General features: G+C 67.0%; 94 protein-coding genes, 1 tRNA gene and 2 pseudogenes (1 of these 97 cut by a window edge). 35 read left to right on the top strand and 62 right to left on the bottom strand.

Annotation, left to right across the window (positions count from 1 at the left end; all coding sequences use genetic code 11):
* The 3 genes from AC5P6A_RS13575 to AC5P6A_RS13565 all read left to right on the top strand — a co-directional run.
* A protein-coding gene (locus AC5P6A_RS13575; protein ID WP_021204705.1) for an alpha/beta fold hydrolase crosses the window boundary here: on the top strand, positions 1–515 show its 3' portion. Its footprint begins 403 nt before the window's first position; the window shows 515 of its 918 coding nt (coding positions 404–918); the start codon falls outside the window, past its left edge; it ends in the stop codon at positions 513–515.
* Positions 512–2,989 (top strand): acyl-CoA dehydrogenase, encoded by a 2,478-nt coding sequence (locus AC5P6A_RS13570; RefSeq protein WP_495222327.1) that lies wholly within the window; start codon positions 512–514, stop codon positions 2,987–2,989. The genes AC5P6A_RS13575 and AC5P6A_RS13570 overlap by 4 nt, the downstream gene beginning before the upstream one ends.
* 74 nt (positions 2,990–3,063) lie before the next feature.
* Positions 3,064–3,531, top strand: coding sequence for a hotdog fold domain-containing protein (locus AC5P6A_RS13565; protein WP_019660078.1), 468 nt, complete (start codon positions 3,064–3,066; stop codon positions 3,529–3,531).
* A gap of 507 nt (positions 3,532–4,038) precedes the next feature.
* Here AC5P6A_RS13565 and AC5P6A_RS13560 read toward each other — a convergent pair.
* Positions 4,039–4,389 (bottom strand): DUF1304 domain-containing protein, encoded by a 351-nt coding sequence (locus AC5P6A_RS13560; protein ID WP_107433148.1) that lies wholly within the window; start codon positions 4,387–4,389, stop codon positions 4,039–4,041.
* Positions 4,390–4,419: 30 nt separating this feature from the next.
* Complete coding sequence (locus AC5P6A_RS13555) at positions 4,420–5,748, bottom strand: NTP/NDP exchange transporter (RefSeq protein ID WP_329843226.1); 1,329 nt, start codon at positions 5,746–5,748, stop codon at positions 4,420–4,422.
* A gap of 284 nt (positions 5,749–6,032) precedes the next feature.
* Here AC5P6A_RS13555 and AC5P6A_RS13550 point away from each other — a divergent pair, with 284 nt between their 5' ends.
* Entirely contained in the window at positions 6,033–7,436 is a 1,404-nt protein-coding gene (locus tag AC5P6A_RS13550) for a serine hydrolase domain-containing protein (RefSeq protein ID WP_019660081.1), read from the top strand.
* A gap of 239 nt (positions 7,437–7,675) precedes the next feature.
* Here the strand turns inward: AC5P6A_RS13550 and AC5P6A_RS13545 are convergent, their stop codons facing one another.
* The 10 genes from AC5P6A_RS13545 to nudE form a co-directional block, all read right to left on the bottom strand.
* Complete coding sequence (locus tag AC5P6A_RS13545) at positions 7,676–8,170, bottom strand: hypothetical protein (RefSeq protein ID WP_019660082.1); 495 nt, start codon at positions 8,168–8,170, stop codon at positions 7,676–7,678.
* Between the two features lie 774 nt (positions 8,171–8,944).
* Positions 8,945–9,340 carry a glycine cleavage system protein GcvH gene (gene gcvH / locus AC5P6A_RS13540; RefSeq protein ID WP_019660083.1) on the bottom strand — a complete coding sequence of 132 codons (396 nt, stop codon included), beginning with the start codon at positions 9,338–9,340 and terminating at the stop codon, positions 8,945–8,947.
* 94 nt (positions 9,341–9,434) lie between these two features.
* The gene (gene gcvT / locus AC5P6A_RS13535; RefSeq protein ID WP_164145266.1) at positions 9,435–10,547 is read right to left on the bottom strand and encodes a glycine cleavage system aminomethyltransferase GcvT; all 1,113 of its coding nucleotides are present in this window, start codon (positions 10,545–10,547) and stop codon (positions 9,435–9,437) included.
* Positions 10,548–10,669: 122 nt separating this feature from the next.
* Positions 10,670–11,113: an NfeD family protein gene (locus AC5P6A_RS13530; protein WP_019660085.1), complete on the bottom strand. Its 444-nt coding sequence runs from the start codon at positions 11,111–11,113 to the stop codon at positions 10,670–10,672.
* A 1-nt stretch (position 11,114) separates the two neighbouring features.
* Positions 11,115–12,074 carry an SPFH domain-containing protein gene (locus tag AC5P6A_RS13525; RefSeq protein WP_019660086.1) on the bottom strand — a complete coding sequence of 320 codons (960 nt, stop codon included), beginning with the start codon at positions 12,072–12,074 and terminating at the stop codon, positions 11,115–11,117.
* A gap of 66 nt (positions 12,075–12,140) precedes the next feature.
* On the bottom strand, positions 12,141–12,443 hold the full coding sequence (locus AC5P6A_RS13520; protein WP_019660087.1) for an Mpo1-like protein: 303 nt from the start codon (positions 12,441–12,443) through the stop codon (positions 12,141–12,143).
* A 125-nt stretch (positions 12,444–12,568) separates the two neighbouring features.
* Positions 12,569–12,898: a YnfA family protein gene (locus AC5P6A_RS13515; protein ID WP_010482716.1), complete on the bottom strand. Its 330-nt coding sequence runs from the start codon at positions 12,896–12,898 to the stop codon at positions 12,569–12,571.
* A complete protein-coding gene (gene mazG, locus AC5P6A_RS13510; RefSeq protein WP_111098951.1) occupies positions 12,895–13,734 on the bottom strand; it encodes a nucleoside triphosphate pyrophosphohydrolase in 840 nt (279 codons plus the stop codon). The genes AC5P6A_RS13515 and mazG overlap by 4 nt, the downstream gene beginning before the upstream one ends.
* Positions 13,735–13,747: 13 nt before the next feature.
* Complete coding sequence (gene cysQ, locus AC5P6A_RS13505; protein WP_021203306.1) at positions 13,748–14,551, bottom strand: 3'(2'),5'-bisphosphate nucleotidase CysQ; 804 nt, start codon at positions 14,549–14,551, stop codon at positions 13,748–13,750.
* Entirely contained in the window at positions 14,548–15,111 is a 564-nt protein-coding gene (nudE, locus tag AC5P6A_RS13500) for an ADP compounds hydrolase NudE (protein WP_019660090.1), read from the bottom strand. Before nudE ends, cysQ begins: the two co-directional genes overlap by 4 nt.
* Positions 15,112–15,188: 77 nt before the next feature.
* Here nudE and bioA point away from each other — a divergent pair, with 77 nt between their 5' ends.
* Together bioA and AC5P6A_RS13490 are read left to right on the top strand one after the other, a co-directional pair.
* Positions 15,189–16,580 carry an adenosylmethionine--8-amino-7-oxononanoate transaminase gene (bioA, locus tag AC5P6A_RS13495; RefSeq protein ID WP_227844688.1) on the top strand — a complete coding sequence of 464 codons (1,392 nt, stop codon included), beginning with the start codon at positions 15,189–15,191 and terminating at the stop codon, positions 16,578–16,580.
* The gene (locus AC5P6A_RS13490; RefSeq protein ID WP_207049964.1) at positions 16,571–17,308 is read left to right on the top strand and encodes a 16S rRNA (uracil(1498)-N(3))-methyltransferase; all 738 of its coding nucleotides are present in this window, start codon (positions 16,571–16,573) and stop codon (positions 17,306–17,308) included. Before bioA ends, AC5P6A_RS13490 begins: the two co-directional genes overlap by 10 nt.
* 154 nt (positions 17,309–17,462) lie before the next feature.
* Here AC5P6A_RS13490 and AC5P6A_RS13485 read toward each other — a convergent pair whose 3' ends face one another.
* From AC5P6A_RS13485 to pilG, 7 genes are all read right to left on the bottom strand, one after another.
* Positions 17,463–17,927 (bottom strand): chemotaxis protein CheW, encoded by a 465-nt coding sequence (locus tag AC5P6A_RS13485; RefSeq protein WP_005410712.1) that lies wholly within the window; start codon positions 17,925–17,927, stop codon positions 17,463–17,465.
* Positions 17,924–19,264, bottom strand: a complete 1,341-nt coding sequence (locus AC5P6A_RS13480) for a chemotaxis protein CheB (RefSeq protein ID WP_134732450.1) — start codon at positions 19,262–19,264, stop codon at positions 17,924–17,926. The genes AC5P6A_RS13485 and AC5P6A_RS13480 overlap by 4 nt, the downstream gene beginning before the upstream one ends.
* The gene (locus tag AC5P6A_RS13475) at positions 19,251–25,991 is read right to left on the bottom strand and encodes an Hpt domain-containing protein (protein WP_346715147.1); all 6,741 of its coding nucleotides are present in this window, start codon (positions 25,989–25,991) and stop codon (positions 19,251–19,253) included. The genes AC5P6A_RS13480 and AC5P6A_RS13475 overlap by 14 nt, the downstream gene beginning before the upstream one ends.
* 100 nt (positions 25,992–26,091) lie before the next feature.
* Positions 26,092–28,128 carry a methyl-accepting chemotaxis protein gene (locus AC5P6A_RS13470; RefSeq protein ID WP_019660096.1) on the bottom strand — a complete coding sequence of 679 codons (2,037 nt, stop codon included), beginning with the start codon at positions 28,126–28,128 and terminating at the stop codon, positions 26,092–26,094.
* Positions 28,129–28,169: 41 nt separating this feature from the next.
* A complete protein-coding gene (locus AC5P6A_RS13465; RefSeq protein ID WP_111102087.1) occupies positions 28,170–28,700 on the bottom strand; it encodes a chemotaxis protein CheW in 531 nt (176 codons plus the stop codon).
* Entirely contained in the window at positions 28,700–29,062 is a 363-nt protein-coding gene (locus tag AC5P6A_RS13460; protein WP_005410717.1) for a response regulator, read from the bottom strand. The genes AC5P6A_RS13465 and AC5P6A_RS13460 overlap by 1 nt, the downstream gene beginning before the upstream one ends.
* A gap of 18 nt (positions 29,063–29,080) precedes the next feature.
* On the bottom strand, positions 29,081–29,482 hold the full coding sequence (gene pilG / locus AC5P6A_RS13455; RefSeq protein WP_005418455.1) for a twitching motility response regulator PilG: 402 nt from the start codon (positions 29,480–29,482) through the stop codon (positions 29,081–29,083).
* Between the two features lie 240 nt (positions 29,483–29,722).
* Here pilG and gshB point away from each other — a divergent pair, with 240 nt between their 5' ends.
* Both gshB and AC5P6A_RS13445 read left to right on the top strand, forming a co-directional pair.
* On the top strand, positions 29,723–30,670 hold the full coding sequence (gene gshB, locus AC5P6A_RS13450) for a glutathione synthase (protein ID WP_495222326.1): 948 nt from the start codon (positions 29,723–29,725) through the stop codon (positions 30,668–30,670).
* Entirely contained in the window at positions 30,670–31,554 is an 885-nt protein-coding gene (locus AC5P6A_RS13445; protein ID WP_021203311.1) for an energy transducer TonB family protein, read from the top strand. The genes gshB and AC5P6A_RS13445 overlap by 1 nt, the downstream gene beginning before the upstream one ends.
* A 492-nt stretch (positions 31,555–32,046) precedes the next feature.
* On the opposite strand, the gene tsaB is transcribed toward AC5P6A_RS13445, so the two are convergent.
* From tsaB to mrcB, 4 genes are all read right to left on the bottom strand, one after another.
* A complete protein-coding gene (gene tsaB / locus AC5P6A_RS13440; protein ID WP_171953492.1) occupies positions 32,047–32,760 on the bottom strand; it encodes a tRNA (adenosine(37)-N6)-threonylcarbamoyltransferase complex dimerization subunit type 1 TsaB in 714 nt (237 codons plus the stop codon).
* Positions 32,761–32,769: 9 nt separating this feature from the next.
* Positions 32,770–34,818 (bottom strand): DNA repair helicase YoaA, encoded by a 2,049-nt coding sequence (yoaA, locus tag AC5P6A_RS13435; protein ID WP_171953491.1) that lies wholly within the window; start codon positions 34,816–34,818, stop codon positions 32,770–32,772.
* Between the two features lie 565 nt (positions 34,819–35,383).
* Entirely contained in the window at positions 35,384–35,920 is a 537-nt protein-coding gene (locus AC5P6A_RS13430) for a hypothetical protein (protein WP_019660102.1), read from the bottom strand.
* Positions 35,917–38,358, bottom strand: coding sequence for a penicillin-binding protein 1B (mrcB, locus tag AC5P6A_RS13425; RefSeq protein WP_021203724.1), 2,442 nt, complete (start codon positions 38,356–38,358; stop codon positions 35,917–35,919). The genes AC5P6A_RS13430 and mrcB overlap by 4 nt, the downstream gene beginning before the upstream one ends.
* A 96-nt stretch (positions 38,359–38,454) precedes the next feature.
* On the opposite strand from mrcB, the gene AC5P6A_RS13420 reads away from it, so the two are divergent.
* Entirely contained in the window at positions 38,455–40,554 is a 2,100-nt protein-coding gene (locus AC5P6A_RS13420) for a glycosyltransferase (RefSeq protein ID WP_021203723.1), read from the top strand.
* Here AC5P6A_RS13420 and AC5P6A_RS13415 read toward each other — a convergent pair.
* Together AC5P6A_RS13415 and AC5P6A_RS13410 are read right to left on the bottom strand one after the other, a co-directional pair.
* Positions 40,551–42,116: a hypothetical protein gene (locus AC5P6A_RS13415; protein ID WP_134731868.1), complete on the bottom strand. Its 1,566-nt coding sequence runs from the start codon at positions 42,114–42,116 to the stop codon at positions 40,551–40,553. The genes AC5P6A_RS13420 and AC5P6A_RS13415 overlap by 4 nt on opposite strands.
* A gap of 30 nt (positions 42,117–42,146) precedes the next feature.
* The gene (locus AC5P6A_RS13410; RefSeq protein ID WP_329843214.1) at positions 42,147–44,303 is read right to left on the bottom strand and encodes a RelA/SpoT family protein; all 2,157 of its coding nucleotides are present in this window, start codon (positions 44,301–44,303) and stop codon (positions 42,147–42,149) included.
* Between the two features lie 130 nt (positions 44,304–44,433).
* On the opposite strand from AC5P6A_RS13410, the gene AC5P6A_RS13405 reads away from it, so the two are divergent.
* Positions 44,434–44,970 carry a hypothetical protein gene (locus AC5P6A_RS13405; RefSeq protein ID WP_019660107.1) on the top strand — a complete coding sequence of 179 codons (537 nt, stop codon included), beginning with the start codon at positions 44,434–44,436 and terminating at the stop codon, positions 44,968–44,970.
* A gap of 117 nt (positions 44,971–45,087) precedes the next feature.
* Here AC5P6A_RS13405 and hrpA read toward each other — a convergent pair whose 3' ends face one another.
* On the bottom strand, positions 45,088–49,170 hold the full coding sequence (gene hrpA / locus AC5P6A_RS13400) for an ATP-dependent RNA helicase HrpA (RefSeq protein ID WP_346715145.1): 4,083 nt from the start codon (positions 49,168–49,170) through the stop codon (positions 45,088–45,090).
* Positions 49,171–49,256: 86 nt separating this feature from the next.
* Here hrpA and AC5P6A_RS13395 point away from each other — a divergent pair, with 86 nt between their 5' ends.
* The 6 genes from AC5P6A_RS13395 to AC5P6A_RS13370 all read left to right on the top strand — a co-directional run bounded on the left by AC5P6A_RS13395 (position 49,257) and on the right by AC5P6A_RS13370 (position 56,207).
* The gene (locus tag AC5P6A_RS13395) at positions 49,257–49,805 is read left to right on the top strand and encodes a Dps family protein (protein ID WP_005410730.1); all 549 of its coding nucleotides are present in this window, start codon (positions 49,257–49,259) and stop codon (positions 49,803–49,805) included.
* A 517-nt stretch (positions 49,806–50,322) separates the two neighbouring features.
* Positions 50,323–52,128 carry a DNA helicase RecQ gene (gene recQ / locus AC5P6A_RS13390; RefSeq protein WP_346715144.1) on the top strand — a complete coding sequence of 602 codons (1,806 nt, stop codon included), beginning with the start codon at positions 50,323–50,325 and terminating at the stop codon, positions 52,126–52,128.
* Between the two features lie 195 nt (positions 52,129–52,323).
* Positions 52,324–52,704, top strand: a complete 381-nt coding sequence (locus AC5P6A_RS13385; protein WP_346715143.1) for a CopL family metal-binding regulatory protein — start codon at positions 52,324–52,326, stop codon at positions 52,702–52,704.
* Between the two features lie 75 nt (positions 52,705–52,779).
* Positions 52,780–54,591 (top strand): copper resistance system multicopper oxidase, encoded by a 1,812-nt coding sequence (locus AC5P6A_RS13380; protein WP_155029986.1) that lies wholly within the window; start codon positions 52,780–52,782, stop codon positions 54,589–54,591.
* Positions 54,588–55,613 carry a copper resistance protein B gene (locus AC5P6A_RS13375; protein ID WP_134731878.1) on the top strand — a complete coding sequence of 342 codons (1,026 nt, stop codon included), beginning with the start codon at positions 54,588–54,590 and terminating at the stop codon, positions 55,611–55,613. Before AC5P6A_RS13380 ends, AC5P6A_RS13375 begins: the two co-directional genes overlap by 4 nt.
* A gap of 81 nt (positions 55,614–55,694) precedes the next feature.
* On the top strand, positions 55,695–56,207 hold the full coding sequence (locus tag AC5P6A_RS13370; RefSeq protein ID WP_134731880.1) for a GNAT family N-acetyltransferase: 513 nt from the start codon (positions 55,695–55,697) through the stop codon (positions 56,205–56,207).
* Between the two features lie 86 nt (positions 56,208–56,293).
* Here AC5P6A_RS13370 and AC5P6A_RS13365 read toward each other — a convergent pair whose 3' ends face one another.
* On the bottom strand, positions 56,294–56,602 hold the full coding sequence (locus AC5P6A_RS13365) for a TFIIB-type zinc ribbon-containing protein (RefSeq protein ID WP_111098887.1): 309 nt from the start codon (positions 56,600–56,602) through the stop codon (positions 56,294–56,296).
* 150 nt (positions 56,603–56,752) lie between these two features.
* On the opposite strand from AC5P6A_RS13365, the gene AC5P6A_RS13360 reads away from it, so the two are divergent.
* Together AC5P6A_RS13360 and AC5P6A_RS13355 are read left to right on the top strand one after the other, a co-directional pair.
* A complete protein-coding gene (locus tag AC5P6A_RS13360) occupies positions 56,753–57,520 on the top strand; it encodes a CPBP family glutamic-type intramembrane protease (RefSeq protein ID WP_346715142.1) in 768 nt (255 codons plus the stop codon).
* A gap of 92 nt (positions 57,521–57,612) precedes the next feature.
* Positions 57,613–58,035, top strand: a complete 423-nt coding sequence (locus AC5P6A_RS13355) for a response regulator (protein WP_021203157.1) — start codon at positions 57,613–57,615, stop codon at positions 58,033–58,035.
* A gap of 76 nt (positions 58,036–58,111) precedes the next feature.
* Here AC5P6A_RS13355 and AC5P6A_RS13350 read toward each other — a convergent pair whose 3' ends face one another.
* Both AC5P6A_RS13350 and AC5P6A_RS13345 read right to left on the bottom strand, forming a co-directional pair.
* Positions 58,112–59,050 carry an alpha/beta hydrolase-fold protein gene (locus AC5P6A_RS13350; protein ID WP_180877691.1) on the bottom strand — a complete coding sequence of 313 codons (939 nt, stop codon included), beginning with the start codon at positions 59,048–59,050 and terminating at the stop codon, positions 58,112–58,114.
* 82 nt (positions 59,051–59,132) lie between these two features.
* Positions 59,133–59,972 carry an alpha/beta hydrolase-fold protein gene (locus AC5P6A_RS13345; RefSeq protein WP_180877692.1) on the bottom strand — a complete coding sequence of 280 codons (840 nt, stop codon included), beginning with the start codon at positions 59,970–59,972 and terminating at the stop codon, positions 59,133–59,135.
* A gap of 173 nt (positions 59,973–60,145) precedes the next feature.
* Between AC5P6A_RS13345 and AC5P6A_RS13340 the strand changes: the two genes are divergently transcribed.
* The 4 genes from AC5P6A_RS13340 to AC5P6A_RS13325 all read left to right on the top strand — a co-directional run bounded on the left by AC5P6A_RS13340 (position 60,146) and on the right by AC5P6A_RS13325 (position 62,506).
* Positions 60,146–60,484, top strand: a complete 339-nt coding sequence (locus tag AC5P6A_RS13340) for a hypothetical protein (RefSeq protein WP_180877693.1) — start codon at positions 60,146–60,148, stop codon at positions 60,482–60,484.
* Between the two features lie 356 nt (positions 60,485–60,840).
* Entirely contained in the window at positions 60,841–61,020 is a 180-nt protein-coding gene (locus AC5P6A_RS13335; protein WP_180877711.1) for a hypothetical protein, read from the top strand.
* Between the two features lie 132 nt (positions 61,021–61,152).
* Positions 61,153–61,662, top strand: coding sequence for a hypothetical protein (locus AC5P6A_RS13330; protein WP_180877694.1), 510 nt, complete (start codon positions 61,153–61,155; stop codon positions 61,660–61,662).
* Positions 61,663–61,825: 163 nt separating this feature from the next.
* On the top strand, positions 61,826–62,506 hold the full coding sequence (locus tag AC5P6A_RS13325; protein ID WP_180877695.1) for a hypothetical protein: 681 nt from the start codon (positions 61,826–61,828) through the stop codon (positions 62,504–62,506).
* Here the strand turns inward: AC5P6A_RS13325 and AC5P6A_RS13320 are convergent.
* Both AC5P6A_RS13320 and AC5P6A_RS13315 read right to left on the bottom strand, forming a co-directional pair.
* Positions 62,482–62,810: pseudogene (locus AC5P6A_RS13320) on the bottom strand (transposase); the annotation flags it as partial. The gene AC5P6A_RS13325 and the pseudogene AC5P6A_RS13320 overlap by 25 nt on opposite strands.
* Before the next feature lie 271 nt (positions 62,811–63,081).
* A tRNA-Lys gene (locus AC5P6A_RS13315) sits at positions 63,082–63,157 on the bottom strand.
* A 178-nt stretch (positions 63,158–63,335) separates the two neighbouring features.
* Between AC5P6A_RS13315 and AC5P6A_RS13310 the strand changes: the two genes are divergently transcribed.
* On the top strand, positions 63,336–64,334 hold the full coding sequence (locus AC5P6A_RS13310) for a DUF2268 domain-containing putative Zn-dependent protease (protein WP_495222325.1): 999 nt from the start codon (positions 63,336–63,338) through the stop codon (positions 64,332–64,334).
* Positions 64,335–64,397: 63 nt separating this feature from the next.
* Here the strand turns inward: AC5P6A_RS13310 and queC are convergent, their stop codons facing one another.
* From queC to aspS, 18 genes are all read right to left on the bottom strand, one after another.
* Positions 64,398–65,063 (bottom strand): 7-cyano-7-deazaguanine synthase QueC, encoded by a 666-nt coding sequence (gene queC / locus AC5P6A_RS13305; RefSeq protein ID WP_043400548.1) that lies wholly within the window; start codon positions 65,061–65,063, stop codon positions 64,398–64,400.
* 78 nt (positions 65,064–65,141) lie between these two features.
* Positions 65,142–65,843, bottom strand: coding sequence for a 7-carboxy-7-deazaguanine synthase QueE (gene queE / locus AC5P6A_RS13300; RefSeq protein WP_019660124.1), 702 nt, complete (start codon positions 65,841–65,843; stop codon positions 65,142–65,144).
* 238 nt (positions 65,844–66,081) lie between these two features.
* Positions 66,082–66,900, bottom strand: coding sequence for a tol-pal system protein YbgF (ybgF, locus tag AC5P6A_RS13295; RefSeq protein ID WP_005418509.1), 819 nt, complete (start codon positions 66,898–66,900; stop codon positions 66,082–66,084).
* Between the two features lie 3 nt (positions 66,901–66,903).
* On the bottom strand, positions 66,904–67,422 hold the full coding sequence (gene pal, locus AC5P6A_RS13290; RefSeq protein ID WP_005418510.1) for a peptidoglycan-associated lipoprotein Pal: 519 nt from the start codon (positions 67,420–67,422) through the stop codon (positions 66,904–66,906).
* Between the two features lie 64 nt (positions 67,423–67,486).
* Positions 67,487–68,806 carry a Tol-Pal system beta propeller repeat protein TolB gene (tolB, locus tag AC5P6A_RS13285; protein WP_180877697.1) on the bottom strand — a complete coding sequence of 440 codons (1,320 nt, stop codon included), beginning with the start codon at positions 68,804–68,806 and terminating at the stop codon, positions 67,487–67,489.
* Positions 68,807–69,091: 285 nt separating this feature from the next.
* Positions 69,092–70,147: a cell envelope integrity protein TolA gene (tolA, locus tag AC5P6A_RS13280; RefSeq protein WP_134731890.1), complete on the bottom strand. Its 1,056-nt coding sequence runs from the start codon at positions 70,145–70,147 to the stop codon at positions 69,092–69,094.
* The gene (gene tolR, locus AC5P6A_RS13275; protein WP_329843201.1) at positions 70,137–70,565 is read right to left on the bottom strand and encodes a protein TolR; all 429 of its coding nucleotides are present in this window, start codon (positions 70,563–70,565) and stop codon (positions 70,137–70,139) included. Before tolR ends, tolA begins: the two co-directional genes overlap by 11 nt.
* Before the next feature lie 24 nt (positions 70,566–70,589).
* Positions 70,590–71,369: a protein TolQ gene (tolQ, locus tag AC5P6A_RS13270; RefSeq protein WP_005410752.1), complete on the bottom strand. Its 780-nt coding sequence runs from the start codon at positions 71,367–71,369 to the stop codon at positions 70,590–70,592.
* Between the two features lie 10 nt (positions 71,370–71,379).
* Positions 71,380–71,811: a tol-pal system-associated acyl-CoA thioesterase gene (gene ybgC / locus AC5P6A_RS13265; RefSeq protein WP_019660128.1), complete on the bottom strand. Its 432-nt coding sequence runs from the start codon at positions 71,809–71,811 to the stop codon at positions 71,380–71,382.
* Positions 71,801–72,841 carry a Holliday junction branch migration DNA helicase RuvB gene (ruvB, locus tag AC5P6A_RS13260; protein WP_227844792.1) on the bottom strand — a complete coding sequence of 347 codons (1,041 nt, stop codon included), beginning with the start codon at positions 72,839–72,841 and terminating at the stop codon, positions 71,801–71,803. Before ruvB ends, ybgC begins: the two co-directional genes overlap by 11 nt.
* 332 nt (positions 72,842–73,173) lie before the next feature.
* Entirely contained in the window at positions 73,174–75,093 is a 1,920-nt protein-coding gene (locus AC5P6A_RS13255) for a potassium transporter Kup (protein ID WP_021203145.1), read from the bottom strand.
* A 49-nt stretch (positions 75,094–75,142) separates the two neighbouring features.
* On the bottom strand, positions 75,143–75,736 hold the full coding sequence (gene ruvA / locus AC5P6A_RS13250; RefSeq protein WP_019660131.1) for a Holliday junction branch migration protein RuvA: 594 nt from the start codon (positions 75,734–75,736) through the stop codon (positions 75,143–75,145).
* Positions 75,737–75,749: 13 nt separating this feature from the next.
* A complete protein-coding gene (gene ruvC, locus AC5P6A_RS13245; RefSeq protein ID WP_019660132.1) occupies positions 75,750–76,271 on the bottom strand; it encodes a crossover junction endodeoxyribonuclease RuvC in 522 nt (173 codons plus the stop codon).
* A gap of 105 nt (positions 76,272–76,376) precedes the next feature.
* A complete protein-coding gene (locus AC5P6A_RS13240) occupies positions 76,377–77,108 on the bottom strand; it encodes a YebC/PmpR family DNA-binding transcriptional regulator (protein WP_019660133.1) in 732 nt (243 codons plus the stop codon).
* Between the two features lie 268 nt (positions 77,109–77,376).
* Positions 77,377–78,009 carry an esterase/lipase family protein gene (locus AC5P6A_RS13235; RefSeq protein WP_019660134.1) on the bottom strand — a complete coding sequence of 211 codons (633 nt, stop codon included), beginning with the start codon at positions 78,007–78,009 and terminating at the stop codon, positions 77,377–77,379.
* 75 nt (positions 78,010–78,084) lie between these two features.
* Entirely contained in the window at positions 78,085–78,606 is a 522-nt protein-coding gene (locus tag AC5P6A_RS13230) for a GNAT family N-acetyltransferase (RefSeq protein WP_329843198.1), read from the bottom strand.
* A 31-nt stretch (positions 78,607–78,637) separates the two neighbouring features.
* The gene (locus tag AC5P6A_RS13225; RefSeq protein ID WP_019660136.1) at positions 78,638–78,958 is read right to left on the bottom strand and encodes a hypothetical protein; all 321 of its coding nucleotides are present in this window, start codon (positions 78,956–78,958) and stop codon (positions 78,638–78,640) included.
* 16 nt (positions 78,959–78,974) lie between these two features.
* Entirely contained in the window at positions 78,975–80,726 is a 1,752-nt protein-coding gene (gene aspS, locus AC5P6A_RS13220; RefSeq protein WP_111098900.1) for an aspartate--tRNA ligase, read from the bottom strand.
* 158 nt (positions 80,727–80,884) lie between these two features.
* On the opposite strand from aspS, the gene AC5P6A_RS13215 reads away from it, so the two are divergent.
* Positions 80,885–81,628, top strand: a complete 744-nt coding sequence (locus AC5P6A_RS13215) for a DUF3011 domain-containing protein (RefSeq protein ID WP_329843196.1) — start codon at positions 80,885–80,887, stop codon at positions 81,626–81,628.
* A gap of 76 nt (positions 81,629–81,704) precedes the next feature.
* Here AC5P6A_RS13215 and AC5P6A_RS13210 read toward each other — a convergent pair whose 3' ends face one another.
* The 3 genes from AC5P6A_RS13210 to blaL2 form a co-directional block, all read right to left on the bottom strand.
* Positions 81,705–82,349, bottom strand: coding sequence for a hypothetical protein (locus tag AC5P6A_RS13210; RefSeq protein WP_134731900.1), 645 nt, complete (start codon positions 82,347–82,349; stop codon positions 81,705–81,707).
* A 53-nt stretch (positions 82,350–82,402) separates the two neighbouring features.
* Positions 82,403–83,617 carry a cation:proton antiporter gene (locus tag AC5P6A_RS13205; protein WP_019660140.1) on the bottom strand — a complete coding sequence of 405 codons (1,215 nt, stop codon included), beginning with the start codon at positions 83,615–83,617 and terminating at the stop codon, positions 82,403–82,405.
* A gap of 85 nt (positions 83,618–83,702) precedes the next feature.
* Complete coding sequence (blaL2, locus tag AC5P6A_RS13200) at positions 83,703–84,614, bottom strand: L2 family extended-spectrum class A beta-lactamase (RefSeq protein ID WP_171953481.1); 912 nt, start codon at positions 84,612–84,614, stop codon at positions 83,703–83,705.
* 175 nt (positions 84,615–84,789) lie between these two features.
* Here blaL2 and ampR point away from each other — a divergent pair, with 175 nt between their 5' ends.
* Positions 84,790–85,653, top strand: coding sequence for a LysR family transcriptional regulator AmpR (gene ampR / locus AC5P6A_RS13195; RefSeq protein ID WP_021204719.1), 864 nt, complete (start codon positions 84,790–84,792; stop codon positions 85,651–85,653).
* A gap of 51 nt (positions 85,654–85,704) precedes the next feature.
* Here ampR and AC5P6A_RS13190 read toward each other — a convergent pair whose 3' ends face one another.
* Positions 85,705–87,570 carry an ABC-F family ATP-binding cassette domain-containing protein gene (locus AC5P6A_RS13190; protein ID WP_019660143.1) on the bottom strand — a complete coding sequence of 622 codons (1,866 nt, stop codon included), beginning with the start codon at positions 87,568–87,570 and terminating at the stop codon, positions 85,705–85,707.
* 335 nt (positions 87,571–87,905) lie between these two features.
* On the opposite strand from AC5P6A_RS13190, the gene AC5P6A_RS13185 reads away from it, so the two are divergent.
* Together AC5P6A_RS13185 and ybaL are read left to right on the top strand one after the other, a co-directional pair.
* Complete coding sequence (locus AC5P6A_RS13185; RefSeq protein ID WP_346715141.1) at positions 87,906–90,293, top strand: TonB-dependent receptor plug domain-containing protein; 2,388 nt, start codon at positions 87,906–87,908, stop codon at positions 90,291–90,293.
* A 152-nt stretch (positions 90,294–90,445) separates the two neighbouring features.
* The gene (gene ybaL, locus AC5P6A_RS13180; RefSeq protein ID WP_346470132.1) at positions 90,446–92,143 is read left to right on the top strand and encodes a YbaL family putative K(+) efflux transporter; all 1,698 of its coding nucleotides are present in this window, start codon (positions 90,446–90,448) and stop codon (positions 92,141–92,143) included.
* Between the two features lie 449 nt (positions 92,144–92,592).
* Here ybaL and AC5P6A_RS13175 read toward each other — a convergent pair whose 3' ends face one another.
* Positions 92,593–93,879, bottom strand: a complete 1,287-nt coding sequence (locus tag AC5P6A_RS13175) for an O-acetylhomoserine aminocarboxypropyltransferase/cysteine synthase family protein (protein ID WP_346715139.1) — start codon at positions 93,877–93,879, stop codon at positions 92,593–92,595.
* A gap of 182 nt (positions 93,880–94,061) precedes the next feature.
* Between AC5P6A_RS13175 and AC5P6A_RS13170 the strand changes: the two genes are divergently transcribed.
* From AC5P6A_RS13170 to AC5P6A_RS13160, 3 genes are all read left to right on the top strand, one after another.
* Positions 94,062–94,799, top strand: a complete 738-nt coding sequence (locus tag AC5P6A_RS13170) for a winged helix-turn-helix domain-containing protein (RefSeq protein WP_346715138.1) — start codon at positions 94,062–94,064, stop codon at positions 94,797–94,799.
* The gene (locus tag AC5P6A_RS13165) at positions 94,796–96,085 is read left to right on the top strand and encodes an ATP-binding protein (protein ID WP_164145446.1); all 1,290 of its coding nucleotides are present in this window, start codon (positions 94,796–94,798) and stop codon (positions 96,083–96,085) included. The genes AC5P6A_RS13170 and AC5P6A_RS13165 overlap by 4 nt, the downstream gene beginning before the upstream one ends.
* Before the next feature lie 140 nt (positions 96,086–96,225).
* Complete coding sequence (locus AC5P6A_RS13160; RefSeq protein ID WP_111098908.1) at positions 96,226–97,026, top strand: MipA/OmpV family protein; 801 nt, start codon at positions 96,226–96,228, stop codon at positions 97,024–97,026.
* A gap of 39 nt (positions 97,027–97,065) precedes the next feature.
* Here AC5P6A_RS13160 and AC5P6A_RS13155 read toward each other — a convergent pair whose 3' ends face one another.
* The 3 genes from AC5P6A_RS13155 to AC5P6A_RS13145 all read right to left on the bottom strand — a co-directional run bounded on the left by AC5P6A_RS13155 (position 97,066) and on the right by AC5P6A_RS13145 (position 101,293).
* Complete coding sequence (locus tag AC5P6A_RS13155; RefSeq protein WP_227844783.1) at positions 97,066–97,650, bottom strand: hypothetical protein; 585 nt, start codon at positions 97,648–97,650, stop codon at positions 97,066–97,068.
* A gap of 54 nt (positions 97,651–97,704) precedes the next feature.
* A complete protein-coding gene (gene clpB, locus AC5P6A_RS13150) occupies positions 97,705–100,290 on the bottom strand; it encodes an ATP-dependent chaperone ClpB (protein ID WP_180877706.1) in 2,586 nt (861 codons plus the stop codon).
* 181 nt (positions 100,291–100,471) lie between these two features.
* A complete protein-coding gene (locus AC5P6A_RS13145) occupies positions 100,472–101,293 on the bottom strand; it encodes a DUF3014 domain-containing protein (RefSeq protein WP_180877707.1) in 822 nt (273 codons plus the stop codon).
* A 170-nt stretch (positions 101,294–101,463) separates the two neighbouring features.
* Between AC5P6A_RS13145 and AC5P6A_RS13140 the strand changes: the two genes are divergently transcribed.
* On the top strand, positions 101,464–102,174 hold the full coding sequence (locus tag AC5P6A_RS13140) for a glutathione S-transferase family protein (RefSeq protein WP_180877708.1): 711 nt from the start codon (positions 101,464–101,466) through the stop codon (positions 102,172–102,174).
* 165 nt (positions 102,175–102,339) lie between these two features.
* Here AC5P6A_RS13140 and AC5P6A_RS13135 read toward each other — a convergent pair whose 3' ends face one another.
* The 4 genes from AC5P6A_RS13135 to AC5P6A_RS13120 form a co-directional block, all read right to left on the bottom strand.
* Positions 102,340–103,950 (bottom strand): SulP family inorganic anion transporter, encoded by a 1,611-nt coding sequence (locus tag AC5P6A_RS13135; protein ID WP_180877709.1) that lies wholly within the window; start codon positions 103,948–103,950, stop codon positions 102,340–102,342.
* A 387-nt stretch (positions 103,951–104,337) separates the two neighbouring features.
* Complete coding sequence (locus tag AC5P6A_RS13130) at positions 104,338–106,056, bottom strand: thiamine pyrophosphate-dependent enzyme (protein WP_180877630.1); 1,719 nt, start codon at positions 106,054–106,056, stop codon at positions 104,338–104,340.
* Positions 106,057–106,165: 109 nt separating this feature from the next.
* Complete coding sequence (locus AC5P6A_RS13125; protein ID WP_180877629.1) at positions 106,166–107,023, bottom strand: XAC2610-related protein; 858 nt, start codon at positions 107,021–107,023, stop codon at positions 106,166–106,168.
* A gap of 36 nt (positions 107,024–107,059) precedes the next feature.
* Entirely contained in the window at positions 107,060–107,542 is a 483-nt protein-coding gene (locus AC5P6A_RS13120; RefSeq protein WP_049410962.1) for a DUF3574 domain-containing protein, read from the bottom strand.
* A gap of 214 nt (positions 107,543–107,756) precedes the next feature.
* Between AC5P6A_RS13120 and AC5P6A_RS13115 the strand changes: the two genes are divergently transcribed.
* The 4 genes from AC5P6A_RS13115 to otsA all read left to right on the top strand — a co-directional run bounded on the left by AC5P6A_RS13115 (position 107,757) and on the right by otsA (position 114,284).
* The gene (locus AC5P6A_RS13115) at positions 107,757–110,192 is read left to right on the top strand and encodes a TonB-dependent receptor plug domain-containing protein (RefSeq protein ID WP_346715136.1); all 2,436 of its coding nucleotides are present in this window, start codon (positions 107,757–107,759) and stop codon (positions 110,190–110,192) included.
* 151 nt (positions 110,193–110,343) lie between these two features.
* On the top strand, positions 110,344–111,102 hold the full coding sequence (otsB, locus tag AC5P6A_RS13110; RefSeq protein WP_021202060.1) for a trehalose-phosphatase: 759 nt from the start codon (positions 110,344–110,346) through the stop codon (positions 111,100–111,102).
* 39 nt (positions 111,103–111,141) lie between these two features.
* Entirely contained in the window at positions 111,142–112,923 is a 1,782-nt protein-coding gene (locus AC5P6A_RS13105) for a glycoside hydrolase family 15 protein (RefSeq protein ID WP_495222324.1), read from the top strand.
* Positions 112,920–114,284, top strand: a complete 1,365-nt coding sequence (gene otsA, locus AC5P6A_RS13100; protein WP_021202062.1) for an alpha,alpha-trehalose-phosphate synthase (UDP-forming) — start codon at positions 112,920–112,922, stop codon at positions 114,282–114,284. The genes AC5P6A_RS13105 and otsA overlap by 4 nt, the downstream gene beginning before the upstream one ends.
* Positions 114,285–114,323: 39 nt before the next feature.
* On the opposite strand, the pseudogene AC5P6A_RS13095 reads toward otsA, so the two are convergent.
* Positions 114,324–114,433, bottom strand: a pseudogene (locus AC5P6A_RS13095) (IS110 family transposase); the annotation flags it as partial.

Here is a 114,433-nt window from a genome sequence, read left to right as displayed (position 1 = left end):
CGCCGCGCTGGGATATCGCCGGCGTCGAACGCATCCTCGCCTTCATGACCGCCCATCCCGACGGCTTTGCCTCGCTGGCCCAGGCCGCCGATGTGATCTCGGCCTACATGCCTCACCGCCCGCGCAAATCCGAGCAGTCGCTGCGTGCCTTGCTACGCGAAGACGGACACGGCCGCTGGCGCTGGCATTGGGACCCGCGCCTGGTGGCCGAACTGGCCCGCGACAGCGAGCAGCACCAGGACGCACTGGCCGAGGCCGCGCGCCAGGTGAAGTGCCCGCTGCTGCTGGTCAGCGGCGGCCGCAGCGATCTGGTCACGCCGCAGACCGTGGCCGAATTCCTGGCGTTGGCGCCGCACGCGCGCCATGTACAGCTGCCGCAGGCCACGCATATGGTCGCAGGCGATGACAACGACGCCTTTACCGCTACTGTGTTGGACTATCTGGACGTGTTGCCCGCAGCGGATGCTGCGGCTTCGTCCGCCACAAACGAGCACGTCACCGGAGCACGCTCATGAGCATCGTTCTTCCCTTCCTCGCCCTGCTGCTGGCAGGCGCGTTCGTCGCCTACCACCGCATGCGGCTGGTTACCTGGACGCTGATCAGCGTGGCCCTGCTGGTCGCCTGCTGGTTCATCCCCTACGTCAGCCAGACCGCTACGATCGTGGCGGCCGCCGTGTTGGCCGTCATCGCCGTGCCGCTGCTGCTGCCGTTCATCCGCAAGCCGCTGCTGACCGGCCCGATGATGAAGGTGTTCCGCAAGGTGCTGCCGCCGCTGTCGCAGACCGAGCGCATCGCGCTGGAAACCGGTTCGGTCGGATTCGAGGGCGAACTGTTCACCGGTGATCCGGACTGGAACATCCTGCTCAACTACCCCAAGCCGCAGCTGACTGCCGAAGAACAGGCCTTCCTTGATGGCCCCGTCGAAGAGTTGTGCGCGATGGTCAACGACTGGGAAATCACCCACGTCCATGCCGACCTGCCGCCGGAGCTGTGGGCCTTCATCAAGAAGAACAAGTTCTTCGGCATGATCATCCCGAAGGAATATGGCGGCCTGGGCTTCTCCGCGCTGGCCCACCACAAGGTGATCCAGAAGCTGGCCTCGGTGTCCTCGGTGGTCAGCTCCACCGTCGGCGTACCCAACTCGCTGGGCCCGGGTGAACTGCTGGTGCATTACGGCACCCAGGAACAGAAGGACCAGTACCTGCCGCGCTTGGCCGATGGCCGTGAAGTGCCCTGCTTCGGCCTGACCGGTCCGTTCGCCGGTTCCGACGCCACCTCGATTCCCGATTACGGCATCGTCTGCAAGGGCGAGTGGAACGGCGAGCAGGTGCTCGGCGTCAAGCTGACCTTCGACAAGCGCTACATCACCCTGGCACCGGTCGCCTCGCTGATCGGCCTGGCCTTCCGCATGTACGATCCCGATGGCCTGATCGGCGATACCCGCGATATCGGCATCACCCTGGGCCTGCTGCCGCGCGACACAGCCGGCGTGGAGATCGGTCGTCGCCACTTCCCGCTGAACTCGACCTTCCAGAACGGTCCGATCCGGGGCAAGGATGTGTTCATCCCGCTGACCCAGCTGATCGGTGGCGCGGCCATGGCCGGCAAGGGCTGGAACATGCTCAACGAGTGCCTGGCCGTAGGCCGCTCGATCACCCTGCCGTCCACCGCCAGCGGTGGTGCCAAGGCCGGTGCGGCCGTCACCGGCGCCTATGCACGCATCCGCAAGCAGTTCGGCCTGTCGGTCGGCCGCTTCGAGGGCGTCGAGGAGGCGCTGGCCCGCATCGGTGGCAAGGCCTACAAGATCAGCGCACTGTCGCAGGCCACCGCCGCGGCGGTCGACCGCGGTGACGTGCCGTCGGTGCCGTCGGCCATCGCCAAGTATCACTGCACCACCATGAGCCGCGAAGTGATCTCGGACATGATGGACGTGATCGGCGGCAAGGGCATCATCCTGGGGCCGCGCAACTTCGCCGGCCGCAGCTGGCAGGCCGCGCCGATCGCGATCACCGTGGAAGGCGCCAACATCATGACCCGCAGCCTGCTGATCTTCGGCCAGGGTGCGATCCTCTGCCACCCATGGGTGCTGAAGGAGATGAAGGCGGCGCAGGATCCGGACACCCGTGCCGGCCTGCAGGAGTTCGACCGCAGCCTGTTCGGCCACATCCGCTACGGCATCTCCAACGCCGTGCGTTCGTTCTGGTTCGGCCTGACCGGCGCGCGCTTCGGCGCCGCTCCGGGTGACGCCTACACCCGCCGCTACTTCCGCAAGCTGGACCGTTACTCGGCCAACCTGGCCCTGATGGCCGACATCTCGATGATGACCCTCGGCGGCAAGCTGAAGTTCAAGGAATCGCTGTCCGGCCGCCTGGGCGACGTGCTGAGCCATGTCTACATGACCAGCGCCATGCTCAAGCGCTACCACGACGAAGGTGCACCGCAGGCCGACCAGCCGCTGCTGGCCTGGGCCTTCCATGACAGCGTGCACAAGATCGAAGAGTCGCTGTCGGCCGCGCTGCGCAATTTCCCGATCCGTCCGATCGGCTGGCTGATGTGGGCGCTCATCTTCCCGTTGGGCCGTCGTGCCGAGGCGCCGGGTGATCGCCTGAGCCGCCGCGTCGCCGCCCTGCTGATGGCGCCGAATGAAGCCCGCGACCGTCTCGCCAATGGCGTGTTCCTGACCCCGTGCGAGAACAACCCGGGTGGCCGCATCAACAGTTACCTGAGCAAGGCGATCATGGCCGAGCCGGTGGAGCGCAAGTTCCTCAAGGCGCTGAAGAGCAAGGGCATCGAGGCGCTGGATTTCAAGAGCCAGCTGGACGAGGCCGTGGCCGAGGGCGTGATCACCCAGGACGAGCGCAGCCTGCTGGAAGAGCTGCGTACGCTGACCCTGGACACGATCACCGTGGACGACTTCGACACCCACGAACTGCGCGCGGCCAGCTACTACGACCGCCAGCACAAGGATCCGCATTCGCAGGTGGCCTGATCGCCCGCGACACGCGTTGCCTTCGACGGCGGGCCTGGCCCGCCGTCGCTTTATCCGCCGAACGGGATTCCACCATGTCCACGCCCCTGCTCTCGCTCTATAACCGCCTGCAGCGCTGGCCTGCTGGCAACTGGCTTTTCTCGCGCGCGGTGTGTTTCAAGGCGCCCTACTTCGCCAGCATCGCGCCGTGCATCACCCGCCTGGAACACGGCCGCTGCGAAGGGACGCTGGCCGACCGCCGCAGGGTACGCAACCACATCGGCACGGTGCATGCGATCGCGATGTGCAACCTGGCCGAACTGACCGCCGGGTTGATGGTCGATGCATCGCTGCCGAAGGGCATGCGCTGGATCCCGAAGGGGATGCAGGTGCAGTACCTGGCCAAGGCACGAGGCACGCTGCAGGCGGTGGCGCTGCCGGCACAGCCGATTGTCGTCGCGGCCGAGGGCTATGCGCTGCCGGTGACGGTCAGCGTGCGCGACCGCGCGGGGACGGAAGTGTTCAGCGCGGTCATCGACATGTGGATGTCGCCGGCGAAGTAGGTTCCCGCGAACGGCGCAGCCCCTCGTGGGTGGACGCGGGATGCGGTTTATCGGTTGGGCCGGAGGGGTGGGGCCAGGCGGGGACGCCGCAAGTACGTCCGTGTAGGCTTAGCCGCGCCATCCATGGCGCGGATACCCCGCCCGGCCCCACCCCTCCGGCCTCGGACGGATCTCTGCGGCGTCCGCCCACGCAAGATAAAAAGAAGAGCAGAAGCAGAAGCAGAAGCAAAAGCGGCCCGATGGCCGCTCTTTTCATGCGCGCAGAACCCACGAGCGCAGCGACCCGCTGTTGCTCTTGATCTTCTTTTTCTTCTCCGTGGGCTGGCCGGGCCCTGAAACTGTCGGGGCCGGGCGGGTTGGGTTCGCGGGGGTGTCCGCGGCATGGATGCCGCGGCCAAGCCTACAGGGACGTACTTGCGGCGTCCCCCGCGAACCCAACCCACCCGGCCAATCCCATGAGAAGCTCTACGCGACCAACCCACGAGGGGCTGCGCCGTTGGCTGGAAACTACGCCAGCGCGCGAAACACCAACGCCAGAATCGCAGGCACCGCCTGGATCATGAAAATGCGGCGGCTCACGCTGTAGGCGCCATAGCACCCGGCCACCACCACGCAGGCCAGCGAGAACGTCACCAGCACTGGCTGATCGATCACCAGCCCCACTACGATGCCCGCCGCCAGGAAGCCGTTGTACAGGCCCTGGTTGGCCGCCAGCACGCGCGTGGTCTCTGCCTTCTCCGGCGTGTTGCGGAAGGTCTTCAGGCCCAGCGGGCGGGTCCACAGGAACATCTCCAGCACCAGGAAGTACAGGTGCAGCACCGCGACCAGCACGGTCAGCAGCAACGCGATCAGCGACATCGTTTCTCTCCTCGGGAAGATTGGGCCGCGTCAGCGGTCGCGCGGAAGTTTCTTTTCTTCGCGCAGCACGCCGAACGCGGCCAGGGTCATGAAGCCGGCCACCACCACGCCACCCATGAACACCACGTGCGAGCCGAACAGGGACAGCCCCTTGTGCAGCCACGCAAAGCTCAGGTCCGCGCCCCGGTAGACCACCGTGTCGATCGCTGCGCCGGCCTTATAGCGCCACTGGCGGTCCACGCGGGTGTAGATGGTTTCGCGCGCCGGCTTGGCCAGCGCGAATTCACTGGCGCGGGTCATCACCTGCACCACCGCGACCATCAGCGGCATCGGCGAGGCCGCCAGCACCGAGAAGCCGATCAGGATCGCGAAACCAGGAATCAGCAGCGCCGGCGCAATGCCATGCCGGGACAGCAGCCAGCGGGTCAGGGCGAGCTGCATCAGCAGCGCCAGTGCGTTCACCGCCAGGTCGATACGCGAGAAGAAGGCCGTAGCAGCGCCTGCATCGTTGAATGCCTCACGCACGATGCTGGCCTGCTGGTTGTACAGCAGGGTGCCCACGCCCACACCGAACACCACCATGATCGCCAGCCAGCGCAGCAGAGGTTCACGCACGATCAGTTTCAAGCCATCCAGCACGCTGCCGCCCATTGGCTTCTCGCCGGACACCAGTTGCTGCTCGCGTTCGCGCAGCGCCGCCCAGTGCCGCAGCCGCCAGATGCACAACAGGCAGACGGCCAGGAATCCCGCAGAGACCAGCATCAGGTTGGCGATACCCACGCGCTGCACCAGCGCACTGGTGATGATCGGACCGAGGAAGGCACCGACGGTGCCAGCCGCGCCGATGTAACCGTAGAAAGCACGTGCCTGCGCGTTGGAAAACACATCGGCCATGAAGCTCCAGAACACCGCCACCGCGAACAGGTTGAAGACAGTGATCCAGAAAAAGAACGCCATGCCGCGGCCCGGCACACCGCTATCGAACAGTACGTAGAAGCCCAGCAGGGTGACGATGAAGAACCCATACACCGCCGGCAGGAACACCCGCCGCGGGAACCGGCTGACCAGCCAGCCGTACACCGGCTGCAGCACCAGCATGATCACGAACACGCAGGAAAACAGGAACTGCAGGACAAAGTCCTTCAACGCGATGCCATGGCTGGCGAACCAGGCGATCAGCACTGGCGGGAACACCGTTTCCAGGTCCGCCGAGGCAGCCATCGCCTCACGCACCGGGCGCAGCACGTAGTAGCCGCTGAGCAGGCAGAAGAAGTACAGGAACGACCACCACAGCGCCGGCGACTCACGTAGTGCCGCCGTCAGCTCACGCAGCGGCCCCTTGCCCTTCACCGCGCTCACGCGGCGTCCCTCGCCAGAAGACGGCGGTTGGACAGCGGCATGGCAGGCTCCGGGGCGGTGAAGCGCGTACGTTAGCCAATGCACTGCAACATCGCCAGCGTGACGCGCGCACCGATGGCCGCAACGTAGTGGCATGAGAGGCAGGAACGACACGTTCGGACACACTTCCAGAGCGTCAAAATGCCAACTTTTTCAACGAGATGCGCATTCATCTTCGCTTTGTTTGTGCACAGGGGAAAAGCGGCGCTAGAATCGCCATCAGCAGTCGCGCACGGGTCCAACCGATGAAAAAGAACAGCCTGCGTCGTCCGATCCGATCGGCGGCCACCGGTTTGCTGGGCATGTTGATGCCCGTTGCCTTGTCCACCACCGCGCAGACCCCGCCGGCGTTGCCGCCGATGCCGACCAACATCGAAACTGCTGCGGGTCCCACCGTCGCCCACACCCAGCCAGCGGCCTACCGCACCGGCCTGGTGCCCCGCGTGCAGGCCCCGGCGCCCGGCTTCAACGTCGCCAACATCGAATCGATGGCGCAGCAGCTCACCTATGGCGAACGCGTGCCGGGCATGGCGGTGGCGATCGTGCAGGGCGGCCGTATCCTCAGCGCGCGCGGCTATGGCGTCACCGACGTCAACAATCCGCTGCCAGTTGATGCGCACACCGTGTTCCGCCTGGCCTCGCTGTCCAAGGCCTTCGCCGGCACCATGGCCGGCCTGCTGGTCAACGACGGCACGCTGCGCTGGGACAGCAAGGTCACCGACTACGTGCCGGGTTTCCGCCTGAACTCGCCGGAAGCCACTGATCGCCTGACCGTGGCCGACGTGCTCAGCCATCGCGTCGGCCTGCCGTACAACGCCTACGACCGCGACATCGAAGGCAACGCCGAGTACTACGCGTTGACCCAGAAACTGGCCAACACCAGCCTGAAGTGCCTGCCGGGCGAGTGCTATGCCTACCAGAACGTGGCCTTCAGCCTGATCGGCGATGTCGTCTACGCGGCCTCCGGCAGCTTCTACGAGCAGTCGGTCGAGCGCCGTATCTTCAAGCCGCTGGGCATGAACGATGCCAGCCTCGGCCTGGCCGGCATCCAGGCCAGCTCGCGCTGGGCGCGTCCGCACGTGCGCAGCCGCAACGGCTGGGTCTCGCTGACGCCGAAGCCGACCTACTACCGGGTCGCCCCGGCGGCCGGCGTCAATGCCAGTGCCAGCGACATGGCGCAGTGGCTGCTCGCCCACACCGGCCACCGCCCCGACGTGCTGCCGGCACCTCTGCTGGCCACGCTGCATTCGAGCCTGATCAGCACCCCCGGCGAGATGCGTTCAGGCTGGCGCCGTGAGCGCCTGCATTCGGCGGGCTATGCCCTGGGCTGGCGCACCTTCGACTACGCCGGCCACGACGTGGTGTTCCATGCCGGTGCCGTACAGGGTTACCGCGGCCTGGTCGCGCTGGTGCCGGAACGCGATCTGGGCATCGCCATCATGTGGAACGGCGAAAGCAGCCTGCCCAGCGGCCTGCTGCCGACCGTGCTCGACTCCGCGCTCGGCCTGCCGGCGCAGCGCTGGCTGGACGTGGACACCGACTTCGGCAGCGACAACCTGATGGCCGAGGGCAGCAGCCCTGCGCAGCAGCAGGACAAGCGCAAGGGCAAGGGCGCCTCGAGCAACCGCGCGGTGGCTTCCCCGCGCTGATCCGGCGGGCTCGACCGTGAGCATCAAGGGCGGCCTGGGGGCCGCCCTTTTTGTTGTTTTGTAGGACCTGGCCATGCCCGGCCAGCTCGGAAGACAGGCCCCTGCTCCACAGATGCAGCGCGTCAAACGTCGGAAAGGCAGTCGGCCATGGCTCGGTGCTGGCAATGGCCCCATAAAAAAACCCCCTCCCCGCTGGGCAGCCAGGGAAGGGGTTTCAGGATGCGGCTATCGGGAAGTACTTAGATCAGCGGTGCCGGGGTTGCCGGCAGAGCGACCGGAGCGGCCTTCTTCTTGCGGGCGGCCGGCTTGCGCTTGGCAACCTTCTTCGCTGCCTTCTTCGGGGCAGCCTTCTTGGTGGCCTTCTTCGCGGTCTTCTTCACTGCCTTCTTGGCGGTCTTCTTGACGGCCTTCTTGGCAGTTGCCTTCTTCGCGACCTTCTTGGCCGGCTTGCGGGCCGTTGCCTTCTTGGCAGTCTTCTTGGTGGCCTTCTTGGCTACCTTCTTGGTGGCCTTCTTGGCAGTGGACTTCTTGGCGACCTTCTTCGCCGCCTTCTTCACTGCCTTCTTCGCAGTGGCCTTCTTGGCGACCTTCTTCGCAGCCTTCTTCACCGCCTTCTTGGCAGTCGCCTTCTTCGCGACCTTCTTCACTGCCTTCTTGGCAGCGGCCTTCTTCGCGACCTTCTTCACCGCTTTCTTGGCGGCGGGCTTTTTCTTCGCAGCTTTCTTGGTTGCCATGGGATGGCTCCTCGTCAGTGATAGGGAGTTGAAACGCCCAGGTGGATCAAACCCGCGGATGCTGCGTGCGGGGACCGCCGGCGCGTCAGGCGCGCCGTTACGGATGCGGCAATGCCAGCCTCGATCGGCGGAGCGGGCATCGGAACGGGAGTTGCCTTGCATTTCTCCGGGGGAAGCGGGGCCATGTCCACCGTCATCAGGGTCGCGGTGGTCTTGAAGGGGCTGCTTCGCATCGGACGATTGATTCTGCGCACTCGGTTGGGCAGGCAAGGTCTGCTGAGGCGAAACCTAATCACGGTTTTTTTTACTGTCAACAACCCCCACGAAAAATTTTCACATCCGCGCCATCCATGGTGGTGCCTGCACGGTCGCCACGCTCCTCGCTCGACGACCGCCGAAGCGCCACGCACGCATGCTGCCGGCAGCAACAACCATGCAAGCGTTGAACAAAAAGTACTTGAAATAAGCACTCTGCGCAGATGCATGCACGTCGGTGGCCACTGCGTGCACACATCGCCAGCACCGGCTGCCGCTGGCACCAACGCCAGCACAACGGCGCCGCAACGGGGGGCAAAAAGTTTTCACATCCGAGTACGTCGGCGCGGGGCGGAAACGCGGATTTGCGCAAAACTGCGCACGCCGATCGGCACCGATTGTCAGTCCGCTGATGCCACGCCGAGGGTGCCAAGCGAACCGGCCGTCATGAGTCCGACGCACTCGCCAAAACGAAAACGGCCACCCGAAGGTGGCCGTTTCAGAATCCGCAAGCGCGACTCAGTGGTCGTCGCTCTCCAGGACTTCGGCGTACGCGTCCGGATCCAGCAGATCGTTGACCTCTTCGGCGTTGGCCAGTTCGACCACGAACATCCAGCCTTCGCCGTAGGCATCTTCGTTGATGGTTTCCGGCTTGTCGGACAGGGCCGAGTTGACCTCGACGACCTTGCCGCTGATCGGGCTGTAGACGTCCGAGGCGGCCTTCACCGACTCGACAACGGCGATCTGTTCGCCGGCCTTGGCCTCGGCGCCGACTTCGGGCAGTTCGACGTAGACCAGGTCACCCAGCAGGCCCTGGGCGTGGTCGGAAATACCGACGGTGACGCGGCCGTTGCCTTCGACACGGGCCCACTCATGGGACTTGAGGAACTTGAGGTCGCCGGGGATCTCGCTCATGGGACTGCTCCAGAGATATGCAGGGGGTGGAAAAAACGGGGCTAGTGTAACCAACCGGCCGCCACTGCTGTCAGTGACGACCGGCACGTTCGGATCAGGCGTCGGCGAGCACGCCGGGCTGGGCCTGGCCTTCGCGCACGAACGGGAACTTGACCACGCGTACCGGCACCTGCCGGCCGCGGATGTCGACGGTGACCTGGCCGAGTTCACCGGCCGGCACGCGGGCGAAGGCGATGCCCTTGGCCAGCGTCGGCGAGAAGGTGCCGGACAGGATCTCGCCCTCGCCGCTGGCCGTCGTCACTGCCTGGCCGTGGCGCAGCACGCCCTTTTCGTCCATCACCAGGCCGATCATCTGGCGCGCGGTGCCGGCAGCCTTCTGCGCTTCCAGCGCGCCGCGGCCGATGAAGTCGCGGCCTTCGTCCAGCGACACGGTCCAGGCCAATGCTGCCTCATATGGGCTGATCTCTTCGTCCATGTCCTGGCCGTACAGGTTCATGCCGGCTTCCAGGCGCAGCGTGTCGCGCGCGCCGAGGCCTGCCGGCTTCACGCCTGCCGCCAGCAGGCGGTTCCAGAACGCGACCACGGCATCCTGCGGCAGCAGGATTTCGAAGCCGTCTTCGCCGGTGTAGCCGGTGCGGGCGACAAACAGCTCGACGCCATCGTCGGACTGCACCTGCAGGGCGGCGAAGCGGCCCAGCTTGGTCAGCGCGGCGCGGTCGGCTTCGCGGGCCAGGCTGATGACGATGTCGCGCGCCTGCGGCCCCTGCACGGCCAGGATGGCCAGGTCCGGACGCTGCTCGACGGACACGCCGAACGGTGCGGCCTGCTCACGCAGCCAGGCCAGATCCTTTTCGCGGGTCGAGGCATTGACCACCATGCGGAAGAAGTCGTCGCCCAGGTAGTAGACGATCAGGTCGTCGATGACGCCGCCACGGGGATTCAGCATGCACGAGTACAGTGCCTTGCCGGTGACCTTCAGCTTGTCGATCGAGTTGGCCAGCAGGCGGCGCAGGAACGGCTTGACCTGCTCACCACGCAGATCGACCACGGTCATGTGGCTGACGTCGAACACACCGGACTCACGGCGCACCAGGTGGTGCTCGTCCAGCTGCGAGCCGTAGTGGATGGGCATGTCCCAACCCCCGAAATCGACCATCTTGGCGCCAAGGGCGCGGTGGGTATCGTTGAGCAGCGTCTTCTGGGTCATGACCGGGTCCGGCAGCAGAGGAAACAAGAACCCCCATTATCCCAGATCGGTCACCCACAGGTCGCGCCGCAGCGCAGCGCCGGAGCCGAGCCCACGCGACGCCCGCACGAAGAGGCCCGGCTCTACAAGGAGCGGCCCGCAGCCTCAACCTGCAGCGTGCTGCCCTGTACCGCCAGCACCCGTACCCACGTACCCGCCGGCAGCTCCGGGCCGCTCACCGGCCAGGACGCGTCATCGATGCTGACCCGGCCCTGCCCGCTGACGATGCCCTGCTGCAAGGGCACCACCCGACCGACCAGCTGCTCGGCACGGCGGTTGAGCAACGGCGCATCGCTGGGCCGCGCCCTTTTCCTGCCCCAGCGCCGGTAGCACTGGATCGAGACCACGCTCAGCACGACGAAGGCAACGACCTGCCACAGCAACGGAATGCCGCTGAACACCGCAACCAGGACGAACACGGCCGCTGCGCCAATGCCGATCCACAGCATGAACGCCCCGGGTGCCAACGCCTCTGCCGCGAACAGCAGCAGCGCCAACGCGCCCCAACCGACGACTTCCCAGCGCATGTCAGCCTCCGATCGGCGGTGGCCGCTTGCCTGCGGCCTTGGTGGTCTGGTCGCCCAGTGCCTGCTTGGCCAGTTCGGCCACGCCAGCGATCGAACCGATCACGCCGCTGGCCTCCATCGGCATCAGCACCAGCTTCTGGTTCGGCGAGCTGGCCAGTTCCTTGAACGCCTCGACGTACTTCTGGGCGACGAAGTAGTTGATCGCCTGCACGTCACCTTCGGCAATCGCCGCCGACACCATCTGGGTCGCCTTGGCTTCGGCCTCGGCCAGGCGCTCGCGGGCCTCCGCATCGCGGAACGCGGCTTCGCGACGGCCCTCAGCCTCCAGCACGGTAGCCTGCTTTTCGCCATCGGCGCGCAGGATCTCCGACTGGCGCGAACCCTCTGCCTCGAGGATCTGCGCGCGCTTCTCGCGCTCGGCCTTCATCTGCCGCGCCATCGCATCCAGCAGGTCGCGCGGCGGCTGGATGTCGCGGATCTCGATGCGGTTGACCTTCACGCCCCAGGGATTGGTGGCATGGTCGACCACGCTCAGCAGCTGGGCATTGATCACCTCGCGCTGGCTGAGCGATTCATCCAGGTCCATCGAGCCGATCACGGTACGGATGTTGGTCTGCACCAGGGCGATCATTGCCACTTCCAGATTCGCGACCTCATAAGCGGCCTTGGCAGCGTCCAGGACCTGGAAGAACACCACGCCGTCCACGCGCACGGCGGCGTTGTCCTTGGTGATCACTTCCTGGCTGGGCACATCCAGCACCTGCTCCATCATGTTCACCTTGCGCCCCACCCCGTACACGATCGGGATCAGGAAATGCAGGCCCGGCGTCATGGTGTGCGTGTAGCGCCCGAAGCGCTCGACGGTCCATTCGAAGCCCTGGGGCACCATCCGTACCGCCTTGAACAGGATGACCACGGCCACGAAGGCCAGTACCACGGTAAAGAACATGGTCGGGAACATCTCGCTTTCCTTATCTGTGACGTCCAGGCCCCAGCATAGCGCGTGAAGGCCACATTCACAGCGGAACTACCAGGGCACGCGCCCGCGCAGGATGTCGGCGAACATCACCCAGTCGCCCATGAACGAGTACAGCGGATGCTGGAAGGTGGCCGGACGGTTCTTCTCGAAGAAGAAATGGCCGACCCAGGCGAATCCATAGCCGCAGGCCAGCGCAGCGAGCAACAGCATCGGCTGCCCGCGCAGGCCCGCTGCCATGACCAGCACCAGCACGCCGCAGCTGCCGATGAAGTGCAGCCGCCGCGAAACCGGGTGGCGGTGCTCGCTGAGATAGAACGGATAGAACTCGCGGAAGCTGGCGAAGCGGGACATGCGCGTGCTCCGGGGACCAGGGCCGCCACCATCATGCACCATCGCTGCCCTTGCAGCATCGAGCCATGCTCGGCTTGCGCGCGCCGGCGCAGTGGGAAGGAAGAGCGGCCGAGCATGGCTCGGCTCTACACCGATGAGGTGCGCGGACCGAACATGATCACTGCCATGCCGGCCAGGCACAGGGCGGCACCGAACAGGTCCCACCGGCTGGGACGGATGCCGTCGACCAGCCACAACCAGAACAGCGCCGTGCCGATGTAGACCCCACCGTAGGCGGCATAGACCCGCCCACTGGCGGTCGGGTGCAGGGTCAGCAGCCAGGCGAACAGCGCCAGGCTGGCGGCCGCCGGCAGCAGCAGCCAGATGCTGCCGCCCTTGCGCAGCCACAGCCATGGCAGATAGCAGCCGACGATCTCGGCCAGCGCGGTCAGCAGGAACAGGCCGAGTGTCTTCACGCTTTCTCCGCTGCCTTGGCTTGCTGCCACAGCGCTTCCTGCGCCTCCAGGTCCATCGCGGCCAGCGCTTCCCCCTGCGCGTCGGCCTGCGCTTCCATCGCACGGAAGCGACGTTCGAACTTGTGGTTGGCCCCGCGCAGCGCCGCGCCCAGGTCGATGTCGGCATGGCGGGCCAGGTTGGCGCAGACGAACAGCAGGTCACCCAGCTCTTCCTGCAGGCGCGCCTTGTTGCCGGCGATATCGCCGCGCTCGAACTCCTCGCGCAACTCCTGCAGTTCCTCGGCCGCCTTGTCCAGCACCGGCAGCGGACCTGGCCAGTCGAAACCGACCTTGGCCGCGCGCGACTGCAGCTTCACCGCACGTTGCCACTCCGGCAAGCCGCGCGAGATGCCGGCCAGTGCGGAGGTGTCCTGCTCGCCCTTGGCCGCACGCTCGGCACGCTTGATCGCCTCCCAGTTGCGCGTCACGCCGTGGGCATCGTCGACGCTCACCTCGGCGAACACGTGCGGGTGGCGGCGCTGCATCTTGTCGCTGATCGCACGGGCGACCTCGGCGAAGGCAAACGCGCCCTGCTCCTCGGCCATGCGCGCATGGAACACCACCTGCAGCAGCAGATCGCCCAGTTCATCGCAAAGATCATCGAGATCGCCGCGATCGATCGCATCGGCCACTTCGTAGGCTTCCTCGATGGTATATGGCGCGATGGTTGCGAAGTTCTGCTCCAGGTCCCAAGGGCAGCCGCCCTGCGGGTCGCGCAGGCGCGCCATGATCGCCAGCAGGCGCTCCAGCTCATGGGTGGCGGCGCTGCCGGTGGTGGGAGTGTCGTGCGCGCTCATGCGGCCTCCAGGGTCAATCGGACAACCAGTCGCGCCATGGCAGGCTGGTGTCACCAAGGGCAATGAAATCGCCGTTCAACAGGGTTTCGCGGCGGTTGTAACGGAACGGCTTGCCGGTCGCGGCCGACAGCACCGCGCCGCCGGCGGCGTGCAGCACGCACTGGCCGGCGGCGGTATCCCATTCGGAGGTCGGGCCCAGCCGCGGATAGACATCCAGGCCACCTTCGGCGATCCGGCAGAACTTCAGCGACGAGCCCTGCGCGATGGTCTCGATGCGGCCCATCCTTGCCAGCAGGGCCTCGGTTTCCGGTGAGCGGTGCGAGCGGCTGGCAGCAACCCGCAGCGGTGCGGTGGCCGGCGTGCGGGTGCGCAGCACGGTGTCGTGCAGGCCCTGCCGGCGATAGGCCAGCTCGCCGCGCATGGCATGCCAGACGATGCCGGTCACCGGGGCCAGCACCACGCCGAAGGCCGGTGCGCCCTGGTAGATCAGCGCGATGTTGACACTGAACTCGCCGTTGCGCTTGACGAATTCACGGGTGCCGTCGAGCGGATCGACCAGCCAGTACGCGCCCCAGTGGCGGCGCTGCTCCCAGGCCACCTGTGCCGATTCTTCGGACAGGATTGGCAGGTCCGGGGTCAGCTGCTGCAGGCCCTGTTCAATGACCTGGTTGGCCGCCAGGTCGGCACTGGTGACAGGGCTGCTGTCGTCCTTGATCTGTACATCGAAGCCATCGGCATAGACCTGCATGATGGCCCGTCCGGCGTCCTGGGCGATGGCGATGGCGGTCTCGCGCAGGTCCGTGGTCAGCTTGATCATCGCAGTCCCTGCAGCCACTGGCGGGCGATGAACAGTGCCGCCAGCGAGCGCCCCTCGGAAAAGTCCTCGCGCAGCATCAGCTGGTCCAGCTCGGCCAGCTTCCACGGGATGACTTCCAGTTCTTCCGGCTCGTCGCCGGCCAGCTTTTCCGGGTACAGGTCGCGTGCCACCACCAGCCACGACTGGTGGCTCATGTAGGTCGGGGCCAGGGTCATCGCGCGCAGCACATCGACCCGGCGCGCGCCGAAACCGGCCTCTTCCTTCAGCTCGCGGTCGGCGGCCTGCTCGGGGGTCTCGCCGGCATCGATCCGCCCCTTGACCAACCCCAGTTCATAGCGGTGCATGCCGGCAGCGTATTCACGTACCAGCAGTACGGTCTCGTCGTCGAGCATCGGCACCACCACCACTGCGCCATGACCTCGGCTGACCAGACGTTCGAACCGGCGGCGTTCGCCGTTGGAGAACTCCAGGTCCAGATGCTGCCGCTGGAAGGGGCCGTTCTCCTCATCGGTGATCCGATGGATGATCGGCAAGCGACGCCCGGCACGGTCATCGTTCATGTGGAATCTCCGCGGCGGCCGGCGCCTGCGCCGGTGCCGATAGAATGTGCAGGCAGCAACATGTTCATGAGCCCGAAATGCTAGCAGACCCAACCCCCTCCCCGCTGGCCCAGCACTGGCGGCAACGCGATCTGCAGGTGCTCTGGCACCCGTGCACGCAGATGCGCGAGCACCCGCATACCCTGCCGCTGGTGCCGATCGCCCGTGGTGAAGGCGCATGGTTGATCGACCACGACGGCAATCGCTACCTGGACGCCGTCAGCAGTTGGTGGACCAACCTGTTCGGCCATGCCGAACCGCGCATCGGTGGTGCCATTGCCGCCCAGGCCAGGCAACTGGAACAGGTGATGCTTGCCGGCTTCGGCCATGAGCCAGCCATCAGCCTGGCCGAACGCCTGCTCGCACTGGCCCCACGCCAGCCTGGCCGCGAACCACTGGCCAAGGTGTTCTACGCCGACAACGGGTCCGCCGGCGTGGAAGTGGCGCTGAAGATGGCCTTCCAGTATTTCCAGAACCGAGGGGAACCGCAGCGCACGCGTTTCATCGCATTGGAGAACGGCTACCACGGCGAGACCCTCGGCGCGCTGGCGCTGGGAGACATTCCGCTGTATCGCCGCGTCTATGCGCCGCTGCTGGCCGAAGCGCTGTTCGCGCCCTCGCCCGATGCTTTCCTGGCTGAGCCCGGTCAGAGCTCCGCTGAGCGTGCACGGCAGGCCGCCGATGGCCTTGCCACGCTGTTCGACCAGCACCCGGGCGAGATCTGTGCGGTGATCCTGGAACCGCGCCTGCAGTGCGCCGGCGGCATGCGCATGCATGACCCGGTCTACCTGCAGCGCGTGCGCGAACTATGCGACGCCCATGGCGCGTTCATGATCGCCGACGAGATCGCCACCGGCTTCGGCCGCACCGGCACCCTGTTCGCCTGCGAGCAGGCCGGGGTGATGCCGGACCTGATGTGCCTGTCCAAGGGCCTGACCGGCGGCTTCCTGCCGCTGGCCACCGTGCTGGCCACGCAGGCGCTGTACGACGCGTTCCTCGACGACTCACGCGAGCGCGCCTTCCTGCATTCGCACAGCTATACCGGCAACCCGCTGGCCTGCGCGGCGGCATTGGCCACGCTGGACATCTTCCGCGACGACGATGTGATCGCCCGCAACCGTGGCATCGCCTCGGTGATGGGCACGCTGGCCGCACCGTTCAGCGACCATCCGCACGTGGCCGACGTGCGCCAGGCCGGCATGGTGGTGGCCTTCGAGCTGTCGCGCGACGGCAACAAGCGCACGCCCTTCGACCCGGCCATGCGGCTGGGCCTGCATGCCTACAAGGCCGCGCTGAAACGTGGCGTGGTGCTGCGTCCGCTGGGCGACGTGCTGTACTGGATGCCACCCTACTGCGTGGACGACGAACAACTGGAGCTGCTGGCACATACCACGCTGGCGGCGATTGACGAGGCGATTGCATGCGCGTGACCCGCTGCCCCATCGACCTGGCGCTGCACAGCGGCCAGACCGTGACCCTGCCGGAAGAGACGGCCAACCATCTGGTGCGGGTGATGCGCCTGCGCGAGGGTGATACCTGCGTGCTGTTCAACGGCGATGGCCACGACTACAGCGCCACGCTGACTGCCGCCGGCAAGCGCGAGGTGCAGGTGCGCATCGATGCGGTGCAGGCGGTGGACAACGAATCGCCGCTGGCGATCACCCTGCTGCAGGGCCTTGCCCGAGGCGAAAAGATGGACCTGATCCTGCAGAAGGCCACCGAGCTGGGCGTGGCGGCGATCATTCCGGTGAATGCCGAGCGTACCGAGGTGAAGCTGGATGCGGCTCGGGCGGAGAAGCGCGTGTCGCACTGGAACAATGTGGTGACCTCGGCCTGCGGCCAGTCCGGGCGCGCGCGCATTCCGCAGGTGGGCCCGCCGCTGTCGCTGGCACAGGCGGCGGCGGCACTGCCGCCCGATACGCTGCGGCTCACCCTGGACCCGCTGGGTGCCCATCGCCTGTCGACGCTGGACGCGGCGCCGGCGGGCGGCATCGTGATCGCGATCGGTCCGGAAGGCGGCTGGTCGCCGCGCGACCGTGATCAGTTGGCAGCTGCAGGCTTCCAGGGCCTGCAGCTGGGGCCACGCATCCTGCGTACCGAGACCGCCGGGCTGGCCGCGATTGCCGCATTGCAGGCGCGGCTGGGCGATCTGGGGTGAGGCTGATTCGTTGTAGTGCCGGCCAGCGCGTCCAGGGCGGCAGCCGAGCGTAGGCTCGGCTCTACAGGGCCCGCGCCAGATTGCAGTTTCCTTGTAGAGCCGAGCCATGCTCGGCTCGGTGCCGGTCGGCAGCCGGCACTACCAGCCTGGTGGATCAAGCCGCCAGCGAATCCAGGGCGGCTTCCAGTGCGTCCAGGTTCGGCAGCAGCGCGCTCTGCTCACCCAGCAGCACGCGCATGTGCACGATCTGCGGCAGGGTTTCCTCGGAAGCATCGGCCAGCAGGCCATCGCGCGGCACCGAGATCAGCTGCGGGAAATTCTGCGTCAGCAGCGCGTAGTACGGGCGCTGCGCGTTGCCGCTGAGGGCCTTCAGCACCACCACCTTGTTGTGGCCGCCCACGGCTTCCTCGCCCAGGCCGGAAAGGCGCGCGAACGACACCAGCGGCACCTGCCAGCCGTGCCAGCCGATTTCGCCGACCAGCCAGCGCGGGGCATCGGAAACCGGCTGCACCGGCACCCGCGACATCATTTCGGCCACGGTGGCATTGGGCAGCAGCACGCGTTCGTTGCCGGCCTGGATCAGGACGCCTCGGATTTCGTCATTGCTGGCATAGCTCATGGTGCGTCTCCGTTATCGTCTTCCACGCCCCAGCGCGAGGCGATGGCCTGCGCCAGTTCCTGTGGTTCACCGGCCACCATGCCAGCGGCGACCACCGCCGTGGCCGCGGCAGGGTCATAGCAGCCCTCGCCGACCTGCCCGGCCACCCACGCACCGGCGGCGGCCAGATCCAGTGCCGGCCCCACAAGCGCAAGGTCGGCGCCGCTGAGCAGGACCAGCGCGGTGTGCTCAGCCGGCAGCGCGGCAATCGAGATCCCTTGCGCGTCGCTGACGAAATGCAGGCCGTCGCTGGCTGCCTGCACGCCGATGTCATCGGCCAGCACGTGCACTTCACCGGGTGTTGCACGCTGGCCGACTTCGGCCAGCTGCACCGGCAGCGGCGACACGCGCGCCATCTGCTTGACCAGGTTTCCGTAGCGGCCACCGTCCAAGCGCATATGCACCAGCACCGGGACGCTCAGCGATGCAGGCAGCGCGCCCAGCAGGCGACGCAGTGCATCCGGGCCGCCGATGCCGGCCAGCACCAGCAACGATCCGGCGCGTGCGCCCACGGGCGCACCAGCATCCAGATCGACCAGGCTCAGATGGCCGGTATCGAAGGAAGGCAGCGGTGCCTCCGGCGCGGCGTGTTGCGAAGCGGCTGCCGGAACGTCGGCCACGTCATCGACCAGCGACCATGCGGTGTGGTCGAAGGAGGTCGGCGGAATGGGCGGTGCTGCGGGCGCGATCTCCGCCAGCGATGGCGGTTCGGGGGCCTCCAGCGGCTCAGGCACGACCGGCTGCAGCGCCGCCAGCGCCTGTTCCAGCGCAATCGGTTCGTGCAGCTGCGCAGGCGGCGAGTACAGGCTGTCAGCGGGGACCTCGTCGGCCCAGCTCGATGCCTGGTCCAGGTGCGCCTGCAGCGCTTCTTCCTGCGGTGCCGGTGGCGGTGCCGGATGGCCCGGCGCCAGTTGCAGGCTGGGTTCTTCTTCGGCCCCCGGCGGCAATACCTGCTGATGGCCATGCAGCTTCGCGGCCAGATGACGGCCCCAGCGCTGGGCCTCCCAGCCATCACGACGTGCGGCCAGTTCGGCCTCGTCGAAGACCAGGGTCAGGCCCGGTGCGGACAACACCGTTTCCAGGCGCTCCAATGCGTCCTCAATGGCCGTCTCCAGCGCAATCACCACGACCTGAGGTCGGGCGTCGTGCAGCAGCTGCGGCTCAAGGCTGTTCGGGTCGTCTTCCAGCACCAGCTGCACATCCGCATGCGACAGTGCCTCGCGCAGGCGCTCGCGCGCCGCGCCGGGACGGGCCAGCAGGGCAACGGCCGGAGCCGCCTGGGTTTCACTCACGGACACGGGCGATCCCCAACAGGTCGTACACGTTACGCATCAGGTCCAGTTCCTGGTACGGCTTGCCCAGATAACGCTGGACACCGATCTCGAAGGCGCGCTGGCGGTGCTTGTCACCGCTGCGCGAAGTGATCATCACGATCGGCACGTCCCTGTAGCGCGGGTCGGCACGCATCGCGGTAGCCAGCTCGTAGCCATCCATGCGCGGCATCTCGATGTCCAGCAGCATCAGGTCCGGTACCCGCTCTTCCAGTCGCTCCAGTGCTTCCACGCCGTCGCGCGCAACGCTGACCTCGAAGTTGTGGCGTTCGAGGATGCGGCCGGTGACCTTGCGCATGGTCAGCGAGTCGTCGACCACCATCACCAGCGGCACCTGGCGCTCCTGGCGCGGCGCATTGGCCAGTACCGGCAGCGTCGGGTTGGCCAGGAAACGGCGCACCAGCGGCGCCACGTCCAGGATCACCACCACGCGGCCGTCGCCGGTGATGGTGGCGCCGTAGATCCCCGGCACCGACGCGATCTGCAGGCCGACCGGCTTGACCACGATTTCGCGGTTGCCCAGCACCTGGTCGATCGCGACGGCGGCGCGCAGATCACCGGCACGGACCAGCAGCAGTGGCACCTGCTCCTGGCCGTCGGCACGCGCCGGGGCCTGGCCGACCAAGCTGCCAAGGTCGTACAGCGGATAGTCTTCGCCGCTGTAGCGGTAGCTGCTGTCGGCAGCCTCGAAGCGCTGGCGCGACAGGCGGCCGATACCACTGACCGAGGCCACCGGCACGGCGAAGGTGGTTTCGCCGATCTGCACGAACACCGCCTGGGTGACCGCCAGCGTCTGCGGCAGGCGCAGGGTGAAGCGCACGCCCTGCCCACGCACTGACTGGATATCGACCGAGCCACCCAGCTGGCGCACTTCGTTGCGCACCACGTCCATGCCCACGCCACGGCCGGCCAGCTGGCTGACCTGGTCGGCGGTGGTGAAGCCTGACGCGAAGATGAGGTTGTCCAGTTCCTGCTCGTTCGGCTGCGCATCGGCGGCCAGCAGGCCGCGGTCGATGGCGCGGCGGCGGATCGCTTCGCGGTCCAGGCCAGCGCCGTCATCGGCCACTTCCAGGACGATTTCCGAGCCTTCGCGGTGCAGGCGGATGGCGATCTCGCCCTCCTCCGGCTTGCCGGCGGCGCGGCGCTGTTCCGGCGCTTCCAGGCCATGGGCCACCGAGTTGCGCAGCATGTGTTCCAGCGGCGCGACCATGCGATCGAGGACGTTGCGGTCCAGTTCGCCGTGGGTGCCTTCCAGAGTCAGGTGGACCTGCTTGCCGGTATCCATGCCGGCCTGGCGGACCACGCGGCGCAGGCGCGGCACCAGGCCATCGAACGGCACCATGCGCGCGCGCATCAGGCCATCCTGCAGCTCGGAGCTGACGCGCGACTGCTGCTGCAGCAGCGAATCGTACTGGCGCGACAGATCGTCCAGCACGCCCTGCAGGCCGCCAAGGTCGGCGGCGGACTCGTTCAGCGCACGGCTGAGCTGCTGCAGGGTGGAGAAGCGATCCAGTTCCAGCGGATCGAACTTCTGGTCGGCCTGGTCCTGCTCGCGCTGGTAGCGGGCGACGATCTGCGCCTCGGTTTCCAGGTCGAGGCGGCGCAGCTGGTCGCGCAGTCGCGCATTGGTGCGCTCCAGTTCGCCCATCGCGCCGCGGAAGGCGCCGAGCTGCTGTTCCAGCCGCGAGCGGTAGATCGCCACTTCACCGGCATGATTGACCAGGCGGTCGAGCAGGTCGGCGCGCACGCGCACCTGTTCCTGCTGCGGACGTGCCAGGGGGTCTTCATCGACCGTACCCTCGGCCGGCAGCGGTGCCGACAGCGGCGCGTCGACAATCGGCGTCAGCGTGGCCGCAGCCTGCGCCGCCACGGTCTCGGCCTCGCTGGCTGCACGCGCGGCCGTGGCGGCTGCAGCAATATCGGTGGTGGTGCGAACCTCGAAGGCCTCCACCAGATCCAGCGCCGGCTCCACCACGCGGTGGGTGCCGGTACGGGTGAGCAGCTGGTGCAGGCGGTCAAAGCCGCGTTCCAGCAGCTGCACGTCGCGGCGCTCGATTTCGGTACGGCCAGCGGCCACCGCTTCCAGCAGCGATTCGATGCTGTGGCCGAGGTCGCCGATGGCATTGATACCGGCCATTCGAGCGCCCCCTTTGAGGGTGTGCAGGTCACGCTGCAGGCCGGCCAGCACCTCGCGATCCTGCGGTGCATCACGCAGCTCGCTGATCAGGCCATCACAGTGGTCGAGCAGGTCCCTGCCTTCCTCGACAAAGATGTCGACCAGCTCGCGGTCGTACACGCTGAAGTCAAGTGCATCGGCATCGGCGCCGTCTTCGGCATCCGCCGCAACAGGCGCCTGCTCAACATCCGGCGCAGGGGGCTCGATGTCGGCCGCTGCGATCTCCGTGCCGTCACCGGTGTTGATCGTGCCCTGGCCCGGCGCCTCTTCCATTTCGAAGAACCGCACCGGAGCACCACTGCCAACGCGTGCCTCTGCGCTGAACGCCTCAATCACCGTCGCCGGGGACGGCTGATCGGCGCTCTCTCCTTCACCGACCGCCGCCTCCCCGCCGACGTCCGCATCCTCGGCAAAGGCATCTGCCTCGCCCGGCGCGAGTTCGCTGGCCTGGAGGCCGATCACGGGCCATTGCCCGTCGTCGTCCAGGGTCCGCTCTTGCTCGATCACGTGCAGGCCGGCCTCGAGCGCGGCTGCCAGCGTGACCGGTTCTGCGAAACCCGGCACAGCCATTTCATCCTGCAGGCTCGACAGCTCGCTGTCGAGTGGCAATGCAGCAGCGTCGTCAATGACGCTGTCATCGCCGCTGCCCGAATCAAAGGACAAGGACGTATTCAGGTCGATCGCGTCAACTTCCGCAGACACCGGCAGCTCTTCCGCGTCGCGGTCGTCGACCGGCAGCGCACTGGCGTCGAGGTACGGCGACAGATCGTCGGCCATGGTCAGATCAGCGTCGTCGACGGTCTCGATCGTGGGCGCGGCAGCTGCGTCGGCCCCTTCGACAACAGGCGCACTCTCCACCGGCTGGATCGATTCAATCGCGCCGGTGTACGCCACTGCGGGTTCATCTTCTCCCTGCACCGACGGCCAGCCGGCATCGAAGTAACGCGAAAGATCGTCGCTGGCGGTCAACTCGCCGACTTCCAGGCCACTGTCGGCGGCGACGTCCGGCGTCCTGAGGCCGGGCGCAGATGGAACCGGTTCCAGCGCATCTTCGGCAAGCGGCTGCGGTTCGGCAAGCGGCTGCGGTTCGGCAAGCGGCTGCGGTTCGGCAATGAGATCGGGAGCCGCATCGGAAGCAACGCGCATGCTGGTTTCGCCCAGCGCGTCCAGGCCGGCCAGCGGCGCTTCGGCTTCGGATGCCTGCTCGACATCTGGCGCCGGTTCGGTGCCCTCTTCATCCTCGTCTTCCGACGCGAACAGCGGCCAGCGCGCTTCCGGCAACTCGCCAGCCAATGCCTGCAGCCGCTGCACCAGCGCGTCCTGCGGCGCAATGCGCGGGTGTTCGGCCTGCAGCGCCTGCATGGTCGCGGTGATCGCCTGCGCAGCTGCGTCCAGCGCGGCGACACCCTCGTCGCCAGGTACCACATCGGCGGCCAGAGCCCGCTTGATGTAGGACTCGGCGCCGCCGGTAACGGCGGTGATTTCCGGCACTTCGGTCATCGCGAAGGCGCCGTTCATGGTGTGAACCGCACGCAGCAGTGCGTCGCTGACCGGCTGCGGTGCCTGCTGTGCCGAGCGCAGCCACTCCTGCAGGGTCGCCTGGTGGACTTCGACCTCGGCCTCGAGGATCTCGCGCAGCACGCTGTCGATGTTGGCCGGGGTCCCGGCGTCTTCGGCCACCGCCGAGGCATCGGCCTGCGCCGACGCAGCGGCCTCGGCGTCCAGCAGGCGGCTGATTTCGTCTTCGCCTTCGGACTCGGCCAGTGTCGCTGCCGGTGCGGCCGCAGCCGGCAACGGCACGTAGAAGGTCTCCTCGCCGGCGCCGACCCGATCGGCGATGGCCTGCATTGCCTGCAGGTCCACGCTGATGCGCTGGCCATGGCGCAGCGCGGCATTCAACTGCGGCAGTGCGGCGTGCGCATTGTCGACCATTGCCAGCACGGCCGGCGTGGCCGGCCGGCTGCCATCGAGCACGCGGTTGAGCATGCCCTCGATCTTCCAGGCGAACTCCCCCAGGGTGCGCGCGCCGACCAGTCGGCCACTGCCCTTGAGGGTGTGGAAGATGCGGCGGATCGGCCGCAGCCGGTCCATGTTGTCCAGCTGCGTGCGCCATGCCGGCAGCAGCGTGCCAAGGTTGGCCAGTTCGTCGTCGAACTCTTCCAGGAACACCTCGCGGATGTCCTCGTCGATGTTCTCGGCATCGTCGTCGAAGCCGGCCTCGAAGCCGGCCTCGGTCCCAGCCACGACCGGGATGTCCGCAGCGGGCGGAGCCGCCATGGCCTGCGGATTGAAGTCGGCCGCCGCGGCGCTCAGCTCGGCAAAGAACTGTGCGTCGGCTTCGCTGAAATCGATCGGTGCGATGGTGTCGATATCAATCACCGACACCGCCGGTGCCGGTGCATCGGAGGCCGGCGTCAGCACCTCGGCCATCGGCGCGGCCGCGTGCTCCGGCACATCCGCCGCAACGGCGTCGACTTCGGCAACCACGGGGCTTTCGTCCAACGGCTGGGGCGTGGCGTCATCGACGGTCTCCAGCGACGGATGCAGTCCGGCGTCGTCGTCCAGCGACAGCGTCTCCATGGCGTGCAGCGACAGCACGTCGTCGGCGTTATCCAACGCATCGGCGTCGAAACGGAACACCACGTCGTCACGGGCAGCAACCACATCGTGCTCGGCAGCCACCGGGTCGAACACCGGCGCTGCAAAGCCAGTGGCGTCAAAGGGTACCGACGCGTCGACGTCGTGCTCGACATCCGCCACTGCCACATCAGCCGATACCGGTGGTGTCGCCTCCGACAGCGTCCATTGCGGCACCGATTCCATTCCGGTTTCGGCGCGTTCGAAGCTGACCGGATCGAAACTGGCGAAGGTCGGGCTGCGTTCGTCTTCGGCACTCGCGGCCGGATCGGCGTCCGGATGGAACGGCGCGAGATCCCACTGCGGCACCTCGGGCGCAGGCGCGCTGGAGGCGGCGAAGACCAGCGCCGCCTCGCGGTCGTCATGCAGCGACAGCGGTGTGGATGCAAGGTTCCCCAGCGCACCGAACATCAGGCGGTTGTCCAGCACCTCCGGTGCAGGCGTGGCCGGTGGTGGATCAAAGGTGAAGTCCGGCAAGGGCACCGGCACAGTGCCGGCGGCGGGCGCGGCTGGCTGAACCTGAATCTCGATGCGCTCCGGCTGCAAAGGCTCGGCCTGCAGCGCGACCGGCTCCCGGTCCACCAGCAGCGATGCGAACGGAACCGGCGCGGCGGCAACCGGTTCCACCGCGTTGCGGTCCGGCAACGGCCAATAGCGCAGCGCTTCAAGGCTGCTGCGGGTGATGTCGAGGATGTCCTCGCGGCCCGGACGGCGGTCGCGCAGGGCTTCCAGGTAGTACTCCAGGCTGGCCATGGCATCGGCCAGGGTGTCCAGCTGGCGGCCACTGGGCACGCGCTGGCGACCGATCAGCTCGGCCTCGATGTACTGCTGTACGCCACGCAGGTAGTCTGCGGCGGTGCCGAGATCGAGCATGCGCAGCGCACCGGATACATCACCCAGCAGGCGCGGCACATCCTGCAGCTCGGCATGGTTCCAGCTGGTTTCGATGAACGCGACGAAATGCTCGCGGGCGGCGGCGAAGTTGGCGATGGCTTCATGCGCCAGCACCTCCACCGTGCGGCGGTTCTCAACCGCGCTCGGATCGTCCTCGCCACTGCCGCCAGCGCCCAGATGGGCGACCTGGTCGTCCAGCGAGGCGTCCACGTAGAGCAGTGCCCCGGCGATATCCAGCAGCAGGTTCTCATCGATCTGCTGGCGCCCTTCCACCACCCCACGCAGTGCGTCACGCTGCTGCACGACCACGCTGCGGGCCACGCCCAGGCCCATCATGCCCAGCGTATCGGCCACCGCCCCGAGCTCGTTGGCCTGGGTCTGCAGCTGTTCCGGAGCACCGCCGGTGCGCAGGTGCAGGTCCAGCGCATCCTTGATGCGCAGCAGTTCTTCCTTCACCGCACTGCCGACCGTGTCCAGCAACTCGCGGTTGCGCCCGCTCAGGCTGCCGCGGGCATGGTCCAGCTCGGCCTCGGTGGCGGTGACGCTGTCCGGTGCGAATGCCAGCAGCACGCTGTCATGCACGCCTTCTTCGCCACGCGCGGCACGGATCTCGTTGAGCAGCGGCATCAGCACGATCGGGATGTCGCGGTGGCCGTTCTGCAGGCGCTCCAGGTAGTCGGGCAGCAGCACGCTGCCACGCATCAGGGTCGCGCAGGCTTCATCACGGTCGGCCACGCCGTCGGCCCCGATGGCATTGGCCAGTTGTTCCAGTTCCTCGGCCACCATCGCCGGCGCATACAGCTCGACCATGCGCAGGGTGCCCTGCACCTGGTGCAGGTAGCCGGCGCAGATGCGCATGCGGCTGGCATCGCTCGGGTCTTCGGCGTAGTACTCGACCTCGTTGCGCACCTGGCGCAGGGTCTCGTCCAGCTCGGGCTTGACCCAGCCCAGCGCTGCGTGGCTCATCGCATCGCGCAGACTGCTCATGGACGCGCTCCGTTCGCCGCCGCGCGGTGGCCGCGCGAGTTCTGGCGTGGGAAATGGAAATGCTTCATCGACTGGTTCCTTGCTCGCCGCCCTGCCCGCGTCACGCCGGCAGCTTGAAGTCGGCGACCGAACGGCGCAGGTCCGCCGCCAGCTGCGCGAGATGGCCGATCGATTCGGCGGTCTGCCCCGCACCCTGCGAGGTCTGGCCGGTGATCTGCCGGATCACGCCCATGGTGCGGGTGATGTCCGAGGCCGCAGCCGACTGCTGCTGGGCGGCGATGGAGATGTTCTTGATGAGGGTGTTCAGTGCATTGGACACGCGCTCGATCTCGGTCAGCGCGGTGCCGGCATCCTCGGCCAGGCGTGCACCGGACACCACTTCGGCGGTGGTCTGTTCCATCGAGGTGACCGCTTCGTTGGTGTCGGCCTGAATCGCCTGCACCAGGTTCTCGATGCGTCGGGTCGCACCCGAGGTGCGTTCTGCCAGGCGCTGCACTTCGTCGGCCACGACCGCGAAACCGCGGCCCGCTTCACCGGCCGACGCCGCCTGCACCGCTGCATTCAACGCCAGGATGTTGGTCTGCTCGGAAATGTCATTGATCAGTTCCACGATCGAGCCGATTTCCTGCGACGACTCACCCAGGCGCTTGATGCGCTTGGAGGTTTCCTGGATCTGGTCACGGATCTGGTCCATGCCCTGGATGGTCTCGCGCACCACGCCGGCACCTTCGGCGGCAATCACCACCGAGCGCTGTGCCACGTCGGCCGACTCGGCCGAGTTGCGCGACACCTGTTCGATGCTTGCCGCGATTTCGCCGATGCGGTCCGACGCCGAGGTGATCTGGTTGGCCTGGTGGCCGGCCGCCTCTGCCAGCTGCATGGCGGTGGCCTGGGTCTCCTGGGTGGACAGCGCGACCTTGGCCGAGGTGTCATTGATGGTGGTCACCAGGTGGCGCAGCTCGTCGACGGCGTAGTTGATCGCGTCGGCGATGGCACCGGTCATGTCCTCGGTCACCGAGGCCTTCACCGTCAGGTCGCCCTCACCCAGCGAGGAGATTTCGTCCAGCAGCCGCATGATCGCCTGCTGGTTGCGGCTGTTGAACTCCACCTGGGTCTGGTAGCGCAGTTCCTGCTCGCGCGAGCGGCTGCGCACGTTGGTGGAAACAAAGCCGATGATCGCGATCAGCGACAGCGCACCGGAGACCACACCGATCCAGAAGTTCGGGAACAGGCGGGTGTCAGACACCGAGCCGAACGAGGAGAACGCGTCGAACAGCTTGCGGCTGTCATCCAGCATGTGGGCCGAACCCTGGCCCAGCGCGGTGGCGGCGGACTGCGCCGCGAACAGCTGGCGCGAGCTGGCCAGGATCGCGTCAGCGTCCTGCTTCATCGCTTCCCACTTCTGCTGCGACTGTTCCAGCGCGGCCACGGCAGCGGCACCGCGCACGGCGGTGATGCCCAGTTCCTCGTTGCCATTGCGCAGGCCGTCGAGCACCTGCGAGAACACGGTGATGTCACGCGCCAGCGCATCGCCGGCCGTAGCAGCGCCGCTGCCACCGGCGCGCATTTCGGTTACGCGGCGGGCCATGGAGCCGGCCACCACGACCTGCTGCAGTGCGCTGTACACCTGCGACGAGGGCGCGCCGGCAGCGGACATCGCACGCACCAGCTCGTTCAGCTGGGCCTGCAGCCCCGGCACGGCGCCGGTGAAGTTGTTGGCGTTGCCGGCCAGAGCCAGCACCGCCGGTTCACTGGCCACCAGCTGCCCGGCCTGCTTGCCCAGCGGCGCCCAGGTCTCGCCCAGCGTGGCGATCGCACCGGACACGCCCGGCTCCTTGCCATAGCGGCCCTGCAGGGTCGACACATTCTGTTCGATCGCGTTGCGGGTGGCCTTGAAGGCAGTGAACGCCTGCGCGTTGCCGCCCACCGCGTCACGGCCCTGGTTGGCCAGCTGCTGCGACAGCACCTGCAGGTCGGCCGCCTTGGAACCGGCATCGGCCAGGCGACTGCCCTGCCAGGTAGCGACGCCGGTGTTGACGCCGAACAGGATCATCGATGCCAGCAGCAGGAACAGCCAGAGGTTGCTGCCGCCCAGCCGCAGCTTGCCGGTCTTGGTGGCGTCCGAAGCAGTACTCATCGTTCAACCTCGATCTTCAATGCAGGGGGCGATGCCCGGCCTCAGGCCGCGGCTTGCCGGAATTCAGGGGTGCGCGACAGCAGCGAAAGCGAGAATACGCCCCAGTCGTGGCCGTCGGCATGGAAGGCGCGATCGACGAAATGGCCGTAGCGCCCTTCGGCCAGCGTGCCGGCCTCGATCTGCTGGTCCAGTTCGAAGCTGCGCTGGCCGAACAGTTCATCGATGGTCAGTGCGACGTCGCCACCGGCCTGGCGCATGATCAGCACGCGCTGGCCTTCCTGCTGCACGGTACGCACGCCTTCCAGGAAGTACTTCAGGTCGACCACCGGGAACAGGTTGCCGCGCAGATTGCCCACGCCGAGCAGCCAGGGCTGCGCGCATGGCACCGGGGTCACCGGCGGCATCGGCACGATCTCCACCACTTCGCGGAAATCGGACACCAGCCGGCGCTGGCCGACGCGGTAGCCCACGCCACGCCAGAGGTCCTGGGCGAACTGCCGTTCGGGCAGCTGCACCGCGTGGGCCAGGCTGCGGCGTTCATAGGCTTCGAGGATGTCGAAAGGCGAGCGCATCAGGCCACCAGTTCGTTGATCCGCGCGATCAGTTCATCCTCGCGCGGCGGCTTGACGATGTAATCGGCCGCGCCCTGGCGCAAGCCCCAGGCCTTGTCGGTTTCCATCGCCTTGGTGCTGACGATGATCACCGGGATGTGCTTGATCGCTGCGTCACGGGCCATCGCGCGGGTGGCCTGGAAGCCGCTCATGCCGGGCAGGACCACGTCCATCAGCACCAGTTGCGGCACCTGGTCGCGGACCAGCTGCAGTCCATCCTCGGCGTTGTCCGCTTCCAGCACCTCGTGGCCGGCACGGCGCAGCCACTGGGTGAACACCGCGCGGTCGGTCGGTGAATCCTCGATCAGAACGATACGAGCCATTGTGCCTTTCCCCCCTGGTCAGGCGTTGACGTATGTGCGGATGGCACCCAGCAGTTCTTCACGCGTGAATGGCTTGGTCAGGTATTGCTCCGAGCCGACGATGCGTCCCCGCGCCTTGTCGAACAGGCCATCCTTGGACGAGAGCATGATGACCGGGGTCGCCTTGAACAGCTGGTTGCCCTTGATCAGCGCACAGGTCTGGTACCCGTCCAGGCGCGGCATCATGATGTCGACGAAGATGATCTGCGGTTGCTGGTCTGCGATCTTCGCAAGCGCTTCAAAGCCGTCGGTGGCGGTGACCACCTCGCAGCCTTCCCGCTTGAGCAGTGTTTCCGCAGTCCTGCGGATGGTCTTCGAATCATCGATGACCATCACCCGGAGTCCTGCGAGTTCCCCGCCCGCAGTCGTGTTTTCAGTCATTGCCTATCCCCAAGCGCACGGCCCGATCTCTGGCGGGGGCCGCTACGAAAGCGTATCTATATCGCACTTTCCGCGCCCGCTTCAAGGCCGGCCCATGGCGCGGGGCATGGCAGCCTCCTGAACGTGACGGGTTTCGCAATGAGTGCGCGAGCGCCGGGCGGACGCTGCGTTGCAGTATGGCAGGGAGGCGCGCGACCGGCGTTGCCGCTACCATCAACGCCTTGCCTGACAGGTGCGCCCATGCCGTTGAACGTCATCGTGGTGATGGACCCCATCGCCCACATCAAGATCGCCAAGGACACCACCTTCGCCATGCTGCTGGAAGCCCAGCGCCGCGGCCATGCCCTGCACTATGTGCGCCCGGGCGGCCTGGCCCTGGAGGGTGGCGTGGCAGTGGCCCAGACCGCGCCGCTGCAGGTGCGCGACGACCCGGCTGGCTGGTATGAGCTGGGCGCATTCAGCCGTACCGAATTCGGCCCCGGCCAGATCGTGCTGATGCGCAAGGATCCGCCGGTCGACGCCGAGTACATCTACGACACCCAGGTGCTGGACGTGGCTGCGGCCGCCGGTGCCTGCGTGGTCAACAATCCGCAGGGGCTGCGCGACTACAACGAGAAGCTGGCCGCGCTGCTGTTCCCGCAGTGCTGCCCGCCGACCCTGGTCAGCCGCGACGCCACGGCCTTGAAGGCCTTCGCGCTGGAGCATGGCCAGGCCGTGCTGAAGCCGCTGGACGGCATGGGCGGCCGCTCGATCTTCCGCAGCGGCCAGGGCGATCCGAACCTGAACGTGATCCTGGAAACCCTGACCGACGGCGGCCGCAAACTGGCACTGGCCCAGAAGTTCATTCCCGACATCACGGCCGGCGACAAGCGCATCCTGCTGGTCGATGGCGAACCGGTCGACTACTGCCTGGCGCGCATCCCGCAGGGCGACGAGTTCCGGGGCAACCTGGCTGCCGGTGGCCGCGGCGAAGGCCGTCCGCTGAGCGAGCGCGACCGCTGGATCGCGGCCCAGGTCGGCCCGGAGATGAAGCGTCGCGGCATGCGCTTCGTCGGCCTGGACGTGATCGGCGATTACCTGACCGAGGTCAACGTGACCAGCCCGACCTGTGTACGCGAACTGGACGCACAGTTCGGCCTGAACATCGCCGGCACCCTGTTCGACGCGCTTGAGGCCGGCCTGCGCTGATGGCAACCGCACCTGCCGTCCTGCCCCCGCCACCACGCGAAGCGCAACGGCTGGGGGCGACCATCGCGCTGTCGGTGCTGGTTCACGCGCTGCTGATCCTGGGCGTGGGCTTCGCCGTGAAAGGCGATGCACCGCTGGTGCCCACGCTGGAAGTGATCTTCAGCCAGACCCGCACCGCGCTGACGCCGAAGCAGGCCGATTTTCTTGCCGCAGCCAACCAGGATGGCGGTGGCGAACACGACCGCGCACAGCGTCCGCGCGACAACCAGGCCGGCATCGTGCCGCAGGCGCAGCCCGGTTTGAGCCCGGTCCCACAGCAGCAGCAATCGGCCGCGCCGGTCCCGCCGCCACAGGCACGGGTGGTCAGCAGCCGCAATGGCGAAGAGGCGGTCGCGCAGGCCCAGTCCCGCCCCACGCCGGATCAGCCCGAACCGGACGCCCCGCTGAGTGCGCGCGAACAGCGCGATGTGGAAATGGCCCGACTGGCCGCAGAAGTGCATCTGCGCTCGGCGCAGTACGCCAAGCGCCCGAACCGCAAGTTCGTGTCGGCCAGCACGCGCGAGTATGCCTATGCCAATTACCTGCGGGCCTGGGTTGACCGCGCCGAGCGCGTGGGCAACCTGAATTACCCGGACGAGGCCCGGCAGCGCCGGCTGGGCGGCCAGGTGGTGATCAGCGTGGGCGTGCGCCGCGATGGCAGCGTGGAGAGCAGCCGGATCCTGCGGTCGAGCGGAACGCCACTGCTGGATGAGGCGGCACTGCGGGTGGTGAAGCTGGCGCAGCCGTTCCCGCCGTTGCCGAAGACCGAGGATGAGATCGACATCCTGCAGGTCACCCGCACGTGGGTGTTCCTGCCCGGCGGCGAACTGCGCGACGACCGGTAGGGTTTGTTGCCCGGGCCTGCGGCCCGGGACCCGCTGAAAGGCTAGAGCAACGGCAACAGCAACAGCGGCGGTTGGTGTACTGAAGCGTGGCGAGGCGGTGTCGGGCGGCGGGGACGCCGCAAGTACGTCCGTGTAGGCTTAGCCGCGGCATCCATGCCGCGGATACCCCGCCGCCCGACACGCCCCGCCTCTGATAGATCGCGGCGCACCACTGCTTTGGTAGGTGTCGACCTTGGTCGATACACATCCACGCCACGCGTGGATGCAAGCGAAGCGACCCGCTTTTGATTTTGACTTTTCTTTTTTTGATCTTCCGTGGCGGACGTGCACGGAAACTGTCAGAGGCCGGGCGGGTGGGCTGCGCAGGGGCGTGAGCCGCATGGATGCGGCGACCGAGCTTACATGGACGTACTTGCAGCGCCCCCTGCGCAGCCCACCCGCCCGGCCAAACCACGGCTTTTGATCTACGCGACCAACTCCGCCACGAGGGGCTCAGCCGTTGGCCTTCGCCTTCGCCTCGCGCGCGGCCTGCTGCTCGACCAGGGTCAGTGCCACGTTGTCGCGCAGGTAGGCCGGCTCGACCTTCTCCGGTGCAATGGCTTCGCCGCGGGCGAACGCCGGCACCGCCAGTGCGAGCACGTCAGACGCACGCGGCAATGCCGTGGCGTCGAATCCGCGCAAACCTGTGCCGAGCTGCGCGACCAGCGCACCCTCGGCTGCGGCGAACCCGGTACCGACACCGTAGGCCGACAGCCCTTCCGGCAGCGCTACCGCAGCGGGTACGCACACGCGTTCGGCATCGCGTGCCACCGGCAGGCCGTCCACACGCTCGAAGCGCGCAACGTACAACTCTCCCATCCGTGCGTCGATCGCCGACAGGATCTGCGTTTCCTCCGCCGGTGCCCGCAGCGCCAGCACCTGCAGCGTCGAGACCGGCAGCAACGGACGATCCAGCGCCAGTGCGATGCCCTGCGCGATGGCGATCGCCAGGCGCACGCCGGTGAAAGCACCAGGACCGCGGCTGAGCGCGATACCGTCCAGCTGGCGGCGGCTGATGCCGGCTTCGGCCAGCAGCGCCTCGGCCCACGGTAGGCTCAGTTCGGCATGCCGGCGCGGGGCGATCTCGAAACGTTCCAGTACCTGTCCATCGACATGCAGGGCAACGGAACAGGCTTCGGTGGCGGTTTCAAAGGCGAGCAGTTTCATCGGATCAGGTCAGAACAGGGGGAACGTGACACCGGGCGCCGGCTCCGGGCCCGCCGCGGCGGCGGCGGTCGGAACGGCATCATCGGCCACGGGCGCCCATTGTGGCGTAAAGAAGGCCTGCACATCGGCCAGGCTGCGGGTGCGCCGGAACGGCGGCAGCGACTCAAGAAAGACCCGGCCATAGCCACGGTTGAGCAGGCGCGGATCGCACAGGACCAGCACGCCCCGGTCGCTTTCGCTGCGGATCAGGCGGCCAACGCCCTGCTTCAGGGCGATCACCGCCTGCGGCAGCTGTTCGTCGCGGAACGGATTGCCGCCCTGGCTGCGGATCGCCTCCAGGCGTGCCTCGTAGACCGGGTCGTCCGGGGCCGCGAACGGCAGCTTGTCGATCATCACCACGCTCAACGCTTCGCCGACCACGTCCACGCCCTCGCGGAAACTGGCCGAGCCCAGCAGCACCCCATTGCCCGATTCGCGGAAGCGCTGCAGCAGCGTCGCACGCGGCGCCTCACCCTGCACGAACAACGGCCATGGCCCATCGCGCAGTGCCTCGGCGGCCTCACGCAGGGCGCGATGCGAAGCGAACAGCAGGAACGCCCTGCCCTGCGAGGCCTGCAGCACCGGCCGCAGGGTCTGGATCAGCGCGGTCCCGAAACCCCGCGCGGCCGGATCGGGCAGGCCTTCAGGCAGGTAACACAGCGCCTGCTCGGGCCAATTGAACGGACTCGGCTGGACCAGCGTATGTGGATCGTCCAGGCCCAGGCGGGTGGCGATGTGATCGAAACCGCCTCCAACGGTCAGTGTCGCCGAGGTAAAGATCCATGCGGCGCGACTGCGTTCGCGATGCTCGCGCAACGGGCCGGACACATCCATCGGCGTGCGCTGGCAGCGGAAACCACGCGGCGTGAGCTCATACCAGAGCACATCGGTGGCATTGCCGGTGTCCGCAGGATCAGTATCGAAGTCGAGGGCAGGTTCGTCATCGCCCAGCCAGCGACCGAGCCGCGAGACCGCCTCGCGCGCCCGCGCATGGCAGGCATCCAGGCCCGCCGCGGCTTCGCGCAGCGGCTGCAGCGCCTGCTCCAGCGTCACCAGGCCAGCCATCACCGTATCGAAGCCATCACGCACCTGCGGCATCGTCAGCGCACGCCACTGCGTGCCGCGCGGCGGCAGCCCCTCCATCGCCGAACGCAACGCCAGCAGCGCCTGCTGCAAGTGGTCGACCGGTTCCTGCAGCGCCGACTGCGCCCCCCCGACGCCGCGCGCTTCGGCCAGGCAGTCGCGGCCCAGCTCCTGCCACGGGCGCATGCCGAAGCCTTCGCCGAAGAACTGCGCGGCCAGTTCAGGCAACTGATGCGCCTCGTCGATGACGAAGGCCTGCGCCCCCGGCAGCAGCTCACCGAAGCCATCCTGCTTCAATGCCAGGTCGGCCAGCAGCAGGTGATGGTTGACCACCACTACGTCTGCCGCCTGCGCACGTTGCCGCGCACGCACCACGAAGCAGTCTTCCCAGAACGGGCAGTCGGTGCCCAGACAGTTATCGACGGTGGAGGTGACCATCGGCAGCAGCGGCGAATCATCGGCCAAACCGTCCAGTTCGGCGATGTCGCCGAACTCCGAGCGTCCGGACCAGGCCAGAATGCGCTGGAACTGCGCCGCCTGTTCTGGGCTTGAGAAGCGCGGCTCGCCCCGCGCCTGCTGCAGGCGGTAGCGGCACAGGTAATTCGAACGTCCCTTCAGCAGCGCACTGCGCAGGCCGACACCGAGTGCCTGGCGCACACGCGGCAGGTCGCGGTGGTAGAGCTGGTCCTGCAGCGCGCGGGTGCCGGTGGAGATGATGGTGCGCAACCCGGACAGCAGCACCGGCACCAGGTAGGCGAACGTCTTGCCGGTGCCGGTACCGGCCTCGGCCAGCAGCAGGTCACGCTGCTGCAGCGCATCGGCGATGGCTTCGGTCAGGCGCAGCTGGGCCGGGCGCGGGACGAAGGCGTCCAGATGCGAGGCGAGCGCGCCGCCGTCGCTGAGGGCTTCGCGGCTGGCATGGACAAGGTCGGACATCAGAGGGAAAGGATACCCGGCCGGGCGCTGCCCGGCACCCGTTTCAAGCCAGGGCACCAGCAAAAGCAACGGCAACAGCTTGGTTCATGGCTCTGGATTTCTACATGCTGGGCGGGGCGGGAGGGGCAGGCAGGACACGCCGTAAACCCATCCTGGGGGCTCGATGGCGCCATCCATGGCGCCAACGGTCCTGCCTGCCCCTCCCGACCCGCCTTCGACAGTTTCCCGGTGACGGATGGACGCACGTCGTAAGGTCGAGCTTGCTCGACTGGCAACTCAGAAGCTGTGGGAGGAACGAGGGAAGAAGATGGATTACTGCGAGCGCGCGCAGTGCGCGACCCGCTTTTGATTTTCTTTTTCTCTTCCGTGGCTGGCAGCACACGGAAACTGTCAGAGGCCGGGCGGGGTGGGTACGCGGGGGTGTCCGCGGCATGGATGCCGCGGCCAAGCCCCCAAGGACGGGTTCACGGCGTCCCCCGCGAACCCACCCCGCCCGGCCAAGCGCGGCTTTTGCTTTCGGCGGCCAAGCAGCCAGCCACGAGGGGCTGCGCCGTTGGCTGAAAATTCAGTACCGCTTGATGCCCGGCACGGTGCAGCCTTCAATCTGCGCATGCGCCGACACCGCATTTTCCTTCTCGCCCCGCGCCAGGCGCGACTGCTCGATCGTCGCCCAGTGCCGGCGGCACAGCGGGCCCGTCTTCGAGCCCAGATCCACCGCCTTGCGCGCGAACGTCTCCGCCTGTTCCCACTGCCCCTGCAGCAGCGCCAGTTCGGCACGCTCCTGCAGCACCGCCGGGTCGCTGGCCACGATTTCCAGCGCATGGTCCAAGCTGCTGGCGGCACCGGCCAGGTCGTTCGCCTGCCGCTGCGCCTGCGCGGTCACCCGCAGGTCTTCCACCTGCGAATCACGCAGCGGCTGCACCGACAGCTCCTTGTCGTCAGGACCTGCGGCCGCATCGACTGCCGCCAGGCGCTGTGCCGGCGTAGTGGTATCGACTGGCTTGACCACCGGCGGCGCGCTGGTCACACAGGCGGCCAGGGCCAGGCTGAGGCCGGTCAGGGCCAGGGGCTGCAGCAGGGATCGCATGTTCATCGGCTTCATCGGCTCGGGGGAGGAGTAGCGGCGGCGGGCGCTGCGGCAGGTTCGGCGGGCGCTTCCGGCTTGCGGTCCAGGCCGAACCAGCTACGCCAGCCACCGCCCTCCCCTTCAGCTTCGCCCGGCTCGCCCGGCGGCACTGCCGGCGCGCACGGCGCATACGCCGGTGCATAGCCCACCACGAACGGGAAGCGGCGTGCGCCCGGGCAGCCTTCATCGGTTGTGTTCAGACCCGTGGCCGCGACCGACTGCCAGTCCAGGCCTTTGTTGCTGACCCGCAATGGCGCACTCGGCAGGCGCTGGAAGATGCCCGACCAGACCCGCATCGCGCCGGTAGCGCCATACAGGCCGGCCTGCTGGTTCTGGTCGTTGCCGATCCAGATCACCGCCAGATGATCGCCGGTGTAGCCGGCATACCAGCTGTCACGGCCATCGTTGGTGGTGCCGGTCTTGCCGGCCGGCTGCAGGCGGCCGAGGCCATCGGCATTGAGCCGCTGCGCGGTACCACTGGAGACCACCTGCTGCAGGCCGACGCTGATCAGGTTGGCGGCAATTGAATCGCCTTCCTGTGCCGGCGCCGGGGTCTTGTCGTAGCGCTTGAGCAGCTTGCCCTGCGGATCGAGCACGCCACGCACCGCGTGCAGCGGCTGGATCTCACCGCCCGAGGCGAGGAACTGGTACAGCTGTGCCATCGCGTACGGGCTCTGGTCGGTCGAGCCAAGGATCACCGCCGGATTGGCCTCGGCCTTGATGCCCGCCAGCACATGGATCAGCTGGGTCACGCGCTCGGGACCGACCTGCATGCCCACGCGCACCGTGGCCTGGTTGTAGGAGTGTGCCAGCGCGTCGATCAGGCGCACCGTGCCGTGGCTGCGGTTGTCCGCATTGCCCGGGCTCCAGTTGCGGCCGCGGCCGAGCTGCACCGTCACCGGTGAATCGTCGACCCAGCTGGCCAGCGAGTAACGGTCCGGCTGCGCCAGCGCGAGCAGGTACACGAATGGCTTGAGCAGCGAACCGACCGGACGCTGCGCCTCGATCGCGCGGTTGAAGCCGACCTCGGACACTTCACGGCTGCCGATCACCGCCAGCACGTCACCGTTGTGCACGTCGGTCAGCACCATGCCGGCCTGCAGTTCGGGCCGGCGCTTGCTTTCCAGCGACTTGATGGTGCGGGTCACCGCGCCTTCGGCATAGGCCTGCGCGGACGGCGACATGCCGGTCATGACGCTCAGGCCAGCGCCCTGCAGGGCAGATTCCGGGTAGTCATGGCCGAGCTGGCGACGGACCAGGTCAACATAGGCGGGGAAGCGGTTGGCCGCCACCAGTCCCGGCGTCTTCGGCACGCCCAGCGGGGCCTTCAGTGCGCGCTGGTACTCGGCGTCGTCGATCAGCGTGGCTTCGTGCAGTTTGCCCAGCACGAAGTTGCGACGGTCCAACGCACGTTCCGGATTGCGCCGCGGGTCGTAGAAGGACGGGCCCTTGACCAGGCCGATCAGCAGCGCGATCTGCTCGGTCTCCAGCGACTGCAGGTCACGGCCGAACCAGAACTCGGCACCGGACGACATGCCATGGATCGCCTGGCTGCCGCGCTGGCCCAGGTACACCTGGTTGAGATAGGCCTCGAAGATGGTGCGCTTGTCATAGCGCGCTTCCATGATCAGGGCGTAGAGCACTTCGTTGAATTTGCGGGTGAGCGTCTGTTCCTTGCCGATGCCGAGCAGGCCGCTGCGGGCCAGCTGCTGGGTCAGCGTGGAAGCGCCCTGACGGCTCTGGCCACCGGAGCGGATGGTCACCCACACCGCGCGCGCGATACCGGACAGGTCGATGCCGTGGTGGCGGTTGAAGTCCTTGTCCTCCACTGCCTGCAGGCCGGTCACCAGCAGGTCCGGCGCCTCGTCCATGCGGATCAGGCGGCGTTCTTCCTGCTTCTGGCCGTACAGGGTGGCGATACGCGCCGGATCCAGCCGCGCCGCCTTCAGGGCCTTGCGGCTGTCGGCATCGCGCAGCGAGGCGACCGCACCATCGGCCAGCGACAACTCGAGCCGACGCGGGGCAACCCGGCCATCGACGTCGTTGTAGCCGCGGCTGGAGATGACAAAGCGCCCGCCATTCACCGCATAGGTGGCCGGCTCCTTGCCCTGGCCATCATCGCGGTAGGCGGAGGCGGCCAGCTCGGTCTTCAGCGTGGACGCATCCATCGCCTTGCCGGGAGTGAGCACCAGCGGCCGCGCATACACCCGCGTCGGGATCTGCCAGCGCAGTTCGCCGAAACGTTGGGTCACCTGCTGGTTCAGGTACAGCGTATAGGGAATGAGGAAACCCAATCCCAACGCGACCGCAGCCATGCTCCAGGTGATCAGCCGGCGCCGCCACAGCGGGCCGTTGTCCTGCTGGTCGTCGTCGTCGAAATCGTCGATGTCGTCGGAATCGTAGCGTCGGGGCACGGGAATGCGAGAATGTAGAGTCTGGCGAGTCTACCCCAGCCGCTGCGGCTGGCGAATTCTCCCGGGTTCCCCTGCTTAAGCTGGAGTTGCAACCGGATGGCGATGTCCCTGGCCGAGATCCGATACCTGATCAACCGCCTGTCGGGCCTGGCCCGCCGGAGCCTGGCCAGCCTGCGTACCCGTGGCTGGCGGGCGACCTGGCAGCGCATCCGCGTGCATGCCCAGCGCGCCGTGCCCGCGCCACGCACGCCGCTGTTCCTACCGCCGGCACAGGAGTTCGCTCCCTTCACGGTGCCGTTCAGCGAAACACCGGAAGCGAGCATTGTCATCCCCGTCTACAACCACGTCGATCACACCCTGGCCTGCCTGCGCGCCTTGGCGGCGCATCCACCGCAGGCCACGTGCGAGATCCTGGTAGTGGATGACGGCAGCACCGACGCCACCGTGCAGTGGATGCCGCAGGTTGCCGGACTGCGCTATGAAGTGCGCGAGTACAACGGCGGCTTCATCGAGGCCTGCAACGATGGCGTATCGCGCGCACGCGGTCGCTACGTGGTGCTGCTCAACAACGATACGGTGCCGCAGCCGGGCTGGCTCGACGCGCTGCTGGACACGTTCTCCAGCACGCCCGGCGCCGGCCTGGTCGGTAGCCAGCTGCTCTACCCGGACGGCCGGCTGCAGGAATCGGGCGGGGTGATTTTCGCTGATGGCAGTGGCTGGAGTTACGGCCGTTTCGAGGCAGCGGACGACCCGCGTTTTGCCAGCCTGCGCGACGTCGACTACTGCTCCGGCGCAGCGCTGATGCTGCCGCGCGACCTCTGGCGACAGCTGGGCGGCTTCGATACCCGCTACAAGCCGGCCTACTACGAGGACACCGACCTGGCCTTCCGCGTGCGTGCGCAGGGCCTGCGCGTCCTGGTTCAGCCGGCCAGCCGGGTGGTCCATGACGAAGGCACCAGTAACGGCACCGACACCGGCAGCGGCGTGAAGGCCTACCAGGTGCGCAACCAGGCCATCTTCGCCGACCGCTGGGCCACCGAGCTGGCCCGCCGCCCGGCGGTGGGCGAAGTGCCGTCACCGGCGCTGCTGCTGCGTGGCCGGCGCCAGGTGCTGATCCTGGACGAGGCAGTGCCGCAGCCGGATCGCGATTCCGCGTCGCTGCGCCAGGTGAACCTGATCCGCCTCCTGCTGCAGGGCGGGGCCCATGTGGTGTTCGTTCCCACCCGCCGCGAACACGGCGGCGCCGCCACCGACGCGCTGCAGCGGATGGGTGTGGAAGTCTGGTATGCACCGTTCCTCGATGGCGTCGCCAGCTGGCTGCGCACGCATGGTGGACGCTTCCACGTAGCGCTGCTGGTCCGCCACCATGTTGCCCACGAGTGCCTGCCGCTGCTGAAGCGCTATGCGCCGCAGGCGCGCACCGTGTTCGACACGGTGGACCTGCACTACCTGCGCGAACGTCGTGGTGCCGAAGTGGCCGGCGATGCTGGACTGCTGCGCGCTGCCGAGCGTACCCGCGCCAGCGAACTGGCGGTGATGGAGCAGTGCGACGTCACCGTGCTGGTCAGTTCCGCCGAGCGCGAGCAGCTGCAGGCCGACGCGCCAACGGTGCGGGTGGAGCTGATCTCCAACCTCCATGACATCGCCGGTGCCGGCAAACCGTTCGAGCAGCGTCATGACCTGGTGTTCGTCGGCGGCTTCCGCCACCCGCCGAACCTGGACGCGATGGAATGGTTCATCGGCGAAGTCTTCGCCGGCATCCGCGCCCGCCTGCCCGATGTGCGCCTGCACTGCATCGGCGCTGCCGCGCCGGAATCCCTGCTGGCCCTGGCCGCGCGCCAGCCCGGCGTGCAGATGCACGGCTTCGTCGAGGACATCACTCCCTACATGGATGGCGCACGCATTTCCATCGCGCCACTACGTTTCGGTGCCGGCGTGAAAGGCAAGATCAACCTGAGCATGGCCCATGGCCAGCCGGTGGTAGGTACCCCCTGCGCGGTGGAAGGGATGCACCTGCGCCCGGGCGAGGACGTGCTGGTGGCCGATGATGCGGCCGGCTTCGCCGATGCGGTGGTCCGCCTGTACCAGGATCCGCAGCTGTGGCGGCAACTGTCCGAAGCCGGCCTGGCCAACATCGCAGAGCACTTCTCCCTCGACGCTGCGCGCGCAACCGTGCAGCGGGTGTTTTTCACCTAATCAGGGAGACCGCCGGCACGGCGCAGGCGCTCTTCGAACGCCGGCAGCTCGGCCAGGTCCGGTTGCAGCAAGCGGGCTTGTTCGGCGGCATGCGCTGCGAAAGCCAGGTCGCCGCTGCCGAGTCGCTCGCTGCCGATGGCCAGCCAGCGCTGGGCCAGGCGCAGGCGTGCCGAGGGGAGCCCGGCCGCAGTCGGCGACAGGGTCTGCCACGCCTGCAGGCAGGCCCCTGCCGCCTGTACGCGGTTCTGCCGGAGGTTGTCGTCGAAGCAGCCGCGACTGGCGGGCAGCAGCCGCGCCGCAGCAGCCTTCACCCGAGCATCGCGCGGCGCCAGTGACTGCGCTTCGCGCAATGCGTCGAATGCACTGTGGCCGGGGGGACTGATCCATTGCCCGGAACGTTCGGCGCGCTCGATGCTGCGCAGGTGGTCGCGCAGTTGGCGCTCGCGCTGCGTGTTGCTGGCCGCCGGCTGCTGCAGCGCCTTCTGCGCCTGTTGTGCGCGCTGCAGGCGTTGCGCGAGCTGCTGTTGCGCGGCCGGCGAAGCGCCCAGCTCCTCCGCCAGCGCGGCATCGGCCCGCGCCGCCTCGAACCGGAAGTCGTCGGCCTGCGTCTGGCTGCGTGCCAGCACCGCCTGCAACGTCTGTTCACGGCCGCGCTGGGCGCTGGCATCATCGGCCGCCACTGCCAGAACGGCGAGAAATCCCTTTGCTGCGGACTCCAGCTGCCCGCGCTGCAGGGCGCGCTGGGCCTGGCGCAGGCGCCGCTCGACGGCCTGCGCCAATGCTTCCTGGCTGGCGGGCAGATCAGCATGGCCGGCATCGAACTGGCGCGCACGCTGCAGTAGTGCGGCGGCCTCGGCCAGCTCGCCGCGTCCCGCCAGCGCGCGCGCCTGCTGCAGCAGATCGCTCAGTGCATCTTCGCGACCTTCCAGCGCGGGCAGATTGTCCGGCTGCAGCGACAGGATGCGCTGGAACAGGGGCAGCGCGCTGCTGTCACCTTCATCCAGCCGGCCCGCAGCGAAGGCGTTGCGTGCCTGCGCCAGCAGTGCACCGATGCCGGCACCTGCGCTGCGCCGGGCCCGCAGCTGGCGCGCCACGGCGTCCGCCTCGCCCTGTGGTACCTGCAGTTCCCGGGCCAGTGCCAGCGCCTGCGCGCTGCCGTCGAGATCGTTGGCCTGCATCTTTTCGCGGGCCTGCTGCAGGGCCGCCGCGCCGGTACGGGCCAGGCCTTCGCGGGCCTGCGGACGATCTCCATCCAGCGCCAGCACGGCCTGGTAGCGCTCGCGCGCACCACTGCCATCGGCGGCACTCAGCCGCCCGGCCGCCAGTGCGCCATCACCTTCGGCCAGCAGCTGCTCGATCCGAGGCTCATCCCAGAACCAGTCGGCCAGCGGCTTGCGCAGCAGCACCAGCAGCACAAACACCGCCAGCGCCGCGACCAGCGCCCAGCGCCACACCCGGCGCGCGTGGCGTGCCTGCAGCCACCACCAACGGCCTTCGCGGCGGACGCGGTCCAGCGCAGGAAGTTCAGCGCCATGCGGGCGATGCGGGGGCTCGCGTTCCATGCGTGCAGGGTAGCCGGGGCAGCGTGAAGCTCAGCCGAGGCGACGCGCCTCGCTCACGCCGGGCAGCGCGTCCAGCTTGCCCAGCAGGGTCGACAGCTGGCCGTAGTCACTGACCTTCAGCCGCAGGCGCAGGTGGGCACGGCCACTGTTGCGCACGTTGTCACTGTGGATGTCCAGCACGTAGGCGTCTTCCTGGGCGATCAGGTTGGTGATGTCCTTCAGCAGCCAGCGGCGATCGACCGCATCGACCACGACGTCCACCTCGTAGCCGCCCCCGGCCTGGCCCCACTCCACCGGCAGGATGCGCTGCGGGCTGGTGGCCGCCAGACGGGCCAGCGCAGCGCAGTCTGCACGATGCACGGTGACACCGCGGCTACGGGTCAGGTAGCCGACGATGGGTTCGCCGGCCACCGGCTGGCAGCAGCGCGCCAGTTGTACCAGCAGGTTGCCCACGCCCTGTACGGTGAACTTGGACTTGCCCAGGTTCTCGCGGCGCGCGGTCGGCCGCGGCAGGCTCGGCGCGGGCGCCGGTTGGCTTGCTGCACGTTCGGCTTCCAGCAGGGCACGGCTGACCTGGTTCGGCCCGGTATCGCCCAGCGCCACCTGGATGTAGAGGTCGTCAACGCCGTCGGCATGGAACTTCTTCGCCGCGATGGCCAGGTCCGAGTGCTGCAGCCCCAGGCGCTTCAGCTCGCGCTCGAGCAGTTCGCGCCCGGCCTGCACGTTGCGCGCGCGGTCCAGCTTGTGGAACCAGCTGCGCACCTTCTCGCGCGAACGGTTGCTGGCCAGGAAGCCGTTGGCCGGCATCAGCCAGTCGCGGCGCGGGTCGGCCTCCTTGCCGGTCAGTATCTCGACCCGGTCGCCACTGCGCAGACGGTAAGTCAGCGGTACGATGCGGCCATTGACCTTCGCGCCACGGCAGCGGTGGCCAACCATGGTGTGCACCTGATAGGCGAAATCGAGCGGCGTGGCGCCCTGCGGCAGGTCCAGCACCTCGTCCTTCGGGCTCAGCGCATAGACCCGGTCCTCGGTCAGTTCGGCATCGAGCGCCCCGGCCAGTTCGTTGCCCTGCCCGTCCTGGGCCTGCTCCAGCAGCTGGCGCATCCAGGTGATCTTGCGGTCGAAGGACTTCTCCGCGCCCTTGCCGCCTTCCTTGTACTTCCAGTGCGCGGCCACGCCCAGCTCGGCCTGCGAATGCATCTCGTGGGTACGGATCTGCACTTCAATGGTGCGCCCTTCCGGACCAACCACGGCGGTATGCAGCGAGCGATAGTCGTTGGCCTTGGGCCGGGCGATGTAATCGTCGAACTCGCTCGGCACCGGTGCCCACAGTGCATGCACCACGCCCAGCGCGGCATAGCAGGCGGCGACATCGTCGACCATTACCCGCACCGCACGGATGTCGTACAGCTGGTCGAACGCCAGCCGCTTCTTCTGCATCTTCCGCCAGATGCTGTAGATGTGCTTCGGGCGGCCACTGACCTCGGCCTTGATGCCCTGCGCAACCAGCTCGCGCGACAGCACCTTCTTGACATTCTCGACGTAGCGCTCGCGGGCGATGCGGGTTTCGTCGACTTCCCGCGCAATGCGCCGGTAGGTCTCCGGCTCCAGGTGGCGGAACGCCAGGTCCTCCAGCTCCCACTTCAGCTGCCAGATGCCCAGGCGGTTGGCCAGGGGCGCGTGGATGTCGCGGGTCAGCTGGGCCAGCGCGCGGCGCTGCTCGTCGTCCAGCTTGTCGGCCGCGCGCATCCTCGCGAGCTGGCGCGCCAGCAGGATCGGCACCACGCGCAGGTCGCGGATGATCGCCAGCAGCAGCCGGCGCAGGCCCTCGCTGTTGCGTCCGGCCTCACGGCCGGCGTGCAGTGCCCACACCGGGTCGGCCGCATCCTGGCCGTCGAGCAGGCCGATCACCGCCGCCTTGTGGTTGCCCAGCGGCAGCTGGTCCAGACTGGTACGCAGGCCTGGCAGGTCAAACAGCAATGCTGCCACCACCGCGCCTTCGTCGGCCGAGAGCATCGCCAGCGCATCGAGGGTATCGCCCAGCACCGACCAGGTGGTACGCATCTGGTGGTCGCAATCCGGCGCTTCCCAATGCTCGCGCAGGGCCTGGCGCAGCGGAGCAGGCAGCACCGCTGCCGAGGGACGGTTCAACAAGGCATCCAGGCCGGGGACGGAAGCGCGGTTCACAGCATCAAGCAGGCAAGACAGAGGCCTCTACACTAGCGCCGGCGCCGTTCAGGGACAATGACCGTGGCCACCATCCCCCGGCATGAAGACATGCCGCTACACTCGCGGGCAAACCCAGGAGAGTCCCGTCATGTCCCCGATCGTCCCGCGTTTCCGCCTACGGCTGCTGGCTTGTGCCGCACTGTTGCTGTCCCTGTCGGCGCCTGCGCTGGCCCAGCGCGTGGTAGAGGGTGACCTGCAGCAGCAGATGTCACCGGCCGAATTCAAGGCTGCTGGCCTGGACAAGCTCAGTGCGCAGGAACTGGCCACGCTCAACCGCTGGCTGCAGGGCAAGGTCGAGGCGGCCACGACCCAGGCAGTTGCAGCGGTACGGGAATCGGCGCGCGAGGAAGGCCGCCAGGAAGTGATCGTGAAGAATCGCGGCTTCTTCGATTTCGGCAGCAGTGAGCCGATCGTCGGCGTGCTGCAGGGTGAGTTCCGCGGGTTCGGCAAGGGCCGCGTCTACGTGCTGGACAACGGCCAGGAATGGGAGCAGATCGATGCAACCACCCTGGCAGGCGTGCGCAGGCAGTCGCCCGCCGTCAGCATCAAGCCCGGTGTGATGGGCGTCTGGTACCTGAAGGTCGACGGTGTGAACACCCAGCCGAAGGTGCGTCGTACCAAGTAACGACGCCCATCGTGTAGAGCCGAGCCCACGCTCGGCTGCGATCTGCACGGGAAGATGACGAGGCATCAAAAAAGCAGCCGAGCATGGGCTCGGCTCTACGTCATCACATCATCGGAGTCACGCCTGGCGCAGTGCGGCTACCCGCTGCGCCAGCTTCTTCGCCGAGATGCCGGTCCGCGCGCCCAGCTCCTGCGCGAACAGCGACACCCGCAGCTCTTCCAGATCCCAGCGCAGCGCCTGCCATTGCGGGTGCTCGCGCAGGCCCTGCTGCTCAGCCACTTCCAGCGCTTCCAGGAACGGATGCAGTTCCAGCATGCGCGCCTGATCGCGCGGCGGATCACGCTTGGCGCGCTCGGTACGCAGGATCATCGCTTTCAGATAGCGCGGATACTGCGCCAATGCGTCGGCCGGTGTATCGCGCAGGAAGCCTGGATGGATCAGCCCGGCCAGCTGCGCCTCCATGTCGTCCAGGTTGCCGCGCGCCCAGCCCATCAGCGGCGCTTCCAGCATCGGCTTCAATTCGGCCACCAGCGCCAGGATGGTCTCGGCCAGCTTCAGCCGCGACATGGCCTCACCGAACAGCGCCTTGGCCGCATGCTCGCGGCGCTGCTCGAAGGCCGCCGCATCGCGTATGTCTTCCAGGCCTTCAGCCAGTACGGCGTTCATCGCCGCATCAACCAGGTCGCCACGAAGGCGTTCCTGCGATTCGATCGCCGCATACAGCAGGCCCGTCTTGGCACCCACCGGCAACTGCTTGCGTGCCTGCTTCATCTTCTCGGCTAGCGCGATCTCCAGCAGGCGGCGCACACCCAGCGGATGAGCCGCCTGCGCCTGCTGCCGATCAGCGAAGATGCGCAGCGCCACGCTGTCGCCCTCGTCCAGCAGCGCCGGATAGGCCGGCACGCCGGCTTCGCCGGGCACCTGCAGCGGAATCGGCGTGCCCGGGAAGGTACGCAGGCCATCAGCCGCCATTTCACGTCCGGCGCGTGCAGCGAAGGCGTCGCCCGCGCGCCCACCGAACTTCGCGCGCAATGCGTCCAGGTCGCGCGAGGTGGCCAGCACCCTGCCCTGCTCGTCGCGCAGGCGCAGGTTCATGTGCAGGTGCGGTTCGATCGAGCCGGGCTCGAAATCGAGCGCGGTCACCGTGGCGCCTGTCGCGCGTGAGAGGAAACGCGCCAGTTCGCCGGTGATGGCATCGGCACTGGGTTGCGGGAACGCCTCGTAGAACGCGCGACCAAAGTCCGGCGCCGGCACGTAGTTGCGGCGCATCGCCTTGGGCAGGCTGCGAATCAGCGCCGCAGCCTTGTCGGCAACGAAGCCGGGCGCCAGCCAGCCCAGCTGCACCGGATCCAATGCGTTGAGCAGGTGCAGCGGTACGTCAAGGGTTACGCCGTCATCCTCGGCACCCGGCTCGAAGCGGTAATGCAGCGGCAATCGTGCCTGGCCCAGCGCGAGGTACTTCGGGTAGCGCTCCTGCTCACTGCCTTCGCCCGGCAACAGGTCGGCCAGCGACCAGTGCAGGGTCTTGCGCTGTTCCGGCGCAAGACCCTTCCACCAGGCATCCAGGCCGGAGGCCGAATGGATCTGCGGCGGCACCCGGTCCAGGTACCAGCGTGCCTGCCAGTCTTCGTCGGCAACGATGCCGGCGCGGCGCAGCTTGGCTTCTTCCTCGCGCGCGACCTCCAGCACCTTCTGGTTGTCGGCGACGAAACTGGCGCGGGTATTGATCTCGCCGGTCACCAGTGCCTGGCGCACGAAGATGTCATGCGCCTCGCCCGGCGCGATGCGGCCGTAATGGACCGGTTTCTTCGGTGCCAGCACCAGGCCGAACAGGCTGATCTGCTCAGACGCCAGCACCTGGCCCTGCGCGCGCGACCAGTGCGGGTCGAAGTGCTTGCGCAGCAGCAGGTGCGGCAGTTCGGCGATCACCCAGTCCGGCTCGATCGCGGCCAGGGTCATGCCCCATACCTTCTGCGTATCCAGCAGGTTGGCCACCAGCAGCCACGGCGGTGGCCGCTTGGCCAGCGCCGAACCGGGGAACGGCAGGAAGCGGCGCTGGCGCGGCGCTTGGAAATCGCCCTTCTCGGTGCGGTGGCCGATCTGCGTCGGCAGGCCCGCCACCAGCGCCCGGTGCAGCGTCTGGTAGGCAGCAGCGCGTACACGTTCGCTGAAGCCGCCGCCGGCGGGCGCCTGTTCCTTCTGCGCGCGCACGGCCACCGGTGCCGGTGCGGCCTCGGCCTTGCCTTCGCGGGCCAAGCGCGCGGCACGATGCAACTGGCCGCGGGTGGCCTTTACTGCGGCCGCGTCATCACGCGCCGGGGCCGGCGCACTGCTGCCGGCCAGCAACGGTGCCATCGACGCCTCGCTGGCCTCTTCCTTCCAGCCCAGCTCCTCGCACAGCAGCCGCAGCTGGCGATGCAGCTCTCGCCATTCGCGCATGCGCAGGAAACCGAGGAAATGACGGCCGCACCAGTCGCGCAGCTTGGACTGGGTCAGGTCTTCATGTGCCTGCCGGTAGGCATCCCACAGGCGCAGCACGCCGACGAACTCGGATCGGCCGTCGGCAAACTGCGCATGCGCGCTGTCGGCCGCACCGCGCGCCTCGGGCGGGCGTTCACGCGGGTCCTGGATGCCCAGGAACGAGGCGATCACCAGCATCGGCCGCAGGCAGCCGGCGGCCTGCGCGGCCACCAGCATGCGCGCCAGCTTCACGTCCACCGGCAGGCGCGCCATCTGCTTGCCGATGGTGGTCAGGCGCCGTTCGGCATCGATCGCCCCCAGTTCGGTCAGCTGCTGCCAGCCATCGGCCACCGCGCGCTCGTCCGGTGCTTCCAGGAACGGGAACTCCTCGATGCGGCCCAGGCCCAGCTGCAGCATGCGCAGGATCACCCCGGCCAGGCTGGAGCGGCGGATTTCCGGATCGGTGAACTCCGGCCGCGCCTGGAAATCGGCCTCAGCATACAGGCGGTAACAGATGCCCTCGGCGATACGGCCGCAGCGCCCCTTGCGCTGGTTGGCGCTGGCCTGCGAGATCGGCTCGATGTGCAGGCGGTCCAGCTTGTTGCGCGGGCTGTAGCGCTTGACGCGGGCAAGGCCCGGATCGACCACGTAACGGATGCGCGGCACCGTCAGCGAGGTTTCCGCCACATTGGTGGCCAGCACGATGCGCCGGTTCGGCCCGGGATTGAACACCCGGTCCTGGTCCTGGTTGGACAGCCGCGCATACAGTGGCAGTACCTCGGTGTTGCGGTACTTTCGCCGTTCCAGCGACTGGTGCGCATCGCGGATCTCGCGCTCGCCCGGCAGGAAGATCAGCACGTCGCCGCGTGCATCCAAGCGGGTAATCTCGTCGACAGCCGACACGATGGCATCGTTGACGGTACGTTCGCCCTGGTCTTCACCCTCGCCTTCCAGCGCGCGGTAGCGCACCTCCACCGGGTAGGTGCGGCCCTCAACGCTGATCACCGGCGCATTGTCGAAATGCTGGGCGAAGCGTCCGGTGTCGATGGTGGCCGAAGTGACGATCAGCTTCAGGTCGGGGCGCTTGCGCAGCAGCTGCTTCAGGTAGCCCAGCAGGAAGTCGATGTTGAGGCTGCGCTCGTGCGCCTCGTCGACGATGATCGTGTCGTAGTTCGACAACCAGCGGTCGCTGGCAATCTCCGCCAGCAGGATGCCGTCGGTCATGAACTTGATGCGGCTGTCTTCGCTGACCTTGTCGTTGAAGCGCACCTGGTAGCCCACCAGCTGGCCCAGTTCACTCTGCAGTTCCTGTGCGACACGGCTGGCTACCGCACGTGCGGCAATCCGTCGCGGCTGGGTGCAGCCGATCATGCCGGCCTGGCCACGGCCGGCGGCCAGGCACAGTTTCGGCAGCTGGGTGGTCTTGCCCGAACCGGTTTCACCAGCGATCACCACGACCTGGTGGTCGCGGATCAGCCCGATGATGGCGTCGGCTTCACGCGCAATCGGCAGCTGCGGGTCCAGAGTAATGGACGGCTGCTGCTGCGCCCGCACCTGCCGGCGCTGCACCGACGCCTGCAAGGCCTGCTCGAAGGTGGCGGCCAGTGCCGCATCCTGTGGCTTGGCCTGGCAACGCGAGAGCATCCCCAGCAAACGGCCCCGGTCGCGGCTCATGGCGCCGTCGATGGCGGCGCGCTGTTGGCGCAGGCGGGGCGATGGATTTTTATCGATAGAGTTCATCAATCGGTTCGTTCAAAACTTTGAAAGCGACCAGTCATCACGACCGGTTTATTGTGAAGGCCAACGATTCCACAAGGAGGAACCCCATGGCGAAGACCAAGAGCACGACCAAGGCCAAGACCGGCAAGCAGAAGCTTGCGGCGGCGGCACCGTCGGCGCCGAACATCGATATCGGGATCACCCAGGGCGACCGCAAGAAGATCGCCGACGGTCTGTCGCGCTTCCAGGCCGATGCGTTCACGCTCTACCTGAAGACGCACAACTTCCACTGGAACGTGACCGGGTCGATGTTCAACTCGCTGCACACCATGTTCGAGACGCAGTACACCGAGCAGTGGGCGGCACTGGACGATGTGGCCGAGCGCATCCGCGCGCTGGGCTTCAATGCCCCGGGCTCCTACCGGGAATTCGCTGCGCTGACCTCGATCGCCGAGGAACCGGGCCTGACCGACAGTGCGGACTGGCGTGAAATGGTACGCCAGTTGGTGGTCGCCAACGAAGCGGTCTGCCGTACGGCACGTGAAGTGCTGGAGGTGGCGGCCAAGGGGGACGACGCGCCGACCGAGGATCTGATGACCCAGCGCCTGCAGACCCACGAGAAGTACGCCTGGATGCTGCGTTCCCTGCTGCAGTAAGAGTTGGGGCTGGTTCGGCAGGGCTGCGCCCTGCACCCGCAGAGGCCGAAGCAACAGCAACTACCAGAGCAAGAGCAAGAGCTGGTTTCCTGTGGGTTGGCGGGGTGGGTCCGGTGGCAGGGGACGCCGTAAACCCGTCCTTGGGGGCTTGGCCGCGGCATCCATGCCGCGGACACCCCTGCCACCGGACCCACCCCGCCTTCGACAGATTTCCGCGATCTGCCGGCAAAGCCATTGGGGTCAGATCCGTTTTCCGCAGGAAAACGGATCTGACCCCATTTTGATTGTCGATATCTGACAGATTTCATCCACGCATGGCGTGGATCTACCCGCCACCGGGCCAAGTCTGGGGGAGAGCCCCCTGAGTCAGGGGGCGGACGCGAAGCGGCGGGGGTCTGGGAGCTGGTAAGTGGGGCCCGCGTTTCGCGCAGCGAAGCGTGGGAGCGGCAGCGCGCATGCGATGGCGCGTTCCCAGGGCGCAGCCCTGCCGACTCCCCCGCCGGGGTAAACTAGCCGGATGGCTTCCCGTCCCGCGCACGACCTGCTCCAACGCGTCTTTGGTTACGACGATTTCCGTGGTCCGCAGCAGGACATCGTGGAGCATGTCGCTGCCGGTCACGATGCCCTGGTGCTGATGCCCACCGGCGGTGGCAAGTCGCTGTGCTACCAGGTGCCGGCCCTGCTGCGTGACGGATGTGGCATCGTCATCTCGCCACTGATCGCGCTGATGCAGGACCAGGTCGAAGCCCTGCGCCAGCTCGGCGTTCGTGCCGAGTACCTGAATTCCACCCTGGATGCCGAGACCGCCGGCCGCGTCGAACGCGAGCTGCTGGCCGGCGAGCTGGACATGCTCTATGTCGCCCCCGAGCGGCTGCTGACCGGCCGCTTCCTGTCGCTGCTGTCACGCAGCCAGATTGCCCTGTTCGCCATCGACGAAGCCCACTGCGTGTCGCAGTGGGGCCACGACTTCCGCCCGGAATACCGCCAGCTGACCGTGCTGCACGAGCGCTGGCCGCAGATTCCGCGGATCGCGCTCACCGCCACCGCCGACCCGCCGACCCAGCGCGAGATCGCCGAACGCCTCGATCTGCAGGAAGCCCGCCACTTCGTCAGCTCGTTCGACCGCCCCAACATCCGCTACACCGTGGTGCAGAAGGACAACGCCCGCAAGCAGCTGATCGATTTCCTGCGCGGCCACCGTGGCGAGGCCGGCATCGTCTATTGCATGTCGCGGCGCAAGGTCGAGGAGACCGCTGAATTCCTGTGCGGCCAGGGCTTCAACGCCCTGCCCTACCACGCCGGCCTGCCGCCGGAGGTGCGCGCTAACAACCAGCGCCGCTTCCTGCGCGAGGACGGCATCGTCATGTGCGCCACCATCGCCTTCGGCATGGGCATCGACAAGCCGGACGTGCGCTTCGTGGCGCATACCGACCTGCCCAAGTCGATGGAAGGCTACTACCAGGAAACCGGCCGCGCTGGTCGTGATGGCGAAGCTGCCGAAGCCTGGCTGTGCTACGGCCTGGGCGACGTGGTACTGCTCAAGCAGATGATCGAACAATCCGAGGCGGGCGAAGAACGCAAGCAGCTGGAACGGGGCAAGCTCGACCACCTGCTGGGCTACTGCGAATCCATGCAATGCCGCCGCCAGGTGCTGCTGGCCGGTTTCGGCGAGACCTATCCCCAGCCCTGCGGCAACTGCGACAACTGCCTGACACCGCCGGCCTCATGGGACGCGACTATCCCAGCGCAGAAGGCGCTGAGCTGTGTCTACCGCAGCGGCCAGCGCTTCGGCGTCGGCCACCTGATCGACATCCTGCGGGGCAGCGAGAACGAGAAGGTCAAACAGCAGGGCCACGACAAGCTCAGTACCTATGCGATCGGCCGCGACCTGGATGCGCGCACCTGGCGCAGCGTGTTCCGCCAGCTGGTGGCCGCCAGCCTGCTGGAAGTGGACAGCGAGGGCCACGGTGGCCTGCGCCTGACCGATGCCAGCCGCGACGTGCTGACCGGTCGCCGCCAGATCAGCATGCGCCGCGACCCGGCCAGCAGCGCCAGCGGGCGCGAGCGCAGCGCGCAGCGCACCGGCCTGTCTGTGCTGCCGCAGGATCTGGCGCTGTTCAACGCGCTGCGCGGTCTGCGCGCCGAACTGGCCCGCGAACAGAACGTGCCGGCCTTCGTGATCTTCCACGACAGCACCCTGCGCAACATCGCCGCGCAGCGCCCGACCAGCCTGGATGAACTGGCACGGGTCGGCGGCATCGGCGGCACCAAGCTGAGCCGCTACGGCCCGCGCCTGGTCGAGATCGTGCGCGAAGAGGGGTAGCGCCGGGCGCCTGGCCAGGCGCCTCCCCGTCGCCAACCGTGCGCTCGTCCCCCTGTAGAGCCGAGCCCACGCTCGGCTGCTTCTGCGTGAACGGCAGCCGAGCGTGGGCTCGGCTCTACACTGGTGCAGGTCCAACCTTGAACCGCCCATTCAGCCGGAAGTGCATCCACAGCCGCTTGCGGCTAGATTAGCGCCATGTCCCTCGCCTCGACCCTGCTCCGTGTCGTGCTCATGCTCAGCCTGTTGCTCAACGGGCTGAACGCGGCCATGGCCAGTGGTCACGAGGAAATGGGCCGGATGGCCCACGCGGTAGCCGCCCTTGATGGCGGCGATGCCGACTGCCACCACCACGCCGCCATGCAGGCCGACGAGGCCCCGCAGGTCAAGGCCCCCGCCCACGACGCCCACTGCCAGATCAAGGACTGCGTGCGCAGTTGCGCCCAGCACCCGCTGCTGGTGGTGCAGCCGTTGCCGTACCTGGCGGGCCCGGCACTGTCGCTGCCGCCGCAGCCGATGCCGGCCACTGGCCGGCCGGCGCCGCCGCTGCCGCCCATCTCACGCCCTCCCATCGGCTGATTCCACACGCATCGTGCGCCCTGCGCACCGTAGCCGGCCAGCTGCCGGCGTCTTTACGTGTCTGGAGTCACCACCATGAATACCCGCATTCCCCCCGGCCCGGGCGCTGTGCCCATGCCGTCGCGCCGCCTGTTCGTGCAGGGCCTGGCCGCCGGTGGCGTGGTTGCCGGCATCGCCGCTGTCGGCGTGCCGCAGCGTACGCTCGCCTCCGCCACGGCCGCCCCGCGCCTGGCCGGCGCCCCGGCCGTGCTCAGCGATACCCGCATCGAACTGGCCATCGGCGAATCGCTGGCCAACTTCACCGGCCGCACCCGCCCGGCGATCACCGTCAACGGCTCGCTGCCGGCGCCGATCCTGCGCTGGCGCGAAGGCCAGACCGTGGACCTGTTCGTGCGCAACACGCTGGAGCGCCACCCGACCTCGATCCACTGGCACGGCATCCTGCTGCCGGCCAACATGGACGGCGTGCCCGGCCTGAGCTTCAACGGCATCGGCCCCGGCGAGACCTACCACTACCACTTCCAGCTGAAGCAGTCGGGCACCTACTGGTACCACAGCCATTCGATGTTCCAGGAGCAGGCCGGCCTGTACGGTGCACTGATCATCGATCCGGCCGAGCCAGCGCCGTACCACCACGACCGCGAGCACGTGATCCTGCTGTCCGACTGGACCGACATGGACCCGGGTGCGTTGTTCCGCCGCATGAAGAAGCTTGCCGAGCACGACAACTACTACAAGCGCACCCTGCCCGACTTCCTGCGCGATGCGAAGCGTGACGGCTGGTCGGCTGCGCTGTCGGACCGTGGCATGTGGGGCCGGATGCGGATGACGCCCACCGACATCTCCGACATCAACGCGCATACCTACACCTACCTGATGAACGGTACGGCGCCAGCCGGCAACTGGACCGGGCTGTTCCGCAGCGGGGAAAAGGTACTGCTGCGCTTCATCAATGGCGCCTCGATGACCTACTTCGATGTGCGCATTCCCGGCCTGAAGATGACCGTGGTCGCCGCCGATGGCCAGTACATCCATCCGGTCAGCATCGATGAGTTCCGCATCGCTCCCGCCGAAACCTACGATGTGCTGGTCGAGCCCACCGGCCAGGACGCGTTTACCATCTTCTGCCAGGACATGGGCCGCACCGGCTTCGCTGCCGGCACGCTGGCGGTACGCCATGGCCTGCAGGCGCCGATCCCTGCACGCGACCCGCGCCCGTTGCTGACCATGAGCGACATGGGGCATGACATGGGCGGTGGCGGTCATGGCGGGCACGACATGACCGCGATGAAGGGCATGGAAGGCGGCTGTGGCGCCAGCATGGGCCACGGTGCGCATGGCGGCGGTGATGCCGCCAGCAAGGCGCCAAAGCACCCGCCCAGCGAGCGCAACAACCCGCTGGTGGACATGCAGAGTTCGGCTACCGAACCGAAGCTGGACGACCCCGGCATCGGCCTGCGCGACAACGGCCGCAAGGTCCTGACCTACGGCGCCATGCGCAGCCTGTTCGAAGACCCCGATGGTCGCGAGCCCAGTCGTGAAGTCGAGCTGCACCTGACCGGCCACATGGAGAAATTCTCCTGGTCGTTCGACGGCATCCCGTTTGCCAGCGCCGAGCCGCTGCGGCTGAACTACGGCGAACGCATGCGCATCGTGCTGGTCAACGACACCATGATGCAGCACCCGATCCATCTGCACGGCGTGTGGAGCGATCTGGAAAACGCACAAGGCGAATTCCAGGTGCGCAAGCACACCATCGACATGCCACCCGGTACACGCCGCAGCTACCGCGTGCGCGCCGACGCGCTCGGCCGCTGGGCCTATCACTGCCATCTGCTGTACCACATGGAAGCGGGCATGATGCGCGAAGTGAGGATCGAAGAATGAGCCGCTCACTGCTTTCCCCCAGCCTGCTGGCCCTGGGCCTGGCCGCCGCGTTGCCGGTGTTCGCGCAGTCGCACGCCGGCCATGACATGGGCGCGATGAACGTGCCTGCGAAGAGCGCGAAGACCCCGGCCGAAACGGTCGATCATTCAAAGATGGATCATTCGGAGATGGACATGGGTGCGGCGGATCACGCCGGCATGGACCACTCCACGATGGACCACTCGAAGATGGACCATGGCGCGATGCAGCCAGCGGCGATGGACCATTCGCAGATGGACCACGGGGCGATGGGCCACGGCACGCCTGCACCCACCGAACCGCGCGAACCGATCCCGGTTCCGACTGATGCCGACCGCGCCGCCGCCTTCCCGCCGATCGCGCATGGCGCGATGGAACACGCGCCGGAGATCAACAGCCTGCTGCTGATCGACCGGCTTGAGCATTGGGATGGCAAGAGCAGCAACGGCCAGGCCTGGGAAGCCACCGGCTGGATCGGCGGCAACATCAACCGCCTGTGGCTGCGCACCGATGGCGAACGCAGCCGCGGCCGCACCGAATCGTCGTCACTGGAAGCACTGTATGGTCGCAGCGTGTCGCCGTGGTGGGACGTGCTGGTCGGCGTGCGCCAGGACTTCCGCCCGTCCGACTCGCGCACATGGGCGGCCATCGGCATCCAGGGTCTGGCGCCGTACAAGTTCGAAAGCTCGGCCACGCTGTACATGGGCTCCGGCGGCCAGGTGCTGGCCAAGGCCGAGGTCGAGTACGACGTGCTGTTGACCAACCGCCTGATCCTGCAGCCGCTGCTGGAAGCCACCGTTGCGGCCAAGGATGAACCGGAGTACGGCATTGGTCGCGGACTGAACAAGGTCGAAGCCGGGCTGCGCCTGCGCTATGAGTTCAGCCGTCGCTTCGCGCCGTACATCGGCATCAGCCACGAACGTACGTTTGGCGACACCGCCGACTATGCCGGTGACCACGCGCGCGACACGCGTTGGGTGGCGGGCGTGCGCATGTGGTTCTGAGCAGCGGTTCGTGAGCAATGGCCAGCCCCGGCAGCCGCCGGGGCCGGCTACACTGCGCCACGTTCCAATGCAGGCACCGCCATGTCGTTGCAGATCCGCCGCGCCACCCTTGCCGATGTCGATGCGCTGTCGGCGATCGCCATCGCCACGTACAACGAAACCTGGGGCGATTCCTATCCGCCGCAGGAGCTGCACGATTTCCTGCAGGCGCACTACAGCAGCGAACCGCAGCGCATCGAACTGTCCGACCCACGCAGTGCCATCTGGCTGTTGCTGGACGGTGACGCCGTGGTCGGCTATCTGGCCGCCGGTGCCAACACCTTGCCGCACACGGATGCACGCGAGGGTGACATCGAGCTGAAGCGGTTCTACATTCTGGCTGCACACCAGAACGGCGGCCATGGTGCACGCATGATGGACGCGTTCATGGCCTGGCTGGACCAGCCGCAGCGCCGCACCCTGTGGGTGGGCGTATGGGAAGAAAACTTCGGCGCGCAGCGCTTCTACGCGCGCTATGGCTGCAGCAAAGTGGGCGAGTACGACTTCATCGTCGGCGATACCCACGACCGCGAGTTTATCCTTCGGCGGCCGTGATCACGTCTTTGTAGAGTCGAGCCATGCTCGGCTATTGGCGGCAACAGCCAGTCGAGCATGGCTCGACTCTACAGAGAGCGAAGCGCCTAGAAGTCGAACAACTCGGAGAGGAAGCTCTCCTTCTTCTTTTTCTTGTAGCCGTGGCCACGGTTGTCCTCGTAGCGCTGGCCGAGGTGGCGGGTATCACGGTGCATCACCGGTGGCGGCGCGGACGCCGGCTGAGCCTGCACGGGCGCTGGCGGAGGTACCGCAGCACCGGCGCCCGCACGTTCGATGATCTTGTCCAGCTCGCCACGATCCAGCCACACACCTCGGCAGCCAGGACAATAGTCGATCTCGATGCCATGGCGTTCGGCCATCTGCAGGGTCTGGGTCTTGCACACGGGGCACAGCATCGGCATTGCTCCTGTCGGTCTGGTAACGACTGTACCTGCCCTGTGATGACTGTGCGGCAACACATGACCGATAGCACAGGGACTTCCGGCGCGTGCCAGCGTCCCTCGCCATCTTCCACACTGCAAGCTGGTTCCGCAGGGAGTGCGTCCATGACCGTCCTGTCCCGCCTGCCCAGCGCCGCGCGCCTGCTGCTGGTGCTGTTCGGCGTTGGCGTTGGCCTGAATCTGCGCGACATCGCAGCCGCCGCAGCCACGCCGATTCCCGCCTTGCCCATTGCTTACGGCGGCAGCCTGCTCGACAACGCGCTGGCCGTGCTCGTGGCACTTCTGCTGGCCGCGCTGCTGCGGCCACGCGGGATGGGCCTGATGGCCAGCCTGGGGCTGCGCGGCAACGGCTGGAGCGGCCCGATGTGGGTACTGCTGGCCAGCCTGCCCTGCTGGCTGGGCCTGGCGCTGCTCGGTACACCGAACAAGGCACTGACCGTACTGGATGCCACCATGCTGGCGGTGCTGTTCCCGCTGGCCGAGGAAGTACTCTTCCGCGGCCTGGGCTTCGTGCTGCTGGTGAAGATCGTGCGCGGCCCCTGGCCATGGCTTGCATTGCCGCAGGCGCTGCTGTTCGGCATGGTGCACTGGCTCGGCTTCGGCGGGTTGGACGGTGGCGGCATCGCGCTGTTCGTCGGCGCAGTGATCGCCCTCGGTGGCTTCATCTTCGCTTTGCTCGACCACCTCGACGGCGACACGCTGTGGTGCGGCCTGGCCCTGCACGTTTCGATGAACCTGGCCTGGAATGTGTTCAGCCTCGACGACGCCGTCGCTTTGGGCTGGCAGGCCACCGGTCTGCGCATCGGCACCGCCCTGCTCGCGGTCGCGGTGCTGGCCTGGCACGTGCGGCTCCGGCGCCAGAGAAGCCTGTAACGCCCGCTTAGCCTGCCGTGCACGTCGGGATCACTACTGGCTTGCGCATACTTGCGCGCCATTTCACCGTTGCTGTCCGGAGTTGTCGCGTCATGTTGCTGTCCAAGCGCCACGTCGAACCCCGCGTCCTGCTCATCGAGGACGCCGAGGAAACCCGCGAACTGAGTCGGCTGGCGCTGGAAAGCCAGGCCTGCCACGTGGCGGGCGTGAGCTCTGCCGAAGCGGCATTGGGCCTACTGGCCGCCGGTGAGCGTTTCGATCTGCTGTTCACCGACGTCAATCTGGGTGCAATCAGTGGCATCGAAGCCGCCAACCGGGTCCGCGGCCTGTATCCCCAGCTGCCGATCCTGGTGACGTCGGGCATGGACCAGCACCAGGTGCTGCCGCAGCTGCGCGACGGCATCCATTTCCTGCCCAAGCCGTACAACATGAGCGAGCTGCTCGACGCCATCCGGCTGTGCTTCCGGCATGCCGATGTGGGCGTATTGACCGGGCCGGATGCACAGGCGGCCTGAGGCGTTCATCCATGCATGGCGTGCATCTACTGCAATGGCCCTGTAGATCCACGCCATGCGTGGATGGCGCCCATCATCAACCGCTGCTGTACGGCCCGCTACCCGGAAACACCTTCAGCAGCGCACGGGTGATCGTGTCCGGGTAGACGGTGAAGTGATCCTCGTCATCGATCACCATGTTCTCCACCTTCAACGATCGCCCGCTGCTGCGTAGCTGCTCGGCGAATTCTGCGTTGTGGCGCAGCATGTCGTTGCGGGTGAAATAACGCGGTTCGGGCTTGACCGTTTCAAAGCTGCCCACCGACAGCACCACCGTGGTCGGCTGCGCCGGCGCCTTGGCCTCGGCCTGCATGCGCGGCGCCCGATGGTCGTCGAACCACAGTGATGGGCTGGAGAGGATGTAGGTGCGGAACATATCCGGGCGCGTGGTCAGCACGTAGGCGCCGAACAGGCCACCATAGGAATGACCGGCATAGGCACGCCGCGCCGGATCGGTGCGGTAGCGCGCATCGATCATCGGCAGCACCTGCTCAGCGAGGAAATCGCGGTAGTGCGCCGCGCCGCCGTAGCTGACGTCGTCGCTGTAGTCACGCGGATCGGTCCGCGCCGGATCGCTGGGCGTGTAATCGCGCGAGCGGCTCTGCTTGGACGTCAGGCCTTCCTGCGGCGGCAGCCCGACCAGGATGAAATCCTCCAGGTTCACGCCCTTCTGCCCCACCATGTTGCGCACGCTGCGCACCAGCGGGAAGCTGTACAGCGCATCGGTCACGTACAGCACCGGATAGCGCTTCTCCGGATGCGCCGCGTAGTCAGCCGGCAGTGCTACCCAGACCGGATAATCGCGGCCGATCGGATCGTGCACGCGCAGCGCTTCGGTATCCGGCAGCACCACGCCCGACACTGCGGCGGCCGGGCTCTCCTTCGCTTCATTCTGCGTTGCCGGTGGCGCCACCGACATCGCACAGCCATTCACGGCCAGGCAGGCCGCCACACTCCATCCACGCACACGCTGCATCCACACGCTCCCATTGTGGGCGGCGCACCGGATGGCGCCGCTGCCGCATCCTTGCATGGTGCGCAATCCACTGCCAGTGCGGTCAGGGCGAGGCCGGCGGCGCCGGGAACAGTGTGCGCAGCGCCTGCAATGCGGCCGGATGATAGATCGTAGCGTGGGTTTCTTCCGGCAACGGCAGGTACTTCACCAGCGGCGACGGCGAAGCCTGCTGCAGCAACTCGGCCAGTCGTGCAGTGGATGCGGCCAGCTCCGGCTGCCCACTGCTGGCCAGGAATACGCGCGGCTGCGCACGCGTCACCGCCGGCAGCTGTTTGGCTGCGCCGGCCAGCATTGCGCCACGGTTCCACCACAGGCTGGGGTCCAGCGCGATGTAGCTGTTGAACAACGTTGGCTCCTGCAGCAGCGTCTCGGCCACGAACAGGCCGGCCAGCGATTCACCGATCAGCGCGCGCTCGTCGGTGGTCGGGTAGCGCTGGCGCACCTGCGGCATCAGCTCTTCGCGCAGGAACGCGCGGTAGGCCGCCGAACCACCAATGCGCGGCGCGATCTTCCGGTCCTGCGGGTCGTTGCTGGGGCCGGTCATGTCGCGGCGGCGCTCGGTGTTCTCGATGCCAACCAGCAGGAACGGACGCATGCTGCCGTTGCCGCTCAGCACCTGCACCAGCCCGGCCACATGCAGGAAGTCCTCACCGATGCCGCCATCGGCCATGTACAGCACCGGCAGCGGCGCCTTCGGATCCAGGCCCCACGGCTGCGGGCGGTAAACATTGATGCGGCGGGTTTCGCCCAGCGCCTTCGACCCGATGGTGAAGGTCTCGCCGATGGCCAAAGGCGAGGCGGCAGCGGGCGGCGCGGTTTCTGCAGCCATCAGCGGCGCGGCGGAGACAGCGGACAACAACAGCGACAGCACGATCAGACGCATGGGGCGGTCCATATTGGGAAAGCGCTGAGCATAGACCGCCGGAGGCACTGTCGTTCGCGGCACTTTGCCGATCGACCGGAACTGGAGCACCATGGAGTCGGTGATGGTCATGCAACGCGCACCATGGTTCACGGACTGGTCACCGCCACGCTCATATCCACAAGGAGGTTCCCATGTTGAGTGTATTGATCGCCACCGCCCTTGCCGCCGCCTCACCTCAGGCCAGCAGCACTCCGCCAGCATCCGCAGCATATGCGGACTGCCTGCTCGCCCACCTCCAACCGGGATTGTCCGACCACGCGATCCCGCTGCTGCAGCAGGCCTGCGTCGCGAAGCATCCGGAGAGCCACGTCGCATATTCAGAACTGGAACGCCGGATCAGCGCGCAGCGCCTGGCTGACTTTGACGCGGCTCAAGCGGAAGCCGTGCGTTCCGCGAATGCGGCAGCGACGGCTGCACAAGAAGCTGCCGACGCGGCGGCCGCGAAAGCCAAGGGAATGCGGACGAAGTAGAGGCCCTTGACCAGGCAACAAAGACGGCACCGCATTGCGATGCCTTTCTGAATGACCTGGGTCATGGGATGCAATGGTGGGCCGCGAAGGATTCGAACCTTCGACCAAAAGGTTAAGCGTAACTGGGTAATTTCATTACTTTCAATTGGTTACGCCGCCACTCGTTCCACTTCAATCTTTAAAGCGGGCGCTTGTAAGCCTTGAGCCACAACGGGCGCAGGAATTTTGCGGAACGGATTTCCTCCCCCTCCAGTTGCCTCAACAAGGCCTACCCCATCCCCCCGAATGACGGATCCTGGTCGGCCTTGGCCAGCCGGTTGCCCCGGACCCTCTCCTGCCATTCCAGAATCTTGGCGATGTCCCGACGCCCCCCCGCCGTGACCGATGACCCAATGCCGGAAGTGGCTGAGGCGGGCCACGATCGCACCGTCATCAACCTCAAGAGCGAATGGTTGGACACTTGGCTCAACCCCGACCCTGAACATATGGATGAGCTGCAAATGGCGATGGACGATCCCCAGCGCCCCTACTACTAACACGCGCTTGAAAAGGCGGCGCAAGAACGCAATGGGCCCTGCAATGCAGGGCCATTTGCAACCTAACATCGGTGTTGACCAGCGCGGCTACTACCCACCGCACGGAAGAGTCCTTTCAGCGCGCTGCAACAAGTGCCTCAGCTTTACGAGAGGGCGACGTCCGCCCTTTATATGCTCTTTCTTTCGGGCGGCTCAGATATCCCAATTCGCGACGGGGTGCCAGCCGCCCTCCACGTAGCAATGCATGTGCGGGCCGCGCTGACCGAATTCGTGGGCATAGAAGAAGCAATGAATAACGCAGGACACGCCTATAGGATTACGAGCAGCGCAAGTCCACTTCTTCATTTCATGCGGATGCTTCGCAACTATCAAATCCACATTGGTAGCCAGCCAATGGCAAGAAAGACCGTGGATATAATCTTCGGCGGCAAGGATGCCGTCATCGAAGTCGCCACTATCGACAACCTGTACGCCGACGACTTCATGCAGCTGGACACTATGAGGAAGTACAACTCATACAGCCGGAATGAAGTGGAGCAAATGATTGACTTGTTTCGCGAGCAGCAGGAGCGGCTGGGTGTGTACGAAATTCTTAGGCAAGGGACCAATCGCCTAATCTATGAAGTGCTTCAGCACATCTAAAGACGCGTATACGAACACCCCCACAGTACAGACATCAGGGTGCACAATCATTCCACTGAAGCTTGTGAGTTACGTCTCAGTGCCCGAGGGGAGACAGTGCTAGGCTCGCGCATCGATGCATGTCAACGCCTCGATGATTTGTTACAGACTCTGGAGATGTCGCATGAAACGGAAGATTCTAGGATGCTCCGCAGCACTTCTTGTATCCACCTGTGCTTTGGCGCAGGTGCCTGACGCTGACACGCAGGAAGGCAAGGAGATGCAGATTCAGGTTCACAGCTATATGAGTGAACACCCCTCAGTCTCGATAGACGAAGCAATCACGCGCCTAGCGGTTCAAGGTGAGGTGATGTCGGATATTGAAGCGTTGCGTATCGAGTTCGCAGATCGTCTGACGGAACTGTCGATCAAAGACGCGCCAGATCAACACATCCTGGTGCAACTCAAGGGGCCAGATCCAGTCGCGGATCGAACGATCAACACCGAGAGCGCGACGACCCGCGTGGTGTTCGAGGTTGGTCACAAGTACACCCAGGACGAGTTTTACGTGCTCCTTGCTAAGCACAGACCTCTTTTTCACAGCGCCATACCAGGCATCACGGGGACGACTGGGTTTCCAGGCGAAGAACGGGTGCTGATTGACATAAACGGCGACAGCCGCCAAGCAGAAGAGTTGAAGGATACAATCAAGAAGCTTGAAAGAGTCACCGGTCTCAAGATTGACGTCCGCCCCAACATGCCGAAGTCAGTCAACGCGGAGTATGTTGTTGGCGGCGCCCCCTCCAATCCAACAATAGCTACTGCACCTCAGGATTTAACGTTGCGATCCTCGCGCCGGACATAGCGCAGCGCGCTGGCACTCATCCCAATGATCGCCAGGGCACGGCGCTCGCTTGCCCCGCGCTGCACCCACTGCCGCACCAGCGCACGCCGCACCGGCGGGTCCGCTACTTTTCTCGCAGCGCGTCCTTGATCAGATCGTTCTCGAACAGCTGCTCGGCCAGCAACTTCTGCAGCCGGACGTTCTCGGCTTCCAGGTCCTTCAACCGCTTGGCGTCGGGCACGCTCATGCCACCGAACTTGCTGCGCCACAGTTGGTACGAGGCCTCGCTGAAGCCATGTCGACGGCACAGGTCCTTCACCGCCATGCCGGCCTCTGCCTCGCGTGGGAAGCCGATGATCTGTTCTTCGGAAAAGCGTTCTTCATGTCCAATCTCCGGCTTGTCGGGGATTGAACTCCAAATCGCCGTGCTACTCAAAACCTGAGGGACGTCGGGGGCACAAGAGCGCCGCCATGCGCGATAGATACGATCATCGCTTGCCTGTCGTGAAACCTGCATCTCTCCCGAAGTGTTCGGTAGGGTTTTCAGGAGCAAAAGAAAAAGGCGCCCCACAGGACGCCTAAGTCATTGATGCAATTGGTGGGCCGTGAAGGATTCGAACCTTCGACCAAAAGATTAAAAGTCTTCTGCTCTACCGACTGAGCTAACGGCCCATTGCACTGCCCCAGCCTTTCGGCGGGGTGGGCATTCTACCCTACTTTGCCGGGCCGGGTGAAACCCTGCTGCGTCGAGGTTGCCGGCCAGCGGCCAGCACTACCCGATCTGGCGAGCCCGCTTAAACCTTCCGGACCGTCGTCGCATCCCATCTGTGATCCTTCCCCGGAGCCACGGATGCGCCTGCCCCTCTACCTCGTTGCCGCCCTGCTGCTGCCCTGTACGGCACTGGCCACCCCATCCCAGGTCGTCACCGACGACATCGGCCGCTTCTGGGCCACCTATGACGCGGTGCGCGCCGAGCCCGACGTTGAACGCCAGGTCGCACTCGTGCAGGAGCGCTACATTGATCCAGGCAGCCCCGGCCTGCATGCGCTGACGCAGGTCCGCAACTATACCGCCCGCGAATACGCCGAGGCCATGCGTGCGTGGCCGCGCTTCTGGACGTCGGTTCGGCCGTTGACCGCCAACGCGCAGCAGGCCAGCGCCACCCTGGAACGGGATCTTTCCAGATTCCGGGCGCTCTACCCGGCTTTGCGCCCGGCCACCATCACCTACGCAGTCGGTGTGCTGCGCACCGGCGGCACCGCGCTCGGTGACAAGGTGCTGATCGGTGCCGAGATGGCGCTGGGCGATGAGCGCGTGGACGTGAGCGAGTTGCCGGCGAAAATGCGCGATCGCCTGCGGATCTTCTACGACAGCCGTCCGGGGGCGAACAATGCGCAGAACAACCTGCACGAGTACGTGCATACCCAGCAGCGCGAGACTACCGGCAGCCTGGCGCAGTACGCGGTGCGCGAAGGCGTGGCGGAGTATGTGGCCGAACGGCTGAGTGGGCGCCGGCCGGCGTTGCCACTGTACAGCTACGGGCCCGCGCACGAGGAGGAGATCCGCGCGCGTTTTGTCGCTGAAATGGACGGCGATGACCTGGACAACTGGCTGTACAACAACGGCCGCAATCCATTCGGGGTGAGTGATGTGGGGTACTACGCCGGGTATCGCATCGCGCAGGAGTACATGCGCCAGCAGGCCGACGAGAAGGCCGGTATCGCGCGGATGATCGAGTTGGACTATGCCGATCCGAAGGCGGTGCGGGCGTTCATCGAGGCATCGGGGTGGTTGCCTGATGAGGCTGCCGGCCAGCGGCCGGCACTACCAGACTCCATCCGCCGGTAGCGCCGGGACAGAGAGTGCGAACCAACGGTTCGCACCCACCATTGGGGCATCAGCCCCATCACCTCAAGCGTACAGCGTGGGGTCCGGCACGCCGGCTTCGGTGAAGCCCTGCGCGCGCAGGCGGCACGCATCGCAGTGGCCGCAGGCGGCGCCGTTGGCGTCGGCGTTGTAGCAGGACACGGTCAGGCCGAAGTCCACGCCCAAGCGCACGCCTTCGCTGACGATCTGGCCCTTGCTGAGGAACTGCAGCGGCGCGTGTACCTTGATGCCCGCACCTTCCACGCCCGACTTGGTGGCCAGGTTGGCCAGCGCCTGGAACGCGGCCACGAACTCGGGGCGGCAGTCCGGATAGCCGGAATAATCCACCGCGTTGACGCCGCAGAAGATGTCGTTGGCGCCGAGCACTTCGGCCCAGCCCAGGGCCAGCGACAGCATGATGGTGTTGCGCGCCGGTACGTAGGTGACCGGAATGCCGGCACCGCCGGCCTCGGGCACGTCGATGTCATCGGTGAGCGCCGAGCCACCGATGCTGCGCAGGTCCACGTCCACGGTCTTGTGCGCGACCACGCCTTGGGCCTTGGCCACGCGGGCGGCGGCGTCCAGTTCGGAGGTGTGGCGCTGGCCGTAGCGCACGCTCAGGGCATGCACGGCGAAGCCCTGTTCCTGGGCCATGGCGATGACGGCGGCTGAATCCATGCCGCCGGAGAGAAGCACGACTGCCTTCTTCATGGGTAAAACATCCGGTTGGGAGGGGAAAGCCAGCACGCTGTCCCGCGCCGGAGTTACATCAGGGAACGTTGCCTGGGCTCATCGGCCCGGCTCGTCGTTCCACAGGATTTTATGCAACTGCATCTGGAAGCGCACCGGCAGGCGGTCTTCGACGATCCAGTCGGCCAGCTGGCGCGCGGTGATCTCGCCCTTGCTGGGCGAGAAGAACACGGTGCAGCGCTTCACCAGCTCGTGCTCGGCGACCAGGGCCTTGGCCCAGTCGTAGTCCTCGCGGCTGCAGATGACGAACTTGATCTGGTCGCGTGCGGTCAGCAGCGGCAGGTTCTCCCAGCGGTTGCGCGCCACTTCGGCCGACCCCGGGGTCTTGATGTCGACCACGCGCGATACACGCGGGTCCACCGCGCTGACGTCCAGCGCGCCGGAGGTTTCCAGCGAGACGTCCATGCCGGCGTCGCACAGCTTCTGCAGCAGCACCAGGCAGCGTTTCTGCGCCAGCGGCTCGCCGCCGGTCACGCAGACGTGGCGCACGCCCTGGGCCAGCACCTCGGCCACGATGTCGTCGATGTCCCACCAGGTGCCGCCATGGAAGGCATAGGCCGTATCGCAGTACTGGCAGCGCAGCGGGCAGCCGGTCAGGCGCACGAACACGGTCGGCCAGCCGGCGGTATCGGCTTCGCCCTGCAGCGAGGTGAAGATCTCGGTGATCTTCAGGCGTGGCAGGGGCGACTGCACAATCTCGCTGGGCGTGGCGGCGGCGCTGGACGGGGTAACGGCGGTCATGGCGGGCACTTCTTGGTGGGACACGTGGCGGGTGGGCTACCGTGGCCGGTAACGAAAGCAGCCGAGCGTGGGCTCGGCTCTACAACAGCAACCAAACGGGCATATCCCTGCCGGTGACGCGAGCCGTCGGGCATGGCCCGGCGCTACCGGATCCGGGCGGGTTTGCCGGTCCGGAAACGAAAGCAGCCGAGCATGGGCTCGGCTCTACAGGGCACACATTGTACGCCCGGTCAGCGGATCAGCGGATCTGCTTGCCCAGGCGGATGGACTGCAGACGGTCCTGCGCGGTGCGCGCGGCGTCCGAGCCGGGGTACTGCGCCACGACGGTCTCCAGCGTCTGCTGGGCCTGGTCTACCTTGCCCTCGCCGTACTGCGAGAGGCCGATCTTGAGCAGGCCGCCCGCGGCTTTGTCGTGAGTCGGATAGCGCGAGAGCAGCTCTCGGAACTGGGCCTCGGCCATCGGGAAATTGCGGGTGGCGTAGTAGCTCTCGCCCAGCCAGTACAGCGCGTTCGGCGCGTAGACGCCGTTCGGGTACAACTCCAGGAAGCTCAGGAACAGCTGCGCCGAATCGTCGTACCTGCCGGCCTTCAACGCATCGAAGGCAACGTTGTAGGAGGTGCGCTCGTCGCCGGTGGCGGCAAGGCTGCCAGCATCACCATGGACGGAAGGCGGCCGCTCGGAAGTGGCCGCCGCTGCGGGTTTTGCCGGGGCCGGTGCGGCCTTGGGCGCGCTCGCCGGAACGGGCGGCAGGGCCGGGGCGGCGTTGCCCCCTTCCAACCGGTTCAGGCGGCTGTCCAGATCCAGGTACTGGTCCTGGGCGGACTGCTTGAGCTGGGCGTTGTCGTGCTGCAACTGCTCGATCGAGGCCTGCAGGCTGGTGACCTGCTGCCGCAGCTGATTGATCTGGTTCAACAGGTCCTGGTTGGCACTGTTGTTGTACATCTGCTGCTCGAGCGCGCCGACACGGTCAGCCAGGCTCTGTCGCTGCGCGTGCGCCGGTGCGGCAGCCACGAGGGCTGCCGCAACGACCAGCATCAGTTTGATGCCAATGCGCATGGATTACTGCGCGGTGTAGACGATTTCGACGCGACGGTTCTGCGACCAGCAGGACTCGTTCGACTCGGTGCAGACCGGACGCTCTTCACCGTAGGACACGACGGTCAGCTGCGAAGCCGAACCACCGTTGGCCTGCAGGGCCGAGCTGACGCCGTTGCCACGACGCTCACCCAGGGCCTGGTTGTACGCGCGCGAACCGCGCTCGTCGGTGTGGCCCTGCAGGGTGATGCGCGAGGACGGACGGTCACGCAGGTACTTGGCGTGGCACGCCATGATGGCCTGGAATTCCGGCTTCACGTCTTCCTTGTCCAGGTCGAAGTAGACCACGCGCTGGCGCAGGCAAGCGTCGGTGTCCAGGTCGCCCGGGCCGTACAGGCCGGAGGTCGACGGACCGGTCGGGGTGGTGGTCGAGGTGCCGGTGTCGACCGGGGCTGCCGGCTCTTCCTTCACCTTCTTCGAGCAACCGGCCAGGACGGCCACAGACAGCAGGGAAACAAGCAGAACGCGGGTGGACTTGTTCATGGCGATACCTTTGTGGCTCCTAAGCCGATGAGGGGTTCAAGACAACGAAAATATTAACACTCTTTTAGCGCTGGGTACGGTATGGGGACCATGCCGGTTCGCGCACATCACCGTCAGCCAGGACCAGGCGCTGGCGAACCCGCGCATCGGCCGAAACGGCATACAACACACCACGGCCACCTTCGCGGGCGGCGTACAGCACCATGCTTGCGTTGGGCGCAAAGCTCGGCGATTCATCCAGCGAACCCGGGGACAGCGTGCTCCAGCGGGGCGACCCCAGCGAGCTGTCCATCATCGCGATCTTGTAGCTGTTGCCAGAACCCTGGGCGACGACGATCTTCTTGCCGTCGTAGGACACCGACGGCTTGGCATTGTAGTTGCCCTGGAAGGTCACGCGCTCGGCGCTGCCGCCGCCGGCACCGACCTTGTAGACCTGCGGACGGCCGCCGCGATCGGAGGTGAAGTACACCGCGCTGCCGTCCGGTGCCCAGGTCGGCTCGGTATCGATGGCGAAGTGGTTGGTCAGCTGGGTCAGCTGCTTGCTCCCCAGGTCCATCACGTAGATTTCCGGGTTACCTGAGCGCGACAGGGTCAGGGCCAGCTTGCGGCCGTCCGGCGAGAACGCCGGGGCGCTGTTGATGCCGCGGAAGCTGGTGACCAGCTCGCGCGCACCGGTACCGATGTTCTGGATGTAGATGGCCGAATTGCCACGCTCGAAGCTGACGTAGGCCAGCTTGCTGCCATCCGGGCTCCACGACGGCGACAGCAGCGGCTCGGCCGAGCGCACGATGGTCTGCGGGTTGAAGCCATCGGAATCGGCCACCATCAGCGCGTAGCGCATGGCGTCGCCCTTGCCACTGGCGGTCACGTAGGCGATGCGGGTCCAGAAGGCGCCGCGCACACCGGTGATCTTCTCGTAGATGGCGTCGGCCATCTGGTGGGCAACGTCGCGCATGGCGTTGCCACGGGCGGTCATCGCCAGGCCCAGCAGGCGCTCGCCCTTGGGCACGTCGAACAGTTCGTACTCGACGCGGTAGGCACCGGCACCGGCATCAAGCACGCGGCCGACCACGATGTAGTTCTGCTTCAGCGCGCGCCAGGTCGCGAACTGGATATCCCCTCCCCGCACGGGCTTCTCGACGATCTGCGCTTCCGGCAGCGTGCGGAACTGCCCCGAACGCTCCAGATCGGCACGGACCACGCCGGCGACGTCGGTCTGCGGAGCGGCCGACGAACCCTGGTAGGGCATCGGCACGATGGTGATCGGCAGCGCGGAGGCATTGCCGCCGATGATGTCGATATCCAGCCCCTTCTGCTGCGCGACGGCAGCAAAGGGCAGCAACAGGGCCGCAAACACGGCAAGCCAGCGAGGCATCTTTTTCATGGAGCGCTCAATAGGGGGAAACCGGAACGAGGGATAGCAAAGCAGGAGTGAACCGCTTCGCAATCATGAACCAAGGGTACGTGAATTCCGGGTCAGTTCCAGCCCGTCCTCTCACGCACCGTTAACGTCGTGGCTAACATCGCACCTGCCTGCCCCGGTCACTCCGCCCAGCGGGGCGGTGTTCGACAGAAGCCTAAAGCCTGCCCGGCCGAAACCGAGCACACCAGAGGCAAGCGCGACATCCATGGGCAGGAGTGGCCCGAGCCCCCCCCTGCCCTGCCCGCCTCAGCGATCCTGGGCAGTAAAAGTGAAGTTGAGCGTGCGTGCGAACACCGACTCGAAGCCACGGTACGGCAGGGGCTGCGCGTTGAGCACGGCGGCCTCGATCGAACGCTTGCCGGCCTCGTCGTACGGGCAGTTCGGGCTGACCTTGGCCTGCATCACCGTGCCACCCGGAATCTGGGTGATGGTGATCTGGCAGCGCTGGCCCAGCGGCACCGTGTCCGGCCGCACCCACTGCGACAGCACCTTGGCCTGGATCGCCGCGGCGTACTTGGCCGAAAGATCATCGCTGTTGCCACCACCACCGGCAGCCGGCTGGGACGCACCGCTGGAACCGGCTGCGGCACTGCCGGCGGCATTGCGCGCAGCAGCCACCTGGCGCAGCTTCTGCTCGGCCAGCTTGGCTTCCTTCTCGGCCTGCTCACGACGGGCACGGATCTCGGCGATCTTCTTCTGCTTCTCGGCCTCGGCCTTGTCCGCGGCCTGACGCGCCTGATCGGCCAGCTTCTTCTTCGCGTCTTCTTCCTGCTGCTTGGCCAGGCGCAGCTTCTGCTCGGCCTCTTCCTGGCGCTTGCGTTCGGTCAGGTCGATCTGCTCCTGGCGGCGCTTGGCTTCCTGTTCCTGCTTGGCCTTCTCCTGCGAGATGGCCAGTGCGCTCACCGCTTCCTGGTCCTTGGTGTCCGGCTGCGCGACGCGCTCCTGCGCCTGTTGCTGCTGGGGCGTGGGCGCGTCCTGCGGGCGCGGCTCGGGAATCGGCTGCGGCGGCGGAATGGTGTCTTCCGGCACCGGGATCGGCTCGGCCACCGGCGGCGGCAGGTCTTCCAGCTTTTCCGACTGGCGCAGGGCCTGGCGCGCGGCGGACGCCTCAGACGCGGACAGCGCCAGGCTGGCCTCCACCGACGGATCACCGGCGGCGGCATCGGTGTTGCGCTCGGGTGACCAGAACCAGGCCACGATGAAGACCAGCGCGACCAGCAGGTGCACCAGCAGTGCCAGTGCCAGGGGCAGGCCCCAGCCGGGTTCGCGCTGATGCGAAGGTGGCAGGGCGTCAGCGTGCATCGGTGGCCAGGCCTACCTTGTCTACCTTGGCGCGCTTGATCACATCCATCGCGGCGATGACCTTCTCATAGGCCACGGCACGGTCGGCGGCGACGATCACGCGCACGCCCTTGTCCTGGGCGGCAATGCCGGCCAGGCGGCCTTCCAGTTCTTCGGCCGACACGGCGGCCGGTTCCTTGGCGTCGGGCAGCTTCAGGCTGAGCTGGCCGTCCTGGCGCACCGAGACGATCACCGGGTCCTGCTTGCTTTCCAGCGCCTTGGCGTTGGATTGCGGCAGGTCGACGTCGAAGCTCAGGGTGAGCAGCGGCGCGGTGACCATGAAGATGATCAGCAGCACCAGCATGACGTCGATGTAGGGGACGACGTTGATTTCCGATTTCAGCTTGCGGCGCTTTCGGCGGACGATGGCAGCGGACATGGCTTGGACTCCCGGGTCAGGCGCTTACTCGTCGCCAGCGCTCTGGCGCTGCAGGATGGAGCTGAACTCTTCGGCGAAGGTCTCGAACCGCACCGACATGCGCTCCACGCGGGTGGTGAAGCGGTTGTAGGCCCACACCGCCGGGATCGCCACGAACAGGCCGATGGCGGTGGCGAACAGCGCTTCGGAGATGCCCGGCGCGACGGCGGCGATACCGGCCTGCGCACCGCTGCTGATCATGTCGTGCATGGTCACCATGATGCCGAACACGGTACCGACCAGGCCCACGTACGGGGCAGTCGAACCGATGTTGGCCAGCAGTTCCAGGTTGCGCTCAAGCTGGTCCACTTCGCGGGTGTAGGTGGTACGCATGGCACGCTGCGCGCCTTCCAGCTGCGCACGGCCGTCCAGGCGGCGCTTGTCGCGCAGGCGGGTGTACTCGCGGAAACCGGCTTCGAAGATGGCTTCCAGGCCGGTCACGCTGCGGCTGCGGTCGGTGGCGGCGCTGTACAGCTTGCCCAGGTCGGCGCCGGACCAGAAGCGGTTCTCGAACTCGTCGGCTTCGCGGGTGGCCTGCTTGAACACGCGGGCCTTGCGGAAAATGATCACCCAGCTGACGAACGAGCCGACCAGCAGCAGCAGCACGATGATCTTCACCGGCAGGCTGGCCTTGGCCATCAGTTCGAGGTAGTTGATGCCGCCGCCGGTGGTGGCCTGGGCAAGGGTCTGTGTCGCGGCGTTGCTGACGTCGGCCGGCAGTGCCTCGGTGACCGTGGCCTGCAGGGCCAGGAGCGTTGCGATCATCCGTTGTTCCTCAGTGTTCGGATTCGGGGTGGAGGTGGGGTTGCAGCACGGCAAGGACGGCCTCGTCCATGCCACGCGGGCGGAAACTCGCCGCGTCCAGTGCGGCGATGCGGACCTGGGCCGACAGCAGCAACTCGCCGTCGCGCAGGATCTGCTGGTCGAAGACCATGCTGGCCTTCTTCAGCTGGACCAGACGGGCGCTCACCTGCAGGGTGTCATCCAGCCGTGCCGGCCTGATGAAATCCATCTGCATCGAGCGCACCGCGAAGACCATCCCATGCTCGGCGCGCATGCGCTCCTGGCCGTAGCCGAGCGCACGCATCCATTCGGTCCGGGCCCGTTCCATGAAGGCCACGTAGCGGGCGTGGTAGACCACGCCGCCTGCGTCGGTATCTTCCCAGTAAATGCGTGTCGGCCAACTGAATAGTGGCTCAACCAACATCGGGAACCTCCGCGAACAGGTCCTGCGGCGGGTTCTTCGGCTTCAGGCCCATGTGCCGGTAAGCCTTGTGGGTGGCCATGCGGCCACGCGCGGTACGCACCAGGAAGCCCTGCTGGATCAGGTAGGGCTCGACCACGTCTTCCAGCGTGCCACGCTCCTCGGACAGGGCCGCGGCCAGCGATTCGATGCCGACCGGGCCGCCATCGAAGTAGTCGACCAGGGTCCTGAGCAGGCGCCGGTCGAGCTCATCAAAGCCCTCCGGGTCGACCTTCAGCATCTGCATCGCAGCCTGTGCCACGGCCTCGTCGATGTGGCCGCCCGCCTTTACCTGCGCGTAGTCGCGCACGCGGCGCAGCAGGCGGTTGGCGATACGCGGGGTGCCACGCGCGCGGCGCGCGATCTCCCCTGCCCCATCGGCGGTGCAGTCGATGGCCAGGATCGCCGCCGAACGGCGCACGATGCGGGTCAGCTCTTCGACGCTGTAGAACTCCAGCCGCTGGACGATGCCGAAGCGGTCACGCAGCGGTGCGGTCAACAGGCCGGCACGGGTGGTGGCACCGATCAGGGTGAACGGCGGCAGGTCGATCTTGATCGAGCGGGCAGCGGGGCCCTCGCCGATCATGATGTCGATCTGGAAATCTTCCATCGCCGGGTACAGCACTTCCTCCACCACCGGCGACAGGCGATGGATCTCGTCGATGAAAAGCACGTCGTGCGGCTGCAGGTTGGTCAGCAGCGCAGCCAGGTCGCCAGCCTTCTCGATCACCGGGCCGGAGGTCACGCGCAGGGCCACGCCCAGTTCGTTGGCGATGACGTGGCTGAGCGTGGTCTTTCCCAGGCCGGGCGGCCCGAAGATCAGCACGTGGTCGAGCGCGTCGCCGCGGCCCTTGGCCGCTTCGATGTAGATCTCCATCTGCTCGCGCACCGGGGCCTGGCCGAGATAGTCGGCCAGGCGCTTGGGGCGGATGCTGGCGTCGGCGGCGTCATCCTCGCGGGTGGCGCCGGCGCCGATGATGCGGTCGTCGGTCATGTGCTGATTATGCGGCAAAAGTGCGGGGTTCGGCCGGGCTGCGCCCGGCGCCCGCAGAGGCAACGGCAACATCCAGAGCAACAGCCGAAGCGGGCTTCCTGGGGAATGGCGGGGTGGGTCCGGTTGCGGGGGACGCCGCAAATACGTCCATGTAGGCTCGGTCGCGCCATCCATGGCGCACACGCCCCCGCAACCGGACCCACCACCCCGCCTTCGACAGTTTCCTGCGGTCTGTCGGAACGGCGTTCTGCTTTGGTGGGGGCCGACCGTTGGTCGGCACGGTAGATCCACGCCATGCGTGGACGGATCTCTGGAGGAATCGACGGTGGAGATTAAATCTCCACCTGCGCGCCGAGTTCCACCAGCCGGTTACCCGGAATCCGGAAGAAGCCGGTCGCCGGCGCGGCATTCCGGTGCATCAGCGCGAACAGCTTGTCGCGCCAGATCGGCATGCCGCGGTTGGCGGTGGCGACGATGGTTTCGCGGCTGGCGAAGAAGGTGGTGTCCATCGGGTCGAAGTAGATGCCACCGTGGTCGCACGAGCGCATCAGCGCCAGTGGGACGTCCGGGGTCTCCATGAAGCCGAAGCGCACATAGACCCGGTAGAACTCGTCGCCCACCGATTCGATCTTCAGCCGCTGCCCTTCCATCGCATACGGGATCGGCAGGGTTTCCACATGCAGGAACACGTTGCGTTCGTGCAGCACTTTGTTGTGCTTGAGGTTGTGCATCAGTGCGTGCGGGGCCACGGTCGGATCCGCAGTGAGGAACACGGCGGTGCCCGGCACGCGTACCGGCGGCGCCAGCATCAGGCCCGGCAGGAAGGTATCCAGGCGGATGCCGTCCTTGCGGATCTCATCGCGCAGCAGCTCGCGGCCCCGGCGCCAGGTACGCATCATGGTGAACAGGAAGATGCCCAGCACTACCGGGAACCAGGCGCCCTGCAGCAGCTTGGCGCCGTTGGCGATGACAAAGCCGAGGTCGATGATGAAGAACACCACGCACAGGGGCAGCAGCCAGGCGCGTGCCTTCGGCCACAACGAGCGGGCCACCAGAGCCAGCAGCAGGGTATCGATCAGCATGGTGGCCGACACCGAGATGCCGTAGGCCACCGCCAGGTTGGACGAGCTGCGGAAGGCCAGCACCAGGCCGATCACCATCACCGCGATGCCCCAGTTGATGCCCGGGATGTAGATCTGGCCGATGGTGTCATGCGAGGTGTGCTTGATGCGCATGCGCGGGATGTAGCCCAGCTGCATGGCCTGGCGCGAAACCGAGAACGCGCCGGTGATGACCGACTGGGAGGCGATCACCGCTGCCATCGTGGCCAGGATGATCATCGGGTACAGCGCCCACGACGGCACTGCCTCAAAGAACGGGTTCTTCAGCGCCTCGGGATGGTTGAGCACCAGTGCGCCCTGCCCCAGGTAGTTCAGCACCAGGCACGGCAGCACGAAGAAGTACCAGGCATGGCGGATCGGCTTGGCACCGAAGTGGCCCATGTCGGCGTACAGCGCTTCGCCGCCGGTCACCGCCAGTACCACCGCACCGAGGATGAAGATGCCGTGCCAGCTGTGCTCCATGAAGAAGCGGATCGCCCACCACGGGTTGAAGGCTTTCAGCACTTCCGGCGCATCCACGATGTTGTAGATGCCGATCGCCGCCAGCGAAATGAACCAGACCGACGTGATCGGGCCGAACGCCTTGCCGATCTTCTCGGTGCCGAAGCGCTGCGCCGCGAACACCATCAGCAGCACCACCACCGTGATCGGCACGATGAAGGCATGCAGGCCGGGCGCGGCCACCTCCAGGCCTTCGACCGCGCCAAGCACCGAGATCGCCGGGGTGATCACGCCGTCGCCGAAGAACAGCGAGGCGCCGAAGATGCCAAGGATGCCCACCACGTAGGCCGAGCGCGACCCGTTGCGCAGCGTGCGCTGGGTCAGCGCCATCAGCGCCATGATGCCGCCCTCGCCGTCATTGTCGGCGCGCATGATGATGGTCACGTACTTCAGCGTGACCACGATGTTCAGTGCCCAGAACGCCAGCGAGAGCACGCCCAGTACCGTGTCGTGGTCGCTGTTGAGCCCGTAGTGCGGCGAGAACGCCTCCTTCAGGGTGTACAGCGGGCTGGTACCGATATCACCGAAGACCACGCCGATCGCACCGATGATCAGCGCCAGGCCTCCGGCGGGAGGAGCGTGACCGTGGCCGCCGGGGGCAGCTGCGTGCGGGGTTTGACTGCTGGACATGGGACTCCTGGCGAGGCTCAGGCGGTTCGTTGAGAGAAAGGAAGCCGACTCAGCGCAGCGCGGACTGCAGCGCCTTGCGGATCACGGTGGCCACTTCATCGCCTTCAGTGAAGGCGTCGCGGGCCATGCGGGCCGCTTCAGCAGGCTTGTAGCCCAGCTGCTGCAGCGCCACGGTGGCATCGGAAAGCGGGTCGGCCGCGGCCGGGCCGCTGCCGGTGGGCAGCGCGCCGCCGGCACCGAACTGGGCGGCGCGGTCGCGCAGTTCCAGCACCATGCGCTCGGCGGTCTTCTTGCCGATGCCCGGAATGCGGGTCAGCGCGGTGATGTCACCGGCCTGGACCATGCGCGCGAATTCCTCGACGGTGACCCCGGACAGCACGGCCAGCGCGATCTTCGCGCCGATGCCACTGACCTTCTGCACGTCGCGGAACAGCCGCCGTTCGCCCTCGCGCAGGAAGCCGTACAGCGAGACGCTGTCTTCCTTCTGCGCGTAATGGGTGTACAGGGTGACCTCGCGGCCGAGTTCGGGCAGGTCATAGAAGGTGCTCATCGGCGCCTCCAGCTCGTAGCCCACTCCGTTCACGTCCACCACCAGCCACGGCGGCGCCTTGTAGGCGACGATGCCGCGCAGTCGACCGATCATTGCGTGCAGCTCCTCATTTGCGGCCCCACGCCTGGCGGGCACTGAGCCCCAGGCGGTTGGCCGTTGCCCTTACGTGGGCATGGGTGATCGCCACCGCCAACGCGTCGGCCGCGTCGGCCTGCAGCTTGGTTTTCAGGTTGAGCATGAGCCCGACCATGTGTTGAACCTGTTGCTTTTCGGCACCACCACGACCGACCACCGCCAGCTTGATCTCGCTGGCGGCATATTCATGCACCGGCAGGTCACGCAGCACAACGGCGGAAATCGCCGCGCCCCGGGCCTGGCCCAGCTTCAGCGCCGAATCGGGGTTGCGGGCCATGAACACGCGTTCGATGGCCACTTCCTGCGGCTGGAACTCGCGGCACAGGTCGGCCAGGCCGAGCACCAGCAGCTTCATGCGCTGCGGGAAATCGTCCGCGCCCAGCAGCACCAGCGGCTGGTGGTGCACGTAGGTGACGCGCCCGGCGGCGTCGACATCGATGATGCCGACCCCGGTCCGCTGTGAACCGGGGTCGATGCCGAGGATGCGGGTCATGCTGCACTCCTGGCAGGGTGGAACGGGGTGCGCTGGCAGGCGTATGGGCTCATGACTGTCCGCGGTGACCGTTCAACGGCCCGCGCCCAGGCCGTCGAGGACGGCTCAGGCGTAGGCGTCGGCGCCCAGTTCGGCGTTGGAGTACACGTCCTGCACGTCGTCCAGATCTTCCAGCATGTCCAGCAGCTTCTTGACCTGCAGGGCGACCTCGCCCTCGACCTTGATGTCGTTGTCCGCGCGGAACGTGATTTCCGCGTGATCGGCGACATGGCCGGCGGCGGTCATCGCGTCCTTGACCGCGTTGAAGGCGTCAGGGCTGGTGACCACGTCGATCGAGCCGTCGTCCGGATAGACCACGATGTCATCGGCGCCGGCCTCGATGGCGGCTTCGGTGATGGCCTCCTCGTCGGCGCCCGGGGCGAAGCTGAGCACGCCCAGGCGCTTGAACATGAAGGCCACCGAGCCTTCGGTGCCCATATTGCCGCCGCACTTGCTGAACGCATGGCGGACATCGGCCACGGTGCGCACGCGGTTGTCGGTCAGGCAGTCGACGATCACGGCCACGCCACCGGGGGCGTAGCCCTCGTAGCGGACTTCCTCGTAATCGACGCCTTCCAGTTCACCGGTGGCCTTCTTGATGGCGCGCTCGATCACGTCCTTGGACATGTTCACGGCCAGGCCCTTGTCCACCGCCACGCGCAGGCGCGGGTTGTTGTTGGGGTCGCCTCCACCGCCGCGCGCGGCGACGCCGATCTCGCGGATGATCTTGGTGAAAATCTTGCCGCGCTTCGCGTCGGACGCGTTCTTGCGGGCTTCGATGGAGGGGCCTCTACCCATGGGTGCTACCGTCTGGCTGCTTCAGGATCAAGGCGCGGATTCTACCTGATCGGGCGCTGCAACCGTGTCTAGGCCCGATGGATGCCGCTGCGCTCGCCGGGCATGGCCCGGCGCTACCGCTGGCGATCTGGTGGTGCTTTTCCCGGTAGCGCCGGGCCATGCCCGGCGAAGAGCGTGCGAACCAACGGTTCGCACCCACCTTGGTGTCGTTCGCACCCACCCTGGTGCCGTTCGCACCCACCCTGGCAGGCCGTTCGCTCCCACCAACTTACGCGGCGGCGGCGTCGCGGCTGTGGTCGAAACGGCCATGACGCAGGAAATGCGCGGTCTGCCGCGCGGCGTCGGGCGATACCACCAGGCCGCTGTGGCTGGTGCGCACCACGCAATGGTCGGCCAGCCCCGGCAGGCGGGTCTCGGCCAGTGCCACGGTGCCGTCGGAGGCATCGTCGATGGCACCCAGCAGGCTGCCCAGCCCATGCGGTACCGAGCCGGCGATCAGGCCAACCTCCGCCCGGCCCTGCCAGTCCGGCAGGCCATCGAGCAGCAGCTCGCTGCTGCGGCCCAGCGCCAGGCCCCAGCCGTGCTCGGACAACGAGCGTGCGGTACCACTGCCGCGCAGCGGCGAACCCAGGCAGACCACGCGCTGCACCGGCAGCTGCGGATTGCGCCGCAGCGCTTCCAGCGCCAGCAGCCCGCCCAGGCTGTGGCCGACCAAACTCAGCGGGCCGGCGTCGGCGAGCCGCTCCAGCAGCTGCGGTACGGCCACGTCCGGGCCACCGAACACCGAGGAATAACCAAACGCGTGCACCTGGAAGCCGCGCGCGCGCAGGCGCCAGGCCAGCGGCCCGACCCAGGCGCGGGCATTCCAGATGCCATGCAGCAGCAATACGGGGGGAGTCATGCAAACAGCCTGGCGGTCAGCGGGGCAGGAACGTACGGTGATTGAACACGCGCGCGCAGCAAGCGGCAGTGAACATCAGGCCGCGCGCGGTGCGCGGCGCAGGATGAATTCGAGATCGTTCGTGTCGCCCACCGGGAACAGGTATTCGCCGGCCTTCTCGAAACCGTAGCGGGCGTAGAAGCGCTGTGCGCCGAAGTTCTCCGACCACACGCCCAACCACAGGGTGCGCGGGCCCTCGTGTTCCAGCCAAGCCAGCGCGGTTTCCAGCAGGCGGCTGCCCCAGCCGCAGCTTTGCTGCGTCTTGATCAGGTACAGGCGCTTGAGTTCGCCGTCACCGGGCTTCACGTCCGGGTGCGGCAGGCCGCAGGGGCCGGCGGCGGCATGGCCGACCGCCTCCCCATCCAGTTCCAGCAGCCACACCGCGTAATCGGGGTGGGTCAGGATCACGCGCTGGCGCTCGACCGCGTAGGCCTCCTCCAGGAAGGCCTGCAGGTCCTGCGGCGGGTACAGATGGCCGAAGGTTTCAGTGAACGTGCGGGCGGCCAGCGCCGACAGGGTCGGCGCGTCGTCCACAGTGGCGCGGCGGATCGAATACATGCAGGAAGTTGACGCCAGGGCGAAGCAGGGGTCAAGCCTTTTCAGGCGACTCCGCTTCTTCTTCCCCGTCCTCTTCCTCGTACTCCTCTTCGTCCTCGTCCTCTTCTTCCTCGCCTTCCTCGTCCTCGTCGTACTCTTCCTCTTCGTCGTCCTCGTAATCCTCGACGCCGAAGTCTTCACCGTCCCAACGGCCTTCGCCGTCGGCGACGAAGGTCAGGGCCATCGCCGCCGGGTTGGTACCGACGCGGACCAGCCAACCACCGAACACCCGTGCACGCTCGGTGACCAGGTTGGCCTCGGAGCCTTCATTGCCCAGCTTTTCCCACTCCAGCGAAAACGCAAACTCGGTCATTGCCTGGATCTCCTGATCAGTTGGTCTTGGGGCGAACCTGGATGTGCACTTCGGCCAGCTGCGCGTCGACGATCGGCGACGGCGCGTCGGTCATCAGATCCTGTGCACCGGTAGTCTTCGGGAACGGGATGACGTCGCGGATCGATTCGGTGCCGGCCATCAGCGCGGCGATGCGGTCGATGCCGAAGGCGATGCCACCGTGCGGCGGCGCGCCGTAGTTCAGCGCGTCGAGCAGGAAGCCGAACTTGGCGCGGGCCTCTTCGGCACCGATGCCGAGCAGCTCGAACACCGCGCTCTGCATGTCCGGACGGTGGATACGGATCGAACCACCGCCGATCTCATTGCCGTTGAGCACCATGTCGTAGCCGCGCGAAACGGCGGTACGGGCGTTGGCGCGCAGGTCGGCGATGTCGTCCACGGCCGGTGCGGTGAAGGGGTGATGCAGGGCGACGTAACGCTGTTCTTCCTCGTCCCATTCGAACATCGGGAAGTCGGTGACCCACAGCGGCGCCCAGCCGTCGGCGACCAGGCCGAAGTCCTTGCCGGCCTTCAGGCGCAGCGCGCCCATGAAGTCGGAGACCTTGTTGTAGCCACCGGCACCGAAGAACACGATGTCGCCGTTGCCGGCGCCAACATGGGCCACCAGCGCAGCGAAGGAGGCCTCGCTGAAGAACTTCTGGATCGGCGAGCTGATTTCGCCGTTGTCGGCGATCTTGATGTAGGCCAGGCCCTTGGCGCCGTACTTGGCGGCGTGCGCGGCGTACTCGTCGATCTGCTTGCGGCTCAGCGCTGCGCCGCCCGGGATCCGCAGCGCGGCGACGCGGCCTTCGGCATCGTTGGCCGGGCCGGTGAACACTGCGAACTCGCTGTCCTTGACCAGTTCAGCCACGTCGACCAGCTCCAGCGCGATGCGCAGGTCCGGCTTGTCCGAACCGTAGCGACGCATCGCCTCAGCCCAGGTCATGCGCGGGAAGCTGGCATCCAGCTGGACGTCGACCACTTCCTTGAAGATGGCGCGGATCATGTCTTCGACGAAGTCCTGCACGTCGCGCTCGCGCACGAAGGCGAATTCCATGTCCAGCTGGGTGAATTCCAGCTGGCGGTCGGCACGCAGGGCTTCGTCGCGGAAGCAGCGCGCGATCTGGTAGTAACGGTCGAAGCCGGCCACCATCAGGATCTGCTTGAACAGCTGCGGGCTCTGCGGCAGGGCATAGAACTCGCCCGGGTGCATGCGCGCCGGCACCAGGAAGTCGCGCGCGCCTTCCGGGGTGGCCTTGGTCAGGATCGGGGTCTCGATGTCCTGGAAGCCCTTCTCGTCCAGGTGGCGGCGCAGGGCCTGCACCAGCTTGATGCGGGTGCGCTGCATGCGCTGCATTTCCGGACGGCGCAGGTCCAGGTAGCGGTACTTCAGGCGGGTTTCCTCGCCCGGGTTCTCGTGGGCGTGGAACGGCAGCGGCGCGGCCTTGTTCAGCACGGTGATGGCAGTGGCGATCACTTCCACCTTGCCGGTGCGCATCTTGTCGTTCACCGCGTGGCGTGCACGCACCACGCCTTCCACCTGCAGCACATCCTCATAGCCCAGCGACGCGGCCACGGCGAACACGTCGGCGTTGTCGACTTCCACGGTCACCTGCACGATGCCTTCATGATCGCGGAGATCGATGAAGCAGACGCCGCCCTGGTTACGGGCCACGTCGGTCCAGCCGGCGAGGGTGACAGTCTGGCCAATCAGGGTCTCATCGACCAGGCCGCAGAAGTGGGTACGCATGGGGGGAAGCTCCGCTGGAGAACGCCGGCACCGGATGGGGGCCGGAAAGCCTCGTATTCTGCGGCCGAGGCCCCGGCCGGGGCAAATCCGGCCAGTCACACCGGCTTGATCGCCGCCCTCCCTATAGTCGGGCACCTACCACCGTATGGGATGCCGCCATGAAACCGCTGTCCCTGGCCAGCCTGGCCGTAACCCTCAGCCTGGGTGCGCTGGGCACCCTGGCCCTGCCCACCCCTTCCGCGCATGCGCAGAGCGGCGTGGTCCGCTGCGAAAGCCAGAACAACCGCGAACGGGTCTGCAACACCGGTTGGCGCAATGCGCAGCTGGTCCGCCAGCTGTCCGGCAGCGCCTGCGACGAAGGCCGCACCTGGGGCAGCCGTAACGGCAGCATCTGGGTCAGCAACGGCTGCCGCGCGGAGTTCGTCGAGGCCCGTGGCGGCTGGGGCGGCGGCAACGGGGGCGGCTGGGGCGGCAACAACGGCCGGCCCGGCGAGACCATCCGCTGCGAGAGTCAGAACAACCGCGAGCGCAGCTGCCCGGTCGGCTGGCGCAATGCCCGCCTGGTCCGCCAGCTGTCCGGCAGCCCTTGCGACGAGGGCCGTACCTGGGGCGTGCGCAATGGCGCGGTGTGGGTCAGCAATGGCTGCCGCGCCGAATTCGCCGAGGCGCGCGGCTGGGGCGGTGGCGGTGGCGGCTGGGGCGGTGGCAACAGCAACTATTCCGTCACCTGCAGCAGCAACAACAACCGCTCGCAGACCTGCGACTGGGATGAGCGCCAGGGCCGGCCGGTGCTGCAGCAGCAGTTGTCGGGCAGCGCCTGCCAGGAAGGCCGCAGCTGGGGTTACTCGCGTGGCCAGGTGTGGGTGAGCAACGGCTGCCGGGCACGCTTCGGCACGCGGTGAGGGATAGCGCCGGGCCATGCCCGGCGAGCGCAGTGGCGCGGTCAACTGCAGAAAACCCGCCGGGCACGGCCCGGCGCTATCGGGCTGGCTGCGCGGCCTCATCACCCCAAGGCGGCGGTGGCAGGTCGACCGGCCTGCTCAGATCGAACTGCACGCGGAAGCGGCGGCCGTCCGGGCGTGTCAGCTCGTAGACGAACGTCTGGTCGGGATCGATCTCCATCGCCCACGTGTTGTGGGTCGACGCCAGCATGTCGGCGCGGCGGAACATCGCCACCGAATCGGCATCGGCCGGGAACTGCTGGCGCTCGGCCGTGCCCGGTGGCGTGCTGTCGCCACCGTAGAGGGTGATCGCGTCGGGGCTGCCATCTTCGTGGCGGTGGTCGTGCTTCAGCCGCAGCCCGTTCGGCGTGCGGGTCAGCACCCAGGTCCGCGAGTGGTCATCACCCACGTGGAACGGGATGCGCAGCTCATGCGCCGGGTCGGCGCAGCCACGCACATGCATGACCAGGCGCTGCCCGGCGAACGGATCCTTGCCGGTCGGTGCCGGCGAGTCCTCCACCACCTTGCCGGCGTAGGCCTGGCCGCAATGTGCAGCGATGGCGGCCATGAAGGCGTCGGCCGGTGCGGTCGCCAGATCATGGGCGACCGTATCGGAGCGCTGCGTGCACGCAGCGAGGCTGAGCAGGAGGGCGGCGGTAGTGGCAACGGCAATCGATCTCATGCCCCAACCCTAACGGCCATGGACGATGGGCGCAAACCGCGCGCCAGTCCCGCTCAGCGCTCGGCAGACGGTGCTGTCGGCAGTGCTTCGGTCGCCGCCACCGGTGCGGCCTCGCCCTGACCGGCCGGCTCCTGCTCCACCGGATCAACGTCAAACGGGGTACGGAACACCAGCGAAGGCAGCAGCGTAGTCAGCGCCGCGTACAGCAACAGCGCACCGAACAGCACCGCCGGGATCTGGAAGCGCTCGCGCATGATCGCCGCCAGCACCAGGGTGAAGATCAGCGTCGGTGCCAGCGCCAGCGAGACCCGCAGGCTGCTGCGGAAGCTCTCGCCGAACATCACCCGGCGCTGCAGCCAGACCACGCCGATGCGCAGCGGCAGCACCACCAGGGTGATCACGATGCCCAGCCCCAGCGCCTCGAAGCTGAGCGCTTCGCTGGGAACTTTGGTGCCGGCGTTGAAGAAGTAGAACGGCACGAAGAACGACGCGAACAGGCGCAGCGCGTGCAGGTTCTCGTGCGAGGCCAGCAGCGGCATGCGCTGGTGTAGCAGGCGCGCGACCAGGCCGGCGATGAACGCGCCAACCAGGTAGTACACGCCCAGCAGGTAGGTGATGTAGGCCGCCACCATGCCGACCATCACCAGCAGCGAGAATTCCGAGCCGGGCGCATGCGGTGCCACCCAGCGACCCAGCGCGATGAACAGCAACGGCAGGCCGACCATCATCGCCAGCAGCGCCAGGCTGGACAGCGCCATATGCCCCGGATCGCCGGCCTGCAGCACGATGAACAACGCCGCCAGCGCCAGCAGTTCGCCGGCGATGGCCTTGCTGGTCACCCAGAACCGCTCGTCCTCGCTCAGGCCCAGCCGCGACAGCGAATCCATGATGAAGCCCGTGGACGGCGTCAGCAGCGCCAACGCCAACAGGCCAGCGGCCTGCCACGGCAGCCCCGCATAGCGCCAAGCCAGCCAGCCCACCCCGAACAGCGTGCCGGTACGGATGACCAGATGTGCCAGCAGCGGCCACATGCCCCGGCGCAGCGCCTGCAGATCCACTTCCAGGCCGGCGAACAGGAACAGCGAGGAAATGCCCAGGGTGGCCAGCAGTCCGATCACCGCATCATGTGCCTGATCCCCCAGCCAGAGCATGCCGATGATGCCGAACAGCAGGCAGGTCAGTGGTGCGGGCAGGCTGAAGCGCTGCAGCGCGCGCGGGATTACCAGCAGCGCGAAGATCAGCAGCAGGTAGATCAACTCATGGCTCATCGGGGTCTTCCGTGGGGTTCGAACGCGCGCAGGATGCGCGCGCCGAACCGATCCGGCAACCCACGTTTGAATGACCCCGGTTACCTCATCCGATCAACCGGTCGGCAATCCGCCCCACCTGTGCCAGCACGCTAGCGCGTTGCTCGTAGCTGATCGCGCCCGCCTGCAGATAAGCCGTCAACACCCACGGGGCGCCTCCGGCTACGGGCCACAGCACGGCGATGTCGTTGCGCGCGTCTTCACCATTGCTGCCGGTCTTGTCACCCACGCGCCAACGCTTGCCCAGGCCCGCGCGCAGGCAGGCGTCGCCGGTTTCGTTGTCGATCAGCCAGTCGGCCAGCTGCTGCCGCGAAGCCGGTTGCAGTACCTCGCCCAACACCACGCGCTGCAGGGTCGCGGCCATCGCCGCCGGCGTGGTGGTGTCGCGCGGGTCGCCCTTGGCAAAGCTGTTCAGCTCCGGCTCCAGGCGGTCACTGCGGCTCACCGTATCGCCACTGGCGCGCAGGAACGCGGTCACTGCGGGCGGGCCACCGACCACGCCGAACAGTAGGTTGGCGGCGGTGTTGTCGCTGGTGATGATCGTGGCACGGCACAGATCGCGCACCGTCATGTCCTTGCCTGCATGGCGGCGGGTAACCGGTGCGTGCGAGAGCAGATCGGCCTCGCGCACCGGCACGCGGGTGTCCAGCAATGCCGGCGTGCGCTCGGCCTGGCTGAGCACGGTAGCCGCCAGCATGCTCTTGAAGGTGCTGCACATCGGGAAGCGCTCGTCCTGGCGATGACCGATGCGGCGACCGCTGGCAGTGTCCAGCAGGGTCACGCCGAGGCGTCCGGCGCAGGCCTTTTCCAGCGCGGCGAAGTCAGTGGCGGCGGTAATGGCGGCATCGGTGGGTGCGTTGGCGGTGGTCTTGCCCGCAGCACGTGCCAGCAACGGCAGCGCAAACGAGGAAGCAACGGCGGCACCACTGAACTGCAGGAATCGGCGACGGGCAAGCATGCGGGTTCTCCTGGGGGACCGCTCGATTATTGAAGCCGCTATCGGGGGCGACCAGCGCAAAAATTCAACAGGAGGCATGAAGTGAATTAATGCCTGACGTATTCAACCCCTTAATTTTCCGAAATCCATGGTTGAAGCGTTAGGATCAGCCATCACTCCAGCTCACGACTGCGCGATGTTGCACCCTACCCTGCCCCTGAACGCGCTGCGCGCCTTCGAGGCCGCCGCCCGCCACCAGAACTTCACCCGTGCCGCGCTGGAGCTGTGTGTCAGCCAGGCCGCGCTGAGCCACCAGATTCGCGGGCTTGAGGACCGGCTCGGCATCCGCCTGTTCCATCGCCTGCCGCGCGGCGTGGCGCTCACCGAAGAAGGCGCGGCGCTGTATCCGGTGCTCAACGAATCGTTTGAACGCATCTCGGCCAGCATCGCGCGTTACACCGGCGGACCTGCGCGTGAAGTGCTGACCCTGGGCGTGGTCGGCACCTTCGCCACCGGCTGGCTGCTGCCACGGCTGGCCGCGTTCGAGGCAGCGCACCCGGACATCGAGCTGCGCCTGCAGACCCACAACAACCGCATCGACCTGGCCGGTGAAGGCCTGGACCTGGCCATCCGGTTTGGTGATGGCGACTGGCAGGGCCAGGCCTGCACGGCGATCCTCGACGCGCCGTTCGCGCCGCTGTGCGCGCCGGCACTGGCGCGGCGCCTGAAACAGCCGCGCGACCTGGGCACGCTGCCGCTGCTGCGCTCCTATCGCAGCGACGAATGGCCGCGCTGGTTGCAGGCGGCAGGCGTCAGTGGCGTGGAAGCCCGCGGGCCGGTGTTTGATTCGTCATTGACCGTGGCGATGGCCGCGGTCGGCGGCGCCGGCGTGGCGCTGCTGCCGCTGCGCATGTTCGAGCAGGAGCTGGCCGAAGGCCGCCTGCTGCAGCCGTTTGGCACCACACTGGAGCTGGGACGCTACTGGCTGACGCGGCTGCGCTCGCGTGCAGAGCGCGAGCCGGCAAAGCGGTTCCGCGAGTGGCTGCAGGCGCAGGGATGAAACGCAGGGAACGTGGGTAGCGCCGGGCCATGCCCGGCGCTACCGATGGCATCAGGACTCGAGCAGTTCCATCCAGGCGGCTTCGGCCTTTTCCAGCTGCGCCGCGGCGGTTTCGCGGTCACGGCCAAGTACCGCCATGCGCGTGGCATCGGCGTAGTTGGCCGGGTCGGCCAGCTGCCGGTCCAGCTCGGCCAGTGCACCTTCCAGCTCGGCCACCTTGGCCTCGGCCGCGGCCAGCTTGTGCGGGTTCACCGGCTTCTTCTGCACCACCTGCGCCACCGGGGCGGTCTTGACCACCACCGGCTCTTCCACCTGTTCCATACGTGCCTTGGTGCCCTGCGCCTGCGGGCGGGTCCGCAGCCACGCGGCGTAGGCATCCAGGTCGCCATCGAACGGCTCGACCACGCCATCGGCCACGCGCCAGTAGGTATCGCAGACCAGGCCGATCAGATGGCGGTCGTGCGAGACCATCACGATCGCGCCTTCGAAGGTGGCCAATGCTTCGGCCAGCGCTTCGCGCATTTCCAGATCAAGGTGGTTGGTCGGTTCGTCCAGCAGCAGCACGTTCGGCTGCTGCCAGGCGATCAGCGCCAGCGCCAGGCGTGCGCGCTCGCCACCGGAGAAGCCGTCGACCGGCTCGAACGCACGGTCGCCGGGGAAATTCCACTTGCCAAGGAAATCGCGGAACGACTGGTTCGGCGCATCCGGGGCAATCTCGCGGAAGTGCTCCATCGGCGACTGGCCTTCGTGCAGCGACTCCACCGTGTGCTGGGCGAAGTAGCCGATCTTCAGGTCCGGGTGCGCCATGCGCTCGCCGACGATCGGCGCCAGTTCACCCACCAGGGTCTTCACCAGGGTGGTCTTGCCGGCGCCGTTGGGGCCGAGCAGGCCGATGCGCTGGCCCGCTTCCAGGCCGAAGCCGACGTTGTGCAGGATCACCGCGTCCTTGCCGTAGCCGGCCTCAACGTGGTTCAGGCGGATCAGCGAGAACGGCAGCTTGGCCGGCGGCGCGAACTCGATACGGAACTCACGCTCGGCGCGCACCGCTTCGGTGCCGGCCAGCTTGGCCAGGCGCTTCATGCGGCTCTGCGCCTGCGCGGCCTTGCTGGCCTGCGCCTTGAAGCGGTCGATGAAGCTCTGCAGGTGGGCACGCTCGGCCTGCTCCTTCTCGTGCGCGATCTGCTGCTGGCGCAGCTGTTCGGCGCGCTGGCGCTCGAAATCGGTGTAGCCGCCCGGGTAGAGCTTGGCGCCGCCACCGTGCAGGTGCAGAGTGTGGGTGGCCACGTTGTCGAGGAACTCGCGGTCATGCGAGATCAGCAGCAGGGTGCCCGGGTACTTCAGCAGCCACTGTTCCAGCCAGTACACCGCGTCCAGATCCAGGTGGTTGGTCGGTTCGTCCAGCAGCAGCAGGTCGCTGGGCATCATCAGCGCGCGGGCCAGGTTCAGGCGCACGCGCCAGCCGCCGGAGAACGAGGAGACCGCGCGGTGGTGGGTCTCGGCCGGGAAACCAAGGCCGTGGAGCAGCTTGCCGGCGCGCGCTTCGGCGTCGTAGGCCCCCATCTCGGCCATCTTGGTGTGTGCGTTGGCCACCGCCTCCCAGTCTTCGCGCGCGGTCGCCTCGGCCTCTTCGGCCAGCACCGCGGCCACCTCGGTGTCGCCGCCCAGCACGAAGCTCAGCGCCGGGTCCGGCAGCGACGGGGTTTCCTGGGCCACGCTGGCGATACGGACCTTGCCGGGCAGGTCGACGTCACCCTTGTCGGCCTCCAGCTCGCCCTTCACCGCCGCGAACAGGCTGGACTTGCCAGCACCGTTGCGGCCGACCACGCCCACCCGGTAACCGGCGTGCAGGGTCAGGTCGACATTGGACAACAGCAGCCGCTCGCCGCGGCGCAAGGCGAAATTACGAAGGGAGATCATCGGGGGAGGGGTCCATATAACCGGATGGAATGTGCTGGTGAGCACTGTTCCTGCGACGTAATTCTAGCGTTAACGAATACTTGACGCGCCCCGGGATGCGCAGTGGCCGACGTTCCTCTCTCCCACGTCCTCGTCGCGCGCGTCCCGGGTCTCCTCCCCGCCGGTGCCGGTCCTGGCTAAATGGTTGCTGCTGCAACGTTTTTTTCGATGACCGGCATTTGACAGGCACTGAATATCCCGTTAATTGCTGTATTGCGCACCGCAACAACCGCCGTCCGCCTCACCCCCGTGATGTCGAGTCCGGTGCCGCCCCCGCCAACCGGAGCCCCATCCCGATGACCCGCAAGACCAGCCTGATCGCCGCCGCCGTCGCTGTCGCACTCGGTGGCTCTCCGTTCCTTGCCGCTGCCCAGCAGGCCGGCACCGCCGCCAATACCCTGGACACGGTGATCGTCACCGGCACCCGCGTGGCCGACCGCACGGTCGCCGAATCGCAGTCGCCGATCGACATCATCACCCCTGAAGTGCTGCAGTCCACCGGCACCAGTGAGCTGGCCACCGCACTGTCGCGCGCCCTGCCCTCGCTGAACTTCCCGCGCCCGGCCTTGACCGACGGCACCAGTGGCGTGCGCCCGGCGCAGCTGCGCGGCCTGTCGCCGGACCAGGTGCTGGTGCTGGTCAACGGCAAGCGCCGCCACACCTCGGCGATGATCAACGTCAACGGCAGCATCGGCCGTGGCTCGTCGGCGGTGGACATCAATGCGATCCCGATCGCCGCCATCGAGCGCGTGGAAGTGCTGCGCGACGGTGCGTCGGCACAGTACGGCTCGGACGCCATTGCAGGCGTCATCAACATCGTGCTCAAGGGCAGCGGCCGTGGCGGCAGCCTGGCCGTGGACTACGGCCAGTACTCGGCCGGTGACGGCAACAAGTACCAGCTCTCCGGCGATACCGGCGTCGAGTTCGGCAACGGCCGTGGTCGCGTGCACGTGGCTGGCCAGATCAGCCAGCAGGACGAGAGCAACCGCGCCGGCCCGTACCGCGGCACCACGCCGAACACCGGCAACTTCCCCAGCATCGGCCAGAAGACCTTCATCGTCGGCGACCCGCGCGTGGATGCCACCGCCGCCTCGGCCAACGCCAGCTTCGACTTCAGCGACCACGTGACCGGCTACGCCAGCGCGCTGCTCAGCAACCGCGACATCACCTCGTTTGCGTTCTACCGTTCGCGCAACCACAGCGGGCAGAGCGCGCTGCTGGCGCAGACCTACCCGGACGGCTACGTGCCGGAGATCAACCAGTACTCCAAGGACCGCTCGCTGGTGGCCGGGGTCAAGGGCAACACCGATAACGGCTGGACCTGGGACCTGAGCCTGAACCACGGCGAGAACACCCTCGACTTCCACACCCGCAACAGCATCAACTACAGCCTCGGCGCCACCAGCCCGCGCTCGTTCTACGACGGCACGCTGAAGTACCAGCAGGACATCTTCAATGCCGACCTGACCAAGTCACTGGACTGGGGCCTGGCCTACCCGGTCACGCTGTCCTTCGGTGGTGAGTACCGCAAGGAAAAGTGGGACCAGAACCCGGGCGAGCTGAACTCGTACACCGGCAGCGGCGCGCAGGGCTTCGCGGGCTTCACCCCGACCAATGAAGTGCATGCCGACCGCCACAACTACGCGGTCTATGCTGGCCTGGAAGCGGACCTGACCGAGAAGTTCTCGGCCGGCATCACCGGCCGCTACGAGGACTACTCGGACTTCGGCGACCGCTTCTCCGGCAAGCTGTCGGCGCGCTATGCATTCACCGACAAGGTCGCGCTGCGTGCCACCGCCTCCAGCGGTTTCCGCGCGCCCTCGCTGGCGCAGCAGGGCTACCAGGCGGTGACCAGCCAGTTCCTCAATGGCGTGTTCGTCGAGCGTGGCACCTTCCCGACCACCAGCCCGGCCGCGCAGGCGCTGGGCGCCTCGCCGTTGAAGGCCGAAACCTCCACCTCCTACAGCCTGGGCCTGGTGCTGCAGCCGGTCGACCGCCTGTACATCACCGTCGACGCGTACCAGATCGACATTGATGACCGCATCGCGCTGTCGTCCAGCATCACCACCAACGCCGCCACCAGCGCACTGCTGGGCACCCTGGGCCTGCCGCAGGTGACCGCGTTCTCGTACTTCACCAACGGCCTGGATACGCGCACCCGCGGCGTCGACTTCGTGTCCAGCTATACGGTGCCGTTCAGCGCCAGCAGCCTGGAGCTGACCGCCGCCTACAGCTACAACGACACCGAAGTGCGCCGCGTGGGCGGCACCCCGGCGGTGTTCGGCACGCTGGGCCTGACCCAGTCGCTGATCGGCCGTGATGAGATCGGCCGCATCGAGGACAGCTACCCGCGCGACAAGGCGATCCTGAGTGGCACCTGGCGTTCGGATCACTGGGAACTGGGCCTGGCCGCCACCCGCTACGGCAAGTTCACCGTGCGCAACTCGGCCACCGCGCTGCGCGACCAGACCTACGGCGATGCCTGGGTGGTGGATGCCTCGGCCAGCTACAAGCCGAGCAGCAACTGGACCCTGACCGTGGGCGCCGACAACCTGCTGGACAAGTACCCGGACCGCACCGAAGACCTGCAGAACTCCACCTTCGGCATGCTGCCGTACAGCAACTACTCGCCGTTCGGCTTCAACGGCGCGTATGTGTACGGGCGGATCAAGTACACTTGGTAAGGGGTACTGCCGGCCGCTGGCCGGCATACCCTGTGGGGTCAGAGCCCTTTTCCTGCTGGAAAAAGGCTCTGACCCCATTTTCCTGCAGGGTTTGCTGCATCTGGCCCATTAGGTGAAAATCGGGACATCCCCCCGATTTCCTGCGAGTGCCGATGCACCATGACACCGACCTGATCAACATCGTTGCCGTTGGCCTGGGGCTCGCCTTCATCTTCGGCGCGCTGGCCAACAAGCTCCGCTTGTCTCCCCTGGTCGGTTACCTGGTTGCTGGCATCTGCGTAGGCCCGTTCACCCCCGGCTTCGTCGCCGACCAGGCGCTGGCCAACCAGCTGGCCGAACTGGGCGTGATGCTGCTGATGTTCGGCGTCGGCCTGCACTTCTCGCTGAAGGACCTGATGGCGGTCAAGGCGATCGCCATCCCCGGCGCCATCGGCCAGATCGCCGTGGCCACCCTGCTCGGCTGGGGCGTGGCCTCGCTGATGGGCTGGCCCGCCATCCATGGCGTCATCTTCGGTTTCTCGCTGGCCACCGCCAGTACCGTGGTGCTGCTGCGGGCGATGGAGGAACGCCGTCTGCTGGAGACGATGCGCGGCAAGATCGCGGTCGGCTGGCTGATCGTGGAAGACCTGGCCTGCGTGCTGGCACTGGTGATGATGCCGGTGATGGCCGGCGTGTTCGGCCCCGACGCGGCCAAGGAGTCGCACTCGCTCGGCAGCGTGCTGGCCGACATCGGCTGGACCTTCGTGCAGCTGGGCCTGTTCGTGGCGGTGATGCTGGTGGTCGGGCGCCGGGTCATCCCGTGGATCCTGGAGCGCATCGCCGGTACTGGTTCGCGTGAGCTGTTCACTCTGTCGGTGCTGGCAATCGCGCTGGGCGTGGCGTTCGGTTCGGCGATGTTGTTCGGTGTCTCGTTCGCGCTGGGCGCGTTCTTCGCCGGCATGCTGCTCAACGAATCGGAGCTGAGCCACAAGGCCGCGCATGATTCGTTGCCGCTGCGCGATGCGTTCGCGGTGCTGTTCTTCGTGTCGGTCGGCATGCTGTTTGACCCCAACATCCTCGTCCAGCATCCGTGGCAGGTGCTGGCCACCGTCGCCATCATCATGTTCGGCAAGTCGGCGGCGGCATTTTTCATCGTGCGTGCGTTCGGCCACCCGACCAGCACCGCGTTGACCATCTCGGCCAGCCTGGCACAGATCGGCGAGTTCGCCTTCATCATCGCCGGCCTGGGCGTGGGGCTGCAGATCCTGCCGAAGGAAGGCCAGTCGCTGGTGCTGGCCGGTGCGCTGGTGTCGATCATGCTCAACCCACTGGTGTTCGGCCTGCTCGACCGTTGGCAGGCCAAGCAGGAGCAGTCCCCGCAGGCACCCGAGCCGCCTGAAGCCATCGGCCCGTCACGGGACCTGCATGACCACGCCATCGTGATCGGCTATGGCCGGGTCGGCAGCGAACTGGCGCAGGTGCTGAGCGACCGTGGCGTGCCGGTGCTGGTGATCGATGACAACAAGGAACACGTCGAGGCGGCGCACGCCAAGGGCCTGGCGGCGATCCGCGGCAGTGCGGCGGCCGACCGGGTGCTGGCCGAGGCCCATCCTGAGCGGGCGAAGATTGCGGTGCTGGCGATTCCGCAGCCGCTGGAAGCCGGTGAGGCGCTGGCCAAGCTGCGTGCGATCAACCCGGACCTGACCCTGCTGGCGCGCGCGCACAGCGATGCGGAAGTGAAGCATCTGCTGGAACACGGTGCCGATGGCACGGTGATGGCCGAACGTGAGCTGGCGTACTCGCTGGCGGAGATGATCATGTCCACACCGCCGTACCGGAATCTGGGGCAGCACAGCATTCCGGTGGTGTGAGGGGTGTGGGTGCGGCAGGGCTTGCAGCCCTGCACCTGCCAAGGCAACAGCAAAGGCAAAGGCAAAAGCTGACTATCCGTGGGATGGCGGGGTGGGTCCGGTTGCAGGGGACGCCGTGAATCCGTCCATGGAGGCTCGGTCGCGCCATCCATGGCGCTCACGCCCCTGCAACCGGACCCACCCCGCCTTCGACAGATTCCTGCGATCTGTCGGAACGGCGTTCTGCTCTGGTAGGTGCCGCCCTGGGTCGACACGTCGGCGCATGGGTCAGATCCGTTTTCCACAGGAAAACGGATCTGACCCCGGAAACAAAAAAGATCCCCGGTCGACCCGCATCGACCGGGGATCTGGATCGCCACGTTGCCACGCCTTGGAGAGGCAGTTCCACCGTAGCGCATCGCGCCACCGGTGGTGATCGCCTGTGGCGATATGCACCAAGCGCGCGGCTATCAGGCTGCGGCCAGGGCCTGCTCCAGGTCGGCACGCAGGTCGCCGATGTGTTCGATGCCGATCGACAGCCGCACGGTGTCTTCACTGACGCCGGCCTTGGCCAGTTCCGCCGCATCCAACTGGCGGTGGGTGGTCGAGGCCGGATGGGTGGCCAGCGACTTCGCGTCGCCCAGGTTGACCAGGCGGGTGAACAGCTTCAGCGCATCGAGGAAGCGCGCGCCAGCCTCGCGCCCGCCCGGCAGGCCGAAGGTCAGTACGCCCGAGCCATGCCCGCCCAGGTAGCGCTGCGCGGCGGCATGCTCGGGGTCGTCTGCCAGTCCCGCGTAACGCACCCAGGCGACCTTGTCGTGCGCCTTCAGGAACTGCGCGACGGCCAGTGCATTGGTGTTGATGCGTTCCATGCGCAGGGCCAGGGTCTCGATGCCCTGCAGGATCAGGAACGCATTGAACGGCGACAACGCGGCACCGGTATTGCGCAGCGGGACCACCCGCGCGCGGCCGATGTAGGCCGCTGGCCCCAGGGCTTCGGTATAGACCACGCCATGGTAGCTGGGGTCGGGCTGGTTGAGCCGCGCGAAGCGTTGGGGCTGTGCGGTCCAGTCGAAGCGGCCCGAATCGATGATCGCGCCGCCCAGGCTGGTGCCGTGGCCGCCCAGGTACTTGGTCAGCGAGTGCACCACGATGTCGGCGCCGTGCTCGAACGGGCGCAGCAGGAAGGGCGTGGCCACCGTATTGTCGACGATCAGCGGCACCCCGGCGGCATGCGCGACCTCGGCGATGGCGGCGATGTCGGTGACGTTGCCACGCGGGTTGCCGATCGATTCGACGAACACCGCCTTGGTGCGCTCGTCGATCAGCGCGGCGAACGCAGAAGGATCAGCCGGATCAGCAAAGCGCGCCTGGATGCCGTACTGCGGCAGCGTGTGCGCCAGCAGGTTGAGGCTGCCGCCATACAGCGCGCTGGAGGCGACGATGTTGTCTCCGGCCTCTGCAATGGTCTGGATGGCATAGGTGATCGCGGCCTGCCCCGAGGCCAGCGCCAGCGCACCGATGCCGCCTTCCAGCGCAGCCAGGCGCTGCTCCAGTACGTCGGTGGTGGGATTCATGATGCGCGTGTAGATGTTGCCCGGCACCTTCAGGTCGAACAAGTCGGCCCCGTGCTGGGTGTCATCGAAGGCGTACGCCACCGTCTGGTAGATCGGCACCGCCACCGCGCGGGTGGTCGGATCGGGCCGATAGCCACCATGCACGGCCAGGGTTTCCAGTTGCCACTGCGGGTCGCTCATTGCACCAGGATCCATCCGGGGAAACCGCCACCATAGGCCAGCCGGGGCGTGGCACTGAGAGCCGCTGGCGATGACGTCCGTACCGCCGGTTATCAGGTTGGCCGCGATTCAGGCAGCCGTCATGGGCCGTTGCTAGGCTTCGCCGCCGGGCGCTCCTGCCCGGGCACGGAGGCCCCACGCGCATGCAGCCATCCCCCTGGACACCCACCGCCAACGGCACGCCGACGCCGGTCCTGCTGGTGGAGGATGATCGTCGCCTGGCCGAACTGGTCAGCGACTACCTGAACGAGCATGGCTTTGCCGTGCAGCACGTCGCCCGTGGCGACCTGGCCGGCGCGGCCTGCCGCCAGCATGCGCCCGAGCTGGTGGTACTGGACCTGATGCTGCCCGGCCTCGGCGGCATCGACGTGTGCCGGCAGATCCGCAGCTTCTCCGACGTGCCGATCCTGATGCTGACCGCGTGCGAGGACGACATCGAGCAGGTGCTGGGCCTGGAATCCGGCGCCGACGACTATGTGCACAAGCCGATCGAACCGCGCCTGCTGCTGGCGCGCCTGCGCGCGCTGCTGCGCCGCCGCCACGGCAGCAGCAACACTGGCACGCCCTGCCGGCTGATGCATGGTGAACTGCTGATCGACCGCATGCAGCGCGAGGTGCATCTGCATGGCCAGCCGGTCGAGCTGGGCACCACGGAATTCGAGATCCTGTGGCTGCTGGCCAGCCAGCCGGGGCAGATCCTGTCGCGCGACCATATCCTGCAGGCGGCGCGCGGCATCGGCTTTGACGGCCTGGACCGCAGTGTCGATGTCAGCATCGGCAAGCTGCGCCGCAAGCTCGGCGATGATGCGCGCGAACCGCGGCGGATCAAGACCGTGTGGGGCCGTGGCTACCAGTTCAATCCGTCGGCCTGGACGGCATGAAGCGGCTGTTCCTGTGGTTGTGGTTTATCACGGGTGCCTGCTTCCTGGTGTCGGTGTTCTTCCTCAACCACATCCTGGACGGCATCTACACGCCCGTGCAGGATCGCGTCTTCGTCCAGCAGGTGCGTGGTCAGGTGTACGCCCTGCGCAGTGGCCTGGCCGGCCTGGATGCCGACCAGCAGCGTGAGCGCCTGCAGCAGTGGCAGCCACACTACGGCATCGCCCTGACCCTGCTCGACAAACCTCCAGCACTCGACGCGCAGGAACAGGTGGCCGTGAAGGCCGATGGTTTCATCGTGCGCGATCAATACCAGCAGGTCCTGCTGCCCATCGAGGGCAGCGATGGCCGCTGGCTGCACCTGCGCCTGCCTGGCGCGGTGCAGATGACGACGTACATGACCATCGCCGCCTACCTCAGCATCCTGCTGCTGGTGGGCGCCAGCCTGTACGCGTGGGTGCGCCTGCTCTGGCGCGACCTGGAAGCGCTGCGCCTGCACGCCGACCGCATCGGCGCTGGCGATCTGCAGGCACGTGCGCAGGTCTCGCCACGCTCGCAGATCCGGGTCATCGTCGACCACTCCAACCGCATGGCGGCACGCGTGGCCGAACTGGTGCAGCGCCAGCGCGACCTGACCCATGCGATCTCGCATGAGCTGCGCACGCCGATCGCGCGCGTGGCCTTCGGCCTGGACCTGATGCAGGACAGCGACGATCACGAACGCCGTGCACGGCTGGCACAGGGGCTGCACGGCGATCTGGCCGAGCTCAACCGGCTGGTCAGCGAACTGCTGGCGTATGAGCGCCTGGAGCACCCCAGCGAAGGCGAACCGATGCAGCGTATCGAAGCCAATGACTGGCTGCAGGCCTGCCTGGCCGATGCGCGCCGTGATGCCGAACGTGCCGGGGTGGTACTGCGCGTGCAGCCCAGTGCGTTGCCACGGGTGGATGCCGAACCACGCCTGCTGCAGCTGGCACTCAGCAATCTGGTCGGCAATGCGCTGCGCCATGCGCGCTCGCAGGTGGAAGTCTCGCTGGTCGGTGTCAGCGGCCGCGCCTGCCTGCGCGTGGATGATGACGGTCCCGGCATTGCCGAAGCCGATCGCGAGAAGGTGATGCGCCCGTTCACCCGCCTGGATGACAGCCGCAGCCGCGATACCGGGGGCTTCGGCCTGGGCCTGGCCATCGTCAGCCGCATTGCCGTCCGCCACGGCGGCGAGCTTCGCATCAGCCGCGCCACATTGGGCGGCGCGCGCCTGGAGATGCACTGGCCGCTGGCTGCCAGCTGAACGCCCTTGGGTGCAATTACAGTTGATTACAACTCCCGCACAACTGCGGACGGATCGGTCGCCGGCGTATCGCCACGCTAGCGACCCTGCAGCACTCGCCGGATGCGCGCGCTGCCTTCCTCCCATTGTCGAGAGTTTCCATGTCCCAGCTTCGCCGTTCCCCCGCCCTGCTCTGCCTGGCCCTGTTGCCGCTGTTCGCCGCACCGATCGCCCACGCCAGGGATGACCACTGGACCTTCGAGCTCGCTGCCGGCGGTGGCGTGGCGCCGCGCTACAGCGGCAGCGAGGAGTATCGTGCGACGCCGTCGTTGTCCTTTGATGTCACCTCGCCGGGTGGATGGTTTCTGGGCACCAGTGGCATTGGCTGGGGCACCTCCATCGGCGAGCACACCCGCGTGCGCGCGTATGTCGGCGCCAGCGGCATCCGCAAGGAAAAGGACTCGCTGCTCGGCGGTTCCGACTTCCTGCGCGGCATGGGTGATATCGATACCCGTCCCCTGGTCGGCGTCTCGGCTGGTTATACGCTGGGCGAAGCCGTGCTGAGCGGCTCCTGGCAGTTCACCCGCAAAGACGAGGACAAGGCAGAGAACGGCCTGGCCACCCAGCAGGTGCACTTGAACCTGAGCATGCCGCTGTTCGACCTGGCCGGCGGCGTGGTCAGCGGCAGCGTGTCCACCGACTACGGCAACCGCGGTTACATGCAGACCTGGTACGGCGTCAGCCCGGAACAGGCGGCGCGTACCGGCTTTGCCGAGCACAAGCCAAAGGCCGGCCTGGTCAGTGCCGGTGTCGGCCTGAAGTGGAGCCACCGCGTGGGCCGCAACGGCAACTGGTACATCTCGGCCGAAGGCACGCGCCTGCTCGGTGATGCCGCCGACAGCCCGATCGTGCAGAAGGCGAACCAGTTCGGCGTGATGAGCGGCTATACGCACCGCTTCTGATGCATGAAGGGCGCCGCTGGGCGCCCTCTTCTGCTGCGATCAGCGGCAGGCCGGGGCGTCGCCGCTGCCGCACAAGCCAACCTCGCGCAGCCAGCCGATCCACTGCACGACGTCGTCCTTCTCCGGTTCGGCGCGGAACGACTTCTGCACGGTGTGGAAGCCCTGCCTGCCCTGCATGCCCTTGATCCAGGTGAACTCCGGTTTGCCGGTGCCGGGGTTCAGCGGGCAACTGAGCATCAGCAGCGCGAATGGCCGTCCGCCCTCCTCGCCTTCGCGGATCCAGTGGCTCTGCGCAGCCGGGCAGGCCATGCGCCACCCCGCCTCGATGATGCCGAGGAACTCGCGCGGACTCACATGGCCACTGTTCGGCGCATCGTTGACGGTGACCATGTCGGTCCAGTCCTGCACCGTCTGGCCCTGCGGCACGTACTCGGTGATGCGATTGCCTTGTGCGTCGGTGCTCTGGTGGGCCTGCTGGTAACCCTTCATCGGCGGCAGCTGGACCTGTTCGACGGCTGCGGCGTGTCCAGCAACTGCAGCGAGCGCCAGCGCCACGCAGAGTGAAACCCTGCGGGTAACGTCCATGCGGTTCTCCTCGTCCTTGCGAAAGTAAAACGGGATCATTGTGCCTTGCTGAGGCTTTGGTGGCGCGCCAGCCATGGCAGGCGCGCCACCGGTTCAGGCCTTGGCGAACACCAGGCGGCCGCCGTCGTTTCCGACTTCGATGGTGTCGCCGTTGACGAAAGCACCCGACAGGATCTGCTGTGCCAGCGGATTCTCCAGCTGCGACTGGATTGCACGCTTCAACGGGCGCGCGCCATACACCGGATCGAACCCGACGTTGCCGAGCAGGTCGAACGCCGCATCGGAGACCGCCAGCTTCAACCCACGCTCGGCCAGCCGCTTCTCCAGCCCTCGCATCTGGATGCGCGCGATCTGCTTGATCTGCTGCTTGTCCAGCGGGTGGAACACCACGATGTCGTCCAGGCGGTTGATGAACTCCGGCCGGAAGTGCGCCTGTACCACGCCCATCACCGCCGCCTTCATCTGCGTGTAGGCCTCCGGACTGTCGTCGGCGCTCATGTCCTGGATCTGGTGCGAGCCCAGGTTCGAGGTCATCACGATGACGGTGTTGCGGAAGTCCACGGTGCGGCCCTGGCCGTCGGTCAGGCGGCCATCGTCCAGCACCTGCAGCAGGATGTTGAACACATCCGGATGCGCCTTCTCCACTTCGTCCAGCAGGATCAGCGAGTACGGACGGCGACGCACGGCCTCGGTCAGGTAGCCACCTTCCTCGTAGCCGACATAGCCCGGAGGCGCGCCGATCAGGCGCGCGACGCTGTGCTTCTCCATGAACTCGCTCATATCGATGCGGATCATCGCGTCGGCACTGTCGAACAGGAATTCGGCCAGCGACTTGCACAGCTCGGTCTTGCCGACGCCGGTGGGGCCGAGGAACAGGAACGAGCCGGCCGGACGGTTCGGATCGGACAGGCCTGCACGCGAGCGGCGCACGGCATCGGAGACGACCTTGATCGCTTCCTCCTGGCCGACCACGCGGTTGTGCAGCACCTCTTCCATGCGCAGCAGCTTGTCGCGCTCGCCTTCGAGCATCTTGTTGACCGGGATGCCGGTCCAGCGCGAAACGACCTCGGCGATCTCCTCGTCGGTCACGCGGTCCTGTACCAGCTTGAAGTCCTTGTGCTCGGCTTCCTGGGCCGCGGCCAGCTGCTTTTCCAGCTGCGGCAACAGGCCGTACTGGATCTCGCTCATCTTGGCGAAATCCTGGCGGCGCTGCGCGGCCTCCAGCTCCAGCTTGGCCTGCTCGACCTGTTCCTTGATCTTGGTTGCGCCCTGCAGCGCGGCCTTCTCCGACTTCCAGATTTCATTGAGATCGGAGAACTCGCGCTCCAGCGCATCGATGTCCTTCTCCAGATCGGCCAAGCGCTGCCGCGAGGCTTCGTCCTTCTCCTTTTTCAGCATCTCGCGCTGGATCTTCAGCTGGATCACCCGGCGTTCCAGGCGATCCAGCTCCTCCGGCTTGGAATCGATCTCCATGCGCAGGCGTGAGGCGGCTTCGTCCATCAGGTCGATGGCCTTGTCCGGCAGCTGGCGGTCGGTGATGTAGCGGTTGGACAGCGTGGCTGCAGCCACGATGGCCGGGTCGGTGATTTCCACACCGTGGTGCACGGCGTACTTTTCCTTCAGCCCGCGCAGGATCGCGATGGTGTCCTCCACCGTGGGTTCGCCGACGAACACCTTCTGGAAGCGGCGCTCCAGCGCGGCGTCCTTCTCGATGTATTTGCGGTACTCATCCAGCGTGGTCGCGCCGATGCAGTGCAGCTCGCCACGCGCCAGGGCCGGCTTGAGCATGTTGCCGGCATCCATCGCGCCATCGGCCTTGCCGGCACCGACCATGGTGTGCAGTTCGTCAATGAACAGGATGATCTGTCCTTCGTTCTTGGCCAGGTCGTTGAGCACGCCCTTCAGGCGCTCCTCGAATTCACCGCGGAACTTGGCGCCGGCGATCAGCGCGCCCATGTCCAGCGACAGCACGCGCTTGCCGCGCAGGCCTTCGGGCACTTCGTCATTGATGATGCGCTGGGCGAGCCCTTCCACGATTGCGGTCTTGCCCACGCCGGGTTCGCCGATCAGCACCGGGTTGTTCTTGGTCCGGCGCTGCAGCACCTGGATCGTGCGGCGGATTTCCTCGTCACGGCCGATCACCGGATCGAGCTTGCCGCTCTCGGCACGCGCGGTCAGGTCGATGGTGTACTTCTCCAGCGCTTGCCGCTGTTCCTCGGCATTCTCCGACTGCACGTTCTCGCCGCCACGCAGCTTGTCGATCGCAGCCTGCAGGCGGGTCTTGTCGGCACCGGCGGCGCGCAGCGCCATGCCCAGCGTGCCGCCGTCTTCCAGCGCCGCGAGCACGAACCACTCGCTGGCAATGAAGGCATCGCCGTGCTGCTGGGCCAGCTTGTCGGTCTGGTTCAGCAGGCGCCCCAGGTCATTGCCCATCGAGACGTTGCCGGCCTGGCCGGACACCTTCGGCAGTGCATCCAGCGCCTCGGTCAGGCGCTCGCGCAGCACCGGCACGTTCACCCCGGCCTGGGCCAGCAGCGGGCGCGTGCTGCCGCCCTGCTGGTCCAGCAGCGCGCTGAACAGGTGAACCGGTTCGATGATGCTGTTGTCGCGGCCCACGGCCAGCGACTGTGCGTCTGCCAGCGCCTGCTGGAAACGCGAGGTGAGCTTGTCCATCCGCATTGCGAATCCTCATCGGTCATCAGGGCCGGCCCGCGCCGGCGATGCTGGGAAGATGCGGTTGCCCCACCCCGTTTCAAGGGTGGCTGCGACTGCACCCCGGGGCCGGTCAGCCTGCGGCCAGCATGCCGGAACGGGTGTGGTCGGCGCGTTGATCCCGATCAGTTCCGCGCGGTGCGCGGACTCAGCCGGTGATCGCGCTGCGGATCGCCCGCAGCTGCTGCTTGATCGCCCGCGCCTGTGCAGGATCCATGCGTAGCAGGGCCTTCTGCCCGATCGAGCGCGACTGCAGGGTGGAATCGACGAAGTGGTAGCGACCGCGCTCATCACGCTGCACCAATGGCGCCTGCGCCAGTTCCGGGGTCTCCAGCAGATGGTCGATCACCGCCACCAGACGGTCGTTGAAGTAGCCCTCGGGCCGGCCCAGGTCGACGTAGGCCTGCTGGATCAACGGATAGAAGCGCTTGTACGCCGTAGCCGTTGCCGCTGGATCCAGCGCAGTGAAGGCCTGCACATAGGGCGCGTAACGCGCCGAGTTGCTTGCCGCGATGCGTTCCCCGCCCTCGCCATGCTCGACCTGCAGGTTGCCCGGCAGCGGCCGTGCGGCCAGCACCGTCGGCGGCACGCTTGGTTTGTCCAGGTTGTCGACCTGGGTGACCAGGCGCTGGATCAGGTGATCGCGCAGCAGCAGGGTCATCGGGCCCTCGCCCTGGAACAGCTGGCTCAATGCGCCCCAGGCAGCCGCATCACTGTCGGCCAACTTGGGCAGCGCCGGGTCAGCGGCGGCCTCGGTGTCCAGCGGATGCCTGATCGGCGGCGGTGCTGGCGCGGGGTCCGCGGCCGCCTGCGGTTGCGGCGGTGCGCTGGTGCTGGCGGGGGTTGAGTGCACCGGCACCGAAACACCCTCTGCCAGGAGCCTCAGCTGATCGCGGAACAACCAACCGCCCGCGCCGCCGATCACCACCATACCCAGCACCCACGGCCATACCGCCTTTCCACTCTGCATGATGCAGCACCTCGTTTCACACGCATGGAGAAGGTGTGACCCCACCGATTGCAGCCGGTTCCCCGCCTGTTCCGCTGCCGTTCGGGTTGAGACCTGCAGCAGAGCCGCGCTCACGCCTGCTTTGCATGCTCCGCGCGACGCTGTGGGTCTTTTCCTGTGGAGGCACCGCCATGCAGTACGCGCTGTACTACTGGACCGGCATCCAGGGCCGTGGCGAGTTCGTGCGGCTGGCGTTGGAAGATGCCGGCGCCGACTACATCGACATGGCACGGGTGCACGGCGATGCGGTGATGCAGCCGTTTCTCGATGGCAGCAGTGAAGGGGCACAGCCCTTCGCGCCGCCGTTCCTGAAGGCCGGCCGCCAGATCATCGCGCAGGTCGCGGCGATCCTGGATTTCCTCGGTCCGACGCTGGACCTGGTGCCACAGGCGGCCTCGCGGCGGATGCAGGCGTTGCAACTGCAGCTGACCATCGCCGACCTGGTGGCCGAGGTGCATGACACTCACCATCCGATCGCCGCATCAAAATACTACGAAGCGCAGAAGACCGAGGCCAAGGCACGTGCCGCGTCGCTGCGCAGCGAGCGCCTGCCGAAGTTCCTGGGCTACTTCGAACGGGTGCTGGCCGCCAACGGTGGCCGCCATGCACTGCGCGAGCATTCGTACGTGGATCTGTCGCTGTTCCAGCTGCTGAGTGGGCTGGACTACATGTTTCCACGCCGCATGCAGGCACTGGCGTCCACCCTGCCCCTGCTGCGCGCGCTGCAGGCGCGGGTGGCGAAGCGGCCGAACATCGCCGCCTATCTGGCCTCGGAACGACGTCTGGCGTTCAACACGAATGGCATCTTCCGCCACTACCCGGAGCTGGACGCCGAACGGTAGTGCCGGCCGCTGGCCGGCAGAGCGCGCTGTAAGCATTCGCCGCCTGCAACACGCCCCTGTAGGGCCGAGCCATGCTCGGCTCAGAGCAGCCGAGCGCAGGCTCGGCTCTACAGAGCACCAGAAGTGGAAGGAGCGGTAGCGCCGGGCCATGCCCGGCGTCACCGGTCAATGATCGGTGCGATCAGCCAGCGGTTGCACCGGCTGCTTCTGCAGCGACAGCAGGCCCAGCAGCACCGCCAGGGCCACGTAGGCGCCGGCAAACTGCAAACTGATGATGCGCGCCAATCCTTCCAGGTCCCACGGCAGGTAGATGCCGCCGCGCGGATCCACCGAGTGGATCAGCCCGAACAGTGTCAGCAACGCAGCCACCAGCAGGAACCCGCAGGCACGGCGCAGGCGGCCATCGACCATCGCCGCCACCGCCGAAATCCACAGCATCGAGGTGATGATGAAGCCGTTGCCGAGAGTGAAGATCACCGCCAGCTCCGGCAGGCCGTGGCCGTCGAGCTTGGTCAGCAGCTGCGGCAGCTGGTCCGGTGCGATCCAGCCCGGCGCCTTGATCGCCAGCAGGTAGGCCACCGAAGGCAGGAAGCCGAATACCATGGCACCGCTATGGTGACGCGGCGTAGCCTGGAACGCCTGGGTGGTGATGTCGATGGCCACGTACACGATGATCGGTGCGAGCACCGCCAGCGGCAACCACTGCACCAGCCCGGAGATGATACCGAGCATGCCGCCGATGCCGACGAACAGGCCGGTCAGCAGCGTATAGCCGCTGCGCGCGCCCATGTGCTTGTAGGCGGGCTGGCCGATGTACGGCGTAGTCTGCGCGACGCCGCCACACACACCGGCCACCAGCGTGGCCACCGCTTCCACCAGCAGGATGTCGCGGGTGCGGTAGTCGTCACCGGCTGCGCGCGCGCTTTCGGATACGTTGATGCCACCAACCACCATGAGCAGGCCGAACGGCAGCAGCAGCGGCAGGTAGGTCATCGCGGTGGGCAGGCCGTCGAGGAAGCCCAGCGTCGGCAGCGGCAGCACCACCTGCGGCGGCACCCACGCCGGCACATGGAAGCCCGGCGCGCCCAGCCCGGCCAGGCCGAGGCCGTAATACAGCACGGTGCCGAACACGAAGGCCAGCAGCACGCCCGGGCCACGCACCGGCAGTTTGCCCTTGGCGATCAGCACGTACAGCAGCAGGCCCAGCGTGGTGAAGCCGACCAGCGGCGAGCGCAGCGTTTCCAGCAGCGGCAGCAGGCCCATCAGCACCAGCGCGATGCCGGCGATGGAACCCAGCAGCGCGGCACGCGGCAGGGCGCGGGTGACCGCTTCACCGAAGAACGACAGCACGAACTTGAGCACGCCCATGATGACCAGCGCGGCCATGCCCAGCTGCCAGGTGGCGATGCCCGCCGCGTGCGGGTCCATGCCCTGCTGCTTGAAAGCGATGAAGGCCGGGCCAAGCACCAGCAGGGCCATGCCGATGCTGGTCGGGGCATCCAGGCCGAGCGGCATGGCGGTGACGTCGTCACGGCCGGTACGCGCGGCGAGCCGGCGTGCCATCAGGGTGTACAGCAGGTTGCCGATCAGCACGCCGAAGGCGGTGCCGGGGAACATGCGGCCGAACACCACGTCGGCGGGGAACTGGAAGATCCCGACCAGGGCCATGGCGATGAAGCCGAGGATGGAGAGGTTGTCGACGACCAGGCCGAAGAAGCCGTTGAAGTCGCCGGCGACGAACCAGCGACGCGGTGCGGCGGAAGCGGGAGCGGACATGGAAGGGGCGGTGGGGGTGGGGACCGCCGATGGTAGGCCCAGCGGCGCCTGGGCGCCAATTCCGTCGTGGAATGATGGGTTCCAGCCAACGGCGGGGCCCCTCGTGGCTGGGTTGGTCGCGGACAGCGGACCTCAGGGGGTGGGCCGGGCGGGTAGGCTGCGCAGGGGTCGCTGCAAGTACGGCCATGTAAGGGCGCTTTGCTTGCGAAGCACTGCTTCGCAAGCGCCCGAACGCACAGCCGCCAGCGGCTGGGCCGGGCCCCGGAGGGGGACTTGCAGCGCCCCCCGCAACCGGACCCACCCCGCCATCCCACGGATACCCAGCTGTTGCTGTTGCTTCGACCTTCGCCTCCGCAGGTGCAGGGCGCAGCCCTGCCTCGCCCCCCCCTACTTCTTCAGGAAGTTGTCCACCAGCAGATGCTTCACGTCGTCAAAGCGGCCGTTCAACACCGCCTTGGCGGCATACAGCGCCGTGCCGGCGACCTGCTTGGCCTCGATCTGCGGCGGCATCACCAGCTCGGCGCGGCTGGTGTGCACGTCCAGCAATGCCGGGCCGCGCTGCGACAGGAAATCCTGCACCGCTTCCTCCAGATCCTCGCTACGGGTGACCGTGCGGCCATGGAAGCCGATCACTTCGGCCAGGCGGCCGAAGTCCGGGTTCTTCAGGTCGGTGTAGTTATCCAGAAGGCCTTCCACCTTCTGCTCCAGCTCGACGAAGTTCAACGAGCCGTTGTTGAACACCACCACCTTGATCGGCAGATTCTCCTGTACCGCGGTCAACAGGTCGCCCAGCAGCATTGCCAGCCCACCATCGCCGGACAGTGAAATCACCTGCCGGCCGGGGAAGGCCTTCTGCAGTCCCAGCGCCTGCGGCATCGCGTTGGCCATCGTGCCGTGCAGCAGGCTGGTCAGCGTGCGGCGGCGGCCGTTCACGCGGATATGGCGCAGCACCCACACCATCGGCGAGCCGCCGTCGGCGGTGAACAGTGCATCCTCGGTAGCGTGCTTCGAGAGCAGCGCGGTCAGGTGCTGCGGGTGGATCAGCTCGCCCTCGCCCGGCTGCTCCTCCTGTTCGCGCTTCTTCAGCGCCTTGTCGCGATGCTCGATGCACTCGTCCAGGAAACTGCCGTCCTCGCGCGGCGGCAGCATCGGCAGCAACGCATCCAGCGTGGGCGCGATATCGCCGACCACGCCGAGGTTCACCGGGTGGCGGCGGCCAAGGTGGCTGCCATCACGGTCGATCTGGATGATCGTGGCCTTGTCGGGGTAGAACTGGCCCCAGGCGAAGTCGGCGCCGAGCAGCAGCAGCGTGTCGCACTCCATCAGCGTGTGGAAGCCAGACTCGATGCCGAAGATTCCGGTCATGCCCATGTTGTACGGGTTGTCCGGCTCGACGAAATCCTTGGCGCGCGAAGTATGCGCAACCGGCGCCTGCAGGCGCCGGGCCAGTTCCAGCAGCTGCGCGTGCGCGCCCTGGCAACCGGCACCGGCATAGATGCCGATACGCTTGCCCTGCCCCAGCAGCTCGGCAATGCGCTGCAGTTCGGCGTCGGACGGGCGCAGCACCGGCTGGGTGTAGTGCACCGAGAACGGCACATCGTGCTTCACCTCAGCCTGGCTGATGTCGGCCGGCAGGATCACTACCGCCACGCCACGCCGGCTGATCGCCGCCTGGCAGGCCAGGGCCACCACGCGTCGCGCCTGCTCCGGGCTGTGCACCTGCTCGCAGAACACCGTGCAGCTGCCATAGACCGCCTTGAAATCCACTTCCTGCGGAAATTCCATGCCCAGCTCACTGGTCACCACCTGGCTGGCGATCAGCACCATCGGCGCACGGTTGCGGTTGCTCTCAAACACGCCGTTGATGAAGTGCAGGCCACCGGGACCACAGGAGCCCGCACAGGCGGTCAACTCGCCGCTCACCAGCGAATCGGCGCCGGCGGCGAACGCTGCCACTTCTTCATGGCGCACGTGCACCCAGGCGATCTCGCTGCCATGCATCGCATCGGTCACATGGTTGAGCGTATCGCCCACGATGCCGTAGCAACGGCGGACACCAGCCTGCTGCAGGGCGTCCACCACGATTTCGGCCACGCGCTTGCTCATCGGATACATCCTCGAACGGGGGAACGTCCGAGGCTAGACCTGATGAAGTGATGCCCCCGTGGGCAAGTTGCCCATTGCCTCGATGTGCAAACTGCGGGTAGACGTCTCGTCAATCGTTGACGTTGATCCAGCCCTCCACCGCGCCGTGATTCGGGCTTCGATAGCGCAGCTTCACCCAGCCGTTCTGTTCATCCTGCAATTCCACGCGATCGCCCTGCACCAAGTAACGCTTGGTGCTGGACGCACCAGGCCGGTCGAACAGGAACAGGCGCGCGGGTACCACGGTGGCCTGCTGGCCGCGCAACGGTCCATCCGGCGGTGCGCCCAGGCCATCGGCGATGGCACTTTCCAACACACGGCCGGCGGGGTCATAGGTGCGCCAGACCGCCAACGGGCCCTGCTCTTCGGTCTGTTCCCAATGCAGCGCGGCGTTCAACGTATCGCCCAGCATCAGCACGCTCTCAGAGCGGTACAGATGGAGCTTCGCGCCTGCAAACCGGTACTGGTCGGTGTACCACATCGGGCCGCTGCGGCAACTGCTGGTGAGGGTGCGGGTGGCAACGTCCACGCTCAGCCCCATCAGGTCACCACAACTGTCCTTGCCGTGGGTATCGGCCTGCAGCGCGCGGAAACCGGCACTGGCCGGATCGAAGCGGTACACCGCCACCGCTTCATTGACCATGCCCACCGAGGCGCGCGCGACCAGTTCCGGGTAGCCATCGAAATCGACGTCCTCCAGACCCCAGCGCGAATTGCCGTCGGCATCCGCCGCGCCCGCCAGCGTCTGGCGCTTGCCCGACGGTGACAGCTGCACCACGATGCTTCCGTCCTGCTGGGGATCGGCATGCGCCTGCACATGAGCGGCCACCTGGAAGCGTAGCGTTTCGCCGTCGTCGCCACGCGCCTGCGTCAACGGTGCCAGCGCGCCCACCAATACCAGGCCCAGCAGGCATTCCCTGTAGTTCATCATCGCTCCCTGCGGCACCGCGGCGGCACCTTCAACTCAGAACGATACCTCGACCGGCTGCCGCGACCACAGCACCGATTGATGCCTGGTCTGCTGCTTCCACGCCAGGCGGATCGCTTCGATATCGGCGCGGCGCTGCGGGGTGTCCTCGTGCAGCACCACCAGCACCTTCGTGCGCAGGCGGTTGGGCGCGGCATCGCCGCGGAACAGCCACTGGCCGTAGGCATCGAACACGGTCAGGCCATCCGGGAAGCGCGGGGTCACTTCCTTGTCCAGGAACGTGCGCCACTGCGCCTCGCTGATGGTGTCGGCCTGCGGGCGGTTGCCGGCACCCTGCTCCTCGCCCACGCCGAAGTACAGCTCACTGCGCACCCAGCCATGGCCGGCGGACGGGCGTGCGGCATCGCCCTTCAGTTCGGCGGTGGTGGCCGTGGCATAGGCACTGGGCGCCTGCGAAGAGAGGCTGGCGCAGCCGCTGGTGGCCAGCAGCACGGCGAAGACGAGGCCAAGGTGTTTCATCGGTACAGCTCCGGGGAAGGGGGACAAGGCGAGCCGGCAGCGTACAGCGCCACCGGCCCGGCGTGCTGATGCCAACCGGGCATCAGCTCATGCCGGACCGGCAGGGGCTTGCATCCGCACCGGTCATCACGCGAAGATAATATATCGCTTCATCCGGATGGATGTAAGTGAAACTATCTCCCCTTCCCCCGTCGTCGTTGTTGCTGGAGCCCCCATGTCCGCCCGCCTGCTCGCGTCGCCGCTCGGCCTCGCCATCACCCTCGCGCTTTCCTCCGCCGCCGTCCCGGCCCTGGCCCAGGACGCCACCAACCTGGATACGGTGATCGTCACCGGCACCCGTGCCGCCGACCGCACCGTGCTCGAATCCACCTCGCCGGTGGATGTGCTCACCGCCGAGGACATCCGCAAGGCGGGCGTGGTCAACGGTGAGCTGGGCAGCGCGCTGCAGGCGCTGCTGCCGTCGTTCAACTTCCCGCGCCAGTCCAACTCCGGTGGCGCCGACCATGTGCGCGCCGCGCAGTTGCGTGGCCTGTCGCCGGACCAGGTGCTGGTGCTGGTCAACGGCAAGCGCCGCCACCACACCGCGCTGGTCAACACCGACAGCAAGATCGGCAAGGGCACCACCCCGGTCGATTTCAATTCGATTCCGGTCAGCGCGATCAAGCGCATTGAAGTGCTGCGCGATGGCGCCGGGGCACTGTACGGCTCGGACGCCGTGGCCGGCGTGATCAACGTGATCCTCGACAACGGCGGTGACGGCGGCGAGATCGAGGCGAGCTACGGTGCCAACCACACCGACCTCAAGCCGATCGGCCGCACTCTCACCGACGGCCAGACCGGCAACCTCAGCGCCAAGGTCGGCACTTCGCTGGGCGAAGACGGCGGCTTCCTGCGCGTCGGTCTGGAATACAAGCACCGCAACGGCACCAACCGCGCCGGCTTCGACCAGATTCCGCCATGGGACCAGACCCCGGGCAACCTGGCGCTGCAGGGCAAGCGCAACTATGTGCTGGGCGATGGCCAGAGCAAGGACATCAACCTGTGGCTGAACACCGAGATCCCGGTGGGCCAGACCTCGACGTTCTACGCGTTCGGCACCTTCAACCAGCGCGATACCGAAGGCGCCAACTACTTCCGCTACCCCGATGGCGATGCCAACTGGAAGCAGGTCTATCCGAACGGCTACCGGCCGATCTCCGAAGGCGAGAACCGCGACGTGCAGGCCGTGGCCGGCGTGCGTGGGCAGTGGGGCGAATGGAGCTACGACGGCAGCGTCGATTACGGCCAGAACGACTTCACCTACCGCCTGCGTGATTCGCTCAACGCGTCGCTGGGCCCGACCAGCCCGACCCGCTTCAAGACCGCCGACTACGAGTACGCGCAGACCGTGGGCAACCTCGACCTGAGCCGCGTGTTCACCCAGAGCGAGAGCATCAGCCACACGCTGGGCCTGGGCGTGGAAGCGCGCCATGAGCGCTACCAGACCCGCCCCGGCGACCCGGCCAGCTATGCGGCGGGCCCGTACACCGACCGCCCGACCGGCTCACAGGCCGGTGGCGGCCTGACCCCACAGGACGCCGCCACCCTGTCGCGCGACGTGGCCAGCGCCTATGCCAGCCTGTCCAGCCAGTTTGGCGAGAAGTTCTCCACCGATCTGGCCGCGCGCTACGAGCACAACGACGACTTCGGCGGCGAGCTGACCGGCAAGCTCGGCCTGCGCTACGAATTCACCCCTGCGTTCGCGTTGCGTGGCGCCATCTCCAACAACTTCCGTGCGCCGTCGCTGGCACAGATCGGCTACGAGTCCACCTCCACCGGCTACAACGCTGGCGGCCAGCTGGTGCAGGGCCGTTTGCTGTCGGTCAACAATCCGATCGCGCGTGGCCTGGGCGCGCAGGACCTGAAGCCGGAAAAATCCCTGAACACGTCGCTGGGCTTCACCAGTCGCATCGGCGAACACTTCGACCTGTCGCTGGACTTCTTCCAGATCGACATCGACGACCGCATCGCACTGTCGGAGAGCATCACCGGTGATGCACTGACCGGCTACGTGGCAGCCAACTACGGTGTCAGCGGCCTGCAGAGCGCCAGCTTCTTCGTCAACGCCGCCGATACCCGCACCCGTGGCGCCGAGCTGGTGAGCAACTGGCGCCAGTCGCTGGGCGATGGCCAGCTGCTGCTGACCGGCACCTATGCGTATACCAAGACCACGCTGAAGAACGTGCTGGCCACGCCGGCCCAGCTGCAGGCACTGGACCCGGATTATGTGCTGTTCGGGATTGAAGAGACCAACACGCTGACCGATGCCACACCGCGTACACGTGGCAGTTTCTCGGCTGCCTGGAGCAACGACCACTGGTCGCTGAGCAGCCGCGTGAACCGCTACGGCAGCGCCACCCGCGTGTTCAACTTCGGTGATGGCTACATCCCGCGCCAGACCTACCAGGCCGAGTGGCAGCTGGACGCGGAAGTCGAATACCGCATCACCCCGCAGTGGAGCGTGGCCATCGGCGGGCAGAACCTGACCGACAACTACCCGGATCGGTCCAACAGCGATATCCACTACTTCGGCAACCTGCCGTATGACGTGCTGTCGCCGATCGGCAGCAATGGCGCGTACTACTACGGCCGCGTCCGCTATACGTTCTGATCGCGTTGGGTGGGTGCGGACCGTTGGTCCGCGCTGTTTGGGCTGGATGCAGGCTGACCTGCCGTGCCGACCAACGGTCGGCACCCACCGAAGCTGATCCGTAGCCTGCCCTCGACCCCACGTACACGCCCACGCTGGCAAGGTGGGCCGCATGGCTGAACCGCTCCCCCTGCGTCCGCCACCGCCATTGCTGGACGACGCCTGTGCGTTGTTCCTCGATGTCGATGGCACCCTGATCGAGTTCGCTGCGCGCCCGGATGCCGTGCAGCTGCTGCCGGATGTGCGTGACGCCATCGGCCGCATCAGCGACCGCCTGGAAGGTGCCGTAGCACTGGTCAGTGGTCGCCCGCTTGAGCAGCTCGATCAACTGTTCGCTCCCCTGCAACTGCCTGCCGCGGGCCTGCATGGCCATGAATTGCGCGGCGAGGACGGTCGTGTGCTGCGCGAGGAGCACGACGACGACACCGCCGAGTGGCTGCACGCGCTGCACCAGCAGGCGATGCGCTTCGCCCATGGCCACCCCGGCGTGCTGGTGGAAGACAAGGGTGTCGGCCTGGCGCTGCACTGGCGCGGCGCGCCGCACGCCGCCAGCGATGTGCGCGCCTTCGCCGACCGCCACGTGCGCGGCCGTTCCAGTTACCGCCTGCAACCCGGCGACCACGTGGTCGAGTTCGTCCCGGTTGGCAGCGACAAGGGCCGTGCGGTGCGGAGGATGATGCAGTACCTGCCCTTCCGTGGCCGCCTGCCCGTCTTCCTCGGTGACGACCTCACCGACGAATTCGGCTTCGACGCTGCCAACGGCCAGCATGGCTGGAGCGTGCTGGTGGGCGAACGCGAACCCAGCGTGGCCGTGTTCGCGCTGCCCGACATACGCAGCGTGCACGCCTGGCTGCGTGAGAATGCCTATTGACCCGGCCCCCCCACGGCCGCAACCGAGATGTACCGCGTGATGACCCAACCCGATCTTGATCTGGGCGTGGTCGGCAACGGCAGCTTCGGCGCCCTGGTCGACAAACGTGCCCGCGTTGTCTGGAGCTGCCTGCCCACCTTCGACGGCGACCCCACCTTCTGTGCCCTGCTCGGCCCCAACCAGCAGACCGGTGGTGACTTCGCCATCGAGCTGGAAGACTTCGCCAGCAGCGAGCAGGAGTACCTGACCAATACGGCGATCCTGCGCACCGTCCTGCGCGACACGCACGGCGGCGAACTGGAGATCCTCGACTTCGCGCCCCGCTGGCGCCAGAACGACCGCTTCTACCGGCCGGTCAGCCTGATCCGCCAGGTGCGCCCGCTGGCCGGTAGCCCACGCATCACCGTGCGCGCCCGCCCGCTGGCCGATTGGGGCGCGCGCGTGCCGGAGTCCACCTGGGGCAGCAACCATGTGCGCTGGATCCTGCCCGAGCACGTGCTGCGGCTGACCACCGATGTGCCGGTCCGCTTCGTGCGCGACGGCCTGCCGTTCGTGCTCAGCCATCCCGTCCACCTGATCCTGGGCGTGGACGAATCGCTCAACCGCTCGATCAGCGGCTACGTGCAGAAAGCCTTCCAGCGCACCCGCGACTACTGGCGCGAATGGGTGCGTTACCTGTCCATTCCCCTGGAATGGCAGGACGCGGTGATCCGCAGCGCGATCACGCTGAAGCTGTGCCAGTACGAAGACAGCGGCGCGATCATCGCGGCGATGACCACCTCCATTCCGGAAGCCCCCGGCAGCGTGCGCAACTGGGACTACCGCTACTGCTGGCTGCGCGATGCGGCGTTCGTGGTGCGCGCGCTGAACCGTCTGGGCGCAACGCGCACGATGGAACAGTTCCTCGGTTACATCTTCAACCTGGCCACCACCGACGGTACGCTGCAACCGCTGTATGGCATTGGTTTCGAGGCCAAGCTGGACGAGGATGAGGTGCCCAGCCTGTCCGGCTACCGCGGCATGGGCCCGGTGCGTCGCGGCAACCTGGCCTGGGTGCAGCGCCAGCACGACGTGTACGGCAGCGTGGTGCTGGCGTCCACGCAGCTGTTCTTTGACCGTCGCCTGCAGGATCCCGGCGACGCGCACACGTTTGCCCGCCTGGAACCCCTGGGCGAACAGGCCTTCGCCCTGCACGACGTCCCCGATGCCGGCCTGTGGGAATTCCGCGGCCGCACCGAAGTGCACACCTACACCAGCGCGATGTGCTGGGCTGCGTGCGACCGCCTGTGCAAGATCGCCGTGCGCTTGAAGCGTGATGACCGCGCACACTACTGGCGCGAGCGCGCCGACACCATCCACGCCCGCATCATGGCCGAATCCTGGAGCGAGGAGCTGGGCCACTTCACCGATACCTTCGGCGGCCATCGCCTGGATGCCTCGCTGCTGCTGCTGGCCGACATCGGCTTCATCGACGCGATGGACGCCCGGTTCATTGCCACCGTCGATGCCATCGGCCGCGACCTCAAGCACGGCAATTCGCTGTACCGCTACGTCGCGCCGGATGACTTCGGAGAACCGGAAACCAGCTTCACCATCTGTACGTTCTGGTACATCGATGCGCTGGCGGCGATCGGGCGCATGGATGAAGCACGCGAGATGTTCGAGCTGCTGCTGAAGCAGCGCAACCACCTGGGCCTGCTGTCGGAGGATCTGGCCTTCGACAGCGGCGAGGCCTGGGGCAATTTCCCGCAGACCTATTCGCACGTCGGCCTGATCACCGCCGCGATGCGCCTGTCGCGGTCCTGGCAGGAGGCATCGTGAGTCGTCTGGTCGTGGTTTCAAACCGTGTGGCCGTGCCCGGCGAGAACCGCGCAGGCGGGCTGGCGGTCGGCCTGCTGGCCGCCCTGAAGGAGCGCGGCGGCCTGTGGTTCGGCTGGAGCGGCAAGACCGTAAAGGAAGGCAGCGGCACGCTGCACCGGCAGAAGGACGGTGACATCGACTACGTCACTATGGACCTGAGCAAGCGCGAGGTCGATGGCTACTACAACGGCTTTGCCAACCGCACGCTGTGGCCACTGCTGCACTTCCGCCTGGATCTGGTCGACTATGACCGCGGTACCCGCGAGACCTACCACAAGGTCAATGCGCTGTTCGCCGACAAGCTCGCGCCATTGCTGCGCGAGGATGACATCGTCTGGATCCATGACTATCACCTGATTCCGCTCGGCGCGCTGCTGCGCGAGCGCGGCATCGGCTGCCGCATTGGCTTCTTCCTGCATATCCCGATGCCGTCGGCCGACCTGCTGCAGGCGATGCCCGATCACCTGCGGTTGTTCTCCGCGCTGTACGCCTACGACCTGGTCGGCTTCCAGACCCAGCGCGATGCCGATCGCTTCCAGACTTACCTGCGCCTGTTCGGCGGCGGGCGCGTGCTCGACAACGGCGAGCTGGAAGCGCCGGGCGGGCGCCGCTTCCGTGCAGCAGCCTTCCCGATCGGCATCGACACCGAGCTGATCGCACGCCAGGCCGGCACAGCCGCCACCAAGACCGCCGTGAAGAATCTTCGCGCCAGCCTGCGCGACCGCCAGCTGGCAATCGGCGTGGATCGCCTGGACTATTCCAAGGGCCTCCCCGAGCGCTTCCTTGGCTTCGAGCGCTACCTGCAGCGCCACCCTGACCAGCGCGGCTCGTTGACCTACCTGCAGATCGCCCCGGTCTCGCGCGGTGATGTCACCGAGTACCGGCAGTTGCGCAGTCAGCTGGAGCAGATCGCTGGCCACATCAACGGCGGCCATGCCGAGCCGGACTGGACGCCGCTGCGGTACGTCAACCAGAACTTCACACATGCTACGCTCACCGGCTTCTACCGGGCGGCGGCGGTCGGCCTGGTCACGCCGCTGCGCGATGGCATGAACCTGGTGGCCAAGGAATACGTGGCGTCGCAGGACCCGGAGGATCCGGGCGTGCTGGTGCTGTCACTGCTGGCTGGCGCCGCCGACGAACTGAAGCAGGCACTGCTGGTGAACCCGCATGATCTGGACGGCGTGGCCGATGCGATCGCCACCGCAGCCACGATGTCGCTGAGCAGGCGCAAGGAGCGCTGGCACGCGATGATGGAGCACCTGCGCACCTACGACATCAACCACTGGCGCCGCAGCTACCTGGACGCGCTGGAGGGTTGAAGCACGCGTTCCTGTAGAGCCGAGATCCTATGTTCGTGGTCAAGCCTGCTGGAAGCAGGCTTGACCCACTTTCAGCATGGCCGGGTCAAAGTCCCGGCCGCTCTTGAAGACGCCCCAAGCGATCCTGGCCAGCTTTCTGGCCAGGATGT

It is taken from the genome of Stenotrophomonas sp. YJH_SMC_20 (genome assembly GCF_059367845.1).
This window is presented reverse-complemented; position numbering and strand designations above follow the sequence as displayed.

What these genes read in the sequence shown, in the direction of transcription:
- AC5P6A_RS13570 (WP_495222327.1), top strand. Translation starts at nt 512, where the DNA reads ATGAGCATCGTTCTTCCCTTCCTCGCCCTGCTGCTGGCAGGCGCGTTC.
- AC5P6A_RS13565 (WP_019660078.1), top strand. Translation starts at nt 3,064, where the DNA reads ATGTCCACGCCCCTGCTCTCGCTCTATAACCGCCTGCAGCGCTGGCCT.
- AC5P6A_RS13560 (WP_107433148.1), bottom strand. Translation starts at nt 4,389, where the DNA reads ATGTCGCTGATCGCGTTGCTGCTGACCGTGCTGGTCGCGGTGCTGCAC.
- AC5P6A_RS13550 (WP_019660081.1), top strand. Translation starts at nt 6,033, where the DNA reads ATGAAAAAGAACAGCCTGCGTCGTCCGATCCGATCGGCGGCCACCGGT.
- AC5P6A_RS13545 (WP_019660082.1), bottom strand. Translation starts at nt 8,170, where the DNA reads ATGGCAACCAAGAAAGCTGCGAAGAAAAAGCCCGCCGCCAAGAAAGCG.
- gcvH (WP_019660083.1), bottom strand. Translation starts at nt 9,340, where the DNA reads ATGAGCGAGATCCCCGGCGACCTCAAGTTCCTCAAGTCCCATGAGTGG.
- gcvT (WP_164145266.1), bottom strand. Translation starts at nt 10,547, where the DNA reads ATGACCCAGAAGACGCTGCTCAACGATACCCACCGCGCCCTTGGCGCC.
- AC5P6A_RS13530 (WP_019660085.1), bottom strand. Translation starts at nt 11,113, where the DNA reads ATGCGCTGGGAAGTCGTCGGTTGGGGCGCGTTGGCGCTGCTGCTGTTC.
- AC5P6A_RS13525 (WP_019660086.1), bottom strand. Translation starts at nt 12,074, where the DNA reads ATGTTCCCGACCATGTTCTTTACCGTGGTACTGGCCTTCGTGGCCGTG.
- AC5P6A_RS13520 (WP_019660087.1), bottom strand. Translation starts at nt 12,443, where the DNA reads ATGTCCCGCTTCGCCAGCTTCCGCGAGTTCTATCCGTTCTATCTCAGC.
- mazG (WP_111098951.1), bottom strand. Translation starts at nt 13,734, where the DNA reads ATGAGCGCGCACGACACTCCCACCACCGGCAGCGCCGCCACCCATGAG.
- cysQ (WP_021203306.1), bottom strand. Translation starts at nt 14,551, where the DNA reads ATGATCAAGCTGACCACGGACCTGCGCGAGACCGCCATCGCCATCGCC.
- nudE (WP_019660090.1), bottom strand. Translation starts at nt 15,111, where the DNA reads ATGAACGATGACCGTGCCGGGCGTCGCTTGCCGATCATCCATCGGATC.
- bioA (WP_227844688.1), top strand. Translation starts at nt 15,189, where the DNA reads ATGCTAGCAGACCCAACCCCCTCCCCGCTGGCCCAGCACTGGCGGCAA.
- AC5P6A_RS13490 (WP_207049964.1), top strand. Translation starts at nt 16,571, where the DNA reads ATGCGCGTGACCCGCTGCCCCATCGACCTGGCGCTGCACAGCGGCCAG.
- AC5P6A_RS13485 (WP_005410712.1), bottom strand. Translation starts at nt 17,927, where the DNA reads ATGAGCTATGCCAGCAATGACGAAATCCGAGGCGTCCTGATCCAGGCC.
- AC5P6A_RS13475 (WP_346715147.1), bottom strand. Translation starts at nt 25,991, where the DNA reads ATGAGCAGTCTGCGCGATGCGATGAGCCACGCAGCGCTGGGCTGGGTC.
- AC5P6A_RS13470 (WP_019660096.1), bottom strand. Translation starts at nt 28,128, where the DNA reads ATGAGTACTGCTTCGGACGCCACCAAGACCGGCAAGCTGCGGCTGGGC.
- AC5P6A_RS13465 (WP_111102087.1), bottom strand. Translation starts at nt 28,700, where the DNA reads ATGCGCTCGCCTTTCGACATCCTCGAAGCCTATGAACGCCGCAGCCTG.
- AC5P6A_RS13460 (WP_005410717.1), bottom strand. Translation starts at nt 29,062, where the DNA reads ATGGCTCGTATCGTTCTGATCGAGGATTCACCGACCGACCGCGCGGTG.
- pilG (WP_005418455.1), bottom strand. Translation starts at nt 29,482, where the DNA reads ATGACTGAAAACACGACTGCGGGCGGGGAACTCGCAGGACTCCGGGTG.
- gshB (WP_495222326.1), top strand. Translation starts at nt 29,723, where the DNA reads ATGCCGTTGAACGTCATCGTGGTGATGGACCCCATCGCCCACATCAAG.
- AC5P6A_RS13445 (WP_021203311.1), top strand. Translation starts at nt 30,670, where the DNA reads ATGGCAACCGCACCTGCCGTCCTGCCCCCGCCACCACGCGAAGCGCAA.
- tsaB (WP_171953492.1), bottom strand. Translation starts at nt 32,760, where the DNA reads ATGAAACTGCTCGCCTTTGAAACCGCCACCGAAGCCTGTTCCGTTGCC.
- yoaA (WP_171953491.1), bottom strand. Translation starts at nt 34,818, where the DNA reads ATGTCCGACCTTGTCCATGCCAGCCGCGAAGCCCTCAGCGACGGCGGC.
- AC5P6A_RS13430 (WP_019660102.1), bottom strand. Translation starts at nt 35,920, where the DNA reads ATGAAGCCGATGAACATGCGATCCCTGCTGCAGCCCCTGGCCCTGACC.
- AC5P6A_RS13420 (WP_021203723.1), top strand. Translation starts at nt 38,455, where the DNA reads ATGGCGATGTCCCTGGCCGAGATCCGATACCTGATCAACCGCCTGTCG.
- AC5P6A_RS13415 (WP_134731868.1), bottom strand. Translation starts at nt 42,116, where the DNA reads ATGGAACGCGAGCCCCCGCATCGCCCGCATGGCGCTGAACTTCCTGCG.
- AC5P6A_RS13405 (WP_019660107.1), top strand. Translation starts at nt 44,434, where the DNA reads ATGTCCCCGATCGTCCCGCGTTTCCGCCTACGGCTGCTGGCTTGTGCC.
- hrpA (WP_346715145.1), bottom strand. Translation starts at nt 49,170, where the DNA reads ATGAACTCTATCGATAAAAATCCATCGCCCCGCCTGCGCCAACAGCGC.
- AC5P6A_RS13395 (WP_005410730.1), top strand. Translation starts at nt 49,257, where the DNA reads ATGGCGAAGACCAAGAGCACGACCAAGGCCAAGACCGGCAAGCAGAAG.
- recQ (WP_346715144.1), top strand. Translation starts at nt 50,323, where the DNA reads ATGGCTTCCCGTCCCGCGCACGACCTGCTCCAACGCGTCTTTGGTTAC.
- AC5P6A_RS13385 (WP_346715143.1), top strand. Translation starts at nt 52,324, where the DNA reads ATGTCCCTCGCCTCGACCCTGCTCCGTGTCGTGCTCATGCTCAGCCTG.
- AC5P6A_RS13380 (WP_155029986.1), top strand. Translation starts at nt 52,780, where the DNA reads ATGAATACCCGCATTCCCCCCGGCCCGGGCGCTGTGCCCATGCCGTCG.
- AC5P6A_RS13375 (WP_134731878.1), top strand. Translation starts at nt 54,588, where the DNA reads ATGAGCCGCTCACTGCTTTCCCCCAGCCTGCTGGCCCTGGGCCTGGCC.
- AC5P6A_RS13370 (WP_134731880.1), top strand. Translation starts at nt 55,695, where the DNA reads ATGTCGTTGCAGATCCGCCGCGCCACCCTTGCCGATGTCGATGCGCTG.
- AC5P6A_RS13365 (WP_111098887.1), bottom strand. Translation starts at nt 56,602, where the DNA reads ATGCTGTGCCCCGTGTGCAAGACCCAGACCCTGCAGATGGCCGAACGC.
- AC5P6A_RS13360 (WP_346715142.1), top strand. Translation starts at nt 56,753, where the DNA reads ATGACCGTCCTGTCCCGCCTGCCCAGCGCCGCGCGCCTGCTGCTGGTG.
- AC5P6A_RS13355 (WP_021203157.1), top strand. Translation starts at nt 57,613, where the DNA reads ATGTTGCTGTCCAAGCGCCACGTCGAACCCCGCGTCCTGCTCATCGAG.
- AC5P6A_RS13350 (WP_180877691.1), bottom strand. Translation starts at nt 59,050, where the DNA reads ATGCAGCGTGTGCGTGGATGGAGTGTGGCGGCCTGCCTGGCCGTGAAT.
- AC5P6A_RS13345 (WP_180877692.1), bottom strand. Translation starts at nt 59,972, where the DNA reads ATGCGTCTGATCGTGCTGTCGCTGTTGTTGTCCGCTGTCTCCGCCGCG.
- AC5P6A_RS13340 (WP_180877693.1), top strand. Translation starts at nt 60,146, where the DNA reads ATGTTGAGTGTATTGATCGCCACCGCCCTTGCCGCCGCCTCACCTCAG.
- AC5P6A_RS13335 (WP_180877711.1), top strand. Translation starts at nt 60,841, where the DNA reads ATGTCCCGACGCCCCCCCGCCGTGACCGATGACCCAATGCCGGAAGTG.
- AC5P6A_RS13325 (WP_180877695.1), top strand. Translation starts at nt 61,826, where the DNA reads ATGAAACGGAAGATTCTAGGATGCTCCGCAGCACTTCTTGTATCCACC.
- AC5P6A_RS13310 (WP_495222325.1), top strand. Translation starts at nt 63,336, where the DNA reads ATGCGCCTGCCCCTCTACCTCGTTGCCGCCCTGCTGCTGCCCTGTACG.
- queC (WP_043400548.1), bottom strand. Translation starts at nt 65,063, where the DNA reads ATGAAGAAGGCAGTCGTGCTTCTCTCCGGCGGCATGGATTCAGCCGCC.
- queE (WP_019660124.1), bottom strand. Translation starts at nt 65,843, where the DNA reads ATGACCGCCGTTACCCCGTCCAGCGCCGCCGCCACGCCCAGCGAGATT.
- ybgF (WP_005418509.1), bottom strand. Translation starts at nt 66,900, where the DNA reads ATGCGCATTGGCATCAAACTGATGCTGGTCGTTGCGGCAGCCCTCGTG.
- pal (WP_005418510.1), bottom strand. Translation starts at nt 67,422, where the DNA reads ATGAACAAGTCCACCCGCGTTCTGCTTGTTTCCCTGCTGTCTGTGGCC.
- tolB (WP_180877697.1), bottom strand. Translation starts at nt 68,806, where the DNA reads ATGAAAAAGATGCCTCGCTGGCTTGCCGTGTTTGCGGCCCTGTTGCTG.
- tolA (WP_134731890.1), bottom strand. Translation starts at nt 70,147, where the DNA reads ATGCACGCTGACGCCCTGCCACCTTCGCATCAGCGCGAACCCGGCTGG.
- tolR (WP_329843201.1), bottom strand. Translation starts at nt 70,565, where the DNA reads ATGTCCGCTGCCATCGTCCGCCGAAAGCGCCGCAAGCTGAAATCGGAA.
- tolQ (WP_005410752.1), bottom strand. Translation starts at nt 71,369, where the DNA reads ATGATCGCAACGCTCCTGGCCCTGCAGGCCACGGTCACCGAGGCACTG.
- ybgC (WP_019660128.1), bottom strand. Translation starts at nt 71,811, where the DNA reads ATGTTGGTTGAGCCACTATTCAGTTGGCCGACACGCATTTACTGGGAA.
- ruvB (WP_227844792.1), bottom strand. Translation starts at nt 72,841, where the DNA reads ATGACCGACGACCGCATCATCGGCGCCGGCGCCACCCGCGAGGATGAC.
- AC5P6A_RS13255 (WP_021203145.1), bottom strand. Translation starts at nt 75,093, where the DNA reads ATGTCCAGCAGTCAAACCCCGCACGCAGCTGCCCCCGGCGGCCACGGT.
- ruvA (WP_019660131.1), bottom strand. Translation starts at nt 75,736, where the DNA reads ATGATCGGTCGACTGCGCGGCATCGTCGCCTACAAGGCGCCGCCGTGG.
- ruvC (WP_019660132.1), bottom strand. Translation starts at nt 76,271, where the DNA reads ATGACCCGCATCCTCGGCATCGACCCCGGTTCACAGCGGACCGGGGTC.
- AC5P6A_RS13240 (WP_019660133.1), bottom strand. Translation starts at nt 77,108, where the DNA reads ATGGGTAGAGGCCCCTCCATCGAAGCCCGCAAGAACGCGTCCGACGCG.
- AC5P6A_RS13235 (WP_019660134.1), bottom strand. Translation starts at nt 78,009, where the DNA reads ATGACTCCCCCCGTATTGCTGCTGCATGGCATCTGGAATGCCCGCGCC.
- AC5P6A_RS13230 (WP_329843198.1), bottom strand. Translation starts at nt 78,606, where the DNA reads ATGTATTCGATCCGCCGCGCCACTGTGGACGACGCGCCGACCCTGTCG.
- AC5P6A_RS13225 (WP_019660136.1), bottom strand. Translation starts at nt 78,958, where the DNA reads ATGACCGAGTTTGCGTTTTCGCTGGAGTGGGAAAAGCTGGGCAATGAA.
- aspS (WP_111098900.1), bottom strand. Translation starts at nt 80,726, where the DNA reads ATGCGTACCCACTTCTGCGGCCTGGTCGATGAGACCCTGATTGGCCAG.
- AC5P6A_RS13215 (WP_329843196.1), top strand. Translation starts at nt 80,885, where the DNA reads ATGAAACCGCTGTCCCTGGCCAGCCTGGCCGTAACCCTCAGCCTGGGT.
- AC5P6A_RS13210 (WP_134731900.1), bottom strand. Translation starts at nt 82,349, where the DNA reads ATGAGATCGATTGCCGTTGCCACTACCGCCGCCCTCCTGCTCAGCCTC.
- AC5P6A_RS13205 (WP_019660140.1), bottom strand. Translation starts at nt 83,617, where the DNA reads ATGAGCCATGAGTTGATCTACCTGCTGCTGATCTTCGCGCTGCTGGTA.
- blaL2 (WP_171953481.1), bottom strand. Translation starts at nt 84,614, where the DNA reads ATGCTTGCCCGTCGCCGATTCCTGCAGTTCAGTGGTGCCGCCGTTGCT.
- ampR (WP_021204719.1), top strand. Translation starts at nt 84,790, where the DNA reads ATGTTGCACCCTACCCTGCCCCTGAACGCGCTGCGCGCCTTCGAGGCC.
- AC5P6A_RS13190 (WP_019660143.1), bottom strand. Translation starts at nt 87,570, where the DNA reads ATGATCTCCCTTCGTAATTTCGCCTTGCGCCGCGGCGAGCGGCTGCTG.
- AC5P6A_RS13185 (WP_346715141.1), top strand. Translation starts at nt 87,906, where the DNA reads ATGACCCGCAAGACCAGCCTGATCGCCGCCGCCGTCGCTGTCGCACTC.
- ybaL (WP_346470132.1), top strand. Translation starts at nt 90,446, where the DNA reads ATGCACCATGACACCGACCTGATCAACATCGTTGCCGTTGGCCTGGGG.
- AC5P6A_RS13175 (WP_346715139.1), bottom strand. Translation starts at nt 93,879, where the DNA reads ATGAGCGACCCGCAGTGGCAACTGGAAACCCTGGCCGTGCATGGTGGC.
- AC5P6A_RS13170 (WP_346715138.1), top strand. Translation starts at nt 94,062, where the DNA reads ATGCAGCCATCCCCCTGGACACCCACCGCCAACGGCACGCCGACGCCG.
- AC5P6A_RS13165 (WP_164145446.1), top strand. Translation starts at nt 94,796, where the DNA reads ATGAAGCGGCTGTTCCTGTGGTTGTGGTTTATCACGGGTGCCTGCTTC.
- AC5P6A_RS13160 (WP_111098908.1), top strand. Translation starts at nt 96,226, where the DNA reads ATGTCCCAGCTTCGCCGTTCCCCCGCCCTGCTCTGCCTGGCCCTGTTG.
- AC5P6A_RS13155 (WP_227844783.1), bottom strand. Translation starts at nt 97,650, where the DNA reads ATGATCCCGTTTTACTTTCGCAAGGACGAGGAGAACCGCATGGACGTT.
- clpB (WP_180877706.1), bottom strand. Translation starts at nt 100,290, where the DNA reads ATGCGGATGGACAAGCTCACCTCGCGTTTCCAGCAGGCGCTGGCAGAC.
- AC5P6A_RS13145 (WP_180877707.1), bottom strand. Translation starts at nt 101,293, where the DNA reads ATGCAGAGTGGAAAGGCGGTATGGCCGTGGGTGCTGGGTATGGTGGTG.
- AC5P6A_RS13140 (WP_180877708.1), top strand. Translation starts at nt 101,464, where the DNA reads ATGCAGTACGCGCTGTACTACTGGACCGGCATCCAGGGCCGTGGCGAG.
- AC5P6A_RS13135 (WP_180877709.1), bottom strand. Translation starts at nt 103,950, where the DNA reads ATGTCCGCTCCCGCTTCCGCCGCACCGCGTCGCTGGTTCGTCGCCGGC.
- AC5P6A_RS13130 (WP_180877630.1), bottom strand. Translation starts at nt 106,056, where the DNA reads ATGAGCAAGCGCGTGGCCGAAATCGTGGTGGACGCCCTGCAGCAGGCT.
- AC5P6A_RS13125 (WP_180877629.1), bottom strand. Translation starts at nt 107,023, where the DNA reads ATGAACTACAGGGAATGCCTGCTGGGCCTGGTATTGGTGGGCGCGCTG.
- AC5P6A_RS13120 (WP_049410962.1), bottom strand. Translation starts at nt 107,542, where the DNA reads ATGAAACACCTTGGCCTCGTCTTCGCCGTGCTGCTGGCCACCAGCGGC.
- AC5P6A_RS13115 (WP_346715136.1), top strand. Translation starts at nt 107,757, where the DNA reads ATGTCCGCCCGCCTGCTCGCGTCGCCGCTCGGCCTCGCCATCACCCTC.
- otsB (WP_021202060.1), top strand. Translation starts at nt 110,344, where the DNA reads ATGGCTGAACCGCTCCCCCTGCGTCCGCCACCGCCATTGCTGGACGAC.
- AC5P6A_RS13105 (WP_495222324.1), top strand. Translation starts at nt 111,142, where the DNA reads ATGACCCAACCCGATCTTGATCTGGGCGTGGTCGGCAACGGCAGCTTC.